Below are 115,343 nucleotides of genomic sequence, written 5' to 3' on the forward strand. Positions count from 1 at the left end.
CCGAAGCCTTCAAGGCCGGGCGGCGCGTGGGGACCGCGCTCAGGCCGGCTGACGCAGCGCCTGGACGGGGCGCTTCTCGAAGGCGGCCAGGGTGGTGGCGATCTCCTGGTTCACCTGCCGGAGCATGTCCTGCTTCTCCCGGAACGGCAGGAAGGCGCTCTTGAAGCCGGAGACGATGATGGTGGTGAGGTCCTCCAGCGACAGGCCCAGCTCGCGGTGGGCGAGCCAGAGTTCCTTGGTCACCGTGGTGTCGGTGATGAGGCGGTTGTCGGTGTTGATGGTCACCCGCAGGCCGTAGTCGAAATAGAACTTGAGCGGGTGGGACTCCAGCGACTGCACCGCGCCCGTCTGGACGTTGGAGGACGGGCAGACCTCCATGGGGATGCGGTGGTCGTTGACGTAGTTGAGCAGGTCGCCGTCCTCGCGCAGCCGGGTGCCGTGGCCGATGCGGTGCGCGCCCAGGGAGTGGATGGCCTGGGAGACGGACTCGGGGCCGTAGGCCTCGCCCGCGTGGGCGGTGCAGTTGACGTTGTTCTTGAGGATGAGGCGGAAGGCGTCCAGGTGGTCCTTGGCCGGGAAGCTGGCCTCCGCGCCCGCCAGGTCGAAGCCGACGACGCCGCGGTTCTTGTACGCGACGGACAGCTCCGCCAGCCGCATGGACGTCTGCGGGTTGATGTGGCGGATGCCGCAGACGATGACGGCGCACTTGATGCCCGTCTCACGCTTGGCGGCGCGCAGGCCCTCCAGCACGGAGTCGATGACCGTGGTCATCTTCAGGCCCTTCTGCAGGTGCAGCGCGGGCGAGTAGCGCACCTCCAGCCAGCGCACGTTCTCCGCGGCGGCGTCCACGGCGAGCTCATAGGCGGCGCGGTAGAGGGACTCGGCCGTCTGGAGGACGGAGAGCGTCACGTCGAACGCGACCAGGTACTCCTCCAGGCTCTTGCACACCTGGCCCATGTGGATGGCCTTCGCGAGGCCGTCCTCGGTGTCCGCGAGCAGCTTCACCTTCTGCTGTTCGGCCAGCTCCAGGATGGTCTTGAGCCGCATGGACCCATCCAGGTGGCAATGCAGGTCCGTCTTGGGGAGCGCGTGGAGCAGCTCCTCCGTCACCGCGAGCGTCGGGGGCGGGATGATGTCCGAGCGCCGGGCGGACGACGGGATGCCGGTGGCATTGGGGGTTTCGTCTTCACGAATCGAGGGCATGGTCGAAGTTCCTTGCTTGCGTCATCCTCCCCCAAACCATGTCGTCCCGCGCCTGTCCACGCCTGCCCTGGTTGCCCTGCCTGACGTTGACGCTGGCCGTCATGGCCTGCCAGCGCGCGCCAGTGGACACCGCGTTCCAGTTTTCCAGTGACGCGTCGTCCCGGACGGGGCTCACGGCGGTGGCGGACGGCGTCCTCCTGGGCAACGAGGCAGGCGCGGTGCTGCGCCTGGACCGGGACGGCCGCCCCGTGTGGCGCGTGTCCCTGGGCCGCGAGGTGGCGGTGGCGCCCGTGGAAGCGGGAAGCGCGGTCATCGCCGGAACCGTGGTGGGCGACGTCGTCTGTCTGGCGCTGGAGGACGGCAAGGAGCGCTGGCGCCTGGGCGGGGAGCCCCCCTTGCTGACACCGCCCGTGGTGGATGAGGCGCACCACTCGGTGTTCCTGGTGGCGCCGGACGGCGCGGTGCGCGCCCTGGCGACGGACTCCGGGCAGGTGCGCTGGAAGCGGCCGGCGCCGAAGCCCCCGGGGTCCGCCGCTCCCGGTCCGGTGCCGGGAGCCCCACTGGAGGGCGGGGCGCCTCCCGCGCCGGTGCTGGTGGAGGGTGTGCTGGTGGTGGCGCTCGGGACGTCGGGGCTGTGGGCGTTGGAGCCGGAGACGGGGGCGCCGCGCTGGTCCCTGCCGGTGACAGACGTGGTGGGCCTGGATTCGGAGCGGGACACCATCTTCGTCGCCACGCGGGCCGGGCGGGTGCTGGCCCTGTCGGTGAAGGATGGGAGCACGCGCTGGGAGCAGCGGCTGGCGGACGGGGTGACGGGACCTCCCGCGCGGGCCCTGGGCGCGCTGTGGCTGGGCGCCGGGCCGTCGTCGCTGGTGGGGCTGTCCACCTCCGAGGGGCGTGAGGTGGCGCGGGTGGTGCTGCCGTCTCCGCTGCTGGGGCGGGTGCAGGTGGGGCTGGAGGACCTGCTGCTGGTGCCCACGTCCGGGCGCGAAGGACAGCTCGTGGCGCTCAGGGCCCCGGGCTGGACGCCCGCGTTCACGGTGAGGGCGGACACGTCGCTGCGCACCCGGCCCGTGGTGCGCGGTCCGCTGGTGTTCGTGCTGGGACTGGATGGCCGCGTGCTCGCGTGGCGGCTGCGCGTGCCGCCGCCCAGTTGATGTCTTCCGCTGCGCGCGCTTCGGTTCGCTAACCCACGGGCCCCGGCTGGGAGTCCTCCGCGCCCGCGCGGGCCGCGTCCGGCGACTCCACGAAGTCCAGGTCGCGGTGGAATGTCTCCGTCAGCCGCGACAGGGACAAGAGCGCGAGGCCGAAGCAGACGGCGCCCACGGTGAGCGCCGCATGGCCCACCGTGAGGTGGCCCTTGAGGAACCCGAAGCCACTGGCCGCGAGCACCGCGGAGCCGCGGACGAAGTTGGGCACCGTCGTCGCCACGGTGGCGCGGATGTTGGTGCCGAACTGCTCCGCGGCCATCGTCACCAGCACCGCCCAGTAGCCCACGCACAGGCCGATGAGGAAGCTCAGGAAGTAGATGAGCGTGGGGGTCAGCCCGGGCACCAGGCCGTACACCAGCACCAGCGCGAACCACGCGCACAGGCCGAAGCCCACCGCGCGCTTGCGGCTCTGGAGCCACTGGCTCAGCAGGCCGGACAAGAGGTCCCCCAGCGTCAGGCCCACGCTGCCGAAGAGGATGGCGTTGCCCGCCGTCACCGTGCCCTGGACGTTCAGGCCCGCCGTCAGCTCCGGCGCGAAGACGAAGAGGATGCCGGTGGTGAAGTAGATGGGCACGCCCACCCCGATGCAGCAGAGGTACTTGATGAAGCGCCCCCCTTGCAGGAGCAGCAGCGGGTTCGCCTTCGCGGGGCCGGCCTTGTGGGTGAAGAGGGCGGACTCGGACACCTTGAAGCGGGTGAAGAGCAACGCGAGGCCCATCACGCCGCCCGTCACGTAGGCCGTCTTCCAGTGCAGGTGCTGGGCGACGAACGCCGCCACGACGATGCCCAGCATGCCCAGCGTCGCGACCACGGTGGTGCCCAGGCCGCGCTTCTCCTTGGGCAGGGACTCCGCGACCAGGGTGATGGCCGCGCCCAGTTCGCCCGCGAGCCCCAGGCCCCCGAAGAAGCGGCAGACGGCGTAGCTCGTCACGTCCCAGGCGAACGCGTTGGCCAGGTTCGCCACCGAGTACAGGAGGATGGAGCCGAACATCACTGACAGCCGGCCCTTCTTGTCCCCGAGCATTCCCCAGAAGAGGCCGCCCACCATCATCCCCGCCATCTGCGCGTTGTAGATGAAGAGCCCCTTCTGGAGGATGTCCGCCGGGTCGGTGAGCCCCAGGTCCTTCAGCGAGGCGACGCGCACCACGCCGAACAACGTGATGTCGAAGAGGTCGACGAAGTACCCGAGCCCCGCCACGAGGACGGTGAGGTTCAGGACCGAGCGCAAATCCTTCAGCCGTGTCATGGCGTGGGATTAAGGGCGTTCACCGGGCGCGGAGCAAGCCTCCGGTGAAACCGCCGCATGCCTCCAGGCGAGGCGCGCCACGCCCTCCGCGAAGGCGCAGCATCAGGTGCAGCGGGGAGCCCGGACTCTTCCTGGAGCCTCCGCCAAACACAGACATCCATCGCCCGCGGGGCTGCCCTCCCCCACTCCGGGAACGATGGGACCCCCTCCAGGTCCAGGAGACCAGGCGATGGTGGCCCTGGCCTTCCCGGCCTCCCCGCCGGGGGGTGCACGACAATCCGCACGAGGAGGTGCTTCCGTACGGATTCCCTGGAAGGTAGGTTTTACTGCATGTCCCAGTGGGCGGTCGGGGTGTGGCAGCGCGTGGTGGGGCTGGCGGTGTTGCTGGCCCTGGGGAGCCCCGCGTGGGCGGCCGAGGCGTGGCGGGCCGTCGCGCGCGTGGGGTCCTCCGAAGACCGCGCACTCCTGGAGCGGGTGCGGGGACAGAGCAGCGACCTGCCCGTGGTGCTGAGCGCGGAGGAAGGTCCTCCGCTGGAGGCGAGTCCTGACAGGGCGTGGCGCGAGGCGGAGCGGGTGGCCTTGCGCCAGGACGCTCGCGCGGTGCTCTGGTTCGTGCGCGACGGGGCGGAGGTGCGCGTGTCCGTGGCGGCGCCCCGGACGGGGCACCTGTTCGTGCGGACCGCGCACGTGGAGGGCACACCCGAAACGCTGACGTGGTCGGTCGGGGCGGAGGCGCTGGCGCTGGCGGTGCGTTCGGCGCTTCGCGCGGTGGACGCAGGGGAACCCCTGGGCGAAATCGTCGCGCCCCCGCCGCCTGCGCCCGTGGCGGCGACCGCGGAGCTTCCTCCTCCGCCACCAGAGCCCGTGCCGGTGGCGAGCGCTCCCGTGGACGGGGGCTTCTTGCAGGTGGGGCTGCACGCGGCGCTGGACGGCTACCACCCGGGGGGACAGCAGGGGCTGTCACTGGGCGCGGGGTGGGCGGGGCGCGCGTTGCGGCTTCGGGCGCAGGTGCTGGCGGCGCTCCCGGTCCACCTGCGCGATGCGTACACCGACGTGCGGTTGGGACAGGGGTCGGCGCTGGTGTGGGCGGACGTGCCCTTCGGGAAGGCGGGCGCGCTGGAGGCTTCGGTGGGGCTGGGCGCGGGCGTCGCGGGCTTCTGGCGGCGCACGGAGGCGCTGGGCAGCGACGTGGAGCCAGCGCCGTCGCGCCTGCTCGCGGCCTTCGTGGTGGGGCCGGCGGTGCGGGCGTGGTGGCGGGTGGGCCCGGCGCTGGCGCTGGAGGCGGCGCTGTCCGGGGAGCTGCTCCTGGGGCGGCCCCGGCTGGGCTACGCGCGGGACGGTGCATTCGTGTTCCGGGAGGACGGCTGGTCCGTGCGCCCCCGACTGGGAGTGGGAATGGTGATTTTTCCGTGAGCACCGATGACCCGATTCCGCCGCGTGCCTCCTCTGTATCGGACATGAGGAGTTCGGGCTCACATGCGACCGTCGCTCCCCGCGCGCCGGAAGACGCCCGACTGGCGGCGGCCATGCGGGGTCAGCGCGCCGCCATCGAGTCCCTGCTCCTGGAGCTGTTGCCCCGGGTGCGCAACCTGGTGCGCTACCTGGTGCGGGGGGACTCGGACGTGGAGGACATCGCGCAGGAGTCCCTCATCGCGCTGGTGCGGGGGCTGCCCACCTATCGCGGTGACGGGCGTTTCCACGGCTGGGTGGACCGCGTGGTGGTGCGCACCACGTTCGCGTGGCTCAAGCGTTCACGTGGGCACGACGCACGTTACAGTGGAGATCCAGTGGAGTTGCTGGCGGTGCCATCCGATGAAGCCCTGGCGGATGAATACGTGCACCGTCGTCACATGGTGACGCTGCTGGACAGGCTTTCGACGGAGCAGCGGCATGCGCTGGTGTTGCATCACGTGCTGGAATTGAGCGTGCAGGAGATCTCCACGGAACTGGGCATCCCTTTCGAAACCGTGCGCAGCCGACTGCGGCTGGGACGCACCGCCCTGCGCGCGCTGGCCGCCGAAGGTGACGGGCCGGAAGGGGAAGCGTGATGGCTTCCTCCTTTCCGCCAGGAGAGGGCGACGAGGAGCCGCTGGAGGACCTCCTGCGGCCGCTCGACGACGACTCGGGGCCGGCGCGTCGGCTGTCCCGCCAGCGTTCGAGCGCGCTCGTGGCGGCGGCGCTGGACGTGGCGTTCCAACCCACCGCGCCCCCGCTCCCCAAACGGCGCAAGCGGCCCCCCGTATGGTTGATGGCGGGCGCGGCGCTCGTCTTCACCGGGGCCGCGGCCGCCGCCGTGTGGCGCCTGTCGCGCCCGGAGCCTTCCCCGCCGCACGTGCTGACGCCCGGCGTGCCCGAACCCACCCGACTGGCCACGCTGGAGCCGGTGCCCCTGCCCGAACCCGCGGCCCCGCCCGAGCCCTTCGTCATCGAGCACCCCCGCCCCTCCCGTCCGACCGCCGTGGCCCCCCGGGAGGCCGCGCGGCCGGAGGACCTGCTGCGGCAGGCGAATGCGCTGCGTTCGGAAGGCAAGTGGAAGGAAGCCGAAGCGCTGTACCTGCGCGTCATCCGCGCGCAGCCCTCGTCGCTGGCGGCGTATGTGGCGCGCGTCGCTTCGGGGTCGCTGAGGCTGGAGCACCTGGGCGACGCACGGGGAGCGCTGCGACAATTCCAGGACGCCCAGCGCTTCCAGCCCGGCGGCATGCTGGATCCGGAGGCCCGACATGGCGAGGCGGAGGCCTACCGCGCGCTGGGCGACACGGCGGCGGAGGCCCGGGTGCTGACGGCGTTCATCGCGCTTCACCCTGACTCGCCCCTGAGCGCGGCTTCGCGCGGTCGCCTGCGAGCGCTAACCCAGCCATGACGCCCCCTTCGGCCGTGCGGCCTCCGACGTCGCGCGGTGGAACAGCGCGGCCGGGAATGCCGCGCAGGAGACCCTGTCAATGAAGCCCCGTGTCGCGGCATTCGTCCTGGGCACCGCGCTCCTGGCCTCCGCGTGCCCCGTGAATGATCCGGTGGCCACGCTGCGCACGCCCGACGCGGGGGGTCCCATCCCGGATGCGTGGGCCGAGCACTGCGCCAACAGCGGACCTCCCCTCCTGCTGGGCGACCCCGCCGCCGGTCCCCTGCTGTGCAGTGGCCAGCTGGCGGAAGCCCTGTTCCGCCGCGCGGCGTGTTCTTGCGAAGGCCTGTCGCTGAGCGCCCCCTTCATCGCGGATGCGTTCCGGAGCAGCGCGGGCCCGTACGCACCCGGAGGCCTGGGCGGCGACGTGGGCGTGAATGGAGGCCTGTCCGCGAACGACCGCGTCCAGGTGGGCGGCGCGCTCCAGGTGGGCGGCGCGTCCGGACTCCAGCTCAGCGGCCCGCTCTTCGTGGGCGGCGGCCTGGACAGCAGCGGTCCCCTCACGGGCCCCGGCGCGTCCGCCACCGTGTCGGGCGATGCACGGGTGAACGGCGACGTGGCGCTCGCGTCGCTGACGGTGGGCGGCGTGCTCACGGTGCCCGCTGGCTTCACGCCCGGCCCGGCCCAGGCGGCCGAGCTGCGCCGTGAACCCGTGGCCCCTGTCGTCCCCTGCGCCTGTGACGCCGCGTCCCGCTTCGAGCCGGCCACGCTCATCGCCCACCACGCGCGGGACAATGACAACGCGGCCATCGGCTTGGACCCGGCGTCGCTGGAGAACGTCACGGGCGACGCTGAGCTGGCGCTGCCCTGTGGCCGCTTCCTGCTCACGCGCGTGGCGGGCACGGGCCACGCGACGCTGCGCATCCGGGGCCGCACCGCGGTGTTCATCCCCGGCGGCGTGAACCTGGTCGAAGCCCTCACCGTGGACGTGCAGCCTCCGGGAGAGCTGGACCTGTTCGTGGCCGGAGGCTTCGTCGTGTCCGGCCAGCTCACGCTGGGCTCCACCACCCTGCCCTCGCGCGTGCGCGTGTACGTGGCCGGCACCGACGCGCTGGACATCTCCGCCGGCAGCGCGCTCGCGGGCAACCTCTACGCGCCCCAGGCCCAGCTCAACCTGAGCGGCAACGCGGAGGTGTTCGGCGCCCTGTTCGTGCGCCACCTGGAGGCCTCCGGCGCCGTGCAGGTGCACCACGACGCCGACGTGCTCGAAGCGGGCGCGGCCTGCCCCGCCGGATAGCGGCGCCGGGATTTCAGCGGAAGACGACGGTCTTGTGGCCGTTGAGCAGGATGCGGTGCTGCACGAACCACGTCACCGCGCGGCCCAGCACCACGCTCTCCACGTCGCGGCCCATCGCCGTCAGGGCCTCGGGCGACAGGGTGTGGTCCGCGCGCTCCACGTCCTGTTCGATGATGGGGCCTTCGTCCAGGTCCCCCGTGACGAAGTGGGCCGTCGCGCCAATCAGCTTCACGCCCCGGTCATACGCCTGCTGGTAGGGCCGCGCGCCCTTGAAGCTGGGCAGGAACGAGTGGTGGATGTTGATGAGCCGTCCGCGCAGCGCATCACACGTCTGCGCGGAGAGGATCTGCATGTAGCGGGCGAGCACCACCAGGTCCACGCGCTGCTCGCGCACCAGCTCCAACAGCCGCGCCTCCTGCTGCGCCTTGTTCTCCGGCGTCACCGGCAGGTGGTGGAACGGGATGTCGTGGGACGCCGCCAGTTGGTAGAAGTCCCGGTGGTTCGACACGATGGCGGGAATCTCCACCGGCAGGATGCCGCTGCGGTAGCGATACAGCAGGTCGTTCAGGCAGTGGCCAATCTTCGAGACGAGCAACAGCACTCGCGGCTTCACAGACGCGTCGTGCAGGTGCCAGTCCATGGAGAAGCGCGGCGCGAGCAGCGCGAACGCTTCGCGCAGGGACGCGGGCTCCGTCTTGGACGCCTCGTCCGCGAAGTGCACGCGCATGAAGAACAGCCGCGTCTGCGGATCTCCGTACTGCGCGCTGTCGAGGATGTTGCAGCCGTGCTCGGCGAGCCATCCGGAGACGGCGTGGACGATGCCGCGCTGATCCGGACACGACAGCGTGAGGATGTATTGGGAGGGACGCTCGGTCATGGGCGGCGCCGACTATAGCGGCCCCCTGCCCTCGCCGGGCCAGTGCCACGACCTGGACGCAAGGGCACCGTGGCTTGTTCGACGCTCGCGCGCGGCCCATCTCAGTCCCAGGCCCCCCGCCCCGTTGACTGGATGGCACCCCCATGCCCGAACCGACGCCCCCTTGCTACGACATCGCCATCGTGGGGGGAGGCTGCGCCAGCTTCCAGCTCCTGCACGCGTTGTCGCGGCAGCCGGGTGGCCAGACCCTGGGCGTGTTGCTGCTCGTGCCCGAGGAGACGCTGTCGCGCTCCTGGTGTTTCTGGAGCCGCGAGCCCCATCCCCTGCGACACCTGTTCGCGAAGTCCCGGCTGGGCTGGGCCGGGGTGTTGCTGCTGGGGTGCTTCCTGCCGCTCCTGCTGGCCTGCTCGCTCTACTTCAGCGGCTGGCATGCGTGGCATTCGTTCCGGGCCATCCACCGCTACTTGAGCGAACGGAATGACGCGCCGCCGTCGCTCCTCCGGCTCTGGGCGAAGGCCCTGCCCTTCACGGCGCTGGCGCTGGGGGCACTGCCACTGATGGCCGCGGCATGGCGCGTCACGGGACAGCGGACGGATCCGCTGCCCCTGCTGTTCATCTTCCTGGCCGTCATCACGCTGCCGCACCTGCGCGTCATGCACGGGCTGCATCGCCGGCTGGCGTAGACCGGCATCCCGCGCGCGTTTGCCTTCCTGGAGACTTCCCTCCCGACAAAGCGACCCTACATTCCAGCAGGTCATGGCTGATGCCCTCCCCGCCAACGCGCCCCGCCGCCGTCGTCCGGTGCCGGAGTCCCTGCGCGAGTACGGCCGGGGCATCGCGGGCGGGCTGCTCTTCAGCCTGCCGCTGCTCTACACGATGGAGGTGTGGTGGGCGGGCTTCACCTCCCATCCCTTGAGCGTGCTGGGCTACCTGCTGGGCACCTACGTGCTGCTGCTGGGCTACAACCGCTTCGGGGGCTTCCGCCGGGACGTGTGCTGGTTCGACGTCTTCACCGACTCGCTGGAGGAGCTGGGCCTGGGGCTCATCGTGTCCACGGCGGTGCTCGTGCTCATCGGCCGCATCACCCGGGGCACGTCGTTGCAGGAAGCCGTGGGGATGGTGGTGGTGGAGGCGGGCACGGTGGCCATCGGCGTGTCGGTGGGCTCCGCGCAGTTCGGCGGACAACACCGGGAAGAGGATCCGGAGGAAGACCAGCGGCGGCTGGAGTCCGCGGAGCATGTTCCCGCGCAGCTCGTCATCGCGTTCTGCGGGGCCATCCTGTTCGCCGCCAACGTGGCGCCCACGGAGGAGATTGTGATGATCGCGGTGGAGACCCCACCGTGGCGACTGCTGGGGCTCGCCGTGCTGTCGATGCTGCTGGGCGGGCTCATCCTCTTCCAGAGTGACTTCACGAAGGCGCACCGCTTCACGCGCCGCCGCCTGGGCCGGGACGTGCTGGCGGGGACGGTCATCACGTACGCGCTGGCGCTGTTGTGCAGCGCACTGGTGCTGTGGTTCTTCGGCCGGTTCGCCGGCAACGGCCTGGGCATGTGCGTGGCGCAGGTGGTGGTGCTGGGGCTGGCGTCGACGCTGGGCGCGTCCGCGGGAAGGCTGCTCATCCAATCATGAAGATCCCCTGGAACCGGCTGGAAGGCGTCGTCTTCGTGTCCAGCTGCGTGCTCGTGGCGCTGGTGCTGGGCTACCTCGCGGTGGATGCCTGGACGATGGGGAGCGGGCCCCCGGACCTGACCGTCACGGTGGGCACGCCCGCGCGCGGCGCCAGCGGGTGGCGCGTGCCCGTCACCGTGGAGAACCACGGCGACATGGCGGCCGAGGAGGTCCACGTGCGCGTGTCCCTGCGCGGCGAGGGCGCCGAGGAGGCCGAGTTCGTGCTGGCGTACGTGCCCCGTCATTCGCAGCGGGAGGGCTGGGTGGCCTTCCGTGAGCAGCCGTCGGACATGGAGGCGCGCGCCGTGGGTTTCGCGACGCCCTGAGCCTCGACCTTCGGCCGCACTGCTATCCTGGCACCCGCATGCGCAAGGGGATGCGGTTCAGGTGGCTGGCAGGCGCGGTCGTCGTCCTCGGACTGCTGCTCATGGCGCTCTTCCCGCGAACGGAGGAGGCGCCCGGGGAGCCTGCACCGCGAGCGCCCTCCTCGCGGGCGGGCGCGCTGAACACGTGGAAAGCGGCGAAGCACGCCGTGCCCACCCCCACCGGGAGCCTGCGCATCACCGGCGTGGTGCGCGATGCGCGGGGGCCCGTCCCGGGCGTACGCGTCACCGCCTCCCGCGTGGATGCCGAAACACTTTCGGAGCGGCCCTGTCCCGAGGCGTTTCGCGAGGACCACGCCTCCAACGCCCTCCGACTGACCGCTTGCGCAGGCGCGGGACTGGAGCAGGAGGTCGCGCGACTCGTGGAGGCGCGCGAAGGCGAAGCGCCCGTGTTCGCGGAGACGGTCTCGGCGCAGGACGGCACCTTCACCCTGGAGGGACTGCCCTCCGGAGCCTTCGCCCTCTGGGCCCTGGGCGAGCACGGCGCGGTGCTGCGTCCGGATGTCCCGGCGGGCAGCGAAGCCGTGGAGTTGGGGTTGGAGGAAGGCATCCAGATCTCCGGAACCGTGACGGAGGCGTTGGGACGCACGCCCATTCCCGGAGCGCGGGTGACGGTGGTGCACGAAGCCCACACCCGCTTCTTCGACGTGCTCGCGGACGAACAGGGGCGCTTCCGCGTGGGTCCCCTTCCTCCGGGACGCTACCTGGAGGTCGCGAGCGCTCAAGGTTGGCGGGCGGGCGTCCTGCGTGACGAAGTCTGGCTCGACGCCGATGTGGAGGTGGCCCTCAAGCTTCACCCGATGCGCCAGTTGGAGGGTGTGGTGCTCACGCCCCAGGGGCTGCCAGCGCCAGGGCTCACCGTGAACCTGCGGGCCCTTTTCCAGGGGGCAGACATCCTGACCGCCAGGACCGATGACCGGGGACGCTTCACCTTCGAAGAGGTCCCGGCGGTCGAGCACCACCTCTGGGTCTGGAACGCGGAGCGGACCGCCTTCGGTGAGGCATCGACGCAGGAGGAGCCCCCGGAGCAGACCCTCATCCGGATGGAGCCCTGTTCGTTCCTGGAGGGCACGGTGCGGGATGATCAGGGCCGCCCGCTGGAGGGCGTGCGCCTGAAGGTGAACAGGCAGACCCTGGGCGACGCCCCGATTCGGGAAGCCCTCACCGACGAAGCAGGCCACTACCGGCTGGGGCCACTGCTGACATCCGCCCTGGACCTCTTCCTCACCCGCGCCCACTTCATGAACAAGGTGGAGTCCATCCCCCGGAGGGACGGCGTCACGACGACATGGGACTTCACCCTGGCCCGCGCCATGTCGGTCGAAGGCAGCGTGGTCGATACCGAAGGCAGGCCCCTGGCGGGGGTCGAGGTGGGGCTTTCACCGGACGGTGTCACCTCCCGCTTCATCCGAGACAGGGCCTCCCAGTTGGATGAGCACACCGTGTCGGACGAGGCAGGCCGCTTCCTGTTGGACACCGAGCAGGAAGGCACAGGCCGGCTCTTCGCCAGGGCCACGGACTTCATCTCGACGGAGGTCGACGTGAAGGTGCCGTCGACGGAGGTCCGCGTGGTGCTTCAGCAAGGAGCCTCCGTGTCCGGCATCGTCGTGGACGCGAAGGGAGCCCCCATGACGGACGTGACCGTCAAGCTGTGGGACACCACACCGGGGAGCGGGAAGGCGCGCACCGGAACCGTGGATGGGCAAGGCGGCTTCTCGCTGCGAGGCCTGAAGGCCGGGCACTACATGCTCGAGGCCTGGCGCAGGACTCCTGGCATGGCGCAGTCCACTTCGCTGCCCATTGAACTGGAGGAGCACACCCAGGCCGTGGTGGCGCTGCGCTTCGAGGAAGGTCGCACACTCGAAGGAATGACGGTGGACACCTACGGGCAACCGATCCCGGGCGTCCAGGTCCGGGCCTGCCTGCCTTTGGATGACGTCCCCCCGTGGCAGCTCTCCGTTGAAACGTGCGACCTGCTAAGCGGGGGCGGGGTGCGCTCCGGCCCGGACGGCCACTTCGTCCTCAAGCACCTGGTGGCTCCGACGTACCAGCTCGTCGCCTGGAAGGAGGACCAGGCCTTCGCCCCCGCGCGTTCACGGGGTGGAACGGCCGACGCATCCTCGCTGCACGTGGTCCCGGGCGGGGCAGAGGTCCGGCTGGTCATGGAGCGACGTTCGCGCCTCAAGGTGCGCGTCGTGAGCGCCGACGGCAGGCCCCTGCCCTCTTCGCTCTGGGTGCACAACGACGGGCGCGAGCAATCCTCCGACGGCGCCTTCGACGTCGTGCTACGGGACGACAGCAAGTCTGTCGTGGTGAGCGCGGAGGGTTTCTTCGACATCCCGCGGAGCGTGGTGGCGAAGCCGGGTGAAGACGTGGACCTGGGCATCCTGGTGATGACCCGGAGCCGCAAGGCCCGCTTCATCGTTCGCGACGAAGCGAACCCGGGCTCCCTCGCGGGAGTCCCCGTCTCCGTGTTCACGAGCTACGACGGCAACCCCCAACCGTTCAAGGGACCCGTTCCGCCGCCCCTCTCTGGCAACCTCGACACGGAGGGCGCTGTCGACCTGGACGGTCTGCCCTTCACGCCCATCGTCATCACCGTCCAATTGGAGCGGGACCAGCGCAGTCTGGACGTGGCACTGGATGCCTACCAGGAGGTCGTCACGGTGACGGTGCCCGCCCGTCCGCGTTGAGCCCGCGCTCCGGTTCCCGGCTATCCTGGCCCCCGCATGCGCCAGGGGAATCGCCGCCAGGCACTCGTCATCGCGGGCATCGTCGGGCTGCTGCTCGTGACGTTCCTCCTTCGTCGGCAGGCAGCGTCCCCGTCATCCCGTCGTTCCTCCACGGTCACGAACGCGGCGGGCCCATCCGTCACCCGGCTGCGCGTCACGCCCGTGCCTGGAGGGAGCCTGCGCATCTCCGGCACCGTGAGGAATGAGCACGGTCCCGTGGCGGGCGTGCGGGTGTCCGCCTCGCGCGTCGACCCGGAGGAGACGCTCTCCGAGCGCCCCTGCCCCGCGCCCGACCTCCTCACGACCGACGCCGGAGCCGCTGGGTTCGCCACCACCCCCTGGCTGATGGACTGCTGGCCCCAGGCCCAGGCCCAGGTAATGGAGCAGGTGAACGCCCGCGAAGGCGAAGCGCCCGTCCTCGCGGAGACGACGACCGGAGCGGATGGCACCTTCGTGCTCGATGGACTTCCGGAGGGTGCCATCACGCTCTGGGCGCTGGGGGAAGCGGGCGCGGTGAAGCAACACGACATCCTGGCCGGGACCCGGGACGTGGTGTTGTCGCTTGATGACGGCCTCGTGTTCGAGGGCAGCGTCAAGGTGGAGGGCTCGCCGGCCCCCCTCACGGAGGTGACGCTCACGCTGTTCTCCCATCACCACACGCGCTTCTTCGACGTGCGCGCCGATGCCCGGGGGCACTTCCGCCTGGGGCCCCTTCCTCGCACACGCTACGCCGCCCTCTTCGCCCTCGAGGGCGAAGGCGTGCTCCTCATCCAAGAGGTGAGGCCCGGGGACCTGGAGGACCTGACACTCCACCGTCCCTCGCGCTTCTCGGGACAGGTGGTGTCCGAACAGGGTGCGCCCGCGGCGGGGGTCCAGGTCTGGCTGGCGCCCCTCATCTCCCAGCACGATCACCTTCTCCAGGCCGCCACCACGAACTCCCAGGGGCGCTTCGCGTTCACCACGGCGCTGCCCTCCGAGATGGAGGGCAGCGCGTGGAGTTCCGCGATGGAGGTCTCCGCGTGGAGCTCCGCGCAGGATGCGTTCGCCTCCATCGAGTCCCCGCCCGGGGAAGGGCTGCTGCTCCAACTGCGACCCGGCGTCTTCCTCCAGGGCACCGTGCGGGACGACACCGGGAAGTCAGTCGCTGGAGCGAAGATCACGGCACAATCCTTCCAGCCCGTCGCGCTCGGCGAGCGCGGGCAGGCCGTGACCCGCGCGGATGGAAGCTACCGGCTGGGCCCGCTGGCCCCCGCGAACTACGACCTCCTCGTCCAGGCCGAGCACCACCTCGATGACGGGCCCGTGGACCAGGAGGTCGCCGAGGACACGCAGCCCCGCGACTTCACGTTGCAGCGTGCAAGTTCGGTGGAAGGGCAGTTGGTCGACGAGGCGGGTCAGCCGCTCGCGGGCCTGGAGGTGACGCTGCACACCGGCGAGCTTCCGCTCACCGGGACGGGTTCGACGGACGACGTCGCCGTTTCGGATGAGACCGGGCGCTTCGTGCTGGACTCCCAGACCGTGGGGCCCGGGTGGATTGAAATCGATGGGGACCGCTTCATCCCGGAACGGTTCGCCGTGCGGATTCCCTCGCGAGGTGTCCGACGGATGTTGCGCCGGGGCTCAACCGTCCGCGGCACCGTCGTGAGCGTGGCGGGAGCCCCCATGCCCGGGATTGATATCGCCCTCTGGAAGCGCGACGTGCAGGACGACGCCGAACGCTCGGGGGTCACGGACGAACAGGGACGCTTCACCCTCCAGGGTGTGGAGCCCGGCCGCTACGTGGTGGAGGCCTCCGTCCGGGCCAAGGCCCACACGCGCCGCGTCTCGCAGCCGGTGGAGGTGGTGGACGGGGAAACCGCGACGGTGTCGCTGCGGATGGAGGGGACCCGGATGCTGGCGGGCCTCACCGTGGACGAAGCAGGCCGGCCCTTGCCGGGGGTGCGCATCCGGATGTGGGTGCCCGAGGAGGACCTCCCGCTCTACCGGGAGAGCCCTGACGCGCCCTGGTCGGGCTTGGAGAGCCTGCGCTCGGACGACAAGGGCCGCTTCGTCCTCAATCACCTGGACGCCACCCGGTACGTGCTGACCGCAAACCACGATGACTACGACTTCGAGCCCGCCAGCTCCCAGGGAGGCCTCCCTGGCAAGAAATACACGCTGCGGGTGGGAAGCGACGTCCGCGAGGTTCGACTGGTCCTCCACCGCAGGCCCCACGTCCGGGGCCGGGTGGTGGGACCGGGGGGCGCGCCCGTGACGGCCTTCACCGTCAACTTCGACGAACAACGCTCCCCGAGCGGCGACTTCGACGTGGACCTGTCCGCAGCCACCGGCCAACACACCCTGGTGATCCGCGCCAAGGGCCTGGCGACGCTGGAGCAGACGTTCACGGTGGAGGGCGGGGCCGACGTGGACCTGGGCACGCTCACGCTGTCGGGAGGCCGGACGGTGCGCGGCGTCCTGCGCGACGCCCAGACGGGCCTCCCCTTCACCGGCGAGGTGCGCGACGGCTTGGGGCACAAGGTCCGGCGCACGGACACCATCGCCTACCGGCTGCGGAGCGAAGGCCCCGGAGACCCCGTGCTGGCATACCCCAGGCTCCGGGCCGCGCTGGCGCCGGACGGCACCTGGCTCCTGGAACACCTGCCCTCCACGCCCCTCACCCTCCAGTTGGAAGTCCCCGGCTATCTGCCACTGCGTCAGACGTTGGATGCCGGAGCACGGGAGTTCACGGGCCTGCTGGAGCGCGGAGCCCGGGTGGAGGTGAACATCCGGGACGCCCAGGGTCGCCCCATTCCGGCGATTGTCGGCATCACGATGCCGGACGGCGACATGCAGCAGCGCATGGCCTCCACGGGCACCCTGGTCATGAGCGGCCTTTCCCCGGGCCTCCATGCTTTCACCGCCACCTCACTTGATGAAGGCGACAAGAGACTCTCCGAGAACAACGTCCAGCCGAAGTCCCTGCGGGTCCCCGCCAGCGGGCAGGTCGTCCTCACGCTCGAAGCGCTGGAGCGCGGCGCCACCCTGACGTTGCGGCTGGCGGACGACGTCTTGAAGGCCCACCTCATCCCCGGCTCGGAGCCCTGGCCCGAAGACGTCATGGCGTCCCGGCGGCTGGGGGCACGAGGGCATCCCCAGGAGCGGCTGGCGCGGTTGCCCGTGACGCTGCGCTTCGACCGCGCCCCCGCGGGCCACTACACACTCTTCGCCTTCGACCGCGCAGGGGAGCGGATCCACCGGGAAGAGCTGGAGCTGCCCGCCGAAGGCACGGTGTCCGTCGAGCTGCGTCCCGCGTGGAGACCGCTCGCCCCCTGACGCGGGCGTCCCTCCCATGACCGCCGCCTGACGGAGTTCATGGGTGGCGGCTATCCTGGCCACCGCATGCGCCAGGGACATCGCCGCCAGGCACTCATCATCGCGGGCATCGTCGGGCTGCTGCTCGTGGCGTACTTCCTGCGCGGACACGGAGCTTCCTCGAACCCGGTGTCCCGTAGCACCACCGCTGCGGCGTCTTCGGGCAGCTTCGTCACCGGGCCGCGCGTCACTCCCGTGCCCGGCGCGAGCTTGCGCATCGTGGGGCTCGTGCGCGATGCCCGGGGCCCTGTCGCGGGGGTGAGCGTGTCAGCGTCGCGCGTGGAGATGGAGGAGACGCTGTCGGAGCGCTCCTGCCCTCCGTCCTACGAGTCCCCGAAGGTCCAGGCCCGACTGACGGATTGCTGGAACGCAGCCAACGAGGAACTGCTGGAACAGGTGAGCGCCCGGCAGGGAGAGGCGCGCATCCTCGCGGAGGCCACCACGGAGGAGGACGGCACCTTCATGCTCGACGGACTTCCGGAGGGCACCGTCACCCTCTGGGCCCTGGGACACGAGGGCGCGGCGAAGGTCCACGACGTGGCGACGGGAAGGCAGGACGTGGTGCTCGCCCTGGAGGATGGGCACGTCTTCGAGGGCATCGTCGTGCAGGACGTGCGCAACCGGGAGCCCATCGCGGGAGCCCAGGTGACCGTCTTCTCCCACGAGCACACGCGCTTCTTCGACGCGACCAGCGACGCCCGGGGCCGCTTCCGCATCGGGCCGCTTCCATCCGCCGAGTACGCACTCCTCGCCACGGCCGATGGCAGGAGCCCGCGCCTCCTCCGGGAAGCCAACCCGCTCGATTCCGAGTGGATCCTCCTGGGTCACCCTTCGCGCTACGCGGGCCAGGTGGTGTCCGCGCAGGGAAGTCCCGCGCCCGGGGTCCACGTCCGGATGCTGTCGCCCTTCAACGACCTGGCCACCTACGGCACCACCACGGACGCGCAGGGGCGCTTCGACTTCAGGGTGGCAGGGACCCATGTGAACAAGCTCTTCGCGCGGACGGCGGAGCAGGACGCCTTCGCCACCGTCGACACCGGCCCCCGGGAGGACCTGGTGCTCACGCTCGAACCGGGGGTCCTCCTCCAGGGCACCGTGCGCGACGACGCGGGGAGGCCCATCGAGGGAGCACGGCTCAGTGCGACGCCCATGCTCATGCTGGATGAAGAAAGCGCTTCCGAAGGCAGGCGGGCCGTTACCGACTCAAGCGGGCACTACCAACTGGGCCCCCTGCTCGCCGTGCGGACCCACGTGATGGCCCGGGCCGACCGCCATCTCATGGGGTCGTCCGTCCTCCACCTGCCCGACAAGGACACGGGGCCGCTCGACTTCACGCTCCCGCGCGCCATCTGCGTGGAGGGCGTCCTCGTCGATGAAGAAGGCCAGCCGCTCGCCCACAAGGAGCTCCGGCTTCGCCAGGGACCGATGACGGACCCTCAAGCGGGGGACGAACTGGCCGTGACCCGCACGGACGATGCCGGACGCTTCTCCCTGGATGCGGAGACGGGAGGCCCCGGGTGGATCGACGTCTACGACTCGGACTTCCTGCCCGAGCGGCTCGCGGTCACCATCCCCTCCCAGGAGGTGCGGATGGTGATGCACCGGGGCGCCAGCGTGTCCATCACCGTGCGCAACGCCGCGGGAGCCCCGCTGGACGACCTGGCGGTGACGCTGTGGAAGCGCGATGCGCGCAACTGGAGCGAACGCGCGGGAAGGACGGATGAACAGGGCCGGGTCACGCTCCGGGGCCTGAAGCCCGGCCCCTATGTGGTGGAGGCCGTGAACCCGACGCGCGACGTGGATCAGCGCACCTCGCGGCCGCTGGACATCATGGAGGGAGTGAACCCGGAGGTGGCGCTGCGGATGGAGGAGGGGCGCACGCTGCGGGGCGTCGTCGTGGACACCCGGGGCCAGCCGCTCGCCGGAGCCGCCATCCGCGCCCGTGTCCCGGACGGGGACACACCCCACTACCGCGCCCGCACCGGCGACGACTACGACCTGGAGGGCTTGGAGACGGATGAGCCCAGGGGCGTCCTCACCGACGATGAAGGCCGCTTCACGCTGCGGCACCTGAGCGGGCCCCGCCATGAGCTGTGGGTGGAGCTGGAGGACCACCGCGTCGAACCCTCGCGCTGTCAGGGCGTCACCTCGCCCCGGAAGAACGCGCTCCGGGTGGGAAGCGACGTGGACGAGGTCCGGCTGGTGCTGCGCCGCACACCGCACGTCCGGGGCAAGGTGGTCGCCGAAGGAGGCGAGGCGCTCCAGACGTTCGAGGTGAACGGTCATCACTCCCGGTGGCCTGACGGCAGGTTCGAGCTGACGGTGGAGGAGCAGGGTGCCTGGAGGCTGCGGGTGGAGGCCCCGGACTTCGCGCCGCTGGAGCGCACCCTCACCCTGGACGACACCGACGTGGACCTGGGCGTCCTCACGCTGACGCAGGGCAGGACGGTGCGGGTGCTGCTGCGCGACGCGGAGACGGGCGCGCCGTTCAACGGACGCCTGCACGCCGACTCGGGGTCGAAGGTCGCCGTGGCCGTCACGTACCGGATCCGCGCGGAAGGCGAGCTGGAAGGCCCGCCCTACCCGGACAAGCACAGGGTCGTGCCGGAGCTGGATGGAACCCTGCTGATGAAGCACCTGCCCGCCACGGCGTTCACGGTCGAACTGGAGGCGCCCACGTTCCTGCCCCTGCACAGGTCGGTGGGCGCGCAGGAGGAGACCTTCACGGCCTCGCTGGGCCGGGGCGCTCGGGTGTCGGGCCACGTCCGCGACGCACAGGGCCGCCCTGCCCACGCGAAGATCGTCTTCTGGGGCCCCGATGGGAACCGGGACGAGCGCTTTCCCCCGCCCGGCGACTTCAGCTTCCGCGCCGTGCCCCCCGGCATCTACACGGCGAGCGCCTATCCCGTCGAAGACTCCGACCCGCTCTTCTTCCCCAACCGGTCCGTGACCATTCCACCGACCGGCGAGGTCACCCTCACGTTCGACGCGGCGGGCGCAAGGGTCACGCTCGCGCTGCGGACGGTGGGGGACATCGACACCGTCCTCCTGATTCCAGGTCAGGTGCCCCTGCCCACGAGCGCGAAGGCCGCCGAGCGCCTGGAGATCCGCCAACATCCCTTCAAGAAATGGGAGGGACTGTCGTTGATCTACCGCGGTGTCCCCGCGGGCCACTACACGTTGCTTGGCCTGAACCGCGCGAAGGACCGGATCCACCGCGAGGAACTGGACGTGCCCGCCGAAGGCACGCCGTCCCATGACGTGCGCCCGGTGTGGAGTCCTCTTGCCCCCTGAGCGCCACGGACGTCCTGCCCGAAGCGACTGACGACGTGACAGGGCGGCGGCTATCCTGGCCACCGCATGCGCCAGGGACATCGCCGCCAGGCACTCATCATCGCGGGCATCGCCGGGCTGCTGCTCGTGACGTACTTCCTGCGCGGACACGGAGTTTCCTCAAACCCGGTGTCCCGCAGCGCCACCGCCGCGGCGTCTTCGGGCAGCTTCGTCACCGGGCCGCGCGTCACACCCGTGCCCGGCGCGGGCTTGCGCATCGCGGGGCTCGTGCGCGATGCCCGGGGCCCTGTCGCGGGGGTGAATGTGTCCGCGTCGCGCGTGGAGCCGGAGGAGACGCTGTCGGAGCGCTCCTGCCCTCCGTCCTACGAGTCCACGAAGGCGCGGGCCCGACTGACGGATTGCTGGACCGAAGCCTATGAGGAGCTGGTGGAGCAGGTGGGCGCCCGGCAGGGAGAGGCGCGAATCTTCGCGGAGACCACCACGGAGGAGGACGGCACCTTCGTGCTCGACGGACTGCCAGAGGGCACCGTCACCCTCTGGGCCCTGGGACACGAGGGCGCGGCGAAGGTCCACGACGTGGAGGCGGGAAGGCAGGACGTGGTGCTGGCCCTGGAGGACGGGCACGTCTTCGAGGGCATCGTCGTGGAGCGTGTGCGTGGATTGGAGCCGCCCATCGAGGGAGCCCAGGTGACCGTCTTCTCCCACGAGCACACGCGCTTCTTCGACGCGACCAGCGACGCCCGGGGCCGCTTCCGCATCGGGCCGCTTCCGTCGGCCACCTATGCGCTCCTCGCCACGGCCGACGGCAGGAGCCCGATCCTCCGCCAGGAAGCCAACCCGTTCGAATCCGAGTGGATCCTCCTGGAGCGCCCTTCGCGCTACGCGGGCCAGGTCGTGTCCGCACAGGGAAATCCCGCGCCCGGGGTCCACGTCCGGATGCTGTCGCCCTGGAACGGCTGGGTCCCCTCCCGCACGACCACGGACGCGCAGGGACACTTCGACTTCAAGGTGGCGGGCGCCCGTGAGCACACGCTCTTCGCGGAGACCGCGGCGAAGGACGCCTTCGCCACCGTCAAGACAGGCCCCCGGGAGGACGTGGTGCTCACGCTCGAACCGGTGGTGCTCCTCCAGGGCATCGTGCGCGACGACGTGGGGAGGCCCATCGAGGGAGCGCGGCTCAGTGTGACGCGCATCATGGAGGACGAGGGGCCTTCCGAGGGCGGTCAGACGGTCACCGACGCAAGCGGGCACTACCAACTGGGCGCCCTGCTCGCCGTACGCACCCACCTGATTGCCCAGGCCGACCGATATCTGGACGATCTGGTGATCATCCCATCGCTGGACACGGACACGGGGCCGGTCGACTTCACGCTCACTCGCGCCATCTCCGTGGAGGGCGTCCTTGTCGATGAAGAAGGCCAGCCGCTCGCCAACAAGATGCTCCGGCTCCGCCAGGGATCGTCGGCGGACCCTCAACAAGGGGCCGAACTGGCCGAGACCCGCACGGACGATGCCGGACGCTTCAGCCTGGATGCGCGGACGGGAGGACCCGGGTGGCTCGACGTCCAGGACCCGGACTTCCTGCCCGAACGGCTCGCGGTCACCATCCCCTCCCAGGAGGTGCGGATGGTGATGCGCCGGGGCGCCAGCGTGGCCGTCACCGTGCGCAACGCGGCGGGAGCCCCGCTGGACGACCTGGAGGTGACGCTGTGGAGGCGCGACGCACGCAATCGGATCGAATGCAGGCGCACGACGGATGAACAGGGCCGGGCCACGCTCCGGGGCCTGAAGCCCGGCCCCTATGTCGTGGAGGCCGTGAAGATGACGCGCGACGTGGATCAGCGCGCTTCGCGCGCGCTGGACATCGTGGAGGGAGAGAACCCGGAGGTGACCCTGCGGATGGAAGAGGGGCGCACACTGCGGGGCATCGTCGTGGACACCCGGGGCCAGCCGCTCGCCGGAGCCGCCATCCGCGCCCAGGTCCCGGACGGGGACACACCCCACTACCGCGCCAACACCACCGACGACTACGCCTACGCCCTGGATGGCTTGGAGACGAATGATCCCAAGGGCGTCCTCACCGACGACGAAGGCCGCTTCACGCTGCGGCACCTGAGCGAGCGCCGCTACGAGCTGTCGGTGCGCCTGGCGGACCACCGCGTCGAACCCTCGCGCTGCCAGGGCGTCACCTCGCCCCAGAAGGACACGCTCCGGGTGGGAAGCGACGTGGAGGAGGTCCGGTTGGTCCTGCGCCGCACGCCGCACGTCCGGGGCCGCGTGGTGGCGGAAGGAGGCGCGGCGCTCCCGTCCTTCGAGGTGAATGGTCGGCGTTTCCTGAAGCCCGACGGAAGCTTCGAGTTGGAGGCAGAGGAGGCCGGCGCGTGGAAGCTGCGGGTGGAGGCCCCGGACTTCGCGCCGCTGGAGCGCACCCTCACCCTGGACGATTCCGACGTGGACCTGGGCGTCCTCACGCTGACGCGTGGCAGGACGGTGCACGCGCTGCTGCGCGACGAGGAGACGGGCAAGCCGTTCACCGGACGCGTGCACGTCGACTCGGGGGCGATGCTCACCGTGCCCGTCAAGTACCGGATCCACGCGGATGGCGCGCAGGAAGGCCCGCCCTACCCGGAGAAGCACAGCGCCGTGCCGCGGCAGGATGGAACCCTGCTGCTGGAGCACCTGCCCACCACCGCGTTCACGCTTGAACTGGAGGCGTTCACGTTCCTGCCACTGCGCAGGACGGTGGGCGCGCAGGAGGAGACCTTCACGGCATTCCTGAGCCGGGGCGCGCGGGTGTCGGGTCACGTCCGGGATGCACGGGGAAACCCCGCGCACGCGACGCTTGTCTTCACGCGCTCCGATGGGATGCAGGATGAGCATCATCCCCCACCGGGTGACTTCAGCCTCCGCTCCGTGGCCCCGGGCCTCTACACGGTGAGCGCCCATGCGGACGAAGACGCCTCCGAAAGTTTCTTCCCCTCCAGGTCCGTGAGCATTCCGCCAAGCGGTGAAGTCACCCTCACGTTCAACGCCACGGAGGCTGGCGTCACCCTCACGCTGCGAACGACGGGGGACATCGAACCCCTCCTCCTGCTTCCAGGCCAGGTACCCAAGCCCACCAGCGCGAAGGACTTCGAGCGCCTGAGGCTCCTGCCACATCCCCACAGGCAATGGGACGGCCTGTCCTTGATCTACCGCCGCGTCCCCGCGGGCCACTACACGCTGCTCGGCGTGAACCGCGCGAAGGAGCTGATCCACCGGGAGGAATTGGACGTTCCAGCGGAAGGCTCGCCCTCCCACGACGTGCGCCCGGTGTGGAGTCCCCTCGCCCCCTGAGCGGCACGGAGGTCCTGTCCGGAGCCCCTGACGGCGTGACAGGAGGGCGGCTATCCTGGTGCGCATGGGGAAGCGAACACGGTCGCGCGCGGGGACCTGGGTGACGGTGGGCGTGCTGTCCGTCGTCGCGCTCCTCGCCGTCGTCTTCTGGGGCAGCAGGGCCTCCCGTTCCGTCCCTGCATCCACCCCGTCCACTCCGCCCACCGCCTCCGGGATGCCGGGCCCGCGCAGGCCGGTGATGACCACCGCGCCCCAGCCCGCGGGAAGCTCGCGCATCACCGGCCGCGTGCGCGATGCCCGGGGCTGGGTCGCGGGCGCGCGCGTCTCCGCGTCACGGCCGGAGCCCTGGAGGACCCTGTCGGAGCTGCCCTGCCCCACCACCGTGGAGGGACAGGAGAAGCTTCCCGTGGGGCTGCGGGACTGCGGCATCGAGTACCGGCGCATGCTGCTGGAACTCGTGGGTGCGCGGCTGGGCGAAGCCCCCGTGTTCGCGGAGGTGACGACGGACGCGGAGGGCCGCTTCGTGCTGGAGGGCCTGCCCGAGGGCAGCGTCACGCTCTGGGCCCTGGCGGAGACAGGCGCGGGGGTGCAGCCCCACGTCCCTGTCGGCCGGGAGGGCGTGGAGCTGCAAATGGAGGAGGGGCGCGTCGTGGAAGGCAACGTCACGGCCCTCGACGGGACGACGCCCATTGCCGACGCCCGGGTGACGGTCATCGACCGCGAGCACACGCGCTTCTTCAGCACCGTCGCGGATGCCCAGGGCACCTTCCAACTGGGCCCCCTGCCCCTGGGCCGCTACTCGGTCTCCATCTCCGCGGAGGGCTGGGCTCCGCGCTTCATCCAGGACCTGGATCAGGAGGGCCCGCTCGAACCCGTGACGCTCGCCCGCGCGTCCCGGCTCGCGGGCCGCGTGGTGGCCGTGGATGGAAGTCCCGCGGCGGGGCTCCTGGTCCTGCTCGATGGCGACACCGCGCTGGCGACGGAGCAGGTCACCACGACCGACGGGGCCGGCCGGTTCACCTTCGACGACGTGCCGGAGCTTCCGCATCAGCTCAACGTCGGCACGGTCCAACTGGGCGCGTTCGCCACGCTCACCGTGACACCGCCCGCGCAGGACGTGGTGCTCCAGCTCCAGCCCGGCGTGTACGTCGACGGCACCGTGAGCGACGACACCGGCCGGCCCATCGCGGGAGCGAAGGTGAGCACCTTCCGGGAGGATGGAGGTCCGGTGTCCGCGGAGGCCACCACCGTGACGAGCGCATCCGGGCGCTACCGGCTGGGGCCCGTGCGAGCCGGGCCCCATACCTTCAAGCTCGAAGCGGCCCACCACCTGGACATGGAGGTCGAGAACCAGTCTCTGGATCGAGGACAGGGCCCGCTGGACTTCACGCTCGACCGCGCTGCCTCCGCCGAAGGCACCGTCGTCGATGCGGAGGGGCAACCACTCGCGGGCATCTCCCTGGGACTTCACTACTGCGGCGACAGGGGCAGGGGCTGCCCTCCCGATGACGTCACGCTGACGGACGCGGACGGGCACTTCGTCCTGGACGCACCGCAAGCGGACTCCTATTGGATCATCGCCGAGGGCGACGCCTTCATTCCCAGTGCGCATCAGGTCCAGGCTCCCTCCACGTCCCTGCGACTGGTGATGAGCCGGGGCGCGTCGGTGTCGGGGCACGTCACGGATGCGCAGGGGTTGCCGGTGCGCCATGCCTCCATCCGACTGGTGCGGGAAGAAGAGGAGGCGGATGAAGGCGACGACACGGAAGGAGCGGGGACGCGCTACGGCGAGACGGAGGGCCCGGGCACCTTCCTCCTGCAGGGGCTCCGGCCCGGGCGCTACGTGCTGGAGGCGACCGTCTCCCGGGAGTGGATGAACGAGCGGGTGTCTCAGCCCATCGAACTCCAGGAGCGCGAGCAGTTGGACGTGCCCCTGCGCCTGGAAGAAGGCCGCACCCTCTCCGGGGTGGTGGTGGATGGCACGGGCCAGCCGCTCGCGGACGTCCTGATCTCCGCGAAGACGCCCGAGGACGACGACGCCTGGAACCAGTTCGACGAGGGTATCGGGAGCGTCCCGGCACTCGCCGGCATCCGCTCCGGTCCGGATGGCCGCTTCATCCTGCGCCACCTGACGGCCCCTCGCTACTCGCTGGACGCGTACCTGCAGGACCACATCTTTCGCGAGGAGCGCTCCCAGGGAGGCACCTTCGATGCGGAGGAACAGCGCTTCTGGGTGGAGGCCCAAGCAGAGCAGGTGCGGCTGGTGCTGGTGCGCTACGACCACCTGAAGGGCCGGCTCGTGGATCCGGACGGAAAGGCCATCACCACCTTCAGGGCGATAGGGGATTCGAACTTCCAGGCCATGGAGCCGGAGACCCAGGACGACGGCACCTTCACCATCCCCGTCACCGGCTCTGGCACCCATGCCCTCACGCTGAAGGCGCCCGGCTTCGCCCCCCTGCACCAGACCGCGACCTGGGAGGAAGGCGTGGACGTGGAGCTGGGCACGCTGACCCTCCCCCGGCCCTGGACGCTGCGGCTCCACCTGCGGGACGAGGAGACTGGAGCCCCGGTCACCCAGACGAAGGGCCTCTACGCGCAGCTCCAGGAGCCCGTCATGGGAGGAACCGTCCGCTTCAGGGCCGTGCCCGAACAGCCCGTCTTCCGCGACGGGGTCCACGAGCTGCCGACCCTGCCGCCGCTGCCGTTCACCCTGGACCTGTCCGTCGAGGGCTTCCTGCCCATCAGCATCGAGGTGCGCACCCAGGAGCCGCTCACGGTGTCCCTGAATCCTGCGGCGAGGGTGCGGCTGTCGGCACGGGATGCGAACGGAAAGCCCGTGCCCGCGCACTTCTTCCTGGCGCCCCAGGACCGACGCCACCAGTCCTACGAAGCCACGGCGCCCGCGGGGACAGCGCAGCTGCGTGGGGTGGTGGCGGGAGAATACCTGCTGAGAACGCGCAAGCTCGGCGGACACAGCGGGAGCACCTTCCCAGCCCGAACGGTGCGGATCCCCGAGCGGGGAGAGGTGGACCTCACCGCCGAGGCCAGCGTGGCGCAGCCCTAGCGGAAGCACTGCGTCCGGTCCCGTTGAGACGGCGCTGGCCGCTCGCGGGTATCCTCCTGGAGGCAACAGCACGACGGGAGGGCGTTGATGCGCAAGGCGAACCGCGGGTGGCTGCCGGGCATCGGGGGCATCATCGGAGTGCTGCTGCTGCTCGCGCTGCTGTACGGCTCGCGCGAGGCCGTGAACCCGACCGCCCCCGCTTCCCCCTCCGCCGGAAGGTCGTCCACCGGACCCCGCGCCACGAAGCAGGCGGTGCGCGTGCTCGCCGGAAGCCCGCGCATCACCGGCACCGTGAGCAACGAGCACGGTCCCGTGGCGGGCGTGCGCGTGTCCGCGTCGCGCGCCGAGCCGGGAGAGACGCTGTCGGAGCTGCCCTGCCCCACCGATGCCACGGAGTCCTCCGGCCCTCGCGAGCGTCCCCTCCAGTGGATGGACTGCGGCCCCCGGTTCATCGGGGAGATCCAGGCGCGGGTCGCCGCCCGTGAAGGGGAAGCGCGCGTGCTCGCGGAGACGACCAGCGCGCAGGACGGAAGCTTCGTGCTCGACGGGCTCACCGAGGGCGTCGTCACGCTCTGGGCCCTGGGGGAAGCGGGCGCGGCGAAGCAGCCCGACGTCGCCACGGGAAGTCAGGACGTGGCGTTGCGCCTCGAAGAGGGCGTGGTGTTCACGGGCGTCGTCCAGGAGATGGGCGACGAGGGCCCCATCGCCGGGGCCCGCGTCACCGTGTTCTCCCGGGAGCACACGCGCTTCTTCGATGCGCGCACCGACGCCAGCGGCCACTTCCTCGTGGGCCCCCTGCCCGCGACGAACTACGCCGTCCTCATCACCGCGGAGGGCTGGACCTCCCTCTTCTTCACGAGGGCCCACGCGCTCAAGTTCCAGCCCCTGTGGCTCGAACGACCCGTGCGCGTCACGGGCCGGGTGGTGTCCGCCCAGGGTGCTCCCGCCGCTGGGGTCGACGTGATGTTGACCACGTCCCTGCTGGACACCGAGCAGCGGTTCACCACGACGGACGCCGCGGGACGCTTCACCTTCGAATCCGCGCATGCGCCTCCGCACGCGCTCTTCGCCCAGACGCCGTCGCGCGATGCCTTCGCCATCTTCCGGTCCAAGGCGAATGACCCTCCGGTGGAGCCGGAGCTCCGACTGGAGCCCGCGGTGTTCCTGCAAGGCACCGTGCGGGACGACGCGGGGCAGGCCATCGTGGACGCTCGCGTGGCGGCACGCTCCAACGTCGAGGGAGCGATTGCCTCCGGGGAAGCGTTCGCCCTGACCGACGCGGAGGGACACTACCGACTGGGCCCCCTGATGACCGGCTCCCACAGGCTGGGCGTCCAGGCGGCGCACCACCTGGACCTTCCCAGCGATGAGCAGTCCATCGACGCGCGAACTGAACCGCTCGACTTCACGCTGACGCGCGCCGTGTCCGTGGAGGGAATCCTCGTCGACACCGAGGGCCAGCCGCTGCCCGGCCGGACCGTGTCGCTGCGCAGGGGAACGGGTTTTCGCTGGGACCACGGCCGGGCGGAAGAGAGCGTCACCACGAACGAGGCCGGAGGCTTCGTGGTGGATGCCAGGCGCGAGGGTGAAGGAGCGCTCTTCCTCGAAGAGGACGACCTCGTCACCGAGCGGCTCGAGGTGCGCATTCCCTCCCGCGACGTCCGGTTCGTCGTGCGTCGGGGCGGAGAGGTGTTCGGCATCCTCCTGAGCGCGAAGGGCGTGCCCATGGAGGGCACCCGGGTGACTCTCTGGAGCACCGGGAAGCTCGACATCGACAACCGCACCGACCTCACGGATGGGCACGGACGGTTCACGCTGCGGGGCATTCCCTCCGGCCACTTCACGGTGGAAGCCTCCTTCCAGACCGACGCGCTGGAGGTCATCGCGACGCAGCCGGTGGAGGTCGTGGAGGGACAGCGCGTGGACGTCACCCTGCGCTTCCCGGAAGGACGGACGGTCTCCGGCATCGCCGTGGACCCCGCGGGCCGCCCCCTGGAAGGGGCCATGGTCCGAGCCTCCATTCCCTCCGAGGACACCCCGGACTGGCAACAGGGGCGCGGGTTCTGCGGGAACGGACAGCCGGAGGGCGTTCGCACGAACAAGGAGGGCCGCTTCGTCCTCAAGAACCTGAGCGCGCCCCGGTACGAGCTGTTCGTGTGGCTTGAGGGCCACGACTTCGATCCGGTCCACTCCCAGGGAGGAACAGCCGTGAAGCGGAGGTGGAGGATTGGGGAGGAGGCCCAGGACCTGCGCCTCATCCTCAAGCGAAGCCCTGTCCTCCGGGGCCGGGTCGTCGACGAAGGGGGCCAGCCTGTCACGGCCTTCTCGGTGAACGGCAGCGAGTTCACGTCCAAGGACGGCACCTTCGAACAGCCCCCGAGGCCGGACGGGGGGAGGCTCGTGGTGCGCGCCCTGGACTTCGCGCCCCTGGAGCGAACCCTCACGCTCCCGGACGACGGCGACCTGGACGTGGGAGTCCTCACGCTGTCACGCGGCAGGACGGTGCGGGGCGTGCTGCACGATGCCCGGACGGGGGCCCTGTTCACCGGCCGCGGCGCCGCGTCACCCCCATCGCGGGTCCGCGTCGGGATCCAGCAAGCCGACGCCCCACGGGCCCTGGCGCTTCAGCAGGTGGTGCCAGCCCCGGACGGGACGCTCGTGTTGAAGCACCTGCCCGCCACCGCCCTCACGCTCCATCTGGAGGTGGACGGCTACCTGCCGCTCCAGCGGACGCTGGCGGCGGAAGAGCAGACCTTCAAGGACGTGCTGGACCCTGGCGCCTCGGTGGAGCTCCAGGTGCGAGACACCCGGGGCCAGCCCCTTGCTTCGACCGTCGTCTTGCTGGAAGCGGATGGGACGTCGCACGTCCACGAAGCGCCCCAGGGGAGGGTGCGGGTGCAGGCCCTGCCCCCAGGCCTCTACTGGATGCAGGCCAAGCCGGTCGACGAGGACAGCGAGGAGCGCTTTCGTCCCCAGCCCCTGCGGATCCCAGCGAGCGGTCCGGTGGCGGTCACGCTCGAAGCCTTGAAGGAAGGCAGCACCCTCCACCTGAACATGGCGGACGACATCGACTTCGCCCTGCTCATTCCGGGCCCGGTGCCCTTCCCGGAGTCCCTCCAGTCCATGGACTGGCTGCAGAAGCAGTCCCATCCCATGAAGTGGAAGGACGGACCGCCGAAGGTCGCGACGTTCCAACATCTCCCAGGGGGCCGCTACACCCTCTTCGCCATGAGCAGGAACGGCAACCAACTCCACCGCGAGGAGTTGGAGGTCCCCGCCGTGGGTGAGCACTCCCGCGACGTGCGCGCGGTGTGGCGTCCCCTCGGGCCCTGAGGCAAGCGGCCCGACGTGCACCTGGCTCAGGGGAAGAACGCGCTCCGGTCACACGTCAGGCTGCCACCGCGCGGTAGAGCAGGTCCCGGTAGACGATGCTGTTGCTGATGGGGGACGCGCTCGTCACCGTGGCCACGGTGACGCCGCCGCGCACCGCCCGGAAGCGCGGCGTGCCTTCGCGCAGCGGGATGCGGAAGGACTGGATGCCCGCGCCCACGTCCTTGCGTTGCACCGTGCCGGCCACCTCGATTTCGAGCGTCGCGGGCGCGGTGAGGAAGGCCAGCAGTTCAATCTCATTCGCGGGCGAGGCCCCGTTCTTCACCTGGTAGACCTCGCGCTGCTTCGTCAGATCCGGAGACGCGGTCGTCGCCTGGGTCCGGTGGAAGTAGTCCTGTACGTGTCGCGGCCTGAAGCCCACCGCTCTGCTTTTCCGTCCCAACGCCACGGGCCGCCCTTCCCACGGGAAAGGCGGCCCGAGCCGTCTCCAGCGTCAGCGCCTGCCTACGGCACCAGGTCCCACGCGTCCGCCCAGGCGATGCCCGAGCCCGGCGCGTAGTAGGACGCCACGCCCTTGCACCAGCCGGAGTACGGGAAGGGCTTGCAGCGGTAGAGCCGCGAGTCCGTGCCCTCCACCAGCGTGCCGGCCGTGTAGCTGGAGAGGCCGGCCGGGTACTTGTATTGGGCCGTCTGTCCCGAGCCGCCATCCGTGCCACCGTCGGAGCCGCCACCGGGCGCCGGCTTCTCGATGTCGACCTGGAACGTGTAGCCCGTCTCCTTCGCATACACGCGGTTGGCCAGCGCATCCTGGGCGGGGTTGATGCTGCCCGTCGTCTGGAGCACGCCCACCTGCACGCGGCTGGAGACGGCGTTCACCTGCTGCGCCAGCCGGTAAACCCACGTGGCGGCCGGGGTGGCCGCATCCAGCAGCAGCGGGTAGGACTCCGCGTCGCGGCCCGCGCTGTCGAAGAGGCGGAACGTCACCTTGCTGCCCTTGGCCAGGTCCTCGCGGGCCTGCACCTGGCCCAACTCCTTCCACGACACCGGCGGGGGTGGCGTGTTGCTGAACTTCACGTCGGTGCAGGCGTAGAAGGCCTCCGGGCTGTCCGCGCGCTGCCAGATGGCGAAGATGACGTGCGAGCCCGACTTGCCCGACGGGAAGGGGCAGTTGAGGCGGTAGCGGTTGTTCGTCGCGGACACGTTGGTGACGTTGCAGAAGGGCGTCGCGTCCAGGTCCGACCACTTCAGGGGCAGCGCCGGGTTGTAGCCTTCCTTCGTCGCGAAGAGCTGGAAGTAGCCCGTGGCGTGCACCGCGGTGGCGTGGAAGACGAACTCGAACTTGCCGCTGGAGTCCGGGGTGATGAGCGTGGACGGCCAGTCCGTGCGCGCCAGGTCCAACCCCTTGTGACTCTCATTGGCGGCGCTGCACAGCTTGCCGTCGGGGATGATTTCGCGGTGCCGCCCATTGGCGGCGCCCTGCCGGACACCGTTCCAGTCATACAGCGCCTGCGTACCACCGGCCTGGACCGCGGCCTTGCACGCCGCCGACTTGGGACTCTCCGGCCCTTCCTTGAAACAGCCGTACACGCGGCTGATGGGAACTTCCATGGAGCCGTGCGCCGCCGCCAGACTGGCGGACAGCAGTGAGACCACGGCAAGCGACGATGCGAGCGCCTTCTGGATTCCTGCGAACATCCCGACCTCCTTCGTTTCAATCAGAAGGAGGCGGGGCGGAATCATTTCGGGTCAAAGCCGGGCGCGGAAAAAACCAGGATGTTTCATCCGCGCCCGCCTGCTTCCTGTTTCAGGCCACCAACTCCGTCAGCAGGCCCTTGGCCATCGTCGGGTCGCCGAAGTCGTCCAGGGGGCCGCCCGCCGCGTTGCGCACACCCACCGCGGTGCCAATGGTGTTGAGCAGCTTGTTGAGGTTGGGATTGCCGCCGCCGGACGCCGTCACCGCCACGCCCTGCTTGAGGTAGCCATTGCAGCTACCCGCCAGGATGAAGGGGATGTTGCGCGCCGAGTGCGCCGGCCCGTTGCCCAGGTCGTTGAACCAGACGGACACACCCTGGTCGACCAGCTTCTTGCCGTCGGGCAGGGCATAGGCCGCCAGCCGGTCCAGCAGGTAGTTGAACGTCTGCGCGAACTGCGCATCCACCCGCGAGTGCAGCACGTCCGAGCCGGCGATGATGCCGCCCGACGCGTCGTGCGACGTCCGGCGGTGGGAGATGTAGTGGAAGTTCTCCATCAACTGCCCCGTCGTGGGGTCCCGGTAGCGCGTGGCGCTGTCGTTGCCGTTGCCCACCTGGATGGCCACCGAGCGCGTGGTGCCGCACGCCACCGCGAGCACCGCGATGTCCATGTGCAGCCGCACCGTGGCCAGCACCTCGTCGCCGTCCGTGCTGTTGTAGCCGGGCGCCTGCTGCTGGAGCCGCAGCTCCTCGTCCGCGCGGGCGCGGCAGGTCAACGCCACCTCCAGGTCGCGCACGTTGGACAGGTGCAGGTCCAGGCGCTCGTGGTCCGTGCGGCTCAGCTCCGGCCGCGACTGGAGCGCCTTGAGCTGGCCGGACACCAGGTCGTTGATGCTCTTCTGGCGCACGAGCATCGCCTCGCGCGCCTCCGGCGTGAGGCCTCCGGGGCCGCCCACCATCGTCTGGTAGGCCACCCACGGGTCATGCAGCGCGGCCCGTCGCACCGCGCTGCCCCGGTGGGAGATGCACGGGCCGCCCAGCCAGCCGCCGGCCTGCCCCGCGTAGAGGTAGAGCGAGTCGCGCTTCTGCGGGTTCAGCTCCCGGCCGATGCGGTGGTCCAGCGATTCGCCGGACGCCTCGGAGTCGCCGCCCACGCCCTCCACGGCGGGGCCGCGCGCGGTGAGGGCCTGGAACGCGCCGCGCGCGTGGCCATCCCCGTAGTTGTAGTCCTTCATGTTGACGTTGCGCACCACCAGCAGGCGCGCGCGGTGGTCGGCCAGCTCCACCAGCGACTTGCCCGCGAGCGTCGCCGTGGTGAGGTTGCCCAGGGGCACCGGCCAGAAGCGCTCCGGCTCGCTGCCCAGCTCCGACGTGCTCTGCTCGGCGGCGACACCATCCGCCTGGCGCAGGAAGATGGCGAAGGGCAGCGCCCCTGCTTCCGCCGCCTGGGCCTTGCGGGGCAGGAGCCCCTCCAGCACCGGCAGCCCCAACATGGCCCCACCCAGGCCCTGCAACATGCGTCGACGGCTCAGTTTCACGGCAGCTCCTCCGGGTGGCGGTTCACGAAGCCCACGCCCGTGACGACTTCGACGACCAGGTCCACGACGGACAGCTCACCTGCCCGCGACAGCTTGCCCAGCCGGGCCACCAGCGCCGCGTCCTCCGTGGCCGCCGGGCGTCCGCTCAGGAACTCCACCCAGTGACGCGCGTAGCACTCGTGCACCGCCTGCGAGCTGGCCAACGTGTCCGACAACTGCACCGCGTCGCGCACCGCGACCTTCTCACCGCCGATGGACGGCGACGACGTGGCATCCACCGGGTGCCCGTTGTCCGTGGTGCGGAAGCCGCCCACGGCGTCGAAGTTCTCGAAGGGGAAGCCCAGCGGGTTGATGAGGTTGGAATGGCAGGACGCGCACACCGTGCCGGGCGCCTCCGTGTGGGAGGTGACGACCTCGCGGTTGGTGCGGCCGTTGGGCGCGGGCAGCGCGGGGATGTTGGCCGGCGGCGCGCCAATCTTCTGACACAGCAGGTGCTCCGACAGGTACACGCCCCGGTGGATGGGGTCGGGGTCCATCGACGTCGCGTGCGACGCGAGGAAGCCCACCTGGGTGAGCACGCCCCGGCGCTGCGTCGCATCCAGCGTCGCCGGCACGAAGTCCGCGGTGAACGTCCCGGTGAGGCCGTAGACGCGCGCCAGCTCGTCGTTGACGAAGGTGTCGCGCGACGTGAGCAGGTCGGAGAAGCGCCCTTCCCGCTTGAAGACGACGTCGTCCACGAAGAGCGCGTTCTCCTTCGCCGCGGACTCGGACAGCTTCGCGGTGACGGTGGGGAAGCGCGTGGTGTTGGGCCGGATGCTCGCGTAGCGGGGCACGTCGAAGACGACCTGGTGGTAGGCCCCCACCACGCCGCGCGCCCGCGCGTCCTTCATCATCCGTCGCGCCTGCTCCGCCACGCCCTCGCGCTTGCCCAGCGCGCCCTCGCGGGCGGCGGTGAACAGCGCCTCGTCCGGCATGGAGTCCCAGAGCGCGTAGCTCAGCCGGGACGCCACCTCATAGGCGTCCAGCGGCACCTTGCCGTCCGCCGCCTGCGTGCTCTTCTCCACGCGGTAGAGGAAGAGGGGCGACTGGAGGAACCCCTCCATCACCAGCCGCAGGCCCGCCTGGAACGGGGCCATGGTCGCGTAGGCCGTGGGGCCCTTGCGGTACAGGACGAGGTAGGACTCCACCTCGTCCGCCGTCAGCGGCCGGCGGTGCGCCCGCATGCCGAAGGACTCCACGAACGCCTTCGCGCGCGCCTCGTCCGTGTTGGTGCCAGGGGGCAAGAGCTTCCCCAGCTTCGTCGAGTCCGTGGCCACCTGCCCGGCCAGGTCCGCCGCCGCGCGCTGGTACGCGCCCCACAGGGCCTCGTCCACCGACAGGGCGCGGGCGTCGTTGTCGAAGAGGAAGCCGCTCTGGGACGGATCCGCGCGGAAGCTCTGCGCCAGCGTCGTGGGCGCCGCGTCCAGCTTCAGCAGCTCCTTCACGCTGGCCACCCACTGCGGGTGCGTCAGCCGCGCGACGCGCACCGAGCGCGCCGGCTGCTCCACCCCCACGGGCGGATTGCCCGTGCCGCCCGGGCCCGGCTCACCGCCCGGCCCAGGGCCTCCAGGCTTCGCCGCATCCAGGATCTGGCCTTCACAGGCCCCCAGCAGTCCTACGGAGACGGCCAGCAGCGCCGGACTCCACCATCGTCGTCTACGCGCCATCAAGCGAACGCCTCCGTTCATTGGTGCTCATCCCAATGAGGAGGCGTTGGAAAGTCAATCCGTACACCGGACAAACCGGACAGTCCCGTCACGTCGACATTGAAAACAAATGTCGACACCGCATGCGGGGCACCTATCCGGGGATGAGGAAGCGCGCGATGACGCGCTTGAGGCCCACGTCCCCGCCGAACTCGACCGTCACCTTGGCGTTCGGGCCGCTGCCATCCGCGGAGATGATCCGCCCGGAGCCGAACTGCTCATGGCGCACGCGCATGCCGCGCACGTCGCCGCTCACGGCCTCCATGTCGGAGGTCTGCGAATAGCTGCGGTCCACGCGCGGGCCGGTCTCCTCCTCGTCCCACGCGCGGCGGCGCGGGGCCATGGCGGCGGCGCGCGGAGGCGGGGGCAGGTCGTTCTCCTTGAAGCCGAACAGCGCCTGCGACACGTCCGCCAGGAAGCGGCTGGGCGGGTTGTACTTGAGCTCGCCAAAGAGGGAGCGGCACTGCGCCAAGCTCACGAAGAGCCGCTTGCGCGCGCGGGTGAAGCCCACGTAGCAGAGCCGCCGTTCTTCGGCCATCTCCTCGCCGCTGTCCGGTTCGGCGCCCTTGAGCGCGCGCGAGTGCGGAAAGACGCCGTCCTCCATGCCGGTGAGGAACACGGCGTCGAACTCCAGGCCCTTGGCCGCGTGCAGCGTCATCAGCGCCACCCGGCCGTCGCCCACCTCCGCGTCCGCGTCGCCCACCAGGCTGATCTGCTCCAGGAACGCCTGCAACGGAGGCACGTCCGCGGTGAGGGGCGCGGAGTCCACGCCCTCTGGCGCCGCCTCCTCGCGCGCTTCAATCGCCATCGCCATCGCCACGGCGTCGGACGCGCGCTTCAGGTCGAACTCCTGCGCGGCGCCCAGCAGTTCGCGAAGGTTCTCCGCCCGGGTGTTCGACTCCTCGCTGCCGTCGGCGACGAGCGTCTCCACGAGCTTCGTCTCCTGGAGCATCTGGTCCACCGCGCCCGCCGCGTCCTTCGCCGTCTGGGCGAACGCGTTGAGCGACACCAGGAGCTGGTGGAAGCCGCCCAGCCGCTTCTGCGCCGCGGAGTTGAGGGCGGGGATGCGGTGGCGCTCGGCCAGGGCCTCGAAGAGGCTCAGGCCTTCCTGGACGGCGAAGTCCTTCAGCCGCTCCTCGGTGGTGCCGCCAATGCCGCGCGCCGGGACGTTGAGCACGCGCTCCAGGTCCGCGTCCGAGCGCGGGTTCACCATCAGCCGCAGGTAGGCCGCCGCGTCGCGCACCTCCGCGCGATCATAGAAGCTGCGCCCGCTCACCAGCGTGTACGGCACGCGCGCCAGGCGCAGCGCCTCTTCCAGCACGCGGCTCTGCGCGTTGGTCCGGTAGAAAACCGCCATGCTGGAGAACTTGATGAAGCCCTCGCGCTGGAGGGCGAGGATGCGACGGGCGACCTCCTGCCCCTCCGCCCGTTCATCGCGGTGGAGCATCAGCTCCAGGTTCTCCCCCTTGGGCCGCTCGCTCCAGAGCTTCTTCTCCAGCCGGCGCGAGTTCTTGGAGATGACCTCGTGCGCCGCGGTGAGGATGTTCTGGTCGGAGCGGTAGTTCTGCTCCAGGCGCACCACCCGGGCGCCCGGGTACTGCATGGGGAACTCCAGGATGTTCTGCACGTCCGCGCCGCGCCAGCGGTAGATGGACTGGTCGTCGTCGCCCACCACCACCAGGTTCGAGGACGGCGGCGGGGCCAGCTGCCGCAACAGCGCGTACTGCACGGGGTTGGTGTCCTGGAACTCGTCCACCAGCACGTGCGTGAAGCGCGTGCGGTAGCGCTCCAGGACATCCGGCCGGTCGTGGAAGAGCTTCACCAGGAGGAGCAGCAGGTCCCCGAAGTCCACCGCGTTCGCCGCGCGCAAGAGGCGCTGGTAGGCCCGGTACACGCGCTGCACGGTGGCGCCCTTCACGTCATCCGGCCCCGAAAGGCGCATGTCGTCCGGCAGGCGCGCGGCGTTCTTCTCCTGGTCGATGCGGCTCAGGATTTCACGCGGCTGCATCATGGATTCGATGCCCGCGTCGCGCATGGCGCGCTTGACGACGTTGAGCTGATCTCCGTCGTCGTAGATGACGAACGACTTGGTCAGCTCCACGTGCTCCGCCTCGCGGCGGAGGATCATCGCGGAGGCCGAGTGGAAGGTGCTCACCACCAGCTCGTTCGCCTGCGTGCCCAGCAGGGCGAAGAGGCGGTCGCGCATCTCGCGCGCGGCCTTGTTGGTGAACGTGACGGCCAGGATGCGCCAGGGAAAGACGTGGCGCACCTTCACCAGGTGGGCGACGCGGCGGGTGATGACGCGCGTCTTGCCGCTGCCGGCGCCCGACAGCACCAGCAGCGGGCCGTCGCCATGGAGCACGGCTTCCGCCTGGGGCGGGTTGAGGTCTTCGAGGAGGGCGGATTCGTGCGGGTTCACGGGGGTTTCCACGGCAGGAAGAACCCCGTCTTCTAACGTCTTTCGCCCGCCTGTGTGGGGTCTTCCGCCGCCCCCGCCGCCCGCCGGGCCGTCCGCTCCCGGGACGGGCGGGAGGCGTGGGATATAAAGCGGGGAGCCCCCATGTCCGACACCCCCACGCCCCCCCCGTCCCAGGCCCAGCTCGACCGCTTCGCGGAGGGCTTCAACCAGAGTCTCACCCTGCGTCACTTCGGCGCCCGGATGTCCTTCCCGGAAGGCCGCAAGGTCGTCGTCACCCTCCCCGAGGTGAAGCCCGAACACCGGGGCGGCCTGGGCACCTCCGCCGTCAACGGCGGCATGCTCGCGGCCCTGTTCGACCTGGCCATCGGGTGCACCCCGGCCCTGAGGGATCCCACCCGCCGCTGCGCCACCATGCAGTTGTCCATGAGCTTCGAGCGCCCCGCCACCGGCGACAGCCTCCACGTGGAGGCCGTCATCGACCACGGCGGGCCCACCACCGTCTTCGCGTCCGCCCGCCTGCTCGACAGCCAGGGGCGGGTGTGCGCCCGCTGCCAGGGCGTCGTGCGCGTCTCCACCAAGCCCTGGGCCGCTGGAGACAGCCCCGCCACCAACTGACACCCCCCTACCCCTCCACCCCCCTTGGCCTCCTTTGTCGATATGACCGGGCTGGATGCGCGTTTCCCACGGGCACCGGGGCACACTGCGTCCCCGACCGACCGACGTGCGCTACGGGAAGACGGCATGGATGCAGCCGTACAAGGCTTTGGGATGACGACGCTCCAGTCGCGTCAGGAGACAGACGGGGCCGTCAGGCCCGGGGCCGCTCCGGATGAGGAGGCCCTGTCCCGACGCGCGCTGACAGGAGAGAGGGCCGCGTGGGACGCGCTCGTCGCGAGGCACCAGCGCCGGGTGGTGGTGTCGCTGCTCGCCCGGGGCGTCCGGGTGGACCGCGCCCAGGAACTGGCCCAGGAGACGTGGGCGCGCCTCATCCAGCAGCAACAGCGGGGGCTGCTCACGGAGCTGCGCCTGCCCCACCTCGCGCTCGCCCAGGCGTCCTTCCTGGCCGCGGACGACGCCCGCCGCACCCGGCGTGAATCGGTGGACGGCACGGTGGAGGACCTGCCGGAGCGCCAGCAGCCGGTGGACCCCACGCAGTCCGCGGAAAGGCGCCTGCTCTCCGAGGAGCAGCTCACCCGCGCCCGCGACGCGCTCGCCCAGGTGTCCCCGGGTGCGCGCAACGTCTTCCTCCTGGCCTGCGACGGCCAGGGGCTTCCCCATTCCGAGGTCGCCACCCGCGTGGGATTGTCCGTCCAGCGCGTGCGACAGATTTTGTGCGAGGTCCGCAAGAAGCTGCGCACCGCGCTCGAAGAGGAAACCCATGTCTAGGCTCACGCCCCACGTCACCCGCGACCGCACGGAGCAGTACCTGCTGGGCGCGTTGCCGCCGGACGCCGCGGCGGAGCTGGAGGCCCACACCCTCACCTGCGACGCGTGCGCGCGCCTGCTCCAGGAAGAAGCCCTCCTGGATGAACAGCTATACGAAGTCGCCGCCGCATCCTCCCGCGAGGCCGTCGTGCTGCGCCCCGCGCGCTGGCACCGCCCCGTCGCAGCGGCGGCAGCGCTGATGGCGGTGGCCGCCTCCGTGTTCCTGATGCTGCGCCCCCCGGAGGTTCCAGGGGATGGGCCCGGCCCGGTCGCCACGGTGGAGGACGCCCAGCCAGAGGACGACACGGAGCCCATGGAGATCAGGGTGGCGTGCCCGGACCTGGCGACGCAGGAGCACTGCCTGCGCTCCGCCAGCGCGCGTGGGTTGCTCGTCTACCACCCCGGCGGCATGGGCGAAGTCCCCCGCTACGACGCCTCCGCGCACCGTCCCGAAGTCGCGCTGAGTTCGCGCCCGGCGGCCCTGTGAGGACGTCCGCCTTGAGCCCGCGAACCCGCATCCTCGGGCTGCTCCTGTCGGGATGGGCGTCGCTCGCGAGCGCCCAGACCCCACCGTCCCCAGCGCCGCCGTCCGCGACGCCTCCCGCGACGCCTGCGTCCCCGTCGAAGGGCCTCCCCGCCACCACGCCCAGCGCCACGCAGTCGAAGCTGCCACAGGGCTGGTACGTCACGGAGAGCGCGCCCCAACACTACGAGGCCGGCGTGGACGCGAGCGCCCCGTGCGAGGGCAGCCGCAGCGCCTTCCTGCGCTCGCGCACCCAGGCCACGGACAGCTTCGGCACCTTCATGCAGGCCTTCAGCGCGAAGGACTTCCAGGGCAAGCGCCTGCGCTTCACCGCCGCCGTGCGCCACCAGGACGTGAAGGGCTGGGCCGGGCTGTGGATGCGCGTAGAGGGAGTGGACCCCAAGCAGCCGCTCGCCTTCGACAACATGCAGTCGCGCGCCCTGGTGGGCACCCACGGCTGCAAGCGCTACGACGTGGTGCTGGACGTGCCCAGGGAGGCCACCACCATCATGGCGGGCCTCATCATGAGCGGCGCCGGACAGGCGTGGCTGGACGGAGTGCGCTTCGAACCGGTGGACGCGTCGGTGAAGACGACGGACCTGCTCAGCGCCCCGCAGCAGCCCCTGCCCTCCGGGCCGCAGGGCCTGGACGACGCTCCGCCCATCTGGGGCCGCAAGAACATGCCGCTGGGCCGGGTGGGCGCGTTCTGGTTCGACAGCCAGCGCGTGGAGACGAAGACGCCGCTGGTGCGCGGCACCGGCTCGACGTGGAAGGGCTCCTTCGGCGACGAGCTCTTCGAGCACGGCATCGAGGTGAACGGCGCCTATGAGGTGCGCGACCTCGCGGTGAAGGTGCGCGCCGGCGGCGCCGCGACCCTCATCGAGGGCACCTGGGGAGGCTCGCCGGTGTTCGTGCGGCTCAGCGCGGACACGCTCGAGATGCGCTGGGGCACCCTCAGGCGCTCCCTGCGTCGCGACCCCACCATCGTCACGGAGAAGGGATGCAACGCCTACGTCCAGTCCCGGGGAAGGTACGTGGAGGACCGGCTCGACGTGTGTGGCGTGGCGCTCGCCACCCGGCCGCCCCTGACGCAGCTGGTGGCGGCCTTCCTGTCCAGCGGCTTCCGGAGCGACTCGGATGCGCCGCGGACCGTGGACATCCGCCCGCCGGTGCGCTCGTCCCAGGGCTATGAAATCCGCGAGGGCTACGTCCCGCCCCCCCTGCGCCAGTAGCAGCCCGGTCATGCGACGGGCCGGTGGGAGACCTCCCCCCGGCCCGGGTCCGCCAGCGACGGCTAGAACGCGAAGTCGCGCTCCAGCGTCTCCTGCCCGGCCTGCACCGTGAGGTGGGCCGCATGCGCGCCGGTGGCCAGCGCGGTGGAGAGGTCGAAGGACAACCCTTCCGGCCCCTGCGTCGGCTTGAGCGACGGACGCCCCGGCGACAGGAAGACGGCGGCCGTCACGGCGCGCGTACCCAGGGGCTGCACGAGCAGCCGCAGCTTCTGACGCTCGCGCACCAGCACCACGCGGAAGTCACGCCGCTCCTCCAGCACCTCGCGGTGCTCCGGCAGACGGGCCGCGCCGGGGCGCCGGGCCGCGTCCGCGCGGGAATCCCTGGCCGCGCGAGGGGCGGACAGTCCGTCCTCCTCCAGCTCCAGCGCCTCGTCGATGGCCGCGTCGCCCTCTTCCAGCGCCAGCACGGCCTGCGCGCACTCGCCACACCAGGCGGTGTGGGCCTCCACGCGCGCCTTCTCCTCGCCGCCCATCTCGCCCGCGTCCAGGCGCCACAGCTCGTCCTCGGTGAGGTGGCGCCGGGGGGGGGTGTCCACCACCGCCGTCTCCGCACGGTCCGCGCGGCAGCCGGCGCAGTCCTTCAGGTGTTCGGGGTCCTTCAGGGGCTTGCCCGTCCAGGACGCCAGCAGGTCGTCACAACCGGCCCGCGCGGAGAACCACCATGCGCCGGGGCGCTCCACGGGGTCCAACAGGTCGCGCTCGGCACGGCGTTCGGCGTTGAGGGGGATGAACCAGCGCGCCCGGGGGCGCAGCGAGGTGTCCAGGTGCCCCAGCGCCCCGAGGAAGCGCTCGCGAGCAGCGGCAGCGTCCCCTTCCAGCGGGCCCTTCAACATCTCCCAGGTGCTCAGCGCGCGGGCGGCGGAGGCGGCCCGGTCGCGGGCGGAGAGTCCGTCTAGCGCGGAGGCTCGCCACACTTCGGATTCCTCACCCTCGTCGCCCAGCGCGGCCTCCATCGACTCCTCGGCGGCCCGGAGTAGGAGCGGCTGGAGCGCCTGCGGTTTCTGCGCGCGAACCCAGGCTTCCAGCTCCGCGCGGCCCAGCGCCTTCAGGGCCTCTTCCACCCCTTCGGTGCCGAGCCGATCCGAGCGGCGCAGCACATCCCCCACCGCCTCCAACAGCTCGCCCACCGGAGCGGGGCCCGCGGACAGGCGCGCGTGACGGGCCTGGTAGCGGGACAGCGTGTCGCCCTTCATCGCGGCATCCCGCGCGGGGCGGAGGACAGCATCCCTCCGAGGGATTTCACGACGGCTCTTCCGGCTGACCGTCCCGCTGCAATTCGAGCAGGTACAGGCGCAGGTATGCCTGGGCGCGACTGACGCGCTTGTACGAATTCACCACGCTGATGTCCAAACGCCGTGCGCATTCCTCGTGATCCTCCACGTCCTCGTGGTGATACAGCTCCCATGCTGAAGCCTCCTTGGGGTGCTCCTGCTGGAGCCTGGCGTAGGCGGCCCAATACAACTCCTGCGCCTCGGCGCGCTCCTCGCGACGCCGTGCGCCTTCCACCGCCCGGGCCACCTCGGACGGGGTCTCTTCCATGACGTCGTCGGGTGAAGACGGCGCGGGCGCCAGCTCCTCCCGGTGTCGCCGGTAGAAGTCGATGGCGACGTGCTTGACGATGCGCAGGAAGAACGTCTTGGGAGACGCGCTCCTGCCCGGCATCTGTTCGGACACGCCGCGGAACTGGTCCAGGCCCCGGTCGAGGAACTTCCCCACCGCGTCCTGGAAGAGCTCGTCGGCGTCCGCCGGAGAACCACGTCCGTAGCTGCCCTGGATCCTGCTGATGACGTAGCGGGCCGGGCGCGCCCATCGCGCGCAGAGGGCCCCCAAGGGGTTGCCCACGGGCTCGCCCGTGGTGCGGCGGCGGGACACCTCCGCGAACAATTCCTCATCCGTGAGCTGCTCGTACACCGGAAGGCCCTGGAGGCTGTCCCTGGACGGGCATCATCCCGGGAGGTTGGGTTGCGGGGATGTGGCGCGGCAAGGTACCACGTTGGCATCCGCGGACAGCCTCCCATGAAGTCGTGGGCGCCCGCGTGCCGGAACCACCGGACAGTCGGGAGCACCTGGAATGCCTCGACGCGACCCACCAGGGCTTCCTGACGCCCCTTTTCGAGAAAAAGCACGGGCTCCCTTCGCCCTTTAATGAGGCCAGGGAAGCAGCGGAAAAGCCTGGGGAAATCCCCCGTCAGGAATCCGGACAAGGGGGCGTCCAGGGGCGCATCGCTTTCGAGCGCCCGGCCGAAGAGGCCCTACAAGCCATGGTTCGACTCCATCTCCCCGCTCGAAAGGGCGGGGAGCCCGTCGGCGGTCCGACACTGAACTGTTAATTCAGCCTTCCGGCTTCCTCACTCGGGCGCTCACCTTTCCCTCCCACCCCTGGCTGCCCTTCCCGGGCATGCCTTTGTCCTTTGTCCCGACGTCCCGAAAGGGGGACTGCCATGACGACGCGCACCCAGACGACCCTTCCGGAGACGCAGCGGGGACCCGCCGAGCGACTGCTCGACGTGGTGCTCGGCGGCTCCGCGCACCTGTGGCACCACCGCCCCGGCCTGAACGTGTCCGGCACCTGGGAGGCCGCGGCGCACGCGCATCCCCAGGCGCGCGCGCGTTGGCCCAAGGTGGCCCCGGGCCTGTTCGTGCCCGCGGCGGTGAAGCTGTACGGCCAGCTCCTGGAGCTGTACCGCCTGAACCCCACCCTGATGGCGCACTTCGCGTCGTACGCGCTGACGCAGACGGACTGGCGCGACCTGAAGGTGGCCACCTGCGCGCTGATGTTGGTGCAGGGTCACGCGGGCCTGCCCGTGCGCGACGGCCAGGGTGCGGTGGCGTTCCACGACGACGACTTCCGCGCCATTGGCGAGGCCATGGTGCTGCACTACGTGCGCCGCTCCACGCGCATGCTCACGCCCAAGGCGGTGCTGCGCGTGGCGGAGCTCTTGGAGGTGCCCGAAATCGCACGCCTCAACCGTGAGGCGGGCTTCGGAGACCCCGCGTCGCACAAGCCGCCCATGGGCCGCTGGAAGGGCGTGGCGCGCAAGTGGCTGGCCGCGCGCGAGGCGAACCTGCCCATGCTCCAGGGTCTGGTGAAGGCGGGCTACAAGGAGACGCTGAAGAAGCTGGCGCGCAAGGCCGGCTACAAGCCCATGTCGCAGGGCTTCTTCGAGGTGCTCGGCTGGAAGCAGAAGCAGGCGGGCGGGGGCCACCGCGACGTGGGCCTGCACGGGCTCACGCTGGTGAAGCGCGAGCGCTTCGACGGGCTCAGCGAGGCGGAGATCTGCGAGTGGATCGAGCTGGAGCGCCTCTCCTACAAGGAGGTCGTGGGCCGCCTGCCGAAGGACGTGGGGCTCACGCCCGCCATCCTGGCGACGCTGTTGCCGTCGCTGTCGGACCGCGACCTGCGGCTGATGACGCCCACGCTGGAGGAGCTGGGTTTGCTGGAGGAGCCTGGCGTGAAGGCGCGCTGGGAGCGGGCGGTGTCACGCGCCACGGATCAGCGTTCGCTAAACATCGCGAAGAACGTCCGGGGTGAGGGTTTGCGCCGCAAGCTGGAGGAGGCGAGCGACAACGCCGCGCGACACGCGGTGGCGCAGGCGACGGCGGACATGGACGTGCGGGTGATGTTCCTCATCGACAAGTCGGGGTCGATGGAGGGTGCCATCGAGCAGTCGAAGGAGGCGCTGTCGCGCATCCTCGCGGGCTTCCCGATGGACAAGCTGCACGTGGCGGCGTTCGACACCATGGGCACGGTGCTCAAGCCCAAGGCGGCCAACCGCACGGCGGTGCAGCACATGCTGGCCGACATGAAGGCGTCGGGCGGCACGGTGCATGGAGCGGCGGTGCACGCGCTCCACCGCGCGGGGGTGCGCATCCCGGCGGAGGCGAAGCTGGTGGTGATGGTGGTGGGTGACGAGGCGGGCGAGGCGGGCGACCAGTTCGCCAAGGCCTTCACGGCGTGCGGCTACACCGTGGCGGCGATGGCGATGCTGGTGAGCGTGGCGGGGGCGCGCGGCAACACGGTGCGCACGGGCGCGACGCAGTTGGGCGTGCCCTTCAGCGAGGTGAGCGTGGGGCAGTTCGCGGACCCCTACCAGGTGCCGCGCGTGCTCCAGACGTTGATGGACGCGCCGCGCATGGCGGGAACCCGCCAGTCCGGCTGGGTGGATCGGGTGATGAGCACGCCCCTGCTGAAGGTGGCGTGAAGAAGGAGGCAGGGGCGTGGACTACCGGAAGCTGCTCGGGAAGGTGGAGTCGGCGGTGCTGCCGTATTTCGGCGGCGGGACCGTGGACGCGCCTTCACGCCGCCTGCACGTCACCTCACCCGTGGAACCGGGCTGGTGGCGCTTTGAAGTGAAGGGCCGTCAGGCCACCGCGCGCGAGCCGGCCTCCGCCGAAGGGCTGGAGGCCCGGCCGCGCGTGCGGGGCCACCTGTGGGGCGCACGACTGGTGCGCGAGGGCGCGGTGGCGGAGCTTCTGGCGTTGATGCCGGAGGAGCAGCCCCAGCGCCTGTCGCCGGTGACGGCGCGCCGCTGGCATGACGGCACGCTCGTCTTCGAGGGCGTGGAGTTCGAGGGCGAAGCAGAGGAACTGGCGCGACACGCGCTGGAAGAGGACCGTCCGCTGGGGGATGCGCGCGGCGTGGGCGCGTCCCTGCGCGCGGCGTTCGGCTTCGCGGTGCTGGAGGCCGCGTCGCGCGGCACGGGCATCCCCTTCGCACCGGCGGAGGCGCGCGCGCACGTGCTCGACGTGGCCCGGGACGGACGCCCGGAGGCGGAGGCATGTCTGCGGCGACTCGAGGACGAGCGGGCCCGTTTCCTGCGGGCGCAGGCGGTCCAACAGGCCCGCTGGGAGGCGGAGGCCCGCGCGCTGGAGTCCGCATGGACGGAGCGCGAGCAGACCCTCCAGGATCTCCGTCAGGATGCCGAAGCCCGCGCGAGGGCCCAGGAGCTGACGACCCAGGAGCGGTTCACACGCGGAGAGGCCTCCGCGCACCGGGCGGATCGGTCGCGGGGGGCGTGGGCTGCGGAGGGCTTCACGCTCGGAGCCCGGCGGCGCGCGGAGGCGGCGCCCGGGGAGTGGGCGGAACGCGCGTTGAACAAGGCCGGTGCCCGGATGCTCGACCACCGTCGGCTGGGTGAGGGCCTCATGGAAGTGGTCTACAGCTTCATGGGCGAGCGCTTCGTCACCGTGGTGGAGATGGCGACGCTGCGGGTGCGCGACGCGGGCGTGTGCCTCGCGGGCGCGGACGCGCGCGTGACGTTGGAGAGCCTGCCGTCGGTGCTGAAGGAAGCCATCGACACGGACGCGCTGGTCATCACCCGGCATGTCTGAACACCCACGCCTCCCGCGTCCGGGAAGGCCACGGAGAAGCGAGGGGCCCATGTCGACGCGTGAAGTGTGCCTGCTCATCGGGCCCGGGAACGAAGTGCTGTGGGGCGACTCGTTCGACGACCCCGTGGCGCTGCCGGACTCCCGGGCGCGGTGGGAGGCCATCTGGAGCCTGCGGGACACGCTGGTGGAGGTGACCCACAGCCACCCCGAAGGGCCGCTCACCTTCTCGTCGGAGGATGAGACGACGATGGCCGCGCTGCAGGCGGCGCTGGGCCGGCCGCTGCGCTTCTCCGTGGTGGCGCCCGACGGCATGGTGGCCCGCGTCGGCGGCGAGGATGTGCCCGTGCGGCACGAGCCTCCGTGGGCCGCGCCACTCCGCATCGCGTCGGGGCTGCTGTACGGCCGGCCCCGGCTCAGCCCGGCAGCAGGATGATGCGGGCAATCTCCGGCGGCGCGCCGACGCGCATGGGCGGGCCCACGAAGCCGCAGCCCCGGCTGACGTAGAGGTGGGAGTTGCCCATCTGGCTCAGGCCCGCGTTCTGCTCGCCCCAGATGAGGTGTCCCAGCACGTTGCCCGGGAACATCTGTCCGCCGTGCGTGTGCCCTGAAACCTGCAAACCGATGTCGCGGCGGGCGACCTCCTGGAAGTTGGAGGGCTGGTGCGCCAGAAGCACCGACGCGCGGTCCGGACGCAGTCCGCGCATCGCCGCGTCCAGGTCGTAGCCGGGCTCGCCCAGCCGCTGCGCGCTCCAGTCATCCACGCCCAGCAGGTCGAAGGACGCGCCCGCGTCGCCAATGGACACGGAGCGGTTGCGCAGCACGGTGATGCCCAGTCCCTGGACGAACGCCACCCACGCATCCGCGCCCGAATAGTAGTCGTGGTTGCCGGTGATGAAGAACGCGCCGTGCCGGGCCTTGAGCGCGCCGAAGCCACCGGCAAAGCGCCCCAGCTCCTCCACCGTGCCGTCCACCAGGTCCCCCGTCACCGCGATGAGGTCCGGCTTGAGCGCGTTGGTGCGAGCCACCAGCTCGTCCACGAAGCGGCGCTGCACCACCCCGCCAATGTGGATGTCCGTGAGCTGCACCAGCGTGAAGCCCTCCAGCGCCTTGGGCAACCGGGGCAGCCTCACCTGGATGTCGCGCACGTCCGGAGGATGGAAGGCCCTCCAGGCTCCGTAGGTGCTCACCGTCGCACCGGCCACGGAGGCGCCCGCCGCGAGGCCCGTCGCGAGGAAGGCCCGGCGCTCCGGCGACGGAGGCTCCGGCGCCTTGCGCACACGGGCGATAATCCGACCGCCGATGTCCAGCATCAGCGTGAACATGAGCAGGTAGAGCACCAGCCCCATCCACAAGAGCAGCACGATGCCCACGGCCCGGGCCACTTCGGAGGAGAGCATCGCGCCCAGCATGCGGGCCCCCACGGAGCCCACGAAGCCTCCGGCGAAGAGCACGAGTCCGGCACGGCGCGGTCTCTTGCGCGCGGTCACATCCCGCACGAGGCGGCGGTACAGATAGACGTGGGCCACCGCGAGCAGCGAGATGACCGGCACGAGGAACAGCGCGAGGCTGAGCCAGCGGGGCATGGGTGGCGTCTACTTCTTCAGCAGCGTGTCCACGAGCGCCACGTACCGCTGCTTCGCGGCGTCCTTCGCCACGCCCTTGCGCTTCTCCCAGGCGTCGTACTTCGCACGGCCCTTGATATCGAGCATGCCAGGGCGCTTGCCCTGCACATCCCCGTCGGTGCCCTGCTTGTAGAGGGAGTACAGCTCCAGCAGCGTGTCGTTCGAGGGAGCCTTGGTCAGCGTCTTCACCCGGGTCTGGGCGGCGCTGAAGTCATCGTCGAGGGCCATGCGTTCTCCGGCAGGGTGCGCTCAAGACCTTAGGGCACCTCGCTCCCCCTGACACGCGCCACGTGTCCGCGCGCGTGCGAAAGGGCCCGGGGATGGAGCCCACCCGACACACCGTCGGGCGGGCCCCGCGTCACATCGTCGGCAGCCACAGGTGGCGGATGTCCTGCGGCAGGTGCGCGCTCACGTCCTCGGCCTCGCCTTCGCTGATCAGATGGCGGACGGAGTCCATCACCGCGCGCACCACCGGCTCCACCGCGTCCGGATGCAGGGCGAGGTCATCTCCCACCTGCCTGAGCAGCTCATCGCGCCCGAACTTCTCCGGACGGACCTCGGCATCGTGGCGCTCGCACCGGTGCAACAGCTCCGTGAGCTTGCGGGGAAGCTGCGCCTCCAGGTCGTGTGATTCCTCCGCGTGCAGCCGTTGCTCCAGCCCACAGAGGACGGAGACGGCCGCCTGCTGGGCGACGGCGGGCGACATGCCTCCCCGTTCGCACAGGTGGTCGATGAAGCGCGCATAGGTCTGACTTGCGCGCATGGCACTGCGCCGCGCACGCCGCTCCTCGATGGACGGCTCGCGGTGCTCCTCCGCACGCTCGTCATCCTGGGGTGCACCCGAGCGGCGCTGCGGGTCACGGTCTTCAGCCATGGGGTCCTCCCTGTCGGTCCCGGTGGGAAACAGGGTGCCCATGCCCACCCCGGAGGGCACGTCATCGCGGCCTGGTGGACCTTGCGCCGCCCGCCCGGCTGCTAGGCAGCCACGCGGCGGACGTAGGTGTCCCAGAGGGCGCCGAAGAAGAAGCTTCCGAAGCGGCCCAGCGCCTCCAGCCGGTGCAGCTCGTCGCGACCGTTGAGCACCTTCAGGGTGGTGAGCTGCCGGGCGAACTCCGTCGCGGTGAGGCGCAGGAAGCCCCGGCCGATGCAGGGCGCCGTGGCCCCGTCGCCCTTGTGCAGGGAGACCAGCAGCGTGGTGGTGTCCTTCCACAGGTCCAGGCCGGGATCGTCGTAGAGGTCCTTGTAGCCCTCCAGGTAGTACCGCTCGCCGGCCTCGGTGAGCAGGTTCAGCAGGTACTCCATCCGCTGGCCGCCCGGCCGGGCATGCTCGCGCGTCATCAGGCGCAGCTCGCCCTTCGTCACCACCAGCGGACGCGACGACAGCACGGGCGCCGTCACCGTGCCCATCAGCGTCAGGGGGTGGTGCTCATCGCGCAGCGTCACCTCCAGGTCCTCCGCCGTCACGGTGAGGACGAAGCGCAGGGGTGTGGCGTCGTCGCGCTCCGGGTTGCCGGCATCCAGGAACGGGGCGGCCACCGCGCCGGACACGAAGCCGTGCATCGTCTCCGTGAAGCGCACGCCCACGGGGCCGGGTACCGGGCGGGCGTCGCGCTCGGACAGCGGCGCGTAGTCGATGGTCCAGCCGTTGCGCCGGGCCATCAGGGCGCAGGCCCGCTCGGCGACCGCGGAGATGGTGAGCAGCGGGTTGATGCCCAGCGAGCGTGGCATCACCGAACCGTCGGACACGTACAGCCCCTCATGCACCGCGCGACCGGAAGCCCCGGAGAAGACGCGCCCCTCGTCGTCCACGACGCCTTCCTCGGCGCGCTCGGCCATCACGCAGCCACCCAGCGGGTGCGTGCAGAGCACCTCCTTGCCGAAGGCCTCCGTCCAGAGCGGGTAGCGCACGTAGGTCCCGCCCAGCGCGGCGGTGGCCCGGCGCAGGCGCTCCTCCACGCGGATCAACTGGGGTTCGCGCCCCGCGTCCGGCCAGTGCAGGCGCACGCGGTCGTGCTCCAGCCGCAGCTCGCCCTTCGCCTCGTCGTGGGACATCACCATCAGCGTCTGCGTGTTCTCCACCGCGCCGTGGTCCGGGCCGCGCACCAGGCTCTCGGCCTGACGGATGCGCTCCTGGACCCAGTCCAGGATGCCCTCGTCGGTGTCCTCGCCCACCAGCGCCGACGCGCCCGCGAGCGCCGCGGGCATCAGCGAGGCGAGCGCGCCGGGGATGGCGCCCTCCTCGATGATCATCCCCTCGTCCAGCCGCTCCGTGTCGCGCTGGTCGATGGCGCCCGTGATGCAGGGGCCCACCGGGTCGCGCTTCTCATGGTCCTGCTCGCCGTGGCCCACACCATGGACGGGCATGTCCAGGTTGTAGCCGAAGGCCAGCACGTCGCCGTTGCTGCTGAAGCGGTGGCCCAGCTTCGAGGACACGGACAGGCCCTGCTCGCGCGAGCGCAGCAGTACCTCCGCCGTGCCCATGGTGCCGGCCGCCAGGACGACCCGGTCGGCGGTGAGCCACGCGTCGGGCGCGTCGAAGCGCTCGCGGCCGGTGTGGTGGGGGCGGTAGTAGACGCGCCACTTCGCGCCGTCCGGCACCACCGCGCGCACCGACACCTCGGTGAAGATGCGGGCGCCGTGCGCGTGCGCGTCCGGCAGGTAGTTCATGAGGATGGTGTTCTTCGCGCCGGTGTTGCAGCCGGTGGAGCAGTCGCCGCACAGCGAGCACCCCGGCTGCCGCACGCCCGCGGCGTTGACGCCCGCCTCGAATGTCACGGCCAGGGGCGGCCGTATCAGCCGTCCGCCCAGCTTCTGCGCGGAGATGCCCAGCGTCTTGAGCTTCTGCAGCGGCGGATGGTCCTCCGGGTACGGCAGGGGCCGCAGCATCAGCTCCGCGTGCGCGAAGCCATCCTCCAGCAGGCCGTGCACGTCCGCGCGCAGGGCGGCGGGCCAGCGCGGATCCTCGAACACGCGCGGATCCGGCCGCATCGTCACGTTGGCGTTGATGAGCGACGTGCCGCCCAGGCCGCAGCCGTTGATGACGGACACATCCCCGTTGCGGTGCACCTCGATGAGGCCCGTGGGGCTGCCCACGTCCAGGTCGCCCTGGCCCGGCGCGCAGTGGAGCTGGAACTCGGCCAGGGCCTGCGCGGGCGTGCGAGGCATCTCGCCAGGGTGCATCTCCCGGCCGCGCTCCAGCACGCACACCTGCTGTCCCGCGCGAGCCAGGCGACTGGCGGAGATGCCGCCGCCATACCCCGACCCCACGACGACCACCGGGTAGTGCGAAGCCAGCTCGCTCAATGGGGATGACAACCTACGCATGCTCGCTCCTGACGGCCGGTCAGCCGCCCTCTTTCGAATGTCGTTTTTATTCCCGGGCGGGGCCGGACAAGACGGGGGCCGCATGCTGCGCGGTTCAAAGGCGCGGATCCACTCCTCGTCCGGCTTGTGCTCGCCCTGGTAGCACCAGGACAAGCCCCCTGCCGCCCGTCCGGGCAGCAGGCAGGCAACCCGACAGGTCAGGCCCCGCCGGACAGACGGCGAGCGCGCCCATCCTTGAGGAGAAATCGACTGGGACCGATGGCTAGAAGAACCGGCGCAGCACCCAGGCGCCCAGGCTGAGCAGCACGGACACGAGCAGCATGGACGCGATGGGGGCGAAGAAGCGCGTGTGGCCGCTCTCCACGCGGATGTCCCCCGGCAGCCGACCGAACCAGGAGAAGGCCCCGGCCCAGACGAGGAGCCCCACGACCACGAGCCCCAGGCCCAGCGCCACCAGCATCAATCCCATGGGCTTCATCCGGAACTCCCCTCTTCCAGCTCCGCCGCCTCACCGCCCGCCCGGCGGAAGGCGTTGACCAGCCGGTGCGCGTGGCGCGTCGTCTCCGGTTCACGGTAGCGCGGGCTCGCCTTGAGCACCCACTCCACAGCGGTCTCCAGGTCCATCCGGTGGCCGGGGGAGACGAACACGGGGCTGACGCCCTGGCGGGTGCGGACCGCCATGCCCACCACCTCGCCCTGGTGCGTGATGGGGGCAGTGGCCCCCCTGCGCTCCGCGAGCTTGCCGGGCGTGCCCACCAGGAGCGACTTGGCGCAGCCGATGGACGGCACGTCGAAGAGCAATCCCCCGTGACAGGCGATGCCCAGCCGGCGCGGGTGCGCGGTGCCCTGGCCGTCGAAGACGAGCACGTCGGGCCGGACCGTCAGCCGCGCCCAGACGGCCGCCAGCACCGGCAGCTCGCGGAACGACAGCAGCCCCGGGACGTACGGGAAGGACAGCGGCACCGCCGCCACGGACCGCGCGATGGGCGCAAGCGTCGCCGCGTCCAGCACCACCATGCCGCCATAGCCCGTGTCGTTGCCCTTCTCCGTGGAGATGTCCGCGCCCCCAAGCCGCGTGACCTTCAGCCCCGGAGGCGGCTGGAGGACGAGCTGTTCGCGCAGGCGCATCTGCAGCGCCACGGCCTCGCGGGGTGTCACGTTCCAGGTATGCGGTGCGGGGGGCGACTCCATGCGTTGGATTCCTCCTGGAGCCCAACACTGTGCACGGCCCCGCGAAGAGGCGATGACTGCCCGCCACGTGACACGGCCACGTCACGTGTGCAGGCGCCCGGCCGCGCGCCTGCCCCTTCGCGCTTCGCCAGACACCGCGGGGAGGCCGCGCCCCCCGACGGCTGGGGTTGTCAGGAAGGACGTGGCAGGGACGTCCCGGGCCAGGGTTCCCGGCCGGCCGCGCTTCCGCGGTCGTGGTCCGGGGCGCGCGCGCCAAGGAGGCAGCCATCATGACCACGCTCAACATCACCTTCGACGGACTGTCGGCCGACGTGCCGGTAGAGCTGGAGCGGGCCATCAGCGACACGGACGTGCGTCGCATCGCGGTGGAGCTGGTGCGCTCGGGCGGAGTGCCGGGCCTGCACCGCATCCACCTGGGTGAGGACGCGTTCCAGCACTACGTCGTGGACCGCTTCCGGGGTGCGCGAGGCGAGGAGCGCATCTACCTGCGTCCGAAGGTGCCCTTCGGGGCGTGCTGAGGGCCACCATGCGCATCGTCTTCTGCGGGGTGGGGGCCATCGGATCCACGGCGGCCCTGCTGTGTCGCAACCTGGATGCGACGCTGGTGTTCATCGACTTCGACCGGGTGGAGTCGAAGAACCTGCTGTCACAGGCGTACGTGAAGCCGTCCGTCGGGAAGAACAAGGCGGAGGCGCTGAAGCTCCAGCTCCACAACCTGCACGGCGTGAAGGCGGAGTCCTTCGGCGTGCGCCTCACGCGCGACAACGTGGAGGCGCTGTGCAAGGGCGCGGAGCTGTTGGTGGACGCCTTCGACAACCAGGACAGCCGTCAGTTGCTCAGCGACCACGCACGCAAGACGGGCACGCCGCTGGTGCACGGCGCGGTGTCCGCGGACGGGACGTTCGGGCTGGTGCGCTGGGACGAGCGCTTCGTCCCGGACGCCGAGGACACGCAGGGACAGGCCACCTGTGAAGGCGGCGAACATCTGCCCTTCCTGGGACTGCTGGCGGCCACGCTCGCCCGGACGGTGCAGGACTTCCGCGAGCACGGGGTGAAGCGGGATGCCTTCGTGAACCTGTCCGCCGTGACGCCGGTCGCGGCGGATTAGCGGGAGGGAGGGGGCAGCGAGCCTTCGCGCTCCTGGTCGAAGCGCACGAGCGCCTGGATGATGTCCTCCTGCGAGTCGGAGATCAGCAGGTGGCGCGCGTACTCGTGGCCCTGCGCCAGGTGCTCCAGCAGCGGGTACACCGGCCGCGTCTTCGTCCAGAACTCGCGGCCAAGGAAGAGCATCGGGCTGATGATGCCGACCGTGTTGTAGTGGTTCTGACAGGCGTCCTGGAAGATCTCCTGCACGGTGCCGGCGCTGCCCGGCGAGTAGACGACGCCACCCCGCGCGATGGTGAGCAGGCCCTCCTCGCGCACGCTGTTGGCGAAGTACTTGGCGATGCGCGTGGCGAACGGGTTGGGCGGTTCGTGGCCGTAGAGCCAGGTCGGAATGCCCAGGCTGTCGCCCAGGGCCCGGTCCTCATCACGCATCGGCCAGGCCGCGCGCACCTCGAAGGCCCGCGCCAACCATTCGCGGTCCTTGTAGGACGGGGCCTGGGACAACAGCGCGAGCGCCGCGTCCAGGTCGCCATCACTCCGCCCGGCGAACCACGCGCCCAGGTGCGTGGCCTCCATCGCGCCCGGACCACCTCCGCTCACCAGGAAGAAACCCCGGCGCGCCAGGGCACGGGCCAGCTCCGCCACGGAGCGGTAGTCCGGCGCACCCCGCAGCATGGAGTGCCCGCCCATGATGGCCACCACCCTGCGAGGCTTGCCTTCGTGCAGGAGCACCTCCTCCAGCGCATCGCTGACGGCGTGGTCGTGCAGCCGCTGCGCCAGGGTCTCCAGCAGGGACGGCGGGTTGGCGCCTCCGCGCGAGTTCCAGTGCGCGTAGATGCGGGCATCCGGCGTGTCCGCGTAGCTCTCCGGATGCGCGGGGTCGAAGCCCGCGTACAGTTCCTCCGGGGTGTAGAGGGTGCCCCGGTAGGGCGAATAGGGCAGACCCGAGAACGGCGGGAACACCATGGCGCCCTGTTCGACGACCCGCAGCAGGGTCTTCGCTTCCAGGTGACACCCCAGGAAGATGGTGCCCGTGAGGTCCGAGCGCAGCACCGCGTCGCTCCACGCCGTGAGGTCCAGGCCCTGGAGGATGACGTTGGCGAGGCTTCGGCCTCCTGCCAGGTGCTGCTCGAACGCCGTGAGGTCTTCCAGCTCCGTCATGTGCACGCCCCGCGAGGAAGGATGAAACCGCCGGGCGCATCTTCGGACCATTCGGGGCAGACTCCCACCCCCGCGCCGTCATGCCTGGACGTGCGGACGCGTCAGCACGGAGGGAGATGCACCCATGTCAGGCCCTTCGGGCTTCGAGTCCCTGCTGTCCCTGGCGCGTGGGCCGGCAGCCAGGGCCACCCTCGTCGTCACGGGCGCGGGTGTCAGCCTCGCCAGCGGCATCCCCACGTTTCGGGGGACGGATCCCGGCGCGGTCTGGGCGAACGAGGTGCTGGAGAAGGGCACGCGGGCCTTCTTCCAGAAGGCCTCTCATGAGTCATGGTGGATGTACCTCCAGCGCTTCGAATGGGCGCGCGCGGCAAGACCAAACGCGGCGCATCTCGCCCTCGCCGACTGGGAGCGCTGGCTGGAAGCCAGGGGCCGCGAGTTCACCCTCGTCACCCAGAATGTCGACACGCTCCACGAGCAGGCGGGAAGCCGTGCCCTCATCAAGGTGCATGGAAGTCTGGAGCAGGCCCGGTGCACGAACCGGGGCTGCCGTCACAGCCCGCCACGCGGAACGCTGCCGCTCTCGAGCGTGGACTCGGGCCGTTCCACGCGAGTCCCAGTCCGGAGACCGTGCCCCGCTGTACCCGCCGTCGCAGCCGGCTTCGGCCCCACGTCTTCTGGTTCGACGCGCTCTACACAGAGCACGAGGGATAGCGGAGGTGTTGTTTCCCCCTTTGGTGCAGGCGTTGAAGGAGACGCCCACGGGATGAGCCCAACGGACCGATTCCTTCTGTTCCTCGACCTGGATGAGACTTCGCCAAAGCAAGTGCCATCCGCAGGAGCGGGATGCATCCTGGCGCTGAAAAGCCAAGTGCATTATCCACTAAATTTCGACCTCTGAGTAAGCCAGCCTCGATCTACAGAGCGAACAGCCGACATTCATCGCGTCTGACCTGCGTCGCATAGAATTTGGTGACATCAGGAAAACTGATTCCACACTCTATCGCCTAGCCATCCTCAAGAGCCCCCAGACAACCAACCCCTCACAGACGAGTTCCGCCCCAGTGCCTACGACATCAAATACTTGGTCCCTACTTGACACCGCACGAACCAAAGGAATCTCAATCCACACGCTAGAAGCAATCACTGGACCACTAGCGTCGCTTCTCGCACTGAAATGGGCAGACGCCCATGACACAAAAATAGAGGCCGCAGCGTCCGCCAACAAGGAGAATCTACAAATCATTCTTTCCCCTAGCCTCCGTTGGGCTACATGGCGGAAAAATCCTCGTCCGCTCAACGATAGCGAGGCGACTACGCTGTGGTCAGGAATCCGTACAGCCATTGGGCTCACGGGAGCGCCTAACGAGCCATATCGCACGATGCGGCTTCCCGATGACTCAGTCCTTACCGTAATGCTCGCTTGGACCGATGCATTTCCCCTAGACACGACTACCTCGTGCCAGAAGGCAGGCGAAGCACTCACGGAAATAATAAACATTACATTTGAATCCATGCGATTCGGCGGCGAACTCACCACACCACAAGTCGCCAGCCGCCTAATGGTAGCTCTCGCGGAGCCGCGTCCGGGCGACTGCATCTATGATCCTTGTTTCGGCACTGGAGGTCTGCTGGTTAACGCTGCCGAGGCACTTCAGGCTAGGAGACTCAAATCAGAGCCAGGACCTCAAGGCCGGGATGAGCGGATGCCTATATTTGGCTTAGAGCGCCAACCAGAGCTATCTCTCATTGCCTTTGTTCGGCTCCTGCTCGCTGGTGTTCGTCCCTTACTCGTATTCGGCGATGCGCTCACGCGCGAGACGGCTCATCGTCAGCAAAATCAAATTTTTGATTGTGTCCTCGCAGATCCACCGTGGGGCGCGAAGGTCGAGGGGCCTCACGTCTTTGAATTCCCAATAAAAGGGCGCACTAGCGAAAACCTATTCGTGCAGCACGCAGTCAGCTATCTTCGCAATGGGGGACGCGCCGTGCTGTCTCTGCCTCCGGCGCTGCTAGAACGTGGGGGCCACGACCAAGAGTTAAGAGATTGGCTTCTTACAAACTACCGAGTTGAAGCAGTCGTTCGCTTTCCGGCTAGGGCCTTTCGTGGGGTCCGTAGTGTGCCTCCAGCACTAGTGTTAGTTCGGAGGCTTCCTCCTACGAATATCGTACGCTTCCTTGACCTTGCTCTTTTGCCAGTCACAGATGAGGATTGCAACGCACTCGTCCAAAAGCTTCTGTCTGGCGGCGACGTCTCACCTCACACCGTGAGGATCGTACCCGTCTCAGAGCTGCTTAAGACAGGCGCACAACTCATTGTCCCGGTGGAACTAGAAATATCCGAAAACAACGCCCTTAATGGATTATCAAAAAAGGTCGAGCTATTACCCCTTGAGAACGTGGCCAACCTAGTCTCAGGCATTTCCGTAAGAAGCGAAGATGTAACAAGCCATCCTGTCGACGGCGCCCTTCCGCTGCTCCGAATCAGCGATCTATCAGAGGGCACGGTACGAATCGGCGAGCGCTACTGGAACCCGTCAAGATCGATTCGGCCTCTGCTGCCAGATCAGCACATACGACGGGGAGACGTTCTAATTTCCATTAACGGCACAATCGGCAAAGTCCAATACGTCCGCGCGGTTTTCGCATCATCAAGTCAAGTACTTTCAAGCCCAGAAGGACTAGTCGGAATTGCACAAAAAGGTTTGGTAATCCTCCGCCCCAGGAACGCTTCGCTTGATGCTCGCTTTCTGGCGGCGATGCTCGCAAGCGACACGCTTCAAGCATTGATGCGCAGACTATCGAGAGGGGTAGTCATTGCACATCTACCAATTAACATACTCCGCAAGATCAGAATACCTATTCCACCCACACCAATACAAGAGCGAGTGCTCAGGAGACTAGAGGCTCAACCTGGAGATGCGCTAGAGGCACTAATCCTCGTCTTAGCAGACAACACTGAGGATCCATTGCTACATCTCTTCCGAAACAGCCCGGCCCTATCGCGCCTCACCGGAGACGCTGTCCCTGAAACCTCCGAACTTCAAAATCTCACCTTTGAGGCATTGAACGAATTCCGTCAATTCCGAAACAAAATCACAGCACCGAGAGATAATTCCAAACCCCTTCCCAACACAAACCCGACCGATGACATAACACATCTAATGATACTCTTGGGGGCAATCCCAATCCACACGTTGCGCCAAGGTGGCGAAGCTTTTTTTGAAGCCGCCAGCGCCATGCGAGCAATCGCTACAACAGCAGAGCCGATAGCAAAACGAATCCCCAGCACACTAGGGCGTTACGTCACTCGCCTGATTGAGTGGCTGGCACGATGGGAAGAGGCGGCACGGGCAGACCTACTAACACAGGTTCAACTCACTACCGAGCATGATGGTCTCGACTTTCGCCGCGACGCCAAAGGAGTGCCCCACACAAAGATCCGCGTAACCCTGCGGGGAACTATTCCACTGCGAAATTTCATCGCAAGAGTACCTGATCTCCTAAAGGGAGCGATATACATAGGAGAAATACAACCAGACAAGCCTTTCGACATCGACCTGGAAATACCTGACAATCTTCAGTGGCAAGGACACGAATCCGGTGGAGGCTTCCGCCGGCCCCTGTATTGGTCTGCCGAAGGACCAGACGGCGGCGCACTGTCAGGCGAATCAGAAGCTCAGATCTGGTTTACGTGGACAGACTGGGGAGGAACCGGTCCATTCGAACCAGCACCAGACACCGAGCTCGCGCCCAAAACCTCAAAATGGCTAGAATACGAAAACAGCCCATACGTCGCAGGCGACGTCGTTGACGACCCAGGCATGTTCTTCGGACGCAAATCACTACTCACAGATATACAAACACACATCAACGGCGGAACAAAAGTCATTCTCCTGGAAGGCAATCGGCGCACAGGAAAAACATCCATCCTGCGTCAAATCCAGAAAACAGACAGCCCACCCAATAAGCAACAATGGCTCATGGTTGAATCTAGCCTCCAAGGAACAGTGGGCGACAAATCAAGGAGCGGTATTTCAACCAGGGAAATCTTTCGCATGCTAATTCGAGACATCGGATTCGCCTGCGCCAGAGCAGGATTTCCGGTCGAACTCCCCCAAATGCCCCCATCGGCAGACATCGGCACCTTTCGCTTCAACTTCGCAAAGGCACTAAACAACTACATCGCCGGCATCGATCCGTATGAGGCATTGCAGATTTTTATCGACACAACAATAACTGCTATCGCCCCTCGGCGACTTCTATTGATGCTCGACGAGTTCGACAAGCTCCAAGTCGGCATCGACAATGGAGTCACCAGTCCCCAAGTACCGGAAAACATTCGCAATCTACTTCAGACGCGCCCCAGCATTGCCGCCATCATCGCCGGCTCCCGTCGACTCAAGCGCCTTCGCGAGGACTACTGGTCCGCACTTTTCGGAATCGGACATCGAATTGGCGTCGACCCGCTAACAGCGACAGAAGTCGCCGAACTAATAACACGCCCCGTGAAGGGACGTCTTGAGTTCACAACAGACACTCTCCAGCTAATCGCTCAGCTCACCGCTCGCCAGCCATACTTAGTTCAATCACTCTGCGCCCATATTTTTGAGCTCGCCAAGCGGCACTCTTGGAGAATAATCCGAGTGCCAGAAGTTAATGAAGCTGCCGCACAGCTGGTCCATGACAATGAGCATTTCCATGTACTGTGGACCTACGCAGAGAGCGAACGAAGAAGGTATATCCTATGGCTTTGTCATCGACTCACAGATGAGCCCCATCGCGTAAATGCAGCCCTACTAACCCAACGGCTCGAAGAAGCTGGCCTGATCATTCCTGTGGACATGGTGGATGACGATCTCAAATTCCTCATCGAACTCGAGATACTTGCACTAAACAACACGACACTAGGCCCTCAGTATGAAGTTGCCGTCCCCCTAATGCGGCGATGGATGAACAAAAACGTAGATGCCGAGGCACAACGTCGTCGCGCCATTCAAGAGGCGCAGAGAAGAGCATCGTAATGAAGAACATCATCGGAAGAGATTCTATTCTCAAACAAATCGACAACCTGCACGATCGAAATCAACACATCTCAATCGTCGGTGCTCGTTCAATGGGGAAGACAACCCTACTTCAGCAGGTCGTCCGCAAGCACGTAGCAGGCTCTGCGCTGTTCATGGGCGCAGGAATAGTCGATCTGAGACATAATCCGCCCACCAGCACCCACGCAGTTCTTCGTCGAATGGGAGAAGTTCTTCGAGATATCTTTACCACAACCACCGCAGGCGCATTGTCTTTCTTGGCAAACGAATTCAACCCAGACTCACCGGAAGAAGAGCTCTACGACCAGCTAAAGCTTACTCTCGATTTGGTGGACGAGGCGGGAAAGCGCATACTGATTGTGCTTGATGGCTGCGACACTGTCCTTCAAAACCCATCAATCCCAGTCGATCTCTGGAACAGCATACGAGCACTGGCGCAACGAAATTCGCTTCGCCTCATGACAGGCACCCGAGATCGTCTTGTCCAGCTCTGCTACAATCCCGAAGCACGCGATTCGCCATTCTTTAATATTTTCTACACCACACCTCTTCAAGTTGGACCGTTCGCCGAGCCAGACTGGGAGGACATGTCATCAAAATACAGAGAGAATTTTGAATCACCCGCTGTCCGGGAAATTGTCAATTGGACTGGGGGGCATCCGGCACTTGTTTCGCTACTCCTGGATCGAGTATCAGAGTATGCGCTAGAGAAAGTGAAGAAGGAAAATGTAGACCAAGCGGCACTCAGCCTTATCTCAGGACAAAGCATGGTGCTCGAAACCCTGTGGCGGGATGGAGGAGATGAGAACCGCGGGGACATTGTCCAACTCGCGCGCGGTAGCCTTTTGGTCTCAGATCTACCGCCAGACCGCCTCAAGTTTCTGTTGGCACGTGGCATTGCGCTACAGTCGGGCAACAAGGTCAAACTTGCAAACCGCTTTGTCGAGCATCTAGCCACTGCAAGACAGCTCGATGTGAGCAGCGTACGACAGCTTTTCGAGAAACCAACTGACTACGAATCCAACATCCGCCCCTTACTTGAACTCCGCCTTGGGCAGATTGGTGGCGATCCTACTCTTCGTCGTCTTGTAAAGAGAGCTGTTCAGGATGTGGCTTCCGATCCTGCCGGGTGTCTCGGCAACGCGCGTGACGTCGTTGAGCGAACATTATCGATCATTTGGAATTTCGAAGCTCCAGACGGCTATATTCCGGAGGCTTGGATTCAAGAATGGAAATCCAAGGGAATCAGCAGTCTCATTGATCGCATTCCCGCCAATCGCAAACTTCCTGCTCCCGACAGGCGGGGGGAGCACTGCGCTATCCTGAGAGTGGCCACAGGGACAGACAAAATCCAGCAACAGACTCAGGGTTTGTCGAAGCCCACATTCCTTATCATTGACTTCATCGCAGGGCTGGGGAACGCAAGAAACCATCAAAACAATTCAAGGCTCTCGGTCGGTCTTTCCGTATCCTTCTGTTTTGCCTGCATTGAATTGATATCGGCCCTCAATCACGAGCTGACGTAATAGTTCAGCCTCTCGCCCACGAAGCGGGCCTCATTCTAAAAAATCGAAGACGTGAGAATCCATCTAGTACTGACTCAAGCCGATCTGCTTCGAACCATGAGGAAGACTGACCTGTGCGTCACTGTGCTAATTGTCATGAGCGGAGGTACTGCTCCCCGACTGACGCAGGGGTTGAAGGAGACATCCACGGGATGAACCTGACCGACCGAATCCTCCTGATCCTCGACCTGGATGAGACCCTGGTCCACGTGAGCGAGGAGCCCCTGGGCCGCAAGGCGGACTTCCGGTTCCAGGGCTTCTTCGGCCACGTGCGCCCGCATCTGGAGCCCTTCCTCACGGAATGCGCCTCCCGGTTCCAGCTCGCGATCTGGTCCTCCGGGACGGATGACTACGTGACGGAGATCGTGAAGCGCATCCTCCCGCCAGCCATCCCCCTGGCGTTCGTCTGGGGAAGGAGCCGCTGCACGTTCGCGGTCGACAAGACCCGGGTGATGAACGACGGCCACCTCGACCCGGACTCCCACTACGGCTACGTCAAGAAGCTGCACAAGTTGAAGCGGCGGGGCTACCGGCTGGAGCGCGTCCTGATTGTCGACGACACACCCGCCAAGTGCGTCCACAACCACGGCAATGCCATCTATGTGCGCGAGTACGACGGGCAGAAGCACGACACCGAACTGCTCGACCTGTCCCGGTATCTGGCGACGCTCGCGGAGGCCGACAACGTGAGGCGCATCGAGAAGCGCGACTGGAGGAGCCAGCTCCTGCCTCCCGGAGCTCCCCCGGCTCCCTAGGGTGCAGGGGCGGGCGGGCCCTGGACGCCCAGCATCCGCAGCGACAGCTCCACGTGCAGGTCCGCCAGCATGTCGACGTCGAGCGCCGGGGTGGGCTCGTACCAGTACGGCAGCCGCAGCCCCAGCGTGGAGATCGCCGCCGCCGTCACCCCCGCGTGCGGCACCGAGAACACCCCCTGCGCCCTGCCCCGCTCGATGACCGCGTGCAACAGGGCCGCGGACTGTTCCCGCACGGCCAGGGCCGGCGCCGCCAGCTCCGGGGGCAGCACGTGGATCTCCTCGTTCACCACCACCGCGAGCTGGGGATGGTTCGCGTGCAGCAGCGTGTGGGCCCGGACCAGCGCCCTCAGTTGTTCAATGGGCTCCGAACCCGCGCCAAGCAGCGCCGTGCGCAGCCCCTCGTGGTGCGCCTCGTGGCCCATGAGCACCAGCTCCGCCAGCACGTGCTCCTTGGAGGCAAAGTGCGCGTAGAGCGCGCTGGGCCGCAGCTCCAGCGCCGTCGCCAGGTCCCGGATGGACGCGCCGTGGAAACCCCGGCTCGCGAAGAGCTGGAGCGCCGCTTCCAGGATGCGACGACGCGTCCCGTCAGGGACCGCCGAGGTCGGAAGGACCGCCTTGCGTGCACGCAGCCGGGACGTAGGAGGAGGAGGAACGGACATGGGTGGCCTTGCGAAACGAACGTTCGTTCAGATAGCCTTCAACGACATCAACGACCGTGAAGTCTAACGCACCTCTGAACAGTCGTTCATCCCGATGTGGCCTGCCCCCAGGATGAAGAGGCCCTGCCGATGCCCACGTTTCGCACCCAGGAAGGCGTGACCCTCCACTTCGAGGAGTCTGGCGAGGGCGCGCCGGTGCTCCTGCTGCACGGGCTGGGGTCCTCGGGGAGCGACTGGGAGGGTGTGGCGCCTCGGCTCTCCGCGCACCACCGCCTCCTCATTCCGGACGCCCGGGGCCACGGCCGCAGTGACAAGCCGGCGGGGGCCTACGGCGTGGCGCTCTTCGCGCGCGACATCGCCGCGCTGTGTGACGGGCTGGGCCTGTCGTCGGTGCACATCGTGGGGCTGTCCATGGGCGGGATGATGGGCTTCCAGCTCGCGGTGGACCGGCCGGACCTGGTGCGCAGCCTGGTGGTCATCAACAGCGGGCCGGACATGGTCCCCCGCACCCTGCGCCAGCGGTTCGCGTACCTGACGCGCCTCCTGGCGCTGCGCGCGCTGGGGCCCCAGGGGTTGGCGAAGATCGTGGCGAAGAAGCTGTTTCCCAAGCCGGAGCAGGAGTCCCTGCGGCGACAGGCGGTGGAGCGACTGGGCTCCAACGCACCGGACGTCTACCTGCGCGCGACGAAGGGGCTGCTCGGGTGGAGCGTCCTCGCGCGGCTGAAGGACGTGGCCTGCCCCGTGTTGGTGCTGCACTCCGAACGGGACTACACGCCCCAGGCGCAGAAGCAGGCCTACGTGGACCTGCTCGCGAAGGCCCGGCTCCAGGTGCTGACGGACTCCGGCCATGCCGCGCCGGTGGACCAACCCGGACAGGTCGTCGAGGCGGTGGAGGGCTTCCTCCGGGAAGTCGAAGGCCCCTCGCGCGACGCGCTCCACACGGGCTGAGTCCCCGCCCCGAGCGCCGACGCATCCGCAACTTCCCGAGGCCGCATTCCGCGGCCTCGTTGAAGCAGGAGGCAGTCAGATGTCGGTGACTCGGAATGTCGGCGCCCTTTGCCGGGCGGTCGTGGGGTTGTGCGCGCTGTTCGGAATGCTGGGTGCCAGTCAGGCCCAGGCGGGCTCGTGGGTCCATGGCATCTACAGCGGCAACGGGGGAACCCGGAGCTACCAGCTCTGGGTTCCCACGGGCTACCAGCCCGGGGAGCGGCTCCCGCTGGTCGTCGGGCTCCATGGCTGTCTCCAGAATCCCGACCAGTTCGCCGGCCTGTCACGGCTGAATGAGAAGGCGGACCAGGAGAAGTTCCTGGTGCTCTATCCCAACCAGGCCATGCTCGCCAATGGCACCCAGTGCTGGAACTTCATGTTCTCCATCAACCAGGAGCGGGGCGGCCTGGAGCCGTCAGTGATTGTCGGCATGGTGGATTGGGTGAAGGGCCACTACACGGTGGATGAGCGCCGTGTCTACGTGGGAGGCGTCTCCGCTGGCGCGGTGATGTCGACCATCCTGCTGGCCTGCTACTCGGATGTGTTCACCGCCGGCATGGTGGGCGCGGGCGCGATGTACAAGGCAGCCACCACGGCCTCCGGCAGCCTCTTCGCCATGAAGTTTGGCAGCATCTATTCGCCGGACGACCGGGGGTATGACGCCTGGGCCTGCTCCGGCAAGCCGCGCCGGAAGGTGCCGGTGCTCGTCGTCCACGGCACGGCCGACGATGTCGTCAGTCCCATCAATGGCACGCAGACCGTGCGCCAGTTCCTCCAGACGAACGACTACGGGGATGACGGCGCGAACAACAACAGCGTGTCGAACTCGCCCGCCCAGACCTATTCCGCCACCTCGCCGGGAGGCCGTAGGTACACGGTGAGGAACTACGTCACCGGCGGCGTGCTCCTGGTCCAGCAGTATGAGATTGAAGGCATGGGCCACGCGTGGCCGGGCGGCAACCCCGCCTATCCGTTCGCGGACCCCGCCGGGCCCGACGGCACCGCCATCATGTGGGACTTCTTCAAGCAGCACTCGCGCTAAAGCCCCGGACCGCGAGTCCGCCCCACCGTGCACCCACGGTGGGGCGGATGCGCTTCGCTCACTCCAGCGCCGAGGGGAACGTCGGCAGGGATTGGAAGTCCTCCGGAGCATGCTGCACGATGAAGTGTCCGTGCGAGTCCTTCAGCAAGGCCTCCACGCGGGTGATGGAGGCAAGGGTGTCCTCGCGGCTGGTGTTGAACGCGGGCACTCCATGTCGCGCCCAGTTCTCACGCGTGTGACAGAGGTCTCCCGAGAGCACCCGGGTCCCCGCCTTCCGGAGCCGCAGCACCAGGGACTGGTGTCCGGGCGTATGGCCCGGCGTGGAGACGATGCGCACGCTGCCATCGCCAAAGACATCGAAGTCCCCCTCCAGCCACTGGACCTTCGCTTCACGCCAGGAGGAGAAGGCTCCCGGGTCCACGCCCAGGGGTGTCGGCGTCTGGGTCGCCCAGTCGAACTCACGCCGTTGCACCAGCCACGTCGATGCCGTGAACGCATTGGCATTGCCGGCATGGTCGGCATGCAGGTGGGAGAAGCCCACGTAGCGCACGTCCGCGGGGGTCAGTCCCAGCCGGGTGAGCTGCGCGCCCAAGGATGTCTCCAGCCGCAAGCGATTGCCCACGGGGTCCTCCGCGCCGCCCGCCTGTCGGGCCAGGGCATCGCTCAGCCCCGTGTCCCACAGGAGCGTGCCGCGAGGGTGCTGGATGAGGAAGCAGGGAACGACCAGCTCGCCGGGACGCCCTCCCGGTGGACTGCGGTCCGCGAAGAACCCCATGTCCTTCACGTCGATGTGGCCACAGTCCAGCGCGTAGAGGCGGACGGAGGGGAGGCTTGCGGCCCCCGGTGCTTCGGGTGCCACCGGAGAACGGTTCGCGCATGCGCCCGTGAACATCCCGAGCAGGAGCGCGACGAGTCGGATGGAAGGGATTCGGGGCATGCTCAAAAGACCTTCAGGACGGTGTCGACAATCCGTTCCAACCGCGTGGCGTCCTGGGCTGTCTTTCCGAGCACGCGCAATCCGGTGAGGGTGTTGAGCAGCAGGCTCGCCAGCGCCCCAGCATCCAGGGAGGCCGCCAGTTCGCCGGTGCGCTGGCCCTCCTCGATGACGGCCAGGAACGCCGCCTCGGTCTGGTCGAACATGCGCGCGGCCAGCTTCGTCGCGGCCTCATCACGCCCGGCGAGCTCGATGGCGGTGTTGATGGCCATGCAGCCCCGGCGCTCCGGATCCGCGAGGTCCACCCGGATGATGGCCAGCATCAGCCCCCGCAGGCGTTGCCTGGCCGAACCCGGCTGCTTCAACAACGCGAGCAGCTTCACCGACTCGTGTTCGAGGTAGTGGCGCAGCGCGTGCTCGAAGAGGCCGTGCTTGCTGTCGAAGGTGTTGTACAGGCTGCCCCGGCCCAGCCCCATCCGCTCGCCCAGCTCCTGCGGCGTCGTGCCCGCGTACCCCTTCGTCCAGAAGACCTCCATCGCCTTCTCCACGACGGCCTCGGGCTTGAACTTCCGTGGGCGTGCCATGACGGCCTTCTACGCATTCTGTACCTCCAGGTCAAATACCTCTTCAGACAGCCGGAAGCGGGCGAGCGGGCACGACGTCGCAGGGGCGTGTCAGGGACGGAGTTCCGCCGCGTCTCTCATCCCCGAAAGGAGCGGTGACCATGACGACGCGCAACGAGCTGAACCCGAATCCACTACCCGACCCGGTCCCCGCTCCCGACAGCCTGGAATGGGCAATCGCCTCCTTCCGCGGCAGTCCACCCGGCACCTGACCCCGCCTCCCTGGAACCCAGGGAAGACGCAGGGCCAGAGGCCGGGCTCCCGAGGGGGGACCCGGCCTCGGTCATGTCCGGGTCCTCCCTTGATGATCCACCTCACATCGGGACGTAGCTCAGTCTGGTCAGAGCGCGCGCCTCGGGCGCGCGAGGTCGCTGGTTCGAATCCAGTCGTCCCGACTCATCACCGCATCACGCCGGGGTAGCCCAATCTTGGTAGAGGCGCCGCGCTCAGAACGCGGAGGTTGCGGGTTCGAATCCCGCCTTCGGCACACCTTCAGGCCCAGCAATCTCAACGGGTTGCTGGGCTGTTTCTCATCCCGTCAGCGTCATGTGCCCCCAATGTGCCCCTCCGGCGTCGGATGGAACCGAGGCACGGGCCTGTCGAGTTGCTGAACCGCGCTCTCCCGGGCTTCTGGAGCGAGGTGGGCATACCGCAGGGTCATCGCGATCTCCGCGTGGCCCATCAGCTCCTGGATGACCTTGAGCGGTACGCCGCGCATGGCGAGATGGCTGCCGTAGGTGTGGCGGAGATCATGCCAACCAATGCAGCCCTGCTCACGGGTGATGCCCGCGCGTCGCAGCAACCGAGGAAGCGGTGACTGCATCCGGCTGGCCGTCAGTGGCTGTCCGTCCTGCTGGCAGAACACGTAGGGCCCGCGCAGATGCCGGTGCGTCCTGAGTGCTTCGACCACGGAGGCAGGCAGATCCACCGTCCGCTCACGTCCGCCCTTCGGCAGATCCGCGACGCCACGCCAGATGGTGCGCCGGACGCGCAGCTTTCCACGCGGCAAGTCCAGGTCGCTCCACTGGAGCCCTATCAGCTCGACCTGCCGCAACCCCGCCTTGAGCGCCACCAGGATCAGTGGCTTCCATTCCGGTTCAGCGACAGCGACCAGCCGGTCCGCTTCCTCGAAGGTGAGGAAGTCGAAAGCGGGCTTGGCAAGGCGCCCCAAGAGCTTTACACGCGGAGCCTCTTGGATGACCTGCTGCTCCTTCGCGACAACCAGGAGCTTGCCGAGCACCGTCAGGACGTTGTTGATTGTCTTCGGGCTCAAAGGCGCGGGCTTCACGTCCTTGCGCTTGCGAAGCGCGGACTTCGTGGCGCAGACCTTCCGTGCATGAGCACCGGACTTCTTCTTGCGCAGGAGCGCCTTGAAGTCCTCGATCTCCGCAGGGCCGATGACGTCCAGAAGCTTCTCCCCGAAGAAAGGGAGGATGTGGTCGTCAAGGATCTGCTTCTTGCTGATGACGCTGGAGTATTTGTTGTTGTTCTCGCTGTAGGTGATGAAGCGCGGTGCGAACTCCGCCAAGGTGATGCGCTTCCTCTCTGTCTGCTCCTTTCCGAAGGCTCCCGTGAGCAAGGCGTGGCGGATCTGGCGCTCGTACTCTTCGGCCCCCCGGCGGGTGTTGACGGGCGATGCCTTGCGGACTCGCTCCACCCTCCCATCGGGGTGCTGGTACTTCACGTCCACCCACCACGCCTCCTGCACCTTGCCCTCCTTCGTCTTCCACTTCCGCAGTCTGACGCTCATGGCTTCACTCCGAGCGCAGGACCGCCGTTACCCGGTCGCCATGCTAACAGCGCATCGCTGCGGATGCGGATGGATCGGCCGATGTGGATCACCCCCGGAACCTGAGCGAGCCGGATCGACTCGTAGAGCGTCTTCCGGTTCACGCGCAGGAGCGCTGCGGCCTCCTCGACCGTCAGGAAACCGGGTTCGGACGCACTGGATTCGCGGGTGCCCCTGACTTCTTGCTCATCATCAGCGCGCGCACTCATGGCTTCCCCTCCATCATGCGGGCCCCCCGTGCGGGGCCTGGCGTGCGCCCCGTTTCAATTCGCGCGTCGTCCAGCACCACGCAGTAGGCCCTCACGCGCTTGCCTTCGACCGACACCTTTCGCGTCAGGTGTCCTTCGTCCTTGAGCGCCAGTCCCTTCGTTACCAGTTCCGTCATCACCTGCCGGGTGTCGAAGCGCCCTTCCCGCGCGATCTCCTGCATGGTCGTTTGGAAGAGGGCGACGATGCTCCGTCCGCTGGCGTCCTTCTCGGCCAGCACCATGCCGGGGCGCTTGAAGGCGACGGGCTGCGAGAACGCGGTCCAGTGCGCGGTGACGTGGCTCGTGATGAGTTCGTAAGCCGCATCGGCAGTCGTCTGTGTCTCCCGGGACTCCTTCTTCACGGCGGCACAGAAGGCTTGCCCCGCGTCGATTGCGGCGGCCCGTGCGCGTGACTCTTCTTCGCCGCAGACGAGCGTGCGCGCGAGCACGTCGGCCAGCACCAGCAGCGCCGCATAGCGAGCCTGTTCTGCCGTTTCGGTGGCCATTTGGGAGGCAAGCTGCCGGTGCTGCTCACGGAGTTCTTCCAGCCGGTCCGTGCTCGTGTACCGCGCCATCAGCTCCAGGATGAAAAGTGGCCCCGCGTGTCCGTGGTGCTTCTCCAGGCCCTGGTGTGTGAGCGAGGCAAGGGCCGCGTCACCCAGCGGCTGCGCGCAGACCTCCAATGTGCGGTTCTTCGCGCCCGCCGCGCCGCCGACCTGCAAGAGCGGTTTCTCCCCGGAGATGAAAGCCAGCGAGCGCCACGTCTTGCGCGTGCGCAGCTCTCCCGTCTGGGTCGCTCGCGCGCCGCTCGTCTCTGTCCCGACAAGGTAGGCAATGAGGCTGGTCATGTGCTCTCGCGTGAGCTGCGTGTCATCCACCCAGGTGGGCAGGTCGCGGTGGCGGGCCAGCTCTCCCTGCAACGCGGCTGACGAAACGTCGCCGCTGATTTTCAGTCCGGAGGGCCGTCCCCAAACCGAGGTGGTGATGGCCTGCACGGCGGACTTGCCCGCGCCGGAGGGGCCCCAAACGGACAGACACATGCTGCGCATGGTGAGCAGCCGGAGCAGTGGCGCCGCGAAGCCAGCGGCCCAAGCCATTTCCGCGATGGGTCCCTTGTCCCGAACGGCCAGCATCAGCCGCAGGTGTTCGCCCGCCGAACCCGCCGGCTTCAGCGCGTCGAGGAAGGCCGCGTCTCCGGGCATGATGACCCTGCCGGGCTCGCCAATGACCTGACGGCCCACGACGAAGCTCTGCAAGTCGTGAGACCAGCCGCTCTGGGTGAAGATGCGCACCCGGGGCAAGCTCGCGTGAGAGTGCTGCTCCTGGGCCTGGAGGAAGTCCTGCACCCGCTTGCTGTTGTTGCTGGTGAGCGGGGCGCCTCTTCCAGCCAACTCCAGGATGTCACTTCCCGACACCTTGGCACGCGGCACTGTCTCTACCCGCTCGCGCTGCCCGTACAGCCAGCGCACCGTCACGTAGCAGGTGCCGTGCTCGTCATCGCCCGTTTCCGTGATGTTGATGGGGGCGGAGGCGATGGTGGAGAGGTTGCCCTTGTCGGTGAACTTGAAGATGCCGAGAGCTTGACCATCGTAGATGGCGTAGCCCGGAGCTGCCATCCAGTCATCAGCGCCGGGATGCTCTCCAGGCGATGGGCTGTCTGCGGTCAAGGATGTACGCGGGCCCCCTCTGCCGCTCAACGCTGCGGCGACCTGCTCGGAATCCGACCGCGACGCGGCGTACTCCGCATTAACCCGCAGGAGAAGCCGGGCCGCTTCGCGCGCATCATGGTCATCGCACGCCATGGCCCACACGGAAGGTTCAAGGAGTCGCAAGAGCGTTGCGTCCGACGCCTCGGGGCACTTGAAACGCAGGTACGAAATGAAGGCCCAAAGGTTATCGTCATGGTGGCCCGAGGGGAAAAGCTCTTCTCCCGCCAGCATTCGTTCGACTGTCGCGGCGTGCTTGGATTCACTCGTCGCGCGCAGCCGTTTCCTGAGCTGGGCCTCCGTAAGGCCGTCATGGAGAGGCGGCTGCCACGCGGTGACCGTGTTGGCGGGTAGCGCGGGGACGGAACGGGAACGCTTCGGCTGGGCCACGTTGCGGATCCACTCCGGCGCTTCCGCAAGCTGCATTTCGTGGTGTGCGAGTCCTTCCACCCAGGCGTACCGCTCCCCGGTGCGGTGGAGGCTGGGAGGTGCGATGACGTATCCACCGTCTCCTCGCGTGTCGATACCGGGAGCGATGCTGCCGGCCTTCGACACCATGCCTGCGTGGCGGAAGTAGATGTGACAGCCGCCGCCGCTGGTGCGAGCCGTGACGGTGTCGGGCAATGCGCCCCGTTCGGCCTCCAGCTTGAAGAGCGTTGTGACTCCGTCGGCCTTGGCGTCGGCATCGACAACGTCAATTCCGGAGGATGCGCCCGTGGCAATGGCGACGTTGGCCGTAGGCCACTGGCGCCACCATTCGCGGATGGCCACCGCGTCCGTGGTGGCGTCCTTCACGCCGTTGGCGGTGCGTGGGTGCTTGCCCGTGTTGCCGCATCGCTCGCCCTTCGGACAGGTGCAAATGAGGGCGCCGGAGGGGGTGCGAGCGGGCTCGTAACAGGGGAAGACACGCCAGCCGCGCCCGGCGTACTTCAGGGCCGCAGCTTCCAGTGAGGGAGTCGAATCCAGGTGAATGGCGTCCACGACAGTTCCAGGGACAGGAGGGAATGGGCGGGCCTTCGCGGCGAGCCAGAGGGCCGCCACGATGGCGTTGGGGAGCGAAGCGGGGCAGGACGGGTGGCGAACCAGAAAGCAGGGCGGGGCTAACCCTCGGGAATCACCGGGGGCGCTGGCGACCTGCCCCGCTGCCCCGCCGCCCCGGTGGAACACACACGAATCCAAATGAGAGGAATGAGAGGAATTGAATGACTGGCAAATGCCGCCTTGGGGGCTGTGTTCGTCGTCCTCTCTCTCTTCTCTAAAACAGGCGGGGCAGGCGGGGCAGGGAGAGGCGCCACAAGCAAAAACGCTGGGGTCACGCGCACTTGGCGGAACGTGACCTGCCCCGCTTCACGCCCCGACATGGTGGGGCATCGGGGCGGGGGCTCACGACTGGGGCACTGGAACCGGAGGAGGCGCCCACAGTGCCGCATTGCCATTCGGCCGATGTTGAAGCCGCGCGACGCCACACCCTGCACGCCAGACCAGTCAGTCACTCCGTCACCACGCGTTCCGATGCGGCTGTGGGGCTGGCAGGCAACATGGAGTCGCCGGTTGGGACGAGGGTATAGGCCCGTGGCACAGCGCCCCGCACACCGGGTGTGTAGCGGAAAGCCTCGCGCACCACGCCCGTGCACAGCAGGAGGGTGAGGGTGCGGCGGATGACGCCCTCTCCGGCTTCAAGGCGCGCGCGCAGCTCCTTCACGGTAAGGCCCTGGGTGCCCGCGTCCCCCAGCGCCGCGATGATGTGAGGGCGGTAGCTCTCGACAGCTTCAAACATGGTTGTCCTTCGTTGGATGTGACCTCGCGTCCTGTAAATGGGTGCGATTTCCGAAGGTGGTTCACGCTCCGATGGCAGAGGCCGCCGACGCTCCCTTGCTTGTGGCTCGTGGACCCGAGCGGTTCAGCGTCACTGCCCGCTGCGGCAGGTCCATGGCTCCCCCCGGTTCCGATTTCCGAAGCGTCGCCCCGAGAGACCTTGCTCGGCGGTCCCACACGCTCGAAAAATTCTCAGGAAAAACGCGGGGCCTCGTTATGCGCGGCGTACCCCCTGATTCCTTGCCGAAACAACCGCAGGCGAGGGACGCGCGGAGACCTGCGAGCCCAGGGCACCTGCTACGGTCGGCGCCGTCTTCTCGGAGGTTGCCTGCCGGTGCTCCTGGTTTCCCGTCCGTTGCTGATGCTGTCCCTTCTCCTGCTGGGAACAACCGTCACGGCTCAGGAGCCCCCACGCGGGCGTGAGCTGGTGCAGCGGCGGGTGATGCTCGCCCAGGCGGCAACCGGCAACCCGGTGGACCTGCACGTCGCTTCGGGCTCCGTCACGGTGCTGGAGTTTGACTCCTCCGTGGATCGCGCGGGCGTAAAGCTGGGGGACGCCAGAGACCGCTTGGAACTGGTTGTGGCCACTGAGCGGCTGATCATGCTCAAGCCCACGGCCAACGTGGCGGCGAGTGAACGCATCCTGCTGACTGTTCCCTTTGCGGACGGCATGTCTCCGGCGCGGGCCGTGTTCGCACTCGTCACGAACGCCACTCAAGTGGATGTGCAAGTCCAGGTGATGCGGCTGCCACGCACGGCCGAGGCAGTGCAGGCCGAACTGGACGAGGTGCGCGCCGTGTGCTCGGGCAAGGAGGCCGAATTGGACGCGCTCCGGGCACGAAGCGCGGTCTCGGGTCCCTCGGGCATGATCCTGACCGGGACGATGGATGTAGCCGGTGTCCAAGCGAAGGATCTCACAGTCGGGTCACTGAGGCTCACTGACGGTCTGAAGGCAGAGCGTGTCACGGCCTTCCGTGGGACGGGGTGGATCGCGCTCTCGATTGAAGTCACGAATGAAGGGGCGGCGCCTTGGGCGCCCACGGAGGCCCGGCTGTTCCCCGAGGAGGGAGGACGTCCCCGAGCCTCGACAGTGGCGATGAAGGAGCCGCGAATCGCCCCCGGCGAGAAGGTGCGGGTCGTGATGGAATTCCGTGGCGAGGACTGGCCCGTGAATTCCGACCGCCGGGTAGAGCTGCGCGACAGCACAGGGGCGCGGCGCCTTCTCATCCCCTCCCTGGTGTTCTAGAAGCGCGGGCCATGGTGCTTTTCATTCCTTCCAGCTTGAAACCCGGGCAGATGGTGGACGGCTGGCGCGTGGTGAAGCCCCTGGGGGCGGGGGGCTTCGGCGCCGTCTACCTCGTGGAGAAGGACGGCCAGAAGTTCGCGCTGAAGATGGCCATGCGCCGCGCCAGCAGCGGGGACGCGGAGCAGTCGGACGCGCGCCTGATGCGGGAATTGGTTTGCCTCGCCCAGGTGAGCGGCCACCCCAACCCCCTGTGTCAGGGAAGTTGTCGCCTCGGCTGAGCGGCCGGGATGACCACGCCTTGGGGGCGAGAGCAGGCAGGACGCAGTGCCGTACACGGATGGATTCAAGGCGCAGTTGGTGAAGCGGATGGTGGGCCCGGGCGCGGTGAGTGCCGCCGCGTTGGCTCGCCAGGTGGGCGTGTCGCAGCCGACATTGTCGCAGTGGTTGCGGGAGGCGAATAAGTTGGCGGCGATGACGCCCCCGCCCGAGGAAAAGCCCGCCCCGCCGTCTGGACCGAAGAAGTGGACGCCGGAGGAGAAGCTGCGCGTGCTGGTGGCGGCCCAGGGGCTCGCAGGCGAGGCGTTGGGGGTGCTGCTGCGCCGCGAGGGGCTGCACGAGGAGAAGCTGAAGGAGTGGCAGCAGGCCCTCGCGGGTGCGGCCACGGAAGCCCTGCCGGCCAAGGAGCGCAGGCGGTTGGCGGCGGCGGAGAAGCGGGTGAAGGAGCTGGAGCGCGAGCTGCGCCGCAAGGAGAAGGCGCTGGCGGAGACGGCGGCGCTGCTGGTGCTCGAAAAAAAACTCCAGGCGACGGGCTGGGACGAGCGACACCTGGACGACGAGGACGACGCAGCGGACGAGAGGCGCGAGAAATGACGCTCGCCCACGTGCAGGAGGCCCTCCAGCAGGGCGTGCGGCTGGAGGCCGTCTGCGAGCGGCTCGGGGTGGCTCCGCGCACCATTCAACGCTGGAGCAAGCCGGCCACCGCGCAGGATGGGCGGTGCGGTCCGCGCACCCGGCCCGCCAACCGCCTCTCGGAGGCGGAGAAGCGCCGCATGCTGGCGGTGGCCAACAGCGAGGAGTTCCGCGACGTCTCGCCCAAGCAGCTGGTGCCGAGACTCGCCGACCGGGGTGAGTACGTGGCCAGCGAGGCGAGCTTCTACCGGGTGCTGCGCGCAGCGGGCCAGTTGGCCCACCGGGGCCCCGCGAAGCCGCCCACGCCGCGCCCCAAGGCCGAGCACACGGCCAGCGCCCCCTGCCAGGTGTGGAGCTGGGACATCACCTACTTGAAGGGCCCGGTGAAGGGCTGCTTCCTCTACCTCTACCTCGTGGTGGACGTCTTCAGCCGCCGCATCATGGGCTGGCGCGTCCACGAGGAGGAGTCCTCCGCGCATGCCGCGGCCCTCATCCGCGACAGCTGGCACGAGGCGGGCTGCCCCGAGGGCTTGGTGCTGCATTCGGACAACGGCGGCCCCATGAAAGGCGCCACGATGCTGGCCACGCTGCAATGGCTGGGCGTGGCCCCTTCCTTCAGCAGGCCTCGCGTCTCGGACGACAACGCCTTCTCCGAGGCCCTCTTCCGCACGCTGAAGTACCGCCCCTGCTTCCCCCAGCGAGCCTTCGCCTCGACGCAGGATGCGCACACGTGGGTGGCGCGTTTCGTCACCTGGTACAACACCGAGCACCGGCACTCCGCCATCCGCTTCGTCACGCCGGAAGCCAGGCACTTCGGCCTCGACGCAGCCCTGCTCGCCCAGCGCCACCAGGTGTACCTGCGTGCTCGCGCACGTCACCCCGAGCGATGGAGCCGCGACACGCGCGACTGGACGCCCGCGGGCCCCGTGCGCCTCAACCCCTCACCGGAAGGACAGGAACTGAAGCGCATCGGCTGAACCCTTTCATGCGACAACTACCTTGACGCTCACCGCCAACATCGTGCGCCCCCATGCGTATGGCCGGTGGAGGGATGCGACACGGGGTTGGCTCTACGTCGTGGTGGATTACGTGGAGGGCTGCACGCTGGGCGAGTGGATGGAGCGGATGCACCCCACGGCGCACGAGGTGACAGTCCTCTTCGTCAAGCTGGCCTCCGCACTCGCCCACGTTCACGCGCGAGGCGTCTTCCACCGGGACCTGAAGCTCAACAACATCCTGGTGCGGGCCTCCGACGGCGAGCCGTTCCTGCTGGACTTCGGCATCGGCAGCTACGCGCAGGCGCCCACGTTGACGGATTCCATCCTGCCGCCCGGCACCCGGCGCTACCGCTCCCCCGAGGCCACGAAGTTCCTGCGCGAGCACGGCGAGGAGTCCGAAGCGCACTATGAGTTCAAGGCCACGGATGACATCTACGCGCTGGGCATCTGCCTCTACGATTTGCTGACGGTTGCGCGCCCCGTGAGTGATCCTCCCTCCATCTTCCTGGGAGGGCGGTTGGAGTTGCCCGCGCCGCATTCGCTCAACCCTCGGGTGCCAGCGGCCCTGGGCGCGGCGGTCCTCCATTTCGTTGCCCGCGCCCCGGAGAAGCGAGCCCCCACGGCGGAGGTGATGAAGCGCGAGTTGGCGGGGCTGCTGCCCGAGGTGGGAGTCGCGTGGCGGGAGCCCTTCCATGCTCCCAAGCCTCCTGTCCAGGTCGCCTCCGAAGCGTCGCCCCTCACGCCGTCAGAAGAGGTGCCTACCCCGGTTGCCCGGCCTGGACTCGCGAACACGCGAAGGGCTTTCGTGGCGGGGCTCGCCGTGCTCCTGGGCGGCCTCGTGCTCTGGCGCTTCACGACGCCTTCGGAGCCTCCTCCGGCGTCACTGCGAGCGCCGGTAACGCCCTCCTCCGCACGGCAGGAGGCCCTAGCGTCGAAGGCACCTGCTCCGCCTCCAGCGCCCGTCACGATGCCCTCTGACGTAGCCTCTCCCGTGTCCGCCCCCGAGCCGAAGGAAAGTCCTCCCGTGAAGCGTGCTCCCTCGCCCCTGTCGCCTCCGCCCGCCACCTCCACCAGGAAGCCCAAGCCTCTGGCCCTCTCCCAGGGGTGGCCTCCAGCGGAGTGGGGAGGATTCCTCAAGACATGCGCGGGCCTGACAGCCGCCGCCGCCCTCCAGGTGGGGTGCCCGGGGGCCCAGGTGCGGCCCGAGCCCGCGGACTGCCCCGAGGCCGCACGCCAGTGGATGTTCGCTGCGGACCCCGTGAAGGGGTCACGGACGCGTCCGGAACACCCCGTCCGCTTCTGGGTGGACACGCGTCAGAAGGGCGATGGTGGTCCTGGGGTCTACCGCGAGGGGCCCGTGACGGGTGAGGTTTACGACGACGTGCTCCGTGCACTCCCCAAGGGCACGCTGCTCTCCGGCTACCTGTGGACGGGGAACAAGGACCTGCTCCTGGGGCGCTACACCGAGGCCCGTCTTCCGAACGGCCAGCGAGTGCCGGTCTGCATCGAAATCGGTAATCAGGATGACTTCGGATGGCACACCGATGAAGGTTCCAAACCGGGCGAGATCGTGGCCCGCCGTCAAATGTCCGGCGTCGTGGTCAAACGTTGGCGTTGAGGCGCCTGCCCGACGTAACGCCTGTTTACGATTCAGGCCCTGTCCTTCTCACCCGGAGTGAGAGGGATTCCGGGAAACGTTGAACCTACTGCGTCGTTCCCCGTAGGCGACGCGAGCCCTACCTTGAACCTTCCTTCGCGCGACCTCCTCTCGCGCGGGCGCAAGGGATAACCGCATGGCTCACCCGCCCAATCCTCCGCTCTCCAGCGGCGTCGTGCTCTTCACTCAAGGGGATACCTCATACGAATTCTTCCGGGACCTGGGAGTGGGTCGGCTTGGGGAGCGCGTCCTGCTCGCCTTCATCCGGACGCCCCAAGGGCTGGGCGACTGCGTGGTGCTCAAGTGCATCCCCCTACCGCAGGACGAAGAGGTTCCCGAAGGCTTCCAGCTCACGCGGACGCGCCTGGAAGAAGAGGTGCGTCTCGCGCGCTACCTCCAGCACCCGCGCATCGCGCGTGTCCATGGCCTTGTCGAGATGACGCATGGGTTGTGCGTCGTGATGGAGAACCTGGAGGGCCTGTCCCTCAACACGCTGCTATCGGTGGCCCAGGCGCGCGGACGCTACTTCTCCGAATCCTTCGTCCTCTACGTAGGTGCGGAGGTGGCGGCGGCGCTGGACTACGCGCACACACGCACGGATGAAGCGGCCACGCCACTGGGCATCGTCAATCGCGACATCAACCCGGGACGCATCCGACTGGGGCCACACGGCGAGGTGCGCATGATGGACTTCGGCGTGGCCCTCTCCCGGCTGACGGGCCGCGTAGCGACGTCCTTCCCCCGGCCCCAAGGGGAAGTCCTCTATGCCGCGCCCGAAGCGCTGATGGGCGACGCGGTGGATGCACGGGCGGACCTCTTCTCCCTAGGGCTGACGCTGCTGGAGTTCGCCACGGGGCGGCACCTCTACGACCCGGGCCACCTGCTCGCGGACGGTGTGGAGGCGCGGCTGTCACGGGAGGAGCGGGAGAAGGTGCTGGCGGCGTCCGTGGCCTCGCTGGGACTGACGCTGCCGCCCTTCGCGGAGGACATCATCCGGTGCGCCATATCCTACCGCTCCGTGGACGTGGAACGCGCGGCGGAGGGCCTTTCCGTGCCGCTGCGCGACATCCTCCACACGCTGCTAAGGCCCGAGCCCTCGGAGCGCTTCGCCACGGCATCGGAACTGGAGGGCCTCCTGCGCGCGAGGCTGGCACAGTCGCCGCCCTACTCGGGGGAAGACGCGGTAAGGGAGGTTCAGCAAGCCCTCGCAGAAACGGAGAATCAGCTCTGGGACATCGACGTCCCGGACGATGAAGGCGGGATTGGCGTGCCCATTCTCGACTCACAAAACCCAGACATGGCCTCCACAGAACCGGGGCCTCGCCAGAATCCGCAAAGACATTCAACAAAATACAGACACCAAGACGAAACAACAACCGCACCCAACGACTCACCGAAGCGCTCTAGCCCTCAATCTTAAACCTGAAAGGCCCCCAGAAAGACCAAATACACCCAAATTGACAGACGGACACACAGCAGCCAAGGAGACCAGCAGACCACTTCTGGTCGGATTGCTCGACGGGCCGCTGAAAAGGACGTGCAGACCCTTGCTGAACGCGTCTGCGCAGAAGAGCGCCCCTAAAACTCTCAATAGTGCCCCTACCGTCATGTGCTCAGTCCATCAAAATTTCCACCTTGCTGCATCACAGAGTCCATTCTGCTAGAATCGCTCGCCGCTAATCGTTCGCCCCGAACCAGCAGAGGAAATCCTTGAACCTAAAACTCATCCACCGCCAAAAAGACAGCCGAATCGATGGTCGCTCGCTACTAATATCAACAACCCTCGGCCAGTATTTGGAACTCACGAAGAGTGCCTACCAACAGCGCGGCAGCATCGAAGGACAACGAGCCGCAGTCAAAACAACATCGGCGCTCAGAATCCGCAGCAGAATGCGTGCGGACTTTGAGCTGGGTGCCATTCTTCCGCCAGTTGTCCTTGGCATTCTTGTCGCGGCCGTCCCCCTTGAGGCATCAGACTCATGGAGTGACGACGACTTGAATCATGCGCTACAGGAAATCCCCACAGCAAACATCTCCATCATCGATGGAATGCAGCGCACAACCGTATTTAACGAATTAGGCAAAGAGCTTCTTGACAGAGAAATTCGGGTCGAACTCTGGCTCGTCAAAGAGACATCCGCACTCACATACAGAATGCTTGTCCTAAATACAGGGCAAGTGCCATGGAACCTGAGGCGCCAGATCGAAGTAATCAACACTTCGCTATTGTCCGAGATCCGCACCGCACTTCAAGATCGAGCCGGCGACAATCTTGTCCCGGGCAGAACCGAAAAGCTGCGCGAGCAGATAAAAATCTTTGGCGTCGACGACAACCATAGAAGAACAGAGCCAGGTGAGTTCCAGGCGAACGAAATTATTGAGATGTACTTATCATTTGGACTAAGGAAAGAGAAGGTCGACACGGAGACCGTGCTGGCGGATCAGTTTTCACGCCTCGACATGGTGGATGCTGTTTCAAACGCCAACTTCCTCTCCTCTTTTGTCGCCACACTTCTTTGCCTCATCCAACTTGACTTCGCTTTTTCCCGTCACCAACCAGCAGTGCCTAGTGGGCGATTCTCCTCTGGACGCAAACTTTTCGACAGCGTCCCCGCCTGCGTTGGTTTTATGGCAGCAGCGGCCCAAAGAATTTACGGGAGACCTGGAAGCACAATAAAGGATTTGGCCTCACAAGAACGCTCGCTAGAGGAAATCATTCATCGATGCGACCTAGTCGTCAAACACGTCTCCGGCCTACCTGTCGAGGAGCTGGGTGGCTTCCTGGATTTCGAAGTCCTCAATGAAATAACATCCCAGTCGTCTGTCAAAATTGGCGACTACGAACGGGAGGTGTTCGTTGAAGCTTTTCGAGTTTTCTTCTCTGCGCAAGAGGAACTCTCATCAATGACCGCCTATTGGCGAGCCCGCTAGACAATGGGGAGAAATAAAATCGAAACTCATCGCGCTATTTTCGAGAAACTCGAAAAACTTCTTCCATCAGGCATCACGGGACTCACTATCGGCTCAAACGTAAAGCGCTACATTGGAACATCTGCCGATGAGGCAAAGTCCATACAAAATTGCACAATCAACCATGCAATACGCTGTCTGCCCGGGAAAATTGCCTTCTCGATTTCAGATAACCATCGAGCTTACATAGCCTTTACAGAGCCTTTGGCGTCCACTGCTCCAGCGATGCGGGGGTTTGTTTCCCAAGCAAGCGACAACGCAGGACTCATGGCAGTTATTCTCTCATTAAACGAAGTCACTCCACTCGCAGATCTTGACATAGGCCTTAAACTAGCCGACCAAGTATTTGGGGTGACTGACAGCTATCCTCTTTCTCTCATTCGCACCTACTTCCCCAGTATTGACATCTGGGAGGTAGACCCCTTGATCCTTAATCCGACGGATCCTGCTACAGTTTATCGAGCGTACGCCGGTCGGCTTGCAGCTCAGCCCAGCCTTCTCCGGCTAGAATTCACCCCCAATACACTCGCAAAATTAATGCAGGTTTTTGAAGGCACAGCCGGACCATTTGTGGCAGAGACTGCATTTCGCGCTCTGACTGCAATTCACTGGGAGCACGCCTATCTTGAGGTTTACCGGTGCATCGAAAGACTATATCCCGTCCCCCGCCTGGAAGCACTTAGGAGCGCCGTGGCAAGCCCATCCCATGCAAAGCTTGCAAGCTTCGTCGAGAATCACCTGGACTGGCATCCTCGCGAGGAACCAGCGCTAAAGCATCTGCTTTCCTTGTGCACACCTACTCTTGTCGAAAGCGCCTACAAGTCACTTCAACCTAGCGCCTCAGGCTCCACAGCCGATGTCAACGATACGGCCGCTCGAACAATTTATAAGACTCGCAATGAGATTGCCCATTTTCGCTCGGGCCAACCCTCTCCTATGTCCCGCTCCTGGGACTCTACCGTTGGCTTCTTGTGCGAAATTATCGATGAGCTTTACGGACATTACGGTTCGATATTGACAACCTGATTTAACAATCTCCGCAACAATCGACAGTGCCAGTTCTGCCAAGTGCGTAATGCCGATTGGCTGATTCACGCCTCATCTGAATCGGTCGGAGGCCACATGGATCGAAGAGTTTGAGGTCGGCCTGTCGACGCCCAAAGAAGTGCTTCAAGCCCTAGGCGTCCCTTATCTCCAGCTCGAAAATCAAACTGTCGGATCGAGCCTCGGGATCGGGCCCAGCTTCGAAGCGGCGCTGGAGGCTGCCAGCCAACGTCAGGCAGGATCAACGCTGACTGTGCGCCGACACGAGCTGACCGATACCAAATGGAGCCGCATTGAGCCCCTGCTGGGCTCTCGCAGCGGACCTCGTTCGGAACGAGGTCCGCGACTTCAGCAATGCCTTCATCTGGCGTTTGAAGACGGGCCGTGCAGTGGAAAGACCTGCCTGAGAGGTACCGCCACCGTGAGGCGGTCTACAACCGCTTCCACCAGTGGGCGCAGGCTGAGCGCCAAGCAGCCATCTTCAAGCCCCCGCGACTAGAAATGGATGAGTGCGGCTCTCTCGCAGATGACTCTAGTCCGAGCGCCTCAAGACGCCTCGGGCGGAAGGGGGGAACCGAAGCAATACTTTGGAACGTTCTCAAAGAGGCCTTTAGCGAAAGTTTATGCAGTAACAAGAATATGATAGTCCGCTTCACCGCGCAGTAACATCCGGCCATCAGTATGAATCCGCAATGCCATAAGAGTTGTTGATGCGCGCCGAGGGCAAGGCCTTTATCGAGAATACCGATTATGACACCGACTGCATTCGCGCCAACGGTCTGACGGTAGGAATGACGCCTGTCATTCATCTCCATCCCAGTAGGAAGCAACCGCCCGCCCTGAACCGCCCCCTATCGGTTTCGCTACCGGGTGGAGTGCTTCTTCCACTACCTCAAGCGATTTCGGGCTGCGGCCACCCGCTACGGCAAGACGGCGAAGAGCTACCTCGCCGTCCTGCACGCTGCTTCCATGCTTCTTTGGCTGCGGTAATCATGGACAGCCGCTAGTCGGACAATACCAATGGCTTTCGGACAGGTTGCCATCGTTAGTCTCTGCATGTGCCCCCAGTGTGCCCCTCCAGCGTGGATTGAGGGGGCACACCAGGGAACAGGTTGGGACGGGGCGGGATGTCGAGTCCAAGCGAAATCAGGGCGATGGCGGGTAACTGCGCGTCCTGCTTGAGGTTTCCCATCACCCTGCTCGCGGGTTCGAATCCCGCTCCCGGCAACGTCGTCACGCAACACCTTCCAGGGTGGCTCAATGGCAGAGCACGCGGCTGTTAACCGCGGGGTTGAGGGTTCGAGTCCCTCTCCTGGAGCATCTCGAAAGGCCCTGCCGGTGAGTGTCAACGTAGTTGTCGCGTGAAACATGTCACGTAACTGCGATCATCGTCGGCACTACTGGGGTGAGGTTCGGGGATGGGTTGAGCCGTGACGAGGATTGGCCCAAAAGGGACGCCCACTGCGACGTGACGACAGTGCCAGACCCTGAAGCGCGTCCGACTGGGAATCAGCCGCCCACTGGCTGAATCCCTGACTCTTGCCTCCCTCCATGCCCTCGGGGGCATACACCGTCCGGTCCGGCCGAGTTGTCGGACTCGGCGGGTATGACGGGGCTCTGCACGCCACACCGGAGTGCAGTCAGGAGGCGCGAGCAATGGGCAACCACTGGTGGGCGGTGATGTGGCTGGGGCTGCTTTCCCTGCGAGGAGCGGCCACGGCTTCGCCCGACTCCGAGGCTTCGGCCCCCCAGGCGCCCCCCCGCTCCTGGTCCTCACTGGCGCGGATGGAGATAGCGCCGCTCGCGTTCTTTCCGGGCTCAGGTGGCGGTGAGGCCGAGGGCTTCGTCCAACTGGAACCCACGCTCGTCCTGGATGGCGGTCCGGAGTTCGGCCTCAACCTGGGCGCCCCGGTGCGGCTGCGTCTGTGGGGGGACGTCACGGGCTTCGTGAGGAAGGAGGACTGGGACAGCCTCTCGGACTTCGGGCAGGTGGTGCGCGGCCTCAAGCTGGGTTCGAACAACGCGCCCGTGGGCGTCTGGTTCGGCGCGCTGGAGTCCTACAGCCTGCTGTCCTCGCACCTCGTGCGGCACTACTCCAACCGGAGCAATCCCGACTACCATCCAGCGGGAGGCTTCCTCACGGGCACGCTGGGCCCCCTCTACACGCAGGCATTCGCTTCGGACGTGCTGGGCGCGCGGCTCGTGGGAGCGGAAGTCGCGTTGGACCTGGAGCACGTCCTCTTCGGCCAGCCCCGTGAGCCGGGCCGTTACACGCTGGCCCTTTCCGCCGTGCACGACTGGGGGAGGGCCGGAGGATTCGCGCCCCCGGTGACGCTGGCGCACCTGGATGGCACCGCCGTGGTGCTGGTGCGGCCGGGATTCGAGACCTATCTGCTTGCCGGTTGGGGCGGACGTCCCGGTACGGGCGGCGCATGGGGTGCGGTGGCGGGCGCGGGCGCGGACGTGTTGACGCCTACCTTGGATTTGCGACTGCGGTTGGAGGTGCGCAGGCAGCATGGCGGCTTCCGACAGGGCTACTTCGGCCCGGACCATGAACTGGCCCGCTTCAAGGCGGCGGGGCCGGAGGGAGTGCCACTGGCGGCGGCCCTCTTCCCGGACGGGTATTCGGCCTATGGCGAGGCGGAGATGGGCTGGGACGCGGTCCGCTACGGCGGCCTCTCCAGGCACTTGAAGCTGTCACTGGGCGCGGAAGCCTTCTCGTGGGGCCGCTTCGACGTGGACGGGCGCGTGGCGGTGCAGCTCTTCGCGCGCAGCCTCGAAGTGGCGTTGAAGGGGCTCGGAGTCGGCATGGGTCAACCCGGGGCGCGCTACCTGGGGGCTGCCGAAGCCCGCTGGCGATTCCTGGACGGGAAGCTCTACGCGATGGGGACGGGCGGCACGCTGCTCTTCCCCTCGCCGGAAGTGACGCTGCGGCCGGGGGCGTTCGCCTCGGTGGGCCTGGGGGTGGACGATGCGCGCTGACGCCCTGGTGCTGGCCCTGGTGTTGATGGCCACGGGATGCGTCTCCGTGTCGCAAGCTCCTGGGCGACGTCGAAGCTTGAGCTACGCACCGCGAGAAGCCTCCTCGCCCGCCTGGGTGGAGGCTCCGACCGATGAGCCCCCGCGCGCCTGGGATTCTCGCCCTCGCGCACTCTCCGGGCCTGAGCAACGGCTCCTGCGCCGCCAGCAGCCGCGTGACGACGTGACCGCCGTGGGAGACAGCGCGGTCGGGGGCGGGGCCCGGAGCACTGCATCGACGCGGCAGGCAGTCCTCGATGCCACGGGCGAGGTGAAGGGCTCGCTACGCGGCGTCGAGACCGCGTTCACCCAGCTGGCGGTCCGTCCTCCAGACCTCTGGGGCTTTAGCCTCACGGGCGTCTTCAAGCGCTACCTCGACCAGGGCTCCAAGCAGGTGACGTGGCTTCACGCCGCGCTTGGGAGTGCCACCGTGTTGACGGATGCGGCTGTGGAAGTCGGCGACACGGATATGGAATTGGGCCTGCTGCGCATGACGGGGCCGAAGCTCCAGGCTGCTTGGTTCGGAACCCTTCTGCTGGCCACCTGGGTGGACTTCCTGCACCTCGCGGACGCCGTGCTCCGCCACTGCCCCATGTGCAGCGCCGAGAAGCTCTTCGTGGACCTTCATCGCGTGCAAGCGCTGATGGAGCCCACGCTGACGGACCTCGCCTCACTGGACCCGGAAAGGGTGGAGGCGGCGACCACCGCGATGCCCGAGCTGATGGGGAAGCTGACGCGCGAGTTCGACACGCTCCAGCGGGAGACCCGCGAGACCCTGAAGTTGGGCGGGCAGGTCATCGCCGCGATGCAGGCGGTGGAGATGGTCGCGATGATCTCCACGATGAAGATGGCCCTGCCACGCGTGCCGCCCCCGGCCCCTGTGACGCTGGGCGTGGGCCTCGTGATGAGTTCGGGCGGAGTCATGGTGGGCTCGCGGCTGGTGGTTTCCACCGAGTGGGTGGAGATGATGCGAAGGCTCGTGAAGGCGGGCGTCATCTCCGTGCCCGCCGTCGGCGCGGCCGTCCTCATTCAGGGCGGACAGGTCACGATGGCCCAAGCGCACCAGGACTTGCCCAAGGGCGTGCGCGAAGCGCTGGGCGACAGCCCGGAGGTGCGCAGCATGCAGGTGACGGGCAGAGCGGGGGCGGGCATGTCGGACGCTCCGAAACACCATGTGCTGCCGCAGGAGCACCGCGAGTGGTTCGAGCGGCGCGGCTTCAAGGGCGACATGGACATCGACCAGTTCTGCGTCCGGCTGGAACAGGCCCATCACGAGGCCATTCACGGAGGGGGGAACTGGAAGCTGGGACGCATTTGGCCCGGCGAGTGGAATCGGATGATCATGGATGCGCTACTCCAGGCGGAGACGAGAGCCGGCCGGATGTTGACGCGGGATGGGATCTTGAAGGAAGTCGCGAGGCATATGCGGGACTATCGAATCCCCATGGACTTCACCTCTGGGAGAGGACGATGAGTGGTGGAGAGGCTTGGCGGGGCGACATCAAGGCGCGCCTGTACGAGAGGGTTCGTGAACGGGGCTTCGGCTCACTCATCGCCTTTGCCGAAGCACGCCCTGCCGTTCCGCTGTACGTCCTGGCCGACGAGTTGGGCAACGACGTCGCTGCCGTGCAGATTCTAAGCGGCTTGATGTACGAGGCGGAGCAGCACAAGCAGGTCACGCGCCTGGTTCGTGACGTCCTCGTGCGCGAGTTGGCCGAGAGGTTCCCGAATGGCTGGCCTGATGTGCTGGACGATGCAACCCGTGGAGAGGTTGCGATGGCGCTCGGGTCGTGGTTCGCCTACACCCCAGTAACCCACAGGGCGCGAGTTGACTTGGCAGGGAATGCGCTTCTTGCCAGCCCACCCCCTGCCGGCTGGCGCCCGCTCGGTCCTGACGATGAGCTACTCCGGACGCTCCTCCCCGACAAAGAAGCCTGACCGGAAGCGGCGGCCCTCCCAGCCAGTGAAGGAGCCGCCGTGTGCCCCCAGTGTGCCCCTCCAGCGTGGATTGAGGGGGCACACCAGGGAACAGGCTGGGACGAGGCGGGATGTCGAGTCCGAGCGAAATCAGGGAGATGGCGGGTAACTGCGCGTCCTGCTTGGGATTTCCCATCTCCCTGATTGCGGGTTCGAATCCCGCCTTCGGCACACCTTCAGATCTAGCAATCTCAGCTGAACGACGTCCGGCTTCGGCGCGGATGTCCGCGCTGAAGCCGAAGGCTGCATCGTCGAAACTAGAAGCCCTGCGCCCGCACCGGTGTGCCACGACCCGTCGACGTGCCGTCGCCCAACTGGCCGCCAGAATTGCCGCCCCAGCTCCAGAGCGTGGCGTCCGACTTCAGCGCCATGCTGTGGAGATCCCCACCGCCGATGGCCACCACCCCGGTGAGCCCCGGCACCTGCGTCGGCGTGGAGCGGTTCGCGGTCGTCCCGTCACCCACCTGACCGTTGGCGTTGTAGCCGCAGGTCCAGACGGTGCCGTCCGACTTCAGCAGCACGGTGTGGGCGTCCCCCGCCGCGATGGCGGCCACGCCGCTCATGCCCGGCATCCGCACCGCCGTGGGGTGGTCCCCTCCCGTCCCGTCACCCAACTGACCCGGGCCGTTGTAGCCCCAGCCCCAGACGGTGCCGTCCGACTTCAACCCCAGGGAGTGGAAGTCGCCCGCGGCGACGGTCACCACGCCGGAGACGCCCAGCACCTGCACCGGCGAGCTGCGCGACGTCGACGTTCCGTCACCCACCTGGCCAGGACCGTTGCGGCCCCAGGCCCAGACGGTGCCGTCCGACTTCGCGGCGAGCGTGTGGCCCGTGCCGCCCGCCGCGATGGACACCACGCCGGTGAGGCCCGGCACCTGGCCCGGACTCAAGCGCCCCGCCGTCGTCCCATTGCCCAGTTGGCCATAGCCGTTGTAGCCCCACGTCCAGACCGTCCCGTCCGACTTCAGCGCCACGGAGTAAGCGTCGCCCGCCGCGATGGCGATGACTCCGGTGAGGCCCGGCACCTGCACCGGCGTGAGGCGGTCCGTCGTCGTCCCGTCCCCCAACTGACCGAAGTTGTTGGAGCCCCAGACCCAGACCGTGCCGTCCGACTTCACGGCCACCGTGTAGAAGTCACCCGTGGCGACGCTGCTCACCCCGGTGAGCCCCTGCGCCCGCACCGGCGTGCGGCGCTCCGTCTGCGTCCCATCTCCCAACTGGCCATTGCCGTTGGTCCCCAGGGACCAGACGGTGCCATCCGACTTCACGATGACCGAGTGGCTGTCGCCCCCCGCCATCCTCGGGCCCGTGGCCGCGCTGCACGCGGTGCCGCCCTGGAGGGAGAAGACATAGGAGGCGGAAAGGCCCAGGGCGTTGGTGACGGTGGCCGTCACCGTGGGCGGGTTGCCCGAGGCCACGCACGCGGGCGCCGTCCAGACGACGTCGCTGGTGGTGGCGGTGCTGGTGGCCGTGCCCAACGCGCCGGTGCTGGCGGTCCACGCGAAGGTGAGCGCGCTGGACTGCGCGTCCCTGGCGCGCACGCGGAAGAGGACGGTGCCGCCGCTCGCGGGCACCGAGGCGGTGGACTGGGAGGACTCGAACACCTCCGGCGGGAAGCGGCCGGTGGTGGGCGTCGCCGTCACGTGGATGGTGAAGCTTCCCGTGCCCTGGCCTTCGCGGCCGTCCTGCGCCTTGACGTTGAGGGTGCAGGCCCCGCCCGAAGGCAGCGCGGTGGGCGTGAAGCTGGCGCTGGCGGAGGCAGCGTTCGTCCAGGTGCCGGCGCAGTTGGCCGTCCACTGGTAGGTAAGGCTGTCGCCGTCCGCGTCGCTGGCCGAGGCCATCACCGTGGTGGCCTGCCCGACGGCGACGGAGGAAGGCGTGGCGGTGATGCCCGCCACCTGCGGCCAGGTATTGAAGGAGACGCTGACACCCGCGCTGCCGTCGCCGGTGCTCACCGTGACGGTGACGCTGAGGGAGGTGCTGGCGCCCTTGGAGTCCGTCACCGTCAGCGTGAGCGTCGCCTGGCCCGCGGTGGCGGGGGCGGTCCACGCGGTGGTGAGGCTGGAGGGAGCGCCGAGCGTGCCGGACGACGCGGTCCAGGCGTAGGTGAGCGTGTCGCCCGCGTTCGGATCATCCGCGGTGGCCTGGAGGGACACCTGGCCGCCCGGGGCGACCGTGCCGGGTTGGGTCACCAGGGAGAGGATGCGCGGCGCCGCGTTCTCGAAAGGCGGCGGCGCGTTCACCTCCTGGAGCAGCAGGGTCACGGCCGTCGTCTGGTGGGCCTGGATGGTGACGGGCGTCGCCTGGCCGGCGTAGCGCTCGGTGTTGGCGGAGTCGAAGGCCTTCGCGCTGAAGGTGCGCCCGGTGCCGGCGGGCACCTGGCCCAGCACCGAAATCCACTGCCCACCTGACTTCACCAGCGCCTCCGTGCGCGTCGTCATGCCCGCGCCGGACACGGTGAGTTCCACCCGAGACACGTCGCTGGCGCTCAACGCCTGGGGCATTGTCACCACCGCCTGCGCGCTGCCCTCCTGCTCCTCGGGCGCTTGGGCGCCACCGCATCCGGTCAACGCCAGCACCAGGCCCAGGGCCAGCAACGCCAGCCCGCTTCGACTCTCTCTTCTCATGGAGCTCTCCAGAGCGTAGGACTACCGCTCCAGCCCTGTGCATGGGGCCTGCCAGGGCCCGCCTCAGAGGGGAGACGCCGCGCCGGGGGCCCGGTGCGAATCGCGGCGATTTGTCGGCGACATGTCGCCGACGGATGGGGGCGCGGCTCCTGCGCGGCAACCCGGCCCCATCCACCACGGGCAGCGCGCTACGCCATGAACTCCGAGGCCATGGAGCACGTGCCGGAGGGCGGCACGCGGGGCCTGGTTTGCGCCTGACCCTCCCCGACAGGCCTTGGGGCCTCCAGCGCAACGCTGGCCTGGGACAGCCGGGTCCGCGCGTCATATCCTGACAGCCCATTTTTTCTGGAAGGTCATGCGAAACCATCAGACCGCGGCCCTGCTGGCGCTCCTCCTGCTGGGAGGTCCGGCCCGAAGCGCCGCCCCCAAAACCCCGAAGCCCCCCGCGAAGGCCACCGCCCCGACGGTGAGCTGGCTCTACCAGGACGCGTTGGCCGCGCCCTGGGCGGACCTCACCTGGGCGGGCACGCACTCGCTGGCGGCCACCGCGCCCGACGGCCAGCGCGCCATCTCCGTGACGCTGGGGGGATGCGTCGAGTGAAGTTGCCCCGGTTCCACAGAGCGTTCCGCGCTTTCGCCCTCAAGCGGCAGCGCGGTGCTTCTTCTCGTAACCAGCGGGTGACTCGTAGTCGAGCGCGGAGTGGCGCCGGAGCGGGTTATACCAGCCTTCGATGAAGCGGAAGACTGCCATCCGCGCCTCGGCGTGAGACGTGAAACGGCGGAGTGCGAGCAGTTCGCACTCGAGCGTGGCGAAGAAGCTCTCACACATCGCGTTGTCGCACGCGTCGCCAACGCTGCCCATGGAGGGGCGCACGCCGGCTTCCTTGCACCGAAGCCCGAAGCCAATCGAGGTGTACTGGGCGGATTGAGTCCTGGGCGCGAGCCCCTCGATGCCCAGCGCCCCCATCCAGCTTTCGGGAAATTTGGACCAGCCCCGCCCAGCCCCTCTTCTCAGTCGCGGAAGAACTCGGACGGGTGCGCGTCGATGTAGCGCAGGAAGCAAGCCTCCAGCTTCTCCTCGCCATGGAGGCGCTCGCTCAGAGGGTCGATGTGCTCGTTGAGCCATGCCCGCGGGCGCGCATCGAGTATCCGGCGACGCTCGTTCTGCGTCTCTGGAGGGGCGGCGCCGAAGAGAGAAAGCATGCCGGCCCTCACCGTCGCCGCGTGCTCGTCCGCGCCAAGCGCGTCGAAGCTCTTCAGCACGAAGTCCACGGCAGACGGGCCGAAGTTGTACAGCGCTTGGTCCAGCCCTCCGTTCCCCACGTCTCGAATGAAGAACGTCGTGAGGGCGAGCACCTGCTGACCATGGGTCCCCGCCTTCGCGTCATGGTCCCAGGCTGGCTCCATGAGCATCCAAAGGCGTTCGCCAGTGGGGAGCCCCTCGACGCTCTCTCGGGCCAGACGCGTGTCAGCGCTCATCACGTCTCCTCCAAATGCCTGCACCTCGGCAGAATTCAAACCGAACCTCGCCACGCGAGAATGGCGCTCTCCAGCGGCCGGAGCTGGATACGTCCTTCTTCGCGGCGCTCACAACGGTTGGGCTTCAATGCCAGACTCGCTCACCTTGAGGACGACGTAAAGCGTCAGGCTCGGATTGATGAACAAGGCGAGAAACTCATCAGCAGGGAGAGTCTGTACCCCCCAACCCACCGCAGCCTCGTCGTGCCCAAATACCTGCGGAGGAGATCACAGGTCGCCCCTGGATGCGGGGCCTCCGGGGTGGGCCCGTCCATTGATCATGGTAGGTCCCACGGGGACGTGGATGCCGGAGTTGAGGGCCAGCATCCATGCGGGGCCCCTCCACCGTGGTCGGTCAGCCACGGCGCGCGGCTCGCACACCACACGCAGGTCCAGCCTCTGCGCCACCATGTCCCGCGCGCAGCCATGCGGCGAGGCCGCCACGCCTCCCCTCGGCACCGCGCGACCCGGCCCCCGAGAGCTTCTGAGCCCCCGTGGCATCACGCCTGCATTGTTCGGTGCGCGACGGTGTATCCATGAGCGACAGACTGCAGGAAGAACGAAGGGCGAGGCACGGAATGCGCAGAGGTATCTGGGCGGGGATGTTGGCCGCACTGTCGCTGGCCTCCACGGGAGAGGCGAGCCCCCGGACCCCGGGGCGGCCCACCCCGGAGGCGAATCCCCCGCTGGTGGGGGGCCCCCTCGACAACGAGGGAAGGGAGACCGCGCACCGCATTGCCTGCAACGAGAAGTTCTGTTTGTGGAAGATCTCCGAGAAGCGCTTTGCATGCGAGGGCCTGAACTGCCTGAATTCCTATCTGGTCGCCTCCGACCTCAAGGGCTACCGGTTGGGCGCGGATTGGTGGCTGAGTTCAACCGCCAGGACCTCCGCGAGATTTCTGGGGCCGCTCCAGGTCGAGTTCCTGGCCTGGAGCGATGGGAGAGAAGACCCCCTGGCGCCGGCAGACATGGGCGTTGATCAGACGTGGACGTCGCGAGAAATCCGGGACCTGTCGGAGAATGGCGCGGTGTTCAGGGCGCCCGCCGAGGAGACGCCGGTGCCCGCGTGGTATGTGCCCCTGAGCAAGAGGAGCTTCGTGCTGCGCGGCACGGACACCAGCGACAGCGCGCGTCACCCTGAGCGAGGTTTCCCCCGGACCCGGCGCTTCCAGGCGGGAAGCGCCCAGGCCGTCACCTGTGCCTACCCAAAAGTCGGTCGCGGCGTCATGGGTGCGTCAAGGCGGGTGAGCACGGCGCGCACGGGGTCGGCGAGTTCCCGTAACGGAATCGCGGGGTCGGAATCACCGAGGCACCGCCTACGCCGCCCCGCGTATTCAAGGACTGTGCGCTCCTCTGAACCATACGACTCCCCCACCTCTACGCTTGTAGGGAGAAAGCTGGCAGCGGCCTTTCGCTATGCTCGGAGAGTTCGAGCACTCTAGAGAAAAGCCGAGAACGGGTTCGCAGCAGTCTTCATTCGGGGAGCAAGAATAGAAGGCCTTGTCCCAACCCTTCCGCGGGCAGGAGTACAGTGCCGCCCCTTCGCAAGAAGGAGGTGGGCGTATGGGCTGCTACGTGTTGGGTCTCCAGGAGCTCGACCAGACGCAGGTCGCGGTCGTTGGCGGCAAGGGCGCGCATCTGGGAGAGCTTTCGCGGATCGACGGCATCCGCGTGCCGGCTGGCTTTTGCGTGACGACGGACGCCTTCCTGCGGATCATGGCGGAAGCGCCGTCGCTCGACCAGCAGCTCGTTCGGCTGTCGCGCCTGACGCTGGACGACCGGGAGCAGCTCCGCGCGCTCAGCGCTGAGATCCGCCGGACCCTCGAAGTGACCGCCATCCCTGACGAACTGGCGGCGGAAATCACCCGTCCACTCGCCCAACTCGGCGAGCAGGCCGCCTACGCCGTCCGCTCAAGCGCGACAGCGGAGGACTTGCCGACGGCCTCCTTCGCGGGCCAGCAGGACACGTACCTGAACGTCGTAGGGCCGGCGGCGATCCTCCAGCACGTCAGCCGGTGCTGGGCCTCGCTCTTCACCGAGCGGGCCGTGACCTACCGCCTGCGCAACGGCTTCGACCACCGGAAGGTCCGCATGGCAGTGGTCGTGCAGCGGATGGTCTTCCCGCAGACGGCCGGTATCTTGTTCACGGCCGACCCCATCACCTCCAACCGGAAGGTCGCCTCCGTGGAGGCCAGCTTCGGTCTCGGCGAGGCCCTGGTCGCCGGACTGGTGAACGCGGACGCCTACAAGATACGGGACGGCGAGATCATCTCCAAGGCGGTCGCCACCAAGCAGCTTGCCATCCGCGCCTCGCCGGCAGGCGGGACGCACGAACAGGCCATCGAGCCGGAGCGGCAGCGGCAGCCAGCGCTGACGGATGCGCAGGTCCTGCGGCTTGAGCAGCTGGGCCGGCGGATCGAAGCGCACTTCGGCCGCCCCCAGGACATCGAATGGTGCCGGGTCGATGATGACTTTCACATCGTCCAGTGCCGGCCAATCACCACGCTGTTCCCCATCCCCGCGGCCGGCGACCGGGAGAACCACGTCTACGTCTCCGTCGGTCATCAGCAGATGATGACCGACGCCATGAAGCCCCTGGGGCTCTCCCTGTTCCAGCTGACGGCCTTGCGGCCGATGTACGAGGCCGGCGGGAGGCTGTTCGTCGACGTCACCCAGGGCCTGGCTTCGCCAGCGAGCCGCGCGGGCCTCCTGGCGGGTCTGGGGAAATCCGATCCGCTGATCGGGGACGCGCTGCGGACCCTCCTCGGACGCGGCGACTTCATCCCGTCACTCCCGGACGCGGGTCCCGGCGGGGCGCCAGCGGTCGGCGCGCCAGCCCCGATCGAGACCGATCCGGCCATCGTCCACGAGCTGATCGGGCGCAATCAGGCCTCCGTCGCCGTCTTGAAGCGCGAAATCCAGACGAAGTCCGGAGCGGCGCTGCTCGACTTCATCCTGGCGGACATCCAGGAGCTGAAGCGGCTCTTGTTCGAGCCGCGAAGCCATCAGGTCATCATGGCGGGGATGGAGGCCACCTGGTGGATCAACGAGCAGTTGCAGGCGTGGCTGGGCGAGAAGAACGCGGCCGACACGCTCACACAGTCCGTCCCCCACAACGTCACTTCGGAGATGGGGCTGGCGCTCCTGGATGTCGCGGACGTGCTCCGCCCGCACCCGGACGTGGTGGCATTTCTCCAGCACGTCGAGGACGAGGGCTTCCTGGACGAGCTGGCCACGATCGCGGGCGGGCGGGAAGCGCGAGACGCCATCCAGGCCTGGCTCGACAAGTACGGCATGCGCTGCGCCGGTGAGATCGACATCACGAAGCCGCGTTGGAGCGAACGCCCCACCACGCTCGTGCCCATCATCCTCGGCAACATCAAGAACTTCGAACCGGGCGCTGGCGCGCGGCGCTTTGAGCAAGGGCGGCAGGAGGCCTGGAAGAAGGAACAGGAGCTGCTGGAGCGCTTGGGGGCCTTGCCGGACGGAGCGCGGAAGGCCGGAGAAGCCAAGCAGATGATCGACCGGGTCCGGACCTTCATCGGGTACCGGGAGTATCCGAAGTACGGCATCGTCAACCGCTACTGCGTCTACAAGCAGGCCTTGTTGGAAGAAGCCGAGCGCCTCGTGCAGGCCCACGTGCTTCGTGAGAAGGAAGACATCTTCCACCTCACGTTCCAGGAACTCCACGACGTCGTGCGCACGAACCAGGTGGATGACCTGCTCATCCGCCAGCGCAAGGACGCCTTCAGGTCGTATCACGCGCTCACACCGCCCCGGGTGCTCACGTCGGATGGCGAGGTCATCGCCGGGGCGTACCGACGCGACGACTTTCCGGCCGGAGCGCTGGTCGGCCTGCCGGTCTCCGCCGGGACCATCGAGGGACGGGCCCGCGTCATCCTGGACATGGCGGAGGCTGACCTCGAAGCGGGCGACATCCTGGTCACCGCCTTCACGGACCCCAGCTGGACACCCCTTTTCGTCGCGATCAAGGGACTGGTGACGGAGGTCGGAGGCCTGATGACCCATGGCGCGGTCATCGCCCGGGAGTACGGCTTGCCGGCCGTCGTGGGGGTGGAGCATGCCACCCGGCTGATCCGGGACGGGCAGCGGATCCGCGTGCACGGAACGGACGGGTACGTCGAACTCCTGCCGTAGCCGGGCCAGCCCGAGGTGGTGACTGGCGCCATCCTCCTGGTGACTGCTGTCACCGCCGGAGCGCCTGACTCGAGTCCCCCGGAGCCATCCCATCCCTGGGAAATCCACGGGTTGCGAGGTCCCTCCTGGGTGGCATGTGCGCTGCAATGAGACAGCGCACAGGCTGAACAGACTCGCCGCGACGGTCCTCCGTCGCTGCCAAGAACCCGGTGATACCCATGATCGACGTCAAGGCCACGGCCCGCTCCCACTCCATGATGCGTCCGGGCGTTGCGCAGTCCTCTTCCGTCAACCCGAGGGAACTGCTCTCGGCGGGGCCCGTTCAGGACATGGGGACTCAAGCTCTCCAGAGCCCCCGGAGCCTTCCCGCGCGAGGCTTCAGCCCTGTGGACGCGTTCGAGTCCGGTGTCATCAACAGGAGGCAGCCTACCGCCGCGCCCATGCTGGGAAATCCGGCGGACTCGATCACCTTCGCCCCCCGGGGGGCCCCCACGCAGCTCGAGGATCTTGCCCCGGCCCCGGAGGTCTCCGGTTCTGGCGTCCCCAGCGCCAATGACAAGCGGCCGGCCGGAGACAAGCGGTCGGCGGCGCAGATTGTCAACGACACCCCCGCGCTGAAGAGCCTGGGCCGCCAGAAGGACATCAAGTTCGAGCAGCTGTGCAAGCAGACGGGCATCGACCCCAAGCTTGACGTGAAGGACTCGAAGCAGAACCCCGACGCCGTCTACCGGCTGGCCAAGGTGCTGGAGTTCATCGACAGCGCCAAGGCCTCCACGGGCGGAGACCGTTCGAACAAGGTCAAGGAGGGCCAGGGCGACGGCAACATCGAGGGCATCACCAAGGATGGAGATGCGCGGCACGGCACCGAAGCCGGCATGGTCAAGGACTTCGCCGAGAAGGGGTACTCCTTCCTGGGCGAACACCAGTTGCCGACCACGAAGGACACCCACGTCAAGGCGGACGGGAGCAACAAGGACAACTTCCAGTGGGCCGCCGGCGAGGCGGGCAAGGCCCTGTGGTTCCTGCCGGCGGTCAGCAACGTCCTGACGGGAGTGGGCAACTCGGAGGGAGGCTTCAAGGGAGTCGTCGAAGGCGCCGCGACCGGTTACTTCAACACCTTGAAGGGAGCCGCGGAGGGCATGATCGGGTCCATCACGAAGGGCCGCGCCAACCCGGCCTCCCTGCTCTTCGGAGGTGCCATGGGCGCGCTGGGCAGCACCGAGGCCGCGCCGCAGCCGGTGAAGGACATCGCCAACCTGTTCTGAGCCAGGGCGGGCAACAGCGCGGTTTCAAGCAACGCGGCTCCGGAAACGCGAAGCGCCGGCAGGTCCACTCCCGGCGCTTCGCGCTCACGTCGAACGAGGCTCGCTCAGATCGTCTTCTTCCCCGGCAGGTCGAAGCGGTCGAGGTTCATCACCTTGGTCCATGCGGCGATGAAGTCCTGCACGAAGTGCGCTTCGCCGTCCCCGGCCGCGTAGACCTCCGCCAGTGCGCGCAGTTGCGCGTTCGAGCCGAAGACGAGGTCAGCGATCGTCGCCGTCCAGCGCAGCTGGCCCGTGGCGCGGTCGCGGCCCTCGAACACGTTCGGCGCCGTCTCCGAGCGTTTCCACGCGGTGCGCATGTCGAGCAGGTTGACGAAGAAGTCGGTGCTCAGCTTACCCGGGCGCTGGGTGAACACGCCGTGCTGCGTGTGGCCCACATTGGCGTCCAGCGCACGCAGGCCGCCCACGAGCGCCGTCATCTCCGGCGCGGTGAGGGTGAGCAGGCTGGCGCGGTCGATGAGCGCGGCGGTGGTCGTCGCTTCGGCGCCGGCACGGACGTAGTTGCGGAAGCCGTCGGCCGCCGGTTCGAGGACGAGGAAGGATTCGACGTCCGTCTGGTCGGCCGACGCATCCATGCGGCCCGGGGTGAAGGGCACGGTGACCTTGTGACCGGCGTCGCGCGCGGCGGCTTCGACAGCCGCGACGCCGCCCAGCACGATCAGGTCGGCCATCGACACCCGCTTGCCGTCGCCCTGCGCGGCATTGAACCGCTTCTGGGTGGATTCCAGCGTGGCGAGCACCTTCGCGAGCTCGGCGGGTTCGTTGGCCTCCCAGTCCTTCTGCGGCGAAAGACGGATGCGCCCGCCGTTCGCGCCGCCGCGCATGTCACTGCCGCGGAACGTCGACGCCGAGGCCCAGGCCGTCTTTACCAGCTGCGGTTTCGAGAGGCCGGAGGCGAGCAGCTCGGCCTTGAGCGCGGCGATGTCCGCGTCGTTGACCAGCGCATGGTCGACGGCCGGGATCGGGTCCTGCCAGAGCAGGTCCTCGGCCGGCACCAGCGGGCCCAGGTAGCGCACCTTGGGGCCCATGTCGCGATGGGTCAGCTTGAACCAGGCGCGCGCGAAGGCGTCGGCGAACCTGACCGGGTCGGCCATGAAGTCGCGCGAGATCCGCTCGTAGACGGGATCGAAGCGCAGCGCGAGGTCGGCGGTGGTCATCATCGGCGCGTGGCGCTTGCCGGGCACGTGCGCGTCGGGCACGGTGCCGGCGCCGCTGGCGCCGACGGGCTTCCACTGCTGCGCGCCGGCCGGGCTCTTCGTCAGCTCCCACTCGTAGCCGAACAGCGTCTCGAAGTAGCTCATGTCCCACTTCGTCGGCGTGGGCGTCCACGCGCCCTCCAGGCCGCTGGTGGTGGCATGCGCGCCAATGCCGCTCTCGTAGGCGTTCTTCCAGCCCAGTCCGAGCTCCTCGATGTTCGCGCCCTCCGGTTCCGCGCCCAGGTGGTGCGCCGGGCCAGCGCCGTGGCACTTGCCGAAGGTGTGGCCACCGGCGACGAGCGCGACGGTCTCCTCATCGTCCATCGCCATGCGCGCGAACGTCTCGCGGATGTCGCGCGCGGAGGCGGCTGGATCGGGGCGGCCGTTCGGGCCTTCTGGATTGACGTAGATCAATCCCATCTGCACGGCCGCCAGCGGATTCGAGAGCTCGCGCTCACCGCTGTAGCGCTCATCGCCGAGCCAGGTGGACTCCGGGCCCCAGTTGATGGGCTGCGGCTCCCACACGTCCTCGCGGCCGCCGCCGAAGCCGAACGTCTTGAAGCCCATCGACTCCAGCGACACGTTGCCCGCGAGGATCATGAGGTCGGCCCATGACAGCTTGCGGCCGTACTTCCGCTTGATCGGCCACAGCAGGCGGCGCGCCTTGTCGAGGTTGCCGTTGTCGGGCCAGCTGTTGAGCGGCGCGAAGCGCTGTTCGCCCGAGCGCGCGCCGCCACGGCCGTCGAAGATGCGGTAGGTGCCCGCCGCGTGCCACGCCATGCGGATGAAGAACGGGCCATAGTGGCCGTAGTCGGCCGGCCACCAGTCCTGCGAGTCGGTCATCAGCGCGTGCAGGTCCTTGATCACCGAGTCGAGCGGGAGCGCCCGGAACTCCGCCGCGTAGTTGAAGTCCTCGACCATCGGGTCCGACAGCGAACCATGCTGGTGCAGCATCGCGAGGTTGAGCTGGTCGGGCCACCACTGCGTGTTCGTGCGGGCGCGGCGGGGGCCATGCGCAACCGGGCATTTCGATTCGTCGTTCATGCGGGTCTCCTCAACGGGTTGCGCCGTTCAACCGGCGACGATGGCGGCGACAGCGCGATGCGCCCATCTGCACGCGGCGGACGCCATGGGTGTCGAAAAAGTAGCCCTGCGTCGCGGTCACCGGAAATCGATTGTTCGGAGGGGTCCAAGAGTCGTTTGCTATCGAACCCCAGCGAGGAAGGCAGGCACATGACGGATCAACTCAAGACGGCAGGAGCGGCGGCCTCCAAACTCATCAGCGGGAGGATCGCCGAACTGGGAGACTGGAGAGGCGATACCCTCGCGAGGATGCGCGCCCTCATCCAGGAGGCCGACCCGGAAGTCCTGGAAGAGTGGAAGTGGATGGGGACCCCGGTCTGGTCCCACGACGGGGGCATCTGCACGGGAGAGTCGTACAAGGAGAAAGTGAAGCTGACCTTCTTCAAGGGGGCTTCCTTGAAGGATCCTTCCAAGCTCTTCAACTTGAGCCTTGATGGGAACACAAGGCGCGCCATCGACATTCACGAGGATGAGGAGATCGACGCGGATGCGTTCAAGGCGCTCATCCGCGCGGCCGTCGCTCTCAATACTTCTGGCGGAAAGAAGCCCACGAAACGCAAGCCCCGCGCTCCCTGAAGCGAAGTCCATGCCGGAGGGAATGAGAACCGCTCCCTTTGATGGCAGCAGGGGCGCGGTAGGCTGCCGGGTTCACGCCAGCAGCAATCTCCACCGTGGTCCGGAGCCTTGCCACCACAACGTCTTCGCCTTCGGCGCACTCGACTGGCGCGCGGCCTTCCAGCGCTACCAGGACAACAACTCCCAGGCGCAGGTGCGCGCTGCTCGCGGGCGCCCTCGCGTCTGGCTCCAGTTCCTGGATCTTGTACCGCGTGTCCGTGAGCGCCACCTGGACGCGCTCGGGCTCGGCCCGGACCTCCGTGCAGGAACGGCCTCCGGGTTCCTGGACACGTTCCAGGTGCCGCACCTCCCCGCCGAAGGCCTGGCTCCGGGGGATGGAGGCCGAACATGTCGATCCACCCATCGCTCGGCGAGGGCACCTGACGGATGATGCGGCCATGGGTCTGGCCCTGCATCGATATGGAAGGGCCGCGTTGGGGCTGCTGCTCCTCGCGGCCCCCGGCCGTGCCCAGGCGGCCGCGCCCCTCACCTCCTTCTCGCTGGAGCGCCTGGAGGTGAACCCGGGCCTGGGGGCGCTGACGCTCGGGAACGGCGAACTGCTGGCCCCGGGGTCGCTGCGCGTGTCCCTGCTGGGGCACTACCAGCGGGCCCCCCGGGTCTTCCACGTCGACGGACAGGACGCATCCCTCCTCCGCTACCGGACCACCGGGCTGCTGGCGCTGGCGGTCGGCGTGCTGCCGTGGCTCGAGTTGCAGGGGCAGCTCCCCGTCGTCGTGAGGCAGCGGGGCGACGACCTGACCGCGTCCCAGGGAATCGCCTCTCCCTCGCGCAGCGGGCTGGGCGCGCCCCGGTTCGACGCCCGGTTGGGATTGCTGGGCAGGCCCTCCCCAGAGGCGCTCCACCTGGCGCTGGACCTGGGCGTCCGGTTGCCCGTGGGCGCTTCAGGCGCGCTGGTGCGGGACAGCGGTTTCAGCGGCTGGGGGCGGCTGCTCCTGGGCAAACAGCTGGGATGGGTGTCACCCGCGCTGGAGGCGGGGGTGCTCCTGCGCCCTTCCGTCTCGCCAGCTTCGAGCACGGATGTGAGCGACAGCGTGGGCAGTGAGCTCCAGGTCGGCGCGGGGCTGACGGTGGGGCGGACGCTGCGCGGGGAGGTCTCCGCTCGCGGCGCGTACGCCTGGGAGCAGCAGCGCATGCGGGGCGAGGTGCTGGGAGGCCTGCGCTATGCGTTCGCGCGGTGGCTGGAGGGCTTCGCGCTGGGCGGAGTGGGTCTGGGCGACGCGCCGGGCACGCCGACCTTCCGGGTGCTCGCGGGCCTGGCCTTCTTCAGCGGACCGGCCCCGCGACCTCCGCCGGAGAACATCGTCTACGAGCTGGTCACCGCCCTGCCCCGCGCCCCGGCTGAAGCACCCATCGAGGAGCCGCTCCCGCCCGCTCCCCCTCCTCCTCCCGAAGCCGTGCCCGAACCGGAGACAGACACGGATGGGGATGGCGTGCCCGACGCGCTGGACGCCTGCGTCCAGGAGCGGGGCACCCGGGAACAGTCCGGCTGCCCTGCCGGCACGCGGCCCCTGGTCACCCTCACCCGGGAGCGGCTGCTCCTGCATGGACAGGTGTTCTTCGAACCCGGCGCAACAACGCTGACGGGTGCCTCGCGTGTGCTGGACCAGCTGGCGCGGGTGCTCCTGGAGCATCCCGAGCTCCCGCGCGTGAGCATCGAAGGCCACACGGACACGGGAGGCTCCGACGCCGTCAACCAGCGGCTGTCCCTGGCGCGCGCCGAGGCGGTGCTCCGCTACCTCGTGCAGAAGGGCGTGCCCTCCTCGCAACTGGAGGCCCGGGGCTTCGGTGCCCGCCGGCCGACGAGCACCAATGCCACCCAGGAAGGCCGCGAACAGAACCGCCGCGCGGAGCTGCGCCTGCTCATTGGCGAACCCGCGCCCCCTCCGCCCTCACCGACCCAGGCGCCCCCCGACTGAGGCGGACGCCCGGTCTTCCCTGCTCACAGGGTGTGACAGCGCAGGGACTTCGGCGGGGACAGGAGGGTTGGGCCTGTCCTCATTGTCAGAAGGTGGTGAAGCTCGCGTATTCGCCCGGCTGGAACGTCCGCAGCGTGCCGAGCGCGATCGGCTGTCCGCTGCAGTCATCGGTCCAGTAGGCGACCACGTTTTCGACGTTGCTCCATCCAACGAGAGCACTGGCATTGGCCGGGAACGGCTGGCAATTGCCGTCGGGGTTCGGGAAGTTCGCCACGACGGTGGAGACCTCCTTGATGCTGTTCATCTGGACAGACGGGCGGCCGAAGTACGCCTCCATGGCCTCGGGAGCCATCTGGTTCCGGAGTCGCCGTCGCCGAGGGTCGGCTTCGGCCTCGGCGCGCTGAACGGCCTGTTCTCTGCCCGCGGCCTCCGCGCCGCCGGGGACGCACGCGCAGTGAGTGCCCAACGCGCCGCGACATGCGCCCGGGTTCTCGGCTTCTCACGTCCTTGGAACGAGGCACGCAACAAACAGCGCCCTCCCCCGACAATGTAGGCAAGTCCCCCTCAGCCTCACTCGGTTCTCCCCCCCGAGGTCCCTTCATGGTCCAGGTCAAGCGTCCTTCCAGCCCCACGTCGCTCCCCCAGACGCGGGTCGCTTCGGAAGCCTCCACCCTGTCCAGGCCCTCGAAGGGCGCCAACACCCTGAGGACGGGCGACAGCTTCACCACGGCCGCTCCGGCGGGTGCGCAGCGGGGCAATTCGCTCTCGCAGGTGAACAGCCTGCGCCTGCCCATCCCCTGGCCGGGCAAGGGCGAGGCGGACAAGATCGGTTGGATCCAGAAGGCGTATCCGCCGGCGAAGGACTCCACGGCGGAGTTCCAGAAGCTCAACCAGGCAGTGCGCGCGGGCCAGGACGTGATGCCGCCCGAGGCCAAGGACTGCGTGTTCCTGGCGGTGGGCGGGCTGTTGTCGGAAGCGGCTCCCAAGGAGATCTACTTCGACAAGAACCTGGACGCGCTGGAGGCCCAGGGCCTTCAGGTGGGCCGGGTGCCCGTGGACACGGACATGGGCGTTGAGCACAACGCGGCCATCGTCCGGCAGGCGGTGCTCGAAGCCGCCAAGAACGGCAAGCAGGTGGTGCTGATGGGCCACAGCAAGGGCGGCCTGGACTCCGCGGCGGCCCTGGCGCTGTACCCGGAGCTCAAGGAGCACGTGCGCGCCCTGGTCACGATCCAGTCGCCGTACGGCGGCTCGCCCATGGCGCAGGACCTGCTGGACAACCCGCTGGTGCGCTACGGGGTGGGCGGCGCCATCGAGGCCATTGGCGGCAGCATCCAGTCCGGTGAGGACCTGACGTACGACTCGCGCAAGAAGTTCCTGGCCGAGCACCCGATGCCCGCGGGCATCCCCACCGTGTGCATGGCCTCCACCACCTCCAACCCCACCTCGCCGCTGTTCGTCGCCGAGGAGTACATGCAGCAGCGCTACGGCGTGAAGTCGGACGGCCTGGTGCTCCCGCAGGACGCGTTCATCCCCGGCTCCAAGTCCGTGACCCTCCAAGGGCTGGATCACCTCGATTCGACGGGGACGACGCTGAACCCGTTCAAGCCCTACCAGCCCGGGGACCTGACCCTCTCGCTGGTGGCGATGGCCTTGAACATGCCCAAGGGCGGCTGAGAAACGGACTCAGGGCAAGGCGGTGCGCGGCGCCCACGCACCCCGTGAGGCCCCGCGCATAGATTCGGGTCCGTGAGCCTCTTCCCGACCGCCCTCCCCCCTTCCGAAGCCATCCCCTTGCGCGGAGGGCCCGCGCTGCGCTGGGGCGTGCTCGCGCCCGGACGGATCGCGGGAGGCTTCGTCTGGGCCCTGCATCAGCACACCGACCAGCGCGTCCACGCGGTCGCCTCGCGCTCCGCCGAGCGCGCCCGGCACTTCGCCGCGACCTACGGCATCCCGAGCGTCCACGAGTCCTACGAGCAGCTCGTCACCGATCCCCACGTCGACATCGTCTACGTGGCGTCGCCCCACAGCGAGCACAAACGCCAGGCCCTGCTCGCCATCGCCGCCGGCAAGCACGTCCTCGTGGAGAAGCCTCTCGCGCTCGACGCTGGCGAGGCCCGCGACATCGCCCGGGCCGCTCGTGCCGCGGGTGTCTTCGCCATGGAGGCGCTGTGGTCGCGCTTCCTGCCCCAGACCCTGCTCATCGAACGACTGCTGCGCGACGGGGTGCTCGGAGACCTCCGGCTCGTCATGGCGGACTTCGGGGGCCACTTCGACTTCGAACCCGAAGGCCGCGTCTTCAACCCCGCGCTCGGCGGCGGCGCCCTGCTCGACATCGGCATCTATCCCATCTGGCTCGCGCACTTCGCGCTCGGCCCGCCCCCAAGGGTGCACGCGACAGGCTCCCTCACCCAGACAGGCGTGGATGGACAGGTGGCCCTCGTCCTCTCCTACGCCACGGGTGCCCAGGCGCTGCTGCACACCACCCTCTTCGCCGAAACGCCCCAGGAAGCCGTCATCGCGGGCACGCACGCGCGCCTCCAGATCGACTCGCGCTTCTTCACCCCCGGCGGCTTCACGTTGAAGGCCGCGAGGTCGGACCAGCGGCTGCGCTGGACCGACCCGTCCGGCATCCACGGTAGCGAAGGCCTCGCCTATCAGGCCGCCGCGGTCGCACGACACATCGCCGAGGGACTCACGGAGTCGCCAATGCATACGCTCGCGCACAGCATCGCCGTGCTCGAAACCATCGACGCGGCGCGCGGGCAGATGGGTGTCTCCAGCCGCTCCGGCTGACCCGGCCGCTGAATCAAACAGGAGCAACCGCCGGGGTTCTTCACCCGTTCGTCGGACTCGCGTATTCAATACATCGCAGGTCATCTTGAACGGGCTGGCCATGTCTGAGTATACGGGGAGTCGGAGCAAGTCCCTGAAGGTGTTGTTCGAAGAGCAACCCAAATCCTCGCCGTTCGACGCCCGGAAGCGGCCAGCGGTGAGCGCACCGTTCAAGAAGCCGCCTCCGCAGCAGTCAGTGCTCCTCAAGCGCCTCGTCAGGGTCCACCCCATCGACAGCATCCTGATGGGCACTTCGGGCGGTGTCGCCTTCGTGGAATCGGCCAGCCAGCAGGCATTGAGCCAGGGCTTCACCCAGCCCGCGGACGTCCACAACTACCTCGACCTGATGGTCATGTTCGGGCACCGGTTCGACGTCGATCCCCAGCTCCCCTGGGTGAGTTCGGCGCTGAGCAGGAAATCGATGTCAGCGCTCTTCGACAGCGCTCTCGGCTATCTCGGTGTCATCTCCGGGGAGACCGGCCAGCTCTACATCAAGGCGTTGCTCCGGACGCGGAAGTGCATCCCTGCGTCCCTCGTGGACAAGATCTGCGGCTCCCCGGGCGAGCTGGCCATGCTGCTCGCGACCCTCCACCCCGAGAAGTGCAAGGTGATGAGGTCGCAGATCCCGGACCTGTTCGCGCTCGCGCAGGCGCTCACGGCGCAGCACAGCAAGGGCGTGCGGACGCTCTATCCCGTGCTCATGTTCCTGCTGGGGAGCCACTTCGAGACCGACCCGCGGTACGCGTGGGCCGCGGAGCTCCTGCGAGACTCCGGAACCAGCGAGCCACTTCGATACAAGAGGCTCCACGAGGAAGCCTTGTCGCAGCTTCACCTCGCGCTCCGGGCGAGCAGCGGGATTGAGTCGCTCGTAGCGGAGGTCGGCTGACATGGGCTGTTGTTTTGGCAGGAGGCGGGCCGCGCGACTGCGGCGCGTGCCGCAGGAACCGGTTGTGCTCGAGCGTCCGTGGGAGACGAATCCCTGGGCGACCCAGCGCGTGTGGGAGCACGACGGGGGCGATCCCGGCAATACCTTCCGCATCCTGGCTGTGTTCATGAGCGACTGTGCGTTCAACGAGGACCAGTTCGAGCGAATCGACCGGGACGTGCTCATTGGCAACATCCGGCGGTGCGTCGACGAGATGAACGATGCCTTCGCGCGCAGCGGGGTCGGCGTGCGAGGGAACCTCGTATCCGTCGTGCAGCTCGCGGCCCCTGGGCCCTTCCTGCCCACCGGCATGTACAGGGACGCACTGCTCGGGGAGCCCGCCAACGAGCAGGAGCGCGACGATCGATTGCAGGGGATAACGCCCCCAGAGCTCGTGGAGCACTATGGAGACCTGCGGAGGCTCTGCGGGGGGCTCCGAGCGGAGCATGAGGCGCACGTGGTCCTCCTCGTGACCGGAGGCGGAGGGGACCCCATCGCCGGTGCCCTTGGCGCCACGCACAGGGCCAACGCCTTCGTGGTCGTGCCGCACACCAAGCTGCTGGAGGATTTCACGCCAGCGCATGAGATTGGCCACCTCTTCGGCTGCGAGCACAACCGGGAGTCCGTCAGGGTGCGCGCCCATGCGTCGTGTTATGGCTTCGTCACGCCTTACTGGCGAACGATCATGGCGTACAATCCCCACCACGATCGCGACCTGCCAGTCATCGGGCACTTCAGCAATCCCGCCGTGGACCACGACGACGAAGCGCACGGCCCATTGGCCACGGGCGCGGCGAATGCGAACAACGTCGCCCAGATCAATCTGTATACCCCGACGATCCTCGGACTCCGCGGCTGAGCTCGGGCTGGGCGTGGAGCATGACGGCCAGGTCCAGCGCCTCCGGTTGAATGAACGCACTGGGGATGCTCAACGCCCACCTTCTGCCCGCCATCGCAGGGCCGGCAAAGCCGTACCCTGGAGGGCCTGGCGCGCGTGGTGGTGTGCGTGATGCTCCGATGCAATGACTGTTCTCGGCCTGTCGCCGCCCGGTGGCCGCGCTGTCGCGGGTGTCACGCGGTCCAGCACCGGCCCTACGGTACGTCGGTCGCCATCCTGGATGCCTGGCTGGACACGCTTCGCAACTTCGGTGCGAGCCTCTGCTTCCCGCTCCTCGGCGCCGCGGTGGCCCTGCACGTCAACGACCATCCGCTCCCCGCCGTGCTGCTGGGCCTCTACGCGGGACTGCTGCTGGCAAGCCACCTGCTGCTGCCCTGTTTCACCCTGACGTGGCACATCGCGCAGGGACTGTGGGGGGTGGGGGTGCTCGCGAGCCTTGCCCTCCTCCCGCTTGGATTCGCGGAGGTCGCGGTGTTCGCCGTGACGCCGGCCCTGGTCGCGGCCGCCATGTGGCGGTGGAGAAAACGGGACGCCCAGGATCGTCGCGCTCATGAGCCAACTGGGGCACTGAAGCGCGCCCGGCTCGGTTCAACAGGCGCTCAGAGATTCCTTTCCAGGAAGACTCGCCTCCCCGCCCCGCCTTGAAAGCGGATGAACCGCGCCCCCGAATTGGAGTAGGAGCACCTTCATGGACTCGCGGCGACGGCACGGGTACTGAGGCATGACGGCGACTCGGGCTCGCTGGCGACGCGCCAGCATCGCGGGATGGCTGACCCTCACCTTGTGCGGTGTCACCGCGGGGGTGCGAGCGTCCACCGTCGCCCCGGCGCCGCCTCGCAAGCACCTGTCGGACGCCGAGCGGGTCCAGGTGGGCAGCGCCGCCGCCGCCCAGGAGCCCGCGTGGCGCGACCAATCGCTGCACAACTTCCCGGGAGACGCCTGGTCGCAGGACGATGACTTCAGCGCGTCGGAGCGCTCCTGGGTGGTGGGGGAAGCACAGCGCCGGGACGTGCCCGTGGAAGAGGTCTTCCGCGCCATCGACGAGGAGCTGCACTCCAGCGGTCCGGTCCGGCCCCCGCGCAAGGCCACGACGGCGCCTTGCAAGCCGCGCGCGTTCTACGACTGACGTACGCATGAGTCCTACTCCCTCCACGCTGCTCCGGGTCCTGCACCGCATCGCCACCACGGCGGGCGTGCGCCTGGGGCTCTTCGGCCTGCTCGCGCTCGTGGCCGCGTGGCAGCCGCTGTCGCAGGTGGGACAGACGAACGACTTCCGCGACTCGCACCTCCTGCACTCCTACGAAGAGGCGGGCGCCCGCACCGTGGCGATGTATGGGCAGGCGCCCCTGTGGAATCCGTGGACGTGCGGCGGCCAGTACGCCCTGGGCAGCCCGCAGACCCGCGTCGCCTCACCCACGCTGCTGCTCTCCGCCGCGCTGGGCTCGCACCGCGCGGAAGCCGTGGTGCTGTGGCTCTTCCTCCTCATCGGCATGGAGGGCTGCTTCCGCTTCGCGCGACAAAGCACGGGCTCCGCGGCGGGGGCGCTCATCGCCGCGCCCCTCTTCGGACTCGCGGGTTTCACCGCGCACGCGTGGTCGCTGGGGTGGCTCAACTTCGCGGGCTTCCTGCTGCTGCCGTGGCTGCTGTTCGGCGCGCGGCGGGCGGCGGAGGGGCACCTGGATGGCGCGGCGTGGGTGGCCGGAGGCTTCGCGCTCCAGCTCGGCTTCGGCAGCTCGTACCCTGTTCCCATGAGCGCGCTGTTCGTCGCGCTGGAGGCGGTGCGCACGCTGGCGTCCCGGCCCCTGCGGCGTAGCGGCCGGTGGCGCGCGGGGGTGTGGGCGCTCGGAGCCACGGCCCTCTTCACCCTGGGCGCGGGCATGTTCCGCCTGTGGCCCATGGTGGAGACGATGCGCGCGGCCCCTCGCCTCATGGCGGGCACCCCGGGCCACTCGCTGGAGACGGTGGGGCGCGAGCTGTTCCAGTTCCCCAGCAACGCCGACGTGGGACACTTCTTCTTCGTGCCCGGAGCCCTCGTCTTCGTGCTGGGCGCCGTGCTGGCTCGCCGCCGGGCCGCGCACCCCGCCGTGCTCGCGGGACTCTGCCTCTGGCTGGCCACGGGCTACGCAGCGAAGCCCTCGCTGTTCGCCGCGCTCCGGTTGCTGCCCGTCTTCGGAACGCTTCGCTATCCCGAGCGCTTCCTCGTCCCCGCCGGACTCTTCCTCGCGGAGCTGACCGCGCTGGGGTTCGCGGCGTTGTTGATCCGCTCGTCGCGCGGACGCGCGTGGAAGTGGGCTTCGGGGGCGGCGTGCGCCCTGGCGGTGGCGGGCATCGTCGTCCAGGTCATCGGCTTCAGCGTGCTCGCCAGCCGCGTGACGCTGGTGCCCACGCCCATCGCCGAGGACCAGCCCTTCGCCCAGGCCCGAGGCAACCGCTGGGCCCAGGGCTACTTCCTCCCGCTCAACCGGGGTTCCATCGCCTGCGGCGAGGCGTGGCCCGTCCCCATGTCCGAGCGCCTCCGGGGCGACCTTCCGCAAGAGGAGTACCTGGAGGACCCGCGCGCCGGCACCGCGCGACGGGTGACGTGGACGCCCAACCGGCTCGAAGTGGACGTGGACGCGAAGCGGCCCACCGCGCTGCTCATCAACCAGAACTGGCATCCGGGCTGGAAGTCCTCGGTCGGAGAGGTCGTCTCGCGCGACGGGCTGCTCGGCGTGACGCTGCCCGCGGGCCAGCACCGCGTGGAGCTGCGATTCCTGCCCCGGTCGGGACTGGGAGGGACCGCCGTGTCGGTGCTCGCGTGGGGGGCCTTGGCGCTTCTGGCCTGGGCTCCGCGACGGCGCGGGCGCTCCTCCTTGTGGCCGGGGCCCGGGGCCGTGGTGGTGGCCGCCCTGCCGCTGGTGGCGATGGGCGCCATGCTGGTGGCGTGGCGCGAACCGGAGGCGATGCCCGTGCTGCGCAACGCGGACGGGTCGCTGCTCGGGACGGCGGAGCTCCCCCCTGACGCGCGGCTCATCCACGGGACCTTCGAGCGGCCCGTGGAGCTGGTGGCGGCCCAGGTGCCGTCCGCTCCCGACGCACGCGGCATCGTTCCGCTGGTCCTCTACTGGCAGGTGGAGGGGAAGGTGCCCCGCTCGGTCGGAATCTGGGTGCACGTCTCCGGTCCCGGGGAACGCAAGACCGCCGACCATGCCGTCGTGGGAGGCACCTTCTTCTTCCGCGATGCCCCCCGCCGCGCGCTGCTGCGCGATGCGTTCGCCCTGTCCGCGAAGGACTGGGAGCCGGGTGAATGGAAGGTGCTGGTGGGCCTCTGGTACGCCGGCGGCGACGGCGAGCGCCTCAAGGCCTTCACCGACGACGGCACGCCCGTGCCCGAGGACCGCTTCGAGTTGGGCACCATTACCGTGCCGCCCAAGCCCTGAGGCCCCTTCAGCCTTCGCGCCTCACGCGGGATGCATCACTGGGGCTGTGGCGCCGCGCCCGTGGAAGGCGAAGCCGGCTGCGCCTCCTCCTCCAGGGTCACGGGCGAATTCAACGTCCAGGAGTAGGAGTAGACCGATCCCAGCAACCGGTAGGCCGCGCGCTTTCCGCAACCCGAGACCCCGACCGTGACGGGGTCCAACTGGGTCGTTGTGAGGTTCGCCCGCTCACACGCCAGATCGAACTCCGCACGGCCCTTCACATCCGGAACCCAGGCGCACTGGCCCATCTTGCAGCGCAGTTCGTAGGTCGTGTCGGCGTCGCAGCCACTCATTTGATACTGGTTCTCACCCAGATAGGTCGGCGTCAGCTCCTCGGTACATTTGAGGTCCTTGGCGGCGAGCTTCTCCAGGTTCGCATAGCGCTTCGCGTTCATGGACGGCCCCATTCCGGACAGGTCCACCTTGGAGTTGCTCCGGCTTCCACCGCAGCCCACCACCAGGAACGCCACGCCCAGGCCCGTCATCGACAATAGAGAGAGGTTCATGGGCGCCCATCTACCACACACCCGCGGCCCCTCTCGCATCTGCTCAAGTCATACTAGACTTCTCAATGCCGTCCACGTCTGACCAGGGAATCCAAATGAACCCGACATAATTTATGTCCGGCGCGGACCGGCGGGTTCCGTCAGCGCTTTGGCTTGTAGCGCAGCCACAGCAGGTCGCCCCGGCGCTTCTCGAAGGAGACCAATCGGAGGGGTTGGGCCGCGCCCTTCCCCTCGCTCGCATCGAAGAGCGAGGGCGTCCCGACGGAACCATCCACGAGGGGCGCCACGAGCACGCTCACTTCGTCGATGAGTCCGGCAGCCAGGAACGAGCCGTTTATCTTCCCTCCGCCTTCGAGCAGCAGCTTCTTGATGCCGAACGCCTTCCGGAGCTTGCCCAACACCTGCTCCAGGTCGAGCCGCGTCTTGCCACCGAACAGGTAGGAGACGCCCCGGGCCTGGAGGAAGGCCAGGTAGTCGTCCGAGACCTGCTCGGTGAGGACGGTGATGACATGCTCGCCATCGATGTCGTTCGACTTCCAGGTGAGCTTGCCGGACGGATCCAACGCGATGGCGTAGGACTCCGCGTCATGCGGCGCGACGAAGTCCGTCCGCGGAATCGGCCGCGACACCTTGCGCACGGGCACCTTCGCCTTGCCGGCGTAGGGCTCCATGGAGATGCGGCCAATCATCCAGGCGTCGGCCTTGAACTTCCGGGCCGTGCGCTCGTACTCCGCCAACGCGCTGGAGGACAGCTTCCAGCCCTTCGTGACAATCCTCCCGTCCAGGGATGGGACCATGTGGCAAATCACATACGGCCGCTTCACTCGACGCATCTTCCGCCTCCCGGTCCTTCGTCATCCTGGGGGATTTCCGGCCGGATGTCGCGCCGGGAACTGGCGGCGGACGGGATGCGCTACGCTCCCCCAGGAAGAGGTCGCCTCGAAGGCCGGCCCGGAGGAAGCTTGAGCCCGCACACCGCGCGTCGACTCCTTCCGGCCCTGGCCCTTGGACTCCTGCTCTGGGACTGCAAGGGTTCCACTCGCGGGCCGGAGGGCACGACCCGACAGGAGACCTCCACCATGTCCCTGACCTGGATGACCGTTCCCGCCACGGACGCGCGGATCCAATACGTCGGCCGGACGTACCGCTCCAGCACCGGGGTTGTCTTCTCCCATCCGGGCGTGACGGTGCGCGCGCGCTTCTGGGGGGACGCCCTGCGCATGCGGCTCGACGACGCGGGCATGGGCGGCGAGGTGGGCACCAACCACTTTGACGTCTCGATTGACGGCGCCCCGCCGACCCGGCTCGCCGTGCGGAGCGGTGAGGCCACCTACCCGCTCGCCCCAGCGCTGGAGGTCGGCCTCCACACGGTGGAGCTCCTCAAGCGCACCGAATCCATCGTGGGCCCCAGCAAGCTCGTCGCGTTGGAAGTCCATGGCGAGTTGCGGGAGCCGCCGGCCCGCCCGGCGCTCCGGATGGAGTTCATCGGGGACTCCATCACCTGTGGCTACGGCACTGACGTCGCGTTCATCCCGGAGTCACGTTCCTGGAGGGCCCCCACCTTCACGTCGAAGCACCAGAATCCCAGACGGACCTATGCGTGGCTCACCGCCATGGACCTGGGCGCGGAGCCCGTCTTCGTCTGTTATTCGGGCCATGGCGTCTACCGCAACCTGGATTTGACTACGTCCGGACTGCTGCCCGCTCTCTATGAACTCGCGGTGCCAGAACATCCCGCTGCGTGGGAGTTCACGGAGGGCTCTCCTGGGGTGATTGTCATCAACGTCGGCACCAATGACATCCTCGCCGGCAGTGGCACCGACTTCGTCCTCCCGGACGAGGCCGGCTTCAAGGCCGCCTACCGCGCGTTCCTCCAGCGGCTGCGGACACTCCATCCCCGCGCGCACATCGTGTGCACGCTCGGCAGCATGACGGATGGATCCAAGAAGCTCGAAAGGAACGGCGTGGTGAAGTCCGTGCACATCGGGGACTGGATCACCGGACTCGTGGAGGAACAACGCCGCGCCGGGGACACCCGCATCCACCGCCACGTGATGGCTGAACAGGACCCCGCCACCGATGGCGTCGCGGAGGACTGGCATCCTTCCGCCGCCACGCACCGGAAGATGGCGGAGTCCCTGACGCGGTTCATCCGGGACGTCGTGCTGCCTTGAGCCGGGCCCCGATGCGCGCGGCTCGGAGTCGTCCAGCCCCTGGCCCCCCTGGCTACCAGCCGCAGTTCGTCGCGGGAATCATGCCCTGATGGACGCCGCCAGTGCCGGCCGACTCGCCCCAGACGAACGAGGGGCTGTTTCGCCGCGATTCGAAGAAGCAGCCCAGTTGGTAGTTCACGGCCCCCACCGAGCGCGCCCACTCGGCGCACGTCTGGGGATTCCAGCTCGCGGGCACGTTGATGGAGTCCCGCCAGTTGTCGGGAACCACCGCGCTGCAGACCTTCTGGCCGCCCGCGCGCCCTGGAGACGGCGGCCGGGTGCCCTGCGCGGTGGCGGCCCCTCCCAGGAGCACCGCTGCAACCACCCACGCCGCATGCATCCTCTTCCACTGAGCCTGAGCCGCCAAGGTCCTACTCCTTCAGAGGGGCCGGAGCGTTCCGGGCCGTGTCTGTCGGTAAGGACGACAGCGCGGTTCATTCAAGGCCCTGGCAGGAACACCTCAGCGGACGTAGGCCGCGAGGTGCTTGCCGGTCAGCGTTGCCTTCGCCGCGACCAGGTGGGCCGGGGTGCCTTCGAAAACAATCCGCCCGCCGTCGTGGCCCGCGCCCGGCCCCAGGTCGATGATCCAGTCGGCGTGCGCCATCACCGCCTGGTGGTGCTCGATCACGATGACCGACTTGCCGGAGTCGACCAGCCGGTCCAGCAGCCCGAGCATCTGCTCGACGTCAGCCAGGTGCAGTCCGGTGGTCGGCTCATCGAGCACGTAGACGCCGCCGTCAGCCCCCATGTGCGTCGCGAGCTTCAGCCGCTGCCGCTCGCCACCCGACAGCGTGGTCAGCGGCTGGCCGAGCCGCAGGTAGCCCAGCCCGACGTCGCTCATGCGCGTCAGGATGGCGTGCGCGGCCGGCGTATGTGCCTTGCCGGCGCCGAAGAAGGCGACCGCATCCTTCACGGGCAGGTCGAGCACTTCGGCGATGTTGAGCCCGCCGAGCCGGTACTCCAGCACCGCCGCCTGGAACCGCCGGCCCTCGCATTCCTCGCAGACCGTGGCGACACCCGCCATCATCGCCAGGTCGGTGTAGATCACCCCGGCGCCGTTGCAGACCGGGCATGCTCCCTCCGAGTTGGCGCTGAACAGGGCGGGCTTCACGCCGTTGGCCTTCGCGAAGGCCTTGCGGATCGGCTCCAGCAGGTCGGTGTACGTCGCCGGGTTGCTCCGCCGCGACCCGCGGATCGGGGCCTGATCGACCGACACCACTCCATCCTTGCCCGACACCGAGCCGTGGATCAGCGAGCTCTTTCCCGACCCGGCCACGCCGGTCACCACCACCAGCACGCCAAGCGGGATGTCGACATCGACCTTCTGCAGGTTGTGGGCGCTGGCCCCGCGCACCTTCAACACTCCCGACGGCTTTCGCACCGACGGCTTCAAGGCGGCCCGGTCGTCCAGGTGCCGCCCGGTGAGCGTGCCGCTGGCCCGCAGCCCGGCGACGGTGCCCTCGAACACCACCTCGCCACCGGCGGTGCCTGCTCCGGGGCCAAGGTCGACGACGTGGTCGGCGATTTCGATCGCCTCCGGCTTGTGCTCGACGACCAGCACGGTGTTGCCCTTGTCGCGCAGCCGCAGCAGCAAGCCGTTCATCCGCTGGATGTCGTGCGGGTGCAGCCCGATGGTCGGCTCGTCGAACACATAGGTCACGTCGGTGAGCGACGAGCCAAGGTGTCGGATCATCTGGATGCGCTGTGACTCGCCGCCCGACAGCGTCCCCGACGGCCGGTCAAGGCTGAGATAGCCCAGCCCAATCTCCACGAACGAATCAAGCGTCCGCAGCAGCGTCGCCAGCAGCGGCGCGACGGACGGCTCCTTCAGACCGCGCACCCACTCGGCCAGCTCGTTGATCTGCATCGAACAGGCTTCGGCGATGTTGACCTTCTTGATCCTGGAGGACCGGGCGGCCTCGTTGAGCCGGGTGCCGCCGCACTCGGGACAGGTGGTGAACGTCACTGCCCGCTCCACGAACGCACGGATGTGAGGCTGCATCGCATCCACGTCCTTGCTCAGGAACGACTTCTGGATCCGCGGAACCAGCCCCTCGTAGGTCAGGTTCATGCTCTCGAACTTCACCTTGGTCGGCTCCCGGTACAGGAAGTCGTGGAGCTCCTTCTTGGTGTACTTCCGGATCGGCTTGTCCGGGTCGAGGAAGCCCGAGGCCGCGAAGATGCGCACCTGCCAGCCGTCGACGGTGTAGCCCGGGATGGTGAGCGCGCCCTCGGAGAGCGACTTCGTGTCGTCGTACAGCTGGGCCAGGTCGATATCGTTCACCGAGCCCATGCCCTCGCAGCGCGAGCACATGCCGCCGTTGACCGTGAACACGCGCTTCTCGGTCTTGCCTCCGCCCTTCTCGACGGAGATCTGCCCGACCCCGCGGACCGACGGGACGTTGAACGAGAAGGCGTTGGACGAGCCGACGTGCGGCTTGCCAAGGCGGCTGAACAGCACCCGCAGCATCGCGTTGGCGTCGGTCGCCGTGCCCACCGTCGAGCGGGAGTTGGCGCCCATCCGCTCCTGGTCGACGATGATCGCGGTCGTCAGCCCTTCCAGGACGTCGACCTCGGGCCGCCCCAGCGTCGGCATGAACCCTTGCACGAACGTGCTGTAGGTCTCGTTGATCATCCGCTGCGACTCCGCCGCGATGGTGCCGAACACCAGCGACGACTTACCCGAGCCCGAGACACCGGTGAACACCGTGAGCCGCCGTTTGGGCAGCTCGATGCTCACGTCCTTCAGGTTGTTTTCCCGGGCACCCCGGACGCGGATCAGGTCGTGGCTGTCCGCGGGATTCTGGCTGGGGGCGGGCTTGCGCTGCGTCATGGCGGAGGGCACCAACGGTGGGCGGGTGGGTAGCTTGGGAGTCAGGCTACGTCGTGCTCGGAAGATCACGAACAACAAACCGGCCCCCCAGAAGGCCCGCCGAGGACGGCTGACGAGTGCCCCGCGCTCACTTCCCGGCGGGCGCGCCGAGCTTCTCCAGGACCTTCACGGCATTGGCATTCCCCGCGTCCAGCGCGAGCGACTTCTTGTAGCTCGCGATGGCCTCTTCCTTCCGGCCCAGTTGGAGCTGGGCCTCGCCCAGGCTGTCGTAGGCATTCGCATCCGTCGGGAAGAGCTTCACGTTCGTTTCGAACACCCGCACCGCGTCCGCGCCCTTGCCGTCTCCCAGCAACCGGTAGCCGAGCTGGTTCAGGTGCCCCGACTCCAGGCCCTTCATGTTCTCGCGATGCTTCGCGGTGTACCAGGCGAGCGCGGTGTCGACGCCCTTGAGCCGCATGAGCACATCCACCTGGGCGGACGGCGACACGGGCTCGGGCTTGAACGCGGTCCAGGCATACTCGGACGCCACGCTGGCGATGAGGCGGTCGAAGAGCAGGAAGCCGTTGTCGGAGTTGGCCATGACGACCACCCCGGAGCCCGTGTCACTGAAGGCCATGAACGCGGCCTGGAAGCCCTCGTCCGAGCCTCCGTGACGGAAGCCGCCGGTGGCGGGCTCCACCTGGAAGCCCAGCCCGAACGACTCCGACTGCTGCGTCAGCATCTGCTTCGTCATCGCCTGTGACAGCACGCGCTTGGACTTCCCCGCCTTCGCATTGGACACCTCCAGGGCGACCCGCGCGAGGTCAGACGGCGTGGTCCACAGTCCGGCCGCGGCCATCTCCGGGTACACGTGCCAGCGCCCCGCGACGCTCTTCCCGCTGGAGTACGTCCCGGTGGCCGTCCTGGAGGCAAGCTCCGGAGGCAGGGGCTGCTCGTAGGAACTCCGGGTCATGCCGAGCGGCTTCAGCACCACCTCGCTCATGAGCTGGGGGAACGGCTTCTGGAGCTGATCCACCATCATCAACTGGACAATGGACGTGCCGCCGCCGCTGTAGCGCGTCTTCGTGCCGGGAACGAGGTTGACGCGCACCGGACCGGTATTCGCGGGCGCCGCGCCCTCCAGCACCTGCACCAGCGTGGGCATGGGGGCGTCTACGGCGTACCCAGGGAAGCCATGCACGGTCGTCCCCGCGCTGTGGCTGAGCAGCCGGCGCAGGGTGACCTTCTGCTCCTTCGTGAAGTCGTTCTCGGGGAGCTTCCACGAGCGCAGCCTGTCGTTGATGTTCTCGTCGAGCGACCACTTGCCCGCTTCGACGAAGTGCAGCGCCGCCAGGGCCGTCACCGGCTTGCTGATGGAGCCCGCCTGGAACAGCGTCTCCAGGGTGACGGGCTCCGAGCCGCCGGCCTCCTTCACGCCATAGGTCCTGGCCCAGACGACGGCGTGCTTGTCGAAGACGGCGATGCTCAGCCCGGGGATCCGGTACAGCGCCATCCACTGCGGAAGCGTCAGGCTCTGGGGTTTGTCGCCTTCGATGACGAACGGCGCCAATCCCGCCTCCACTCGCGCCGCGCGGGCCGCCTGTGCGGGGCTGGCCAGCCATTGCGTGGCGGGCTTCTTCGTCCCCTCCGCCGCGAGGGCAGCACCTCCCGAGCCGAACAGGACGGCCGCGAGGGCGAAGCGGGACAGGGGACGACGCATGGGTTCACCGAAGGAAGGGAGTGGGACGTGCGGTGTACGCATCCTCGCCCGGTCGATTGCCGGTCCGGGCCCTTTTTCCGCTCACCCCAGGAACGCCGCGACCTCGAACCATCCACAGTCGATCACCTCGACCGAGAGCGACCGCGTGGCGAAATCCACCTTCAGGCGCACGAAGTCCGCGCCGCCCACCCGCCACAGGTTGGCGAAGAACACCAACCCCTGGGAATCCCGTCGCGGTGCCTCCCAGAGCGCCAGCCCGCGCGCCCCGATGGTGCCGCTGCGAATCACTTCCGGCCCCGGCTTGTCCTCCGTGAGGTCGTCCAGGTCATCCGCCGT

The 115,343-nt window shown here is 68.2% G+C and carries 85 protein-coding genes, 3 tRNA genes and 2 pseudogenes (1 of these 90 only partly in view); 55 read left to right on the plus strand and 35 right to left on the minus strand.

Annotation, left to right across the window (positions count from 1 at the left end; genetic code table 11):
• Positions 1–39 precede the first annotated feature (39 nt).
• Positions 40–1,203 carry an adenosine deaminase gene (gene add / locus OV208_RS21010; protein ID WP_120543744.1) on the minus strand — a complete coding sequence of 388 codons (1,164 nt, stop codon included), beginning with the start codon at positions 1,201–1,203 and terminating at the stop codon, positions 40–42.
• Between the two features lie 101 nt (positions 1,204–1,304).
• Between add and OV208_RS21015 the strand changes: the two genes are divergently transcribed.
• Positions 1,305–2,357: a PQQ-binding-like beta-propeller repeat protein gene (locus OV208_RS21015; RefSeq protein WP_324291398.1), complete on the plus strand. Its 1,053-nt coding sequence runs from the start codon at positions 1,305–1,307 to the stop codon at positions 2,355–2,357.
• 28 nt (positions 2,358–2,385) lie between these two features.
• On the opposite strand, the gene OV208_RS21020 is transcribed toward OV208_RS21015, so the two are convergent.
• Positions 2,386–3,657 carry an MFS transporter gene (locus tag OV208_RS21020; protein ID WP_267575659.1) on the minus strand — a complete coding sequence of 424 codons (1,272 nt, stop codon included), beginning with the start codon at positions 3,655–3,657 and terminating at the stop codon, positions 2,386–2,388.
• A 330-nt stretch (positions 3,658–3,987) separates the two neighbouring features.
• Between OV208_RS21020 and OV208_RS21025 the strand changes: the two genes are divergently transcribed.
• The 4 genes from OV208_RS21025 to OV208_RS21040 all read left to right on the plus strand — a co-directional run bounded on the left by OV208_RS21025 (position 3,988) and on the right by OV208_RS21040 (position 7,793).
• A complete protein-coding gene (locus tag OV208_RS21025; RefSeq protein WP_267575660.1) occupies positions 3,988–5,070 on the plus strand; it encodes a hypothetical protein in 1,083 nt (360 codons plus the stop codon).
• 113 nt (positions 5,071–5,183) lie between these two features.
• A complete protein-coding gene (locus OV208_RS21030) occupies positions 5,184–5,705 on the plus strand; it encodes an RNA polymerase sigma factor (protein WP_324291399.1) in 522 nt (173 codons plus the stop codon).
• On the plus strand, positions 5,705–6,517 hold the full coding sequence (locus OV208_RS21035; protein WP_267575662.1) for a tetratricopeptide repeat protein: 813 nt from the start codon (positions 5,705–5,707) through the stop codon (positions 6,515–6,517). The genes OV208_RS21030 and OV208_RS21035 overlap by 1 nt, the downstream gene beginning before the upstream one ends.
• 79 nt (positions 6,518–6,596) lie before the next feature.
• A complete protein-coding gene (locus OV208_RS21040; RefSeq protein WP_267575663.1) occupies positions 6,597–7,793 on the plus strand; it encodes a DUF7305 domain-containing protein in 1,197 nt (398 codons plus the stop codon).
• Positions 7,794–7,806: 13 nt separating this feature from the next.
• On the opposite strand, the gene purU is transcribed toward OV208_RS21040, so the two are convergent.
• Positions 7,807–8,670 (minus strand): formyltetrahydrofolate deformylase, encoded by an 864-nt coding sequence (purU, locus tag OV208_RS21045; RefSeq protein WP_267575664.1) that lies wholly within the window; start codon positions 8,668–8,670, stop codon positions 7,807–7,809.
• Positions 8,671–8,813: 143 nt separating this feature from the next.
• On the opposite strand from purU, the gene OV208_RS21050 reads away from it, so the two are divergent.
• The 9 genes from OV208_RS21050 (at position 8,814) to OV208_RS21090 (ending at position 29,837) form a co-directional block, all read left to right on the plus strand.
• Positions 8,814–9,353, plus strand: a complete 540-nt coding sequence (locus OV208_RS21050; protein WP_267575665.1) for a Brp/Blh family beta-carotene 15,15'-dioxygenase — start codon at positions 8,814–8,816, stop codon at positions 9,351–9,353.
• A 73-nt stretch (positions 9,354–9,426) separates the two neighbouring features.
• Positions 9,427–10,299, plus strand: a complete 873-nt coding sequence (locus OV208_RS21055) for a TIGR02587 family membrane protein (RefSeq protein WP_267575666.1) — start codon at positions 9,427–9,429, stop codon at positions 10,297–10,299.
• Entirely contained in the window at positions 10,296–10,664 is a 369-nt protein-coding gene (locus OV208_RS21060) for a hypothetical protein (protein WP_267575667.1), read from the plus strand. The genes OV208_RS21055 and OV208_RS21060 overlap by 4 nt, the downstream gene beginning before the upstream one ends.
• 50 nt (positions 10,665–10,714) lie before the next feature.
• Positions 10,715–13,414: a carboxypeptidase-like regulatory domain-containing protein gene (locus OV208_RS21065; RefSeq protein WP_267575668.1), complete on the plus strand. Its 2,700-nt coding sequence runs from the start codon at positions 10,715–10,717 to the stop codon at positions 13,412–13,414.
• 36 nt (positions 13,415–13,450) lie between these two features.
• A complete protein-coding gene (locus tag OV208_RS21070; RefSeq protein ID WP_267575669.1) occupies positions 13,451–16,768 on the plus strand; it encodes a carboxypeptidase-like regulatory domain-containing protein in 3,318 nt (1,105 codons plus the stop codon).
• Positions 16,769–16,834: 66 nt separating this feature from the next.
• Positions 16,835–20,101 carry a carboxypeptidase-like regulatory domain-containing protein gene (locus OV208_RS21075; RefSeq protein WP_267575670.1) on the plus strand — a complete coding sequence of 1,089 codons (3,267 nt, stop codon included), beginning with the start codon at positions 16,835–16,837 and terminating at the stop codon, positions 20,099–20,101.
• Between the two features lie 66 nt (positions 20,102–20,167).
• A complete protein-coding gene (locus tag OV208_RS21080) occupies positions 20,168–23,437 on the plus strand; it encodes a hypothetical protein (RefSeq protein ID WP_267575671.1) in 3,270 nt (1,089 codons plus the stop codon).
• A 64-nt stretch (positions 23,438–23,501) separates the two neighbouring features.
• Positions 23,502–26,504 carry a carboxypeptidase-like regulatory domain-containing protein gene (locus OV208_RS21085; protein WP_267575672.1) on the plus strand — a complete coding sequence of 1,001 codons (3,003 nt, stop codon included), beginning with the start codon at positions 23,502–23,504 and terminating at the stop codon, positions 26,502–26,504.
• An 87-nt stretch (positions 26,505–26,591) separates the two neighbouring features.
• Positions 26,592–29,837 carry an MSCRAMM family protein gene (locus OV208_RS21090; protein ID WP_267575673.1) on the plus strand — a complete coding sequence of 1,082 codons (3,246 nt, stop codon included), beginning with the start codon at positions 26,592–26,594 and terminating at the stop codon, positions 29,835–29,837.
• A 55-nt stretch (positions 29,838–29,892) separates the two neighbouring features.
• Here the strand turns inward: OV208_RS21090 and OV208_RS21095 are convergent, their stop codons facing one another.
• The 5 genes from OV208_RS21095 to OV208_RS21115 all read right to left on the minus strand — a co-directional run bounded on the left by OV208_RS21095 (position 29,893) and on the right by OV208_RS21115 (position 37,227).
• Positions 29,893–30,255, minus strand: a complete 363-nt coding sequence (locus OV208_RS21095; protein ID WP_267575674.1) for a hypothetical protein — start codon at positions 30,253–30,255, stop codon at positions 29,893–29,895.
• Between the two features lie 83 nt (positions 30,256–30,338).
• Positions 30,339–31,529: a lytic polysaccharide monooxygenase gene (locus OV208_RS21100; RefSeq protein ID WP_267575675.1), complete on the minus strand. Its 1,191-nt coding sequence runs from the start codon at positions 31,527–31,529 to the stop codon at positions 30,339–30,341.
• A gap of 109 nt (positions 31,530–31,638) precedes the next feature.
• Positions 31,639–33,063, minus strand: a complete 1,425-nt coding sequence (locus OV208_RS21105; protein ID WP_267575676.1) for a DUF1552 domain-containing protein — start codon at positions 33,061–33,063, stop codon at positions 31,639–31,641.
• On the minus strand, positions 33,060–34,769 hold the full coding sequence (locus OV208_RS21110; RefSeq protein ID WP_267575677.1) for a DUF1592 domain-containing protein: 1,710 nt from the start codon (positions 34,767–34,769) through the stop codon (positions 33,060–33,062). Before OV208_RS21110 ends, OV208_RS21105 begins: the two co-directional genes overlap by 4 nt.
• Positions 34,770–34,902: 133 nt before the next feature.
• A complete protein-coding gene (locus OV208_RS21115; protein ID WP_267575678.1) occupies positions 34,903–37,227 on the minus strand; it encodes an ATP-dependent helicase in 2,325 nt (774 codons plus the stop codon).
• Between the two features lie 141 nt (positions 37,228–37,368).
• Here OV208_RS21115 and OV208_RS21120 point away from each other — a divergent pair, with 141 nt between their 5' ends.
• From OV208_RS21120 to OV208_RS21135, 4 genes are all read left to right on the plus strand, one after another.
• Positions 37,369–37,842: a PaaI family thioesterase gene (locus OV208_RS21120; protein WP_324291400.1), complete on the plus strand. Its 474-nt coding sequence runs from the start codon at positions 37,369–37,371 to the stop codon at positions 37,840–37,842.
• 153 nt (positions 37,843–37,995) lie between these two features.
• Positions 37,996–38,613 carry an RNA polymerase sigma factor gene (locus OV208_RS21125; RefSeq protein WP_267575680.1) on the plus strand — a complete coding sequence of 206 codons (618 nt, stop codon included), beginning with the start codon at positions 37,996–37,998 and terminating at the stop codon, positions 38,611–38,613.
• Positions 38,606–39,139 carry a zf-HC2 domain-containing protein gene (locus OV208_RS21130; RefSeq protein ID WP_267575681.1) on the plus strand — a complete coding sequence of 178 codons (534 nt, stop codon included), beginning with the start codon at positions 38,606–38,608 and terminating at the stop codon, positions 39,137–39,139. The genes OV208_RS21125 and OV208_RS21130 overlap by 8 nt, the downstream gene beginning before the upstream one ends.
• Positions 39,140–39,150: 11 nt before the next feature.
• Positions 39,151–40,407 (plus strand): AraC family transcriptional regulator, encoded by a 1,257-nt coding sequence (locus tag OV208_RS21135; protein ID WP_267575682.1) that lies wholly within the window; start codon positions 39,151–39,153, stop codon positions 40,405–40,407.
• Between the two features lie 62 nt (positions 40,408–40,469).
• Here OV208_RS21135 and OV208_RS21140 read toward each other — a convergent pair whose 3' ends face one another.
• Both OV208_RS21140 and OV208_RS21145 read right to left on the minus strand, forming a co-directional pair.
• Entirely contained in the window at positions 40,470–41,660 is a 1,191-nt protein-coding gene (locus OV208_RS21140) for a zf-HC2 domain-containing protein (RefSeq protein ID WP_267575683.1), read from the minus strand.
• A gap of 46 nt (positions 41,661–41,706) precedes the next feature.
• Positions 41,707–42,378 carry an RNA polymerase sigma factor gene (locus tag OV208_RS21145; protein WP_120539348.1) on the minus strand — a complete coding sequence of 224 codons (672 nt, stop codon included), beginning with the start codon at positions 42,376–42,378 and terminating at the stop codon, positions 41,707–41,709.
• 530 nt (positions 42,379–42,908) lie between these two features.
• Here OV208_RS21145 and OV208_RS21150 point away from each other — a divergent pair.
• The 3 genes from OV208_RS21150 to OV208_RS21160 are packed head-to-tail and all read left to right on the plus strand — an operon-like array spanning position 42,909 to position 46,231.
• A complete protein-coding gene (locus OV208_RS21150; RefSeq protein ID WP_267575684.1) occupies positions 42,909–44,669 on the plus strand; it encodes a VWA domain-containing protein in 1,761 nt (586 codons plus the stop codon).
• A 16-nt stretch (positions 44,670–44,685) separates the two neighbouring features.
• Positions 44,686–45,798, plus strand: a complete 1,113-nt coding sequence (locus OV208_RS21155) for a hypothetical protein (RefSeq protein ID WP_267575685.1) — start codon at positions 44,686–44,688, stop codon at positions 45,796–45,798.
• A 49-nt stretch (positions 45,799–45,847) separates the two neighbouring features.
• Positions 45,848–46,231: a hypothetical protein gene (locus tag OV208_RS21160; protein WP_267575686.1), complete on the plus strand. Its 384-nt coding sequence runs from the start codon at positions 45,848–45,850 to the stop codon at positions 46,229–46,231.
• Here OV208_RS21160 and OV208_RS21165 read toward each other — a convergent pair.
• The 6 genes from OV208_RS21165 to nfi all read right to left on the minus strand — a co-directional run bounded on the left by OV208_RS21165 (position 46,212) and on the right by nfi (position 51,935).
• Complete coding sequence (locus OV208_RS21165; protein ID WP_267575687.1) at positions 46,212–47,381, minus strand: metallophosphoesterase; 1,170 nt, start codon at positions 47,379–47,381, stop codon at positions 46,212–46,214. The two genes, OV208_RS21160 and OV208_RS21165, sit on opposite strands and share 20 nt — an antisense overlap.
• A gap of 9 nt (positions 47,382–47,390) precedes the next feature.
• Positions 47,391–47,648 (minus strand): acyl-CoA-binding protein, encoded by a 258-nt coding sequence (locus tag OV208_RS21170; RefSeq protein WP_267575688.1) that lies wholly within the window; start codon positions 47,646–47,648, stop codon positions 47,391–47,393.
• Between the two features lie 130 nt (positions 47,649–47,778).
• The gene (locus OV208_RS21175) at positions 47,779–48,294 is read right to left on the minus strand and encodes a DUF2267 domain-containing protein (RefSeq protein WP_120539356.1); all 516 of its coding nucleotides are present in this window, start codon (positions 48,292–48,294) and stop codon (positions 47,779–47,781) included.
• Positions 48,295–48,395: 101 nt separating this feature from the next.
• The gene (locus tag OV208_RS21180) at positions 48,396–50,744 is read right to left on the minus strand and encodes a GMC family oxidoreductase N-terminal domain-containing protein (protein ID WP_267575689.1); all 2,349 of its coding nucleotides are present in this window, start codon (positions 50,742–50,744) and stop codon (positions 48,396–48,398) included.
• A 262-nt stretch (positions 50,745–51,006) separates the two neighbouring features.
• A complete protein-coding gene (locus OV208_RS21185; RefSeq protein ID WP_267575690.1) occupies positions 51,007–51,222 on the minus strand; it encodes a DUF2905 domain-containing protein in 216 nt (71 codons plus the stop codon).
• The gene (gene nfi / locus OV208_RS21190) at positions 51,219–51,935 is read right to left on the minus strand and encodes a deoxyribonuclease V (protein ID WP_267575691.1); all 717 of its coding nucleotides are present in this window, start codon (positions 51,933–51,935) and stop codon (positions 51,219–51,221) included. Before nfi ends, OV208_RS21185 begins: the two co-directional genes overlap by 4 nt.
• 269 nt (positions 51,936–52,204) lie before the next feature.
• Between nfi and OV208_RS21195 the strand changes: the two genes are divergently transcribed.
• Complete coding sequence (locus OV208_RS21195) at positions 52,205–52,453, plus strand: hypothetical protein (protein ID WP_120539339.1); 249 nt, start codon at positions 52,205–52,207, stop codon at positions 52,451–52,453.
• Positions 52,454–52,461: 8 nt separating this feature from the next.
• Complete coding sequence (locus OV208_RS21200) at positions 52,462–53,043, plus strand: HesA/MoeB/ThiF family protein (RefSeq protein WP_267575692.1); 582 nt, start codon at positions 52,462–52,464, stop codon at positions 53,041–53,043.
• Here OV208_RS21200 and OV208_RS21205 read toward each other — a convergent pair.
• Positions 53,040–54,200, minus strand: a complete 1,161-nt coding sequence (locus OV208_RS21205; protein ID WP_267575693.1) for an LOG family protein — start codon at positions 54,198–54,200, stop codon at positions 53,040–53,042. The two genes, OV208_RS21200 and OV208_RS21205, sit on opposite strands and share 4 nt — an antisense overlap.
• A 124-nt stretch (positions 54,201–54,324) precedes the next feature.
• Between OV208_RS21205 and OV208_RS41375 the strand changes: the two genes are divergently transcribed.
• The 5 genes and pseudogenes from OV208_RS41375 (at position 54,325) to OV208_RS21220 (ending at position 61,562) form a co-directional block, all read left to right on the plus strand.
• On the plus strand, positions 54,325–55,098 hold the full coding sequence (locus tag OV208_RS41375) for an SIR2 family NAD-dependent protein deacylase (RefSeq protein ID WP_420715038.1): 774 nt from the start codon (positions 54,325–54,327) through the stop codon (positions 55,096–55,098).
• 613 nt (positions 55,099–55,711) lie between these two features.
• Positions 55,712–56,335, plus strand: a pseudogene (locus tag OV208_RS41380) (HsdM family class I SAM-dependent methyltransferase); the annotation flags it as partial.
• 129 nt (positions 56,336–56,464) lie between these two features.
• Positions 56,465–59,221, plus strand: a complete 2,757-nt coding sequence (locus OV208_RS21210) for a restriction endonuclease subunit S (protein ID WP_267575694.1) — start codon at positions 56,465–56,467, stop codon at positions 59,219–59,221.
• Positions 59,221–60,768 (plus strand): AAA family ATPase, encoded by a 1,548-nt coding sequence (locus OV208_RS21215; RefSeq protein WP_267575695.1) that lies wholly within the window; start codon positions 59,221–59,223, stop codon positions 60,766–60,768. The genes OV208_RS21210 and OV208_RS21215 overlap by 1 nt, the downstream gene beginning before the upstream one ends.
• Before the next feature lie 191 nt (positions 60,769–60,959).
• Complete coding sequence (locus OV208_RS21220) at positions 60,960–61,562, plus strand: NIF family HAD-type phosphatase (RefSeq protein WP_267575696.1); 603 nt, start codon at positions 60,960–60,962, stop codon at positions 61,560–61,562.
• On the opposite strand, the gene OV208_RS21225 is transcribed toward OV208_RS21220, so the two are convergent.
• Positions 61,559–62,221, minus strand: coding sequence for a TetR/AcrR family transcriptional regulator (locus OV208_RS21225; RefSeq protein ID WP_267575697.1), 663 nt, complete (start codon positions 62,219–62,221; stop codon positions 61,559–61,561). The two genes, OV208_RS21220 and OV208_RS21225, sit on opposite strands and share 4 nt — an antisense overlap.
• Positions 62,222–62,350: 129 nt before the next feature.
• Between OV208_RS21225 and OV208_RS21230 the strand changes: the two genes are divergently transcribed.
• Together OV208_RS21230 and OV208_RS21235 are read left to right on the plus strand one after the other, a co-directional pair.
• On the plus strand, positions 62,351–63,169 hold the full coding sequence (locus OV208_RS21230; RefSeq protein ID WP_267575698.1) for an alpha/beta fold hydrolase: 819 nt from the start codon (positions 62,351–62,353) through the stop codon (positions 63,167–63,169).
• Positions 63,170–63,248: 79 nt separating this feature from the next.
• The gene (locus OV208_RS21235) at positions 63,249–64,250 is read left to right on the plus strand and encodes an alpha/beta hydrolase family esterase (protein WP_267575699.1); all 1,002 of its coding nucleotides are present in this window, start codon (positions 63,249–63,251) and stop codon (positions 64,248–64,250) included.
• Between the two features lie 58 nt (positions 64,251–64,308).
• Here OV208_RS21235 and OV208_RS21240 read toward each other — a convergent pair whose 3' ends face one another.
• Both OV208_RS21240 and OV208_RS21245 read right to left on the minus strand, forming a co-directional pair.
• Positions 64,309–65,187, minus strand: coding sequence for an N-acyl homoserine lactonase family protein (locus OV208_RS21240; RefSeq protein ID WP_267575700.1), 879 nt, complete (start codon positions 65,185–65,187; stop codon positions 64,309–64,311).
• 2 nt (positions 65,188–65,189) lie between these two features.
• Entirely contained in the window at positions 65,190–65,768 is a 579-nt protein-coding gene (locus tag OV208_RS21245) for a TetR/AcrR family transcriptional regulator (RefSeq protein ID WP_267575701.1), read from the minus strand.
• A gap of 359 nt (positions 65,769–66,127) precedes the next feature.
• Here OV208_RS21245 and OV208_RS21250 point away from each other — a divergent pair.
• Both OV208_RS21250 and OV208_RS21255 read left to right on the plus strand, forming a co-directional pair.
• Positions 66,128–66,202, plus strand: a tRNA-Pro gene (locus OV208_RS21250).
• A gap of 16 nt (positions 66,203–66,218) precedes the next feature.
• Positions 66,219–66,294, plus strand: a tRNA-Leu gene (locus OV208_RS21255).
• A gap of 57 nt (positions 66,295–66,351) precedes the next feature.
• Here OV208_RS21255 and OV208_RS21260 read toward each other — a convergent pair.
• The 4 genes from OV208_RS21260 to OV208_RS21275 form a co-directional block, all read right to left on the minus strand.
• Positions 66,352–67,557, minus strand: a complete 1,206-nt coding sequence (locus OV208_RS21260) for a tyrosine-type recombinase/integrase (protein ID WP_267575702.1) — start codon at positions 67,555–67,557, stop codon at positions 66,352–66,354.
• On the minus strand, positions 67,554–67,805 hold the full coding sequence (locus OV208_RS21265; RefSeq protein ID WP_267575703.1) for a helix-turn-helix domain-containing protein: 252 nt from the start codon (positions 67,803–67,805) through the stop codon (positions 67,554–67,556). Before OV208_RS21265 ends, OV208_RS21260 begins: the two co-directional genes overlap by 4 nt.
• Positions 67,802–70,717 carry a bifunctional DNA primase/polymerase gene (locus OV208_RS21270; protein WP_324291401.1) on the minus strand — a complete coding sequence of 972 codons (2,916 nt, stop codon included), beginning with the start codon at positions 70,715–70,717 and terminating at the stop codon, positions 67,802–67,804. Before OV208_RS21270 ends, OV208_RS21265 begins: the two co-directional genes overlap by 4 nt.
• A 322-nt stretch (positions 70,718–71,039) precedes the next feature.
• Complete coding sequence (locus OV208_RS21275; protein WP_267575705.1) at positions 71,040–71,327, minus strand: hypothetical protein; 288 nt, start codon at positions 71,325–71,327, stop codon at positions 71,040–71,042.
• Positions 71,328–71,699: 372 nt separating this feature from the next.
• Here OV208_RS21275 and OV208_RS21280 point away from each other — a divergent pair, with 372 nt between their 5' ends.
• The 10 genes from OV208_RS21280 (at position 71,700) to OV208_RS21325 (ending at position 85,145) form a co-directional block, all read left to right on the plus strand.
• On the plus strand, positions 71,700–72,611 hold the full coding sequence (locus tag OV208_RS21280; RefSeq protein ID WP_267575706.1) for a DUF2381 family protein: 912 nt from the start codon (positions 71,700–71,702) through the stop codon (positions 72,609–72,611).
• An 11-nt stretch (positions 72,612–72,622) separates the two neighbouring features.
• Positions 72,623–72,889: a hypothetical protein gene (locus OV208_RS21285; protein ID WP_267575707.1), complete on the plus strand. Its 267-nt coding sequence runs from the start codon at positions 72,623–72,625 to the stop codon at positions 72,887–72,889.
• A gap of 46 nt (positions 72,890–72,935) precedes the next feature.
• Positions 72,936–74,497, plus strand: a protein-coding gene (locus OV208_RS21290; RefSeq protein ID WP_267575035.1) for an IS3 family transposase whose coding sequence is annotated in 2 segments (ribosomal slippage) — positions 72,936–73,398 and positions 73,398–74,497 — 1,563 coding nt in all. Because the reading frame shifts where the segments join, the coding sequence is not laid out codon by codon here.
• A gap of 22 nt (positions 74,498–74,519) precedes the next feature.
• Positions 74,520–76,136 (plus strand): serine/threonine protein kinase, encoded by a 1,617-nt coding sequence (locus OV208_RS21295; protein WP_267575708.1) that lies wholly within the window; start codon positions 74,520–74,522, stop codon positions 76,134–76,136.
• A 175-nt stretch (positions 76,137–76,311) separates the two neighbouring features.
• On the plus strand, positions 76,312–77,595 hold the full coding sequence (locus OV208_RS21300; protein ID WP_267575709.1) for a serine/threonine protein kinase: 1,284 nt from the start codon (positions 76,312–76,314) through the stop codon (positions 77,593–77,595).
• 290 nt (positions 77,596–77,885) lie between these two features.
• On the plus strand, positions 77,886–79,106 hold the full coding sequence (locus OV208_RS21305; protein WP_267575710.1) for a hypothetical protein: 1,221 nt from the start codon (positions 77,886–77,888) through the stop codon (positions 79,104–79,106).
• A gap of 2,329 nt (positions 79,107–81,435) precedes the next feature.
• Positions 81,436–81,507: transfer RNA gene (locus OV208_RS21310), tRNA-Asn, on the plus strand.
• 338 nt (positions 81,508–81,845) lie between these two features.
• Entirely contained in the window at positions 81,846–83,171 is a 1,326-nt protein-coding gene (locus tag OV208_RS21315; RefSeq protein WP_420715039.1) for a hypothetical protein, read from the plus strand.
• Positions 83,161–84,681, plus strand: coding sequence for a DUF2380 domain-containing protein (locus OV208_RS21320; RefSeq protein WP_267575711.1), 1,521 nt, complete (start codon positions 83,161–83,163; stop codon positions 84,679–84,681). Before OV208_RS21315 ends, OV208_RS21320 begins: the two co-directional genes overlap by 11 nt.
• On the plus strand, positions 84,678–85,145 hold the full coding sequence (locus tag OV208_RS21325) for an NUDIX hydrolase (RefSeq protein ID WP_267575712.1): 468 nt from the start codon (positions 84,678–84,680) through the stop codon (positions 85,143–85,145). The genes OV208_RS21320 and OV208_RS21325 overlap by 4 nt, the downstream gene beginning before the upstream one ends.
• Before the next feature lie 296 nt (positions 85,146–85,441).
• Here the strand turns inward: OV208_RS21325 and OV208_RS21330 are convergent, their stop codons facing one another.
• A complete protein-coding gene (locus OV208_RS21330) occupies positions 85,442–87,811 on the minus strand; it encodes an RCC1 domain-containing protein (RefSeq protein ID WP_267575713.1) in 2,370 nt (789 codons plus the stop codon).
• A gap of 355 nt (positions 87,812–88,166) precedes the next feature.
• Between OV208_RS21330 and OV208_RS21335 the strand changes: the two genes are divergently transcribed.
• Positions 88,167–88,412 carry a hypothetical protein gene (locus tag OV208_RS21335; RefSeq protein WP_267575714.1) on the plus strand — a complete coding sequence of 82 codons (246 nt, stop codon included), beginning with the start codon at positions 88,167–88,169 and terminating at the stop codon, positions 88,410–88,412.
• A 39-nt stretch (positions 88,413–88,451) separates the two neighbouring features.
• Here the strand turns inward: OV208_RS21335 and OV208_RS21340 are convergent.
• Together OV208_RS21340 and OV208_RS21345 are read right to left on the minus strand one after the other, a co-directional pair.
• Positions 88,452–88,739, minus strand: a pseudogene (locus OV208_RS21340) (transposase); the annotation flags it as partial.
• An 83-nt stretch (positions 88,740–88,822) separates the two neighbouring features.
• Positions 88,823–89,290, minus strand: coding sequence for a DMP19 family protein (locus OV208_RS21345; protein WP_267575715.1), 468 nt, complete (start codon positions 89,288–89,290; stop codon positions 88,823–88,825).
• Positions 89,291–90,892: 1,602 nt separating this feature from the next.
• Here OV208_RS21345 and rph point away from each other — a divergent pair.
• Both rph and OV208_RS21355 read left to right on the plus strand, forming a co-directional pair.
• On the plus strand, positions 90,893–93,487 hold the full coding sequence (gene rph, locus OV208_RS21350; RefSeq protein WP_267575716.1) for a rifamycin-inactivating phosphotransferase: 2,595 nt from the start codon (positions 90,893–90,895) through the stop codon (positions 93,485–93,487).
• Positions 93,488–93,705: 218 nt separating this feature from the next.
• A complete protein-coding gene (locus tag OV208_RS21355) occupies positions 93,706–94,752 on the plus strand; it encodes a hypothetical protein (RefSeq protein ID WP_267575717.1) in 1,047 nt (348 codons plus the stop codon).
• Between the two features lie 104 nt (positions 94,753–94,856).
• Here OV208_RS21355 and katG read toward each other — a convergent pair whose 3' ends face one another.
• On the minus strand, positions 94,857–97,049 hold the full coding sequence (gene katG, locus OV208_RS21360) for a catalase/peroxidase HPI (RefSeq protein ID WP_267575718.1): 2,193 nt from the start codon (positions 97,047–97,049) through the stop codon (positions 94,857–94,859).
• A gap of 189 nt (positions 97,050–97,238) precedes the next feature.
• Here katG and OV208_RS21365 point away from each other — a divergent pair, with 189 nt between their 5' ends.
• Both OV208_RS21365 and OV208_RS21370 read left to right on the plus strand, forming a co-directional pair.
• A complete protein-coding gene (locus tag OV208_RS21365) occupies positions 97,239–97,664 on the plus strand; it encodes a DUF1801 domain-containing protein (RefSeq protein WP_267575719.1) in 426 nt (141 codons plus the stop codon).
• A gap of 437 nt (positions 97,665–98,101) precedes the next feature.
• A complete protein-coding gene (locus tag OV208_RS21370) occupies positions 98,102–99,640 on the plus strand; it encodes an OmpA family protein (RefSeq protein ID WP_267575720.1) in 1,539 nt (512 codons plus the stop codon).
• Positions 99,641–99,725: 85 nt separating this feature from the next.
• Here OV208_RS21370 and OV208_RS21375 read toward each other — a convergent pair whose 3' ends face one another.
• Entirely contained in the window at positions 99,726–99,992 is a 267-nt protein-coding gene (locus OV208_RS21375; RefSeq protein WP_267575721.1) for a hypothetical protein, read from the minus strand.
• A gap of 248 nt (positions 99,993–100,240) precedes the next feature.
• Here OV208_RS21375 and OV208_RS21380 point away from each other — a divergent pair, with 248 nt between their 5' ends.
• From OV208_RS21380 to OV208_RS21410, 7 genes are all read left to right on the plus strand, one after another.
• Positions 100,241–101,317 (plus strand): lipase family alpha/beta hydrolase, encoded by a 1,077-nt coding sequence (locus OV208_RS21380; RefSeq protein ID WP_267575722.1) that lies wholly within the window; start codon positions 100,241–100,243, stop codon positions 101,315–101,317.
• A 72-nt stretch (positions 101,318–101,389) separates the two neighbouring features.
• Positions 101,390–102,436 carry a Gfo/Idh/MocA family protein gene (locus tag OV208_RS21385; protein WP_267575723.1) on the plus strand — a complete coding sequence of 349 codons (1,047 nt, stop codon included), beginning with the start codon at positions 101,390–101,392 and terminating at the stop codon, positions 102,434–102,436.
• Between the two features lie 100 nt (positions 102,437–102,536).
• On the plus strand, positions 102,537–103,361 hold the full coding sequence (locus OV208_RS21390) for a hypothetical protein (RefSeq protein ID WP_267575724.1): 825 nt from the start codon (positions 102,537–102,539) through the stop codon (positions 103,359–103,361).
• A 64-nt stretch (positions 103,362–103,425) separates the two neighbouring features.
• Positions 103,426–104,259: a M12 family metallo-peptidase gene (locus OV208_RS21395; protein ID WP_267575725.1), complete on the plus strand. Its 834-nt coding sequence runs from the start codon at positions 103,426–103,428 to the stop codon at positions 104,257–104,259.
• 135 nt (positions 104,260–104,394) lie between these two features.
• On the plus strand, positions 104,395–104,943 hold the full coding sequence (locus tag OV208_RS21400; protein WP_267575726.1) for a hypothetical protein: 549 nt from the start codon (positions 104,395–104,397) through the stop codon (positions 104,941–104,943).
• 76 nt (positions 104,944–105,019) lie between these two features.
• Positions 105,020–105,424 carry a hypothetical protein gene (locus OV208_RS21405; protein WP_267575727.1) on the plus strand — a complete coding sequence of 135 codons (405 nt, stop codon included), beginning with the start codon at positions 105,020–105,022 and terminating at the stop codon, positions 105,422–105,424.
• 7 nt (positions 105,425–105,431) lie between these two features.
• On the plus strand, positions 105,432–107,717 hold the full coding sequence (locus tag OV208_RS21410; RefSeq protein ID WP_267575728.1) for a hypothetical protein: 2,286 nt from the start codon (positions 105,432–105,434) through the stop codon (positions 107,715–107,717).
• A 35-nt stretch (positions 107,718–107,752) separates the two neighbouring features.
• Here OV208_RS21410 and OV208_RS21415 read toward each other — a convergent pair whose 3' ends face one another.
• Both OV208_RS21415 and OV208_RS21420 read right to left on the minus strand, forming a co-directional pair.
• Complete coding sequence (locus OV208_RS21415) at positions 107,753–108,262, minus strand: hypothetical protein (RefSeq protein ID WP_267575729.1); 510 nt, start codon at positions 108,260–108,262, stop codon at positions 107,753–107,755.
• A 140-nt stretch (positions 108,263–108,402) separates the two neighbouring features.
• Positions 108,403–109,095: a RibD family protein gene (locus OV208_RS21420; protein ID WP_267575730.1), complete on the minus strand. Its 693-nt coding sequence runs from the start codon at positions 109,093–109,095 to the stop codon at positions 108,403–108,405.
• A 246-nt stretch (positions 109,096–109,341) separates the two neighbouring features.
• Here OV208_RS21420 and OV208_RS21425 point away from each other — a divergent pair, with 246 nt between their 5' ends.
• Positions 109,342–110,436 carry an SGNH/GDSL hydrolase family protein gene (locus OV208_RS21425; protein ID WP_267575731.1) on the plus strand — a complete coding sequence of 365 codons (1,095 nt, stop codon included), beginning with the start codon at positions 109,342–109,344 and terminating at the stop codon, positions 110,434–110,436.
• A 52-nt stretch (positions 110,437–110,488) separates the two neighbouring features.
• On the opposite strand, the gene OV208_RS21430 is transcribed toward OV208_RS21425, so the two are convergent.
• The 4 genes from OV208_RS21430 to OV208_RS21445 form a co-directional block, all read right to left on the minus strand.
• Complete coding sequence (locus OV208_RS21430; RefSeq protein WP_267575732.1) at positions 110,489–110,842, minus strand: hypothetical protein; 354 nt, start codon at positions 110,840–110,842, stop codon at positions 110,489–110,491.
• A 93-nt stretch (positions 110,843–110,935) separates the two neighbouring features.
• Positions 110,936–113,308 (minus strand): excinuclease ABC subunit UvrA, encoded by a 2,373-nt coding sequence (locus OV208_RS21435; protein WP_267575733.1) that lies wholly within the window; start codon positions 113,306–113,308, stop codon positions 110,936–110,938.
• Positions 113,309–113,435: 127 nt separating this feature from the next.
• Complete coding sequence (locus OV208_RS21440; protein WP_267575734.1) at positions 113,436–115,007, minus strand: serine hydrolase; 1,572 nt, start codon at positions 115,005–115,007, stop codon at positions 113,436–113,438.
• 81 nt (positions 115,008–115,088) lie between these two features.
• Positions 115,089–115,343, minus strand: partial view of a hypothetical protein gene (locus OV208_RS21445; RefSeq protein WP_267575735.1) — the 3' portion only. It continues 276 nt past the right edge of the window; 255 of the gene's 531 nt are visible here — the last part of the coding sequence; its start codon lies off the right edge, out of view; it ends in the stop codon at positions 115,089–115,091.

The sequence above is a fragment of the Corallococcus sp. bb12-1 genome (assembly GCF_026626765.1).
Lineage (GTDB): Bacteria > Myxococcota > Myxococcia > Myxococcales > Myxococcaceae > Corallococcus > Corallococcus terminator.

Bases quoted from the DNA above. Each gene is read 5' to 3' on its own strand.
- OV208_RS21200 (WP_267575692.1), top strand. From the start codon at position 52,462: ATGCGCATCGTCTTCTGCGGGGTGGGGGCCATCGGATCCACGGCGGCC.
- OV208_RS21410 (WP_267575728.1), top strand. From the start codon at position 105,432: ATGAGTCCTACTCCCTCCACGCTGCTCCGGGTCCTGCACCGCATCGCC.
- OV208_RS21065 (WP_267575668.1), top strand. From the start codon at position 10,715: ATGCGGTTCAGGTGGCTGGCAGGCGCGGTCGTCGTCCTCGGACTGCTG.
- OV208_RS21240 (WP_267575700.1), bottom strand. From the start codon at position 65,187: ATGCCCCGAATCCCTTCCATCCGACTCGTCGCGCTCCTGCTCGGGATG.
- OV208_RS21160 (WP_267575686.1), top strand. From the start codon at position 45,848: ATGTCGACGCGTGAAGTGTGCCTGCTCATCGGGCCCGGGAACGAAGTG.
- OV208_RS21435 (WP_267575733.1), bottom strand. From the start codon at position 113,308: ATGACGCAGCGCAAGCCCGCCCCCAGCCAGAATCCCGCGGACAGCCAC.
- OV208_RS21100 (WP_267575675.1), bottom strand. From the start codon at position 31,529: ATGTTCGCAGGAATCCAGAAGGCGCTCGCATCGTCGCTTGCCGTGGTC.
- OV208_RS21050 (WP_267575665.1), top strand. From the start codon at position 8,814: ATGCCCGAACCGACGCCCCCTTGCTACGACATCGCCATCGTGGGGGGA.
- nfi (WP_267575691.1), bottom strand. From the start codon at position 51,935: ATGGAGTCGCCCCCCGCACCGCATACCTGGAACGTGACACCCCGCGAG.
- OV208_RS21125 (WP_267575680.1), top strand. From the start codon at position 37,996: ATGACGACGCTCCAGTCGCGTCAGGAGACAGACGGGGCCGTCAGGCCC.
- OV208_RS21315 (WP_420715039.1), top strand. From the start codon at position 81,846: ATGGGCAACCACTGGTGGGCGGTGATGTGGCTGGGGCTGCTTTCCCTG.
- OV208_RS21320 (WP_267575711.1), top strand. From the start codon at position 83,161: ATGCGCGCTGACGCCCTGGTGCTGGCCCTGGTGTTGATGGCCACGGGA.
- OV208_RS21140 (WP_267575683.1), bottom strand. From the start codon at position 41,660: ATGAAGGGCGACACGCTGTCCCGCTACCAGGCCCGTCACGCGCGCCTG.
- OV208_RS21285 (WP_267575707.1), top strand. From the start codon at position 72,623: ATGGTGCTTTTCATTCCTTCCAGCTTGAAACCCGGGCAGATGGTGGAC.
- OV208_RS21330 (WP_267575713.1), bottom strand. From the start codon at position 87,811: ATGAGAAGAGAGAGTCGAAGCGGGCTGGCGTTGCTGGCCCTGGGCCTG.
- OV208_RS21175 (WP_120539356.1), bottom strand. From the start codon at position 48,294: ATGGCTGAAGACCGTGACCCGCAGCGCCGCTCGGGTGCACCCCAGGAT.
- OV208_RS21245 (WP_267575701.1), bottom strand. From the start codon at position 65,768: ATGGCACGCCCACGGAAGTTCAAGCCCGAGGCCGTCGTGGAGAAGGCG.
- OV208_RS21345 (WP_267575715.1), bottom strand. From the start codon at position 89,290: ATGAGCGCTGACACGCGTCTGGCCCGAGAGAGCGTCGAGGGGCTCCCC.
- OV208_RS21260 (WP_267575702.1), bottom strand. From the start codon at position 67,557: ATGAGCGTCAGACTGCGGAAGTGGAAGACGAAGGAGGGCAAGGTGCAG.
- OV208_RS21265 (WP_267575703.1), bottom strand. From the start codon at position 67,805: ATGAGTGCGCGCGCTGATGATGAGCAAGAAGTCAGGGGCACCCGCGAA.
- OV208_RS21015 (WP_324291398.1), top strand. From the start codon at position 1,305: ATGGCCTGCCAGCGCGCGCCAGTGGACACCGCGTTCCAGTTTTCCAGT.
- OV208_RS21205 (WP_267575693.1), bottom strand. From the start codon at position 54,200: ATGACGGAGCTGGAAGACCTCACGGCGTTCGAGCAGCACCTGGCAGGA.
- rph (WP_267575716.1), top strand. From the start codon at position 90,893: ATGGGCTGCTACGTGTTGGGTCTCCAGGAGCTCGACCAGACGCAGGTC.
- OV208_RS21225 (WP_267575697.1), bottom strand. From the start codon at position 62,221: ATGTCCGTTCCTCCTCCTCCTACGTCCCGGCTGCGTGCACGCAAGGCG.
- OV208_RS21415 (WP_267575729.1), bottom strand. From the start codon at position 108,262: ATGAACCTCTCTCTATTGTCGATGACGGGCCTGGGCGTGGCGTTCCTG.
- OV208_RS21355 (WP_267575717.1), top strand. From the start codon at position 93,706: ATGATCGACGTCAAGGCCACGGCCCGCTCCCACTCCATGATGCGTCCG.
- OV208_RS21035 (WP_267575662.1), top strand. From the start codon at position 5,705: ATGGCTTCCTCCTTTCCGCCAGGAGAGGGCGACGAGGAGCCGCTGGAG.
- OV208_RS21300 (WP_267575709.1), top strand. From the start codon at position 76,312: ATGGCTCACCCGCCCAATCCTCCGCTCTCCAGCGGCGTCGTGCTCTTC.
- OV208_RS21070 (WP_267575669.1), top strand. From the start codon at position 13,451: ATGCGCCAGGGGAATCGCCGCCAGGCACTCGTCATCGCGGGCATCGTC.
- OV208_RS21405 (WP_267575727.1), top strand. From the start codon at position 105,020: ATGACGGCGACTCGGGCTCGCTGGCGACGCGCCAGCATCGCGGGATGG.
- OV208_RS21220 (WP_267575696.1), top strand. From the start codon at position 60,960: ATGAACCTGACCGACCGAATCCTCCTGATCCTCGACCTGGATGAGACC.
- katG (WP_267575718.1), bottom strand. From the start codon at position 97,049: ATGAACGACGAATCGAAATGCCCGGTTGCGCATGGCCCCCGCCGCGCC.
- purU (WP_267575664.1), bottom strand. From the start codon at position 8,670: ATGACCGAGCGTCCCTCCCAATACATCCTCACGCTGTCGTGTCCGGAT.
- OV208_RS21025 (WP_267575660.1), top strand. From the start codon at position 3,988: ATGTCCCAGTGGGCGGTCGGGGTGTGGCAGCGCGTGGTGGGGCTGGCG.
- OV208_RS21170 (WP_267575688.1), bottom strand. From the start codon at position 47,648: ATGGCCCTCGACGATGACTTCAGCGCCGCCCAGACCCGGGTGAAGACG.
- OV208_RS21030 (WP_324291399.1), top strand. From the start codon at position 5,184: ATGCGGGGTCAGCGCGCCGCCATCGAGTCCCTGCTCCTGGAGCTGTTG.
- OV208_RS21375 (WP_267575721.1), bottom strand. From the start codon at position 99,992: ATGGCTCCCGAGGCCATGGAGGCGTACTTCGGCCGCCCGTCTGTCCAG.
- OV208_RS21020 (WP_267575659.1), bottom strand. From the start codon at position 3,657: ATGACACGGCTGAAGGATTTGCGCTCGGTCCTGAACCTCACCGTCCTC.
- OV208_RS41375 (WP_420715038.1), top strand. From the start codon at position 54,325: ATGTCAGGCCCTTCGGGCTTCGAGTCCCTGCTGTCCCTGGCGCGTGGG.
- OV208_RS21120 (WP_324291400.1), top strand. From the start codon at position 37,369: ATGTCCGACACCCCCACGCCCCCCCCGTCCCAGGCCCAGCTCGACCGC.
- OV208_RS21080 (WP_267575671.1), top strand. From the start codon at position 20,168: ATGCGCCAGGGACATCGCCGCCAGGCACTCATCATCGCGGGCATCGCC.
- OV208_RS21060 (WP_267575667.1), top strand. From the start codon at position 10,296: ATGAAGATCCCCTGGAACCGGCTGGAAGGCGTCGTCTTCGTGTCCAGC.
- OV208_RS21110 (WP_267575677.1), bottom strand. From the start codon at position 34,769: ATGGCGCGTAGACGACGATGGTGGAGTCCGGCGCTGCTGGCCGTCTCC.
- OV208_RS21230 (WP_267575698.1), top strand. From the start codon at position 62,351: ATGCCCACGTTTCGCACCCAGGAAGGCGTGACCCTCCACTTCGAGGAG.
- OV208_RS21380 (WP_267575722.1), top strand. From the start codon at position 100,241: ATGGTCCAGGTCAAGCGTCCTTCCAGCCCCACGTCGCTCCCCCAGACG.
- OV208_RS21055 (WP_267575666.1), top strand. From the start codon at position 9,427: ATGGCTGATGCCCTCCCCGCCAACGCGCCCCGCCGCCGTCGTCCGGTG.
- OV208_RS21335 (WP_267575714.1), top strand. From the start codon at position 88,167: ATGCGAAACCATCAGACCGCGGCCCTGCTGGCGCTCCTCCTGCTGGGA.
- OV208_RS21130 (WP_267575681.1), top strand. From the start codon at position 38,606: ATGTCTAGGCTCACGCCCCACGTCACCCGCGACCGCACGGAGCAGTAC.
- OV208_RS21235 (WP_267575699.1), top strand. From the start codon at position 63,249: ATGTCGGTGACTCGGAATGTCGGCGCCCTTTGCCGGGCGGTCGTGGGG.
- OV208_RS21090 (WP_267575673.1), top strand. From the start codon at position 26,592: ATGCGCAAGGCGAACCGCGGGTGGCTGCCGGGCATCGGGGGCATCATC.
- OV208_RS21195 (WP_120539339.1), top strand. From the start codon at position 52,205: ATGACCACGCTCAACATCACCTTCGACGGACTGTCGGCCGACGTGCCG.
- OV208_RS21150 (WP_267575684.1), top strand. From the start codon at position 42,909: ATGACGACGCGCACCCAGACGACCCTTCCGGAGACGCAGCGGGGACCC.
- OV208_RS21370 (WP_267575720.1), top strand. From the start codon at position 98,102: ATGGGTCTGGCCCTGCATCGATATGGAAGGGCCGCGTTGGGGCTGCTG.
- OV208_RS21275 (WP_267575705.1), bottom strand. From the start codon at position 71,327: ATGTTTGAAGCTGTCGAGAGCTACCGCCCTCACATCATCGCGGCGCTG.
- OV208_RS21215 (WP_267575695.1), top strand. From the start codon at position 59,221: ATGAAGAACATCATCGGAAGAGATTCTATTCTCAAACAAATCGACAAC.
- OV208_RS21390 (WP_267575724.1), top strand. From the start codon at position 102,537: ATGTCTGAGTATACGGGGAGTCGGAGCAAGTCCCTGAAGGTGTTGTTC.
- OV208_RS21365 (WP_267575719.1), top strand. From the start codon at position 97,239: ATGACGGATCAACTCAAGACGGCAGGAGCGGCGGCCTCCAAACTCATC.
- OV208_RS21165 (WP_267575687.1), bottom strand. From the start codon at position 47,381: ATGCCCCGCTGGCTCAGCCTCGCGCTGTTCCTCGTGCCGGTCATCTCG.
- OV208_RS21425 (WP_267575731.1), top strand. From the start codon at position 109,342: ATGTCCCTGACCTGGATGACCGTTCCCGCCACGGACGCGCGGATCCAA.
- OV208_RS21440 (WP_267575734.1), bottom strand. From the start codon at position 115,007: ATGCGTCGTCCCCTGTCCCGCTTCGCCCTCGCGGCCGTCCTGTTCGGC.
- add (WP_120543744.1), bottom strand. From the start codon at position 1,203: ATGCCCTCGATTCGTGAAGACGAAACCCCCAATGCCACCGGCATCCCG.
- OV208_RS21180 (WP_267575689.1), bottom strand. From the start codon at position 50,744: ATGCGTAGGTTGTCATCCCCATTGAGCGAGCTGGCTTCGCACTACCCG.
- OV208_RS21040 (WP_267575663.1), top strand. From the start codon at position 6,597: ATGAAGCCCCGTGTCGCGGCATTCGTCCTGGGCACCGCGCTCCTGGCC.
- OV208_RS21075 (WP_267575670.1), top strand. From the start codon at position 16,835: ATGCGCCAGGGACATCGCCGCCAGGCACTCATCATCGCGGGCATCGTC.
- OV208_RS21420 (WP_267575730.1), bottom strand. From the start codon at position 109,095: ATGCGTCGAGTGAAGCGGCCGTATGTGATTTGCCACATGGTCCCATCC.
- OV208_RS21085 (WP_267575672.1), top strand. From the start codon at position 23,502: ATGGGGAAGCGAACACGGTCGCGCGCGGGGACCTGGGTGACGGTGGGC.
- OV208_RS21325 (WP_267575712.1), top strand. From the start codon at position 84,678: ATGAGTGGTGGAGAGGCTTGGCGGGGCGACATCAAGGCGCGCCTGTAC.
- OV208_RS21185 (WP_267575690.1), bottom strand. From the start codon at position 51,222: ATGAAGCCCATGGGATTGATGCTGGTGGCGCTGGGCCTGGGGCTCGTG.